Here is an 88,766-nt window from a genome sequence, read left to right as displayed (position 1 = left end):
GACATATCGGCATATAGGTACAAATGCGGGATTGGGGGACAGGGGCCACGAAAAAAGGAACTCCCACTCCCTGTAAGCCGCCGAAAACCGCGAAGGAATCCAGTAACCGGGCGAGCGTTTCGGAAAAATCTTCCGGGGCCGGCAAGGCAGGTGGAAGGGTCTGAAACTACAGGGACAGTTTTCCGCGAAGTTCCTCGAAACGGGCATCCAGTTCCCGAATCTGCTTCTCGGCTTCTTCCAGTTCCCTGCGTTTTTTCCGGTTTTCAGTCATCTGTTCGAGAATCTGGACGACATCCACCCGGCTTGCTTTCGATGCGGTCGCTTTTCGTGGAATGGATACCGCCGCTTTTCCCGCCACGCCGAATTTCTTCCGCCAGTACCGGTAGGTAAACGGATTGACCCCAAGATCCGCAAGGGCTTGGGCAATCGTTTTTCCGGCGGTGCGCAACGCCTCGATCTCCTCCATGACCTGGAGAACTTCCCCGGGGGATTTGCGGCGTTTCTGGACGGCGCTTTTCGCGGGCTTGCCCGGCGCCTGCTTGCCGTATTTCTTGGTCCAGGACAGGAAGGTGTTGTAATGGACGCCCACCTGTTCCAGCGCCTTGGCCAGCGACAAGCCACCGGCGCGGGCAGCCGCCACCTCGTCCATGATCTTTAGGATGGCGTCCATGCCGCGGCGAACCGGCTTGGATTTGGCGGTCTTCGTTTTTGCTGATTTCTTCGGCATCAAATAGTTTCTCCCATGTTGTTGTCAGCTTTATTATTATCACCGTAACAAACCACACTATGCAAATTTTGGGATGTGCGTTGCAGGGAAGATGTCATGGTATTACCGCCATGGGTGTGCAGTTGTGTAGAAAAAAAGTGGGGACATGTTGGGGGACTATGTAGATTGGGACCTTTTTCCATTATCCCCTTCAACTGCCATAAAAACATTTGGAACCACGAAGGCACAATGATACGAAGAGTTATGTCTTCTCGGTACAAAAAACGTAGTAAACCCTTGCTGCCCGAAATGATTTGATAACAGGGCGTTTTACCCTTGTCGAATGTGTGTTGCCTCCCTGCCTGAAATCCGGTATCGTGTGGCAATGGACAACAAACCGCCGGGAGTAGATGGATGATTGGCCGATTCGCCTACCGGGGCGTGTACCGGGAGTTGCTGGTGTCGCGTGATTTTGCACGCGTTGCCTGCGCGGGCGGGTTGGCTCTGGCCAGCGCGGCATGGGACCGCGCGCAGGGCGCCCCGACGGATGCCGGGCTTGCGTTGGCCTGGATCAGCGTGGCCCTGAACGGGCTGCCGATTGTGTGGGGGGCCGTGCGCGGCGTCTTGCGCGGAGAGGTCAACGTGGACGAACTGGTCAGTCTCGCGATCGTGGCGAGCCTGATCGAAGGCGAGGTGTTGACTGCGGCGGTCGTGAGTTTTGTGATGGTCTTCGGTTCGCTGGTCGAAGCGGCGACGAGCGATTCCGCCCGAAAAGCCATCGAATCGCTCATGTCCATCGCGCCCGAAACCGCCGTCCGAATAACGGATGGATCGCTGGAGACGGTTCGCATTGACGCGATCCGTCCGGGCGACCGGTTGCTGGTCAAGCCCGGCGAACGCATCCCCGTGGACGCGGCCATTCAAGCCGGCGTAACGGCCGTTGATGAATCCTCGATGACCGGCGAACCGATTCCAAAGGAGAAAGCGCCCGGCGACGAGGTATATGCCGGCACGCTGAACCATAACGGCGTAATCGAAATCGTGGCGCGGCGCGTCGGCGAAGACTCGACGCTGGGAAAGGTCATCAAACTCGTCGCCGAAGCCGAGGCGCACCGTCCGCGCAGCCTCACGCTGATTGAACGTTACGCGCGCTGGTTCACGCCGGCCATCCTGGCCTGCGCGGCACTGGCGTGGATGCTTACCGGCGAGGCCCAACGCGCGATAACCGTGCTCATCGTCGGGTGTCCGTGCGCGTTGATCCTCGCTGCGCCGACCGCCATAGTCGCCGCAATGGGCCGGGCCGCGCGCGCGGGCGTTCTTGTGCGGGGTGGCCAATATCTCGAAGAAGCCGGCCGGACCGATGCCGTGCTTTTCGACAAAACCGGAACATTGACGGAAGGCAAACCCCGCGTTGCGGAGATCGTCGCGGCGGACGGCGTCGAGCCGGACACAGTGCTTGCGTGCGCGGCCAGCGTCGAGCAGGGCAGCACGCATCCGCTGGCCCGCGCCGTCCTGAAGGCGGCGCATTATGCCCGGATCGCCGTGCTCCATGCGGAGGCCATGGCCACGGAGATCGGTCTTGGCGTGCGCGCGCTGGTCGAGGGCCGCCAGATTGAAGTCGGCAGCGCTTACCTTTGCGGCGGGACAGCCGGCATTCCCGGCCCGCTGCAAATCCGCCTGCGCCAATGCGAGGAAACCGGCGCCACGCCGCTCATTGTCTTCCGGGATAAACGACCGCTGGGTTTCATCAGCGTCGCGGATCACGTGCGGCCCGCAGCCCGCGGCGCCGTGGAGCGTCTTGCCGGCCTTGGCGTGCGGCGCGTGGGCGTGCTCTCCGGCGATCACGAGACGGCCGCGCGCCAGATCGCCGAGGCTACCGGCGCAAAGGATGTGTGGTGGGGACAGAAACCCGGCGACAAACTCGCCGTCATCCGCCGGCTTCAGGACGAAGGGCATGTTGTCATGTTCGTCGGCGACGGCATCAACGATGCGCCGGCCCTGGCCGCCGCGCATATCGGCGTTGCGATGGGCGCCGCGGGCACGCACGTCGCGCTCGAAACGGCCGACGTCGTCCTTATGCACGACGACATCGCCAAAATTCCCTTTCTCATCCGGCTTGGCCGGCGCATGATCGCCGTTATCAAATGGAATATCGCGTTCGGCCTTGCCTTCAATCTGTTGGCCGTGGCGGCCAGCGGATCGGGATACCTGACGCCCATCTGGGGCGCGATTGTCCACAACATCGGATCCGTGTTCGTCGTGCTCTGCGCGGCAAGCCTCGCCTTCACGGCGGAACCAACGTCGAAGCGAAGCGCCGGCGAAACTGCATAGGGTTCCATCTTGCCGGCGCACATTTTCGTGCTTGTCATGGCTCCTGTTGCCGCGCCGGTTCCCGCGGCGCCGGATCACGTGCCGGGTTGTTGGTGCGCGCAAGGCGGAAGCCGAGGATGGTCCGGTCGGTGAAGTAACCCGGCACAAACACGAACCGGCGCGCGGCGCGGCAATCTTCGGGGGGAGAAAACCAACTGCCGCCGCGCAACACGGGGTGTTGGCCGGTTGGCGGTCCCGCGGGATCGACAACGCGGCGCTCCGGATATTCGCCATAGAAATCCCGGCACCATTCCCAGACGTTGCCGTGCATATCGTACAAACCCCATGGGTTCGGCGCTTTTTCCCCGACGGGATGGACCCGGCCTTCGCTGTTGCGGGCATACCACGCGTGTTCGGCCAGGCAGGCCGAATCGCCGCCGCACGAATACGCGTCCGTTCCGCCCGCGCGGCACGCATATTCCCATTCGGCTTCGGAAGGCAGCCGAAATCCGCCGTCGCGTCCCCGGTTGAGCGCCGCGATGAACGCCTGGCATTCGGTCCACGTCACGCCGGTGATCGGCAAGCGGCCTTCCGTGTCTTCATCGTACGTTTCGGGCGGATTTTTCATGACCGCATGCCATTGCGACCGCGTGACCTCGAACCGGCCCATCCAGAATCCGTGCGAAAGGGTCACCATGTGCGCGGTTTCGTCCGGACGCCGGTCGGGTTCCGTTTCGGGGCTTCCCATGCGAAACTGGCCGGCGGGAATCCATACGAACTCGATGTCCTGAAAGCGCCGGACGTCGCCGGCCTGAAAGGTCTCGTCCGCGCGCTGAATGACGGCGGGCCGGCTGACATGGATGTCCAGCATTGACCATGCGCCGGGAATGGTCAGCACGACGATCCACGGCGCCGCCAACAGGCCGTACCGCAGATAGGGCCGGTTGACCTCGCGTAGTTCCCACACGGCAAGGTGCGTCAGGCCGCCCAGCAAAAAGCCGGCGATTGCCCACGACGCCACCGGCGGAACGAAACCCAGCGCGCCGAAAATGCGATCCGACACGGCCAGAATCACCACCGCGAACCATGCCGGGCCGGGCGCATCAATCCGCGTCAGGATGTAGGCCAGCAGACAAAACGGCCCCAACGCCAGCAGCAGGGTCACGATCCATTGCCTTGCGCGATCCATGACGCCGGGCTACTCCTCTTCCGTTCCGCCGGTCGCTTCGGTCCAATCCGTTTCCTCGCGCGTCGCGCGGTACAACAGCACGATATAGTAACCCACCCCGCCGAACGCCGTCAGCAGAAACAGGGCAAGCGGGATGCAGGCCCAGTAGGGCGCGTCGCCGGGCAGGGGGCCGTAATCGAACCAGTCCATGGTGCGGTAGGCGTACTCCGGCAGGATCCATTGCAACACGAGGCGGAACACGGCGAACAGCGCCGCGACGATTCCGCCGGCCGCCGCGCCGCGCAGGATCATCCGCCCCAGCGGCGCGCTGACCCGGAACTGGACCGGAATTTCGAGACGGCCGCCGTTGGTGTCCACCACGATCTTCTTTCGCTGAACGGACCCGATTGGAAGCCCCTCGCCGGAAAGCACGACGGGAACCGTGACCGGCCCGCCCTCGATTTCCTGCGACAGCATGAGGATATTCGCGCCCCGGCCCTCGTCGAACGGTCCCGACGCGAGTGTGATGGTTCCGGACAAGTGTCCGCGGCCCAGATTCAAAATCGTGATTTCGATGGTTTTGTGTGCCTCGCGCGATATTGTGCCGCCGTCGATCGCATCCACGTCCGCGCCCGGCACGGGCCATGGCAAATCCGGGTCGAGCACGTGCAATATCGCCTCGAGCTTGCGTTCCGCCGAGATGGATGCGTCGTTGGCGATTTCGTCGAACGGCCCCGGCCGGGTCATGCGCCCCGTGCAAACCAGCCACGTCCGCAGCCACCCGTTCGTCAGGATATGCAGACCGCGCTGCCGGGCCGGCGCTTCGCCGCGATCGATGGCCGCGGCCAGTTCCTTCGGCGTCGCGACCGTTCGCATCCCGAAGGGGAACGGCAGTTCCGGACAGAAACGGCACCGGACGGCGAACAATCCCTGTTCCTGATCGTTAGCGTACCGCGCGGTCGCGTCCGCGACAAATTGGATGTCGTCGTTCCGGTCCGGAAACGCCGCGCGGAGCCATTCCTCGAAGTATCCGTTGAACAGGCATTTCGTCAGCGGCTGCCGCGCATCGGGATGTTGCGCGAGCATCGTCTCGATTTCTTCCGGCGCGCGGAGCGAGGCGTGTTTGGTCACGTAAAGGGGACGATCCGGTTTCAACACGTGCAAGAGGGCGAACAGTCCGAGCGAACGGCCCCGCACCCGTGCACGAATCGCCTCGATGCGGCGGGCCAGCCGGCGCGTCTCGTCGTCGTCGCGCAAGGCTTCGATCCAGACCTCGATCCCGCCGCTGTACATCAGGTTTTCAAGTTCGCGACGGTGCGGATGGTTCGTCTTCGACAAGGCGTCCACCAGTTGCCGGACGTTGTAGATTTTGCTCTCGCCGAATTCGAGCGGCAGCGACGGATCGAGCAAATAGCGCAATTGAAACAGGCCCAGTTCGGGCCGGTCGAGAAATTCCTCCTCGAGTCGCGCGATGCGCCGCCCCAGTTCCGTGTCGAAAAACATGGCCCACTGCGACACGTAGCCCCGTTGCAGGTCACGCGCCACGTCGAAATCGTTCAGGCGTTGCGCCATTTCCGCCGGGGTCGTAACATCCGGCAGGCTCCGGTAGGGCACCCGTTTGCCCGCCGCCACCTCTTCACGATCCAGCAGGCCGTCGTCCGTCAGGATGGGCTCGTTGGCCAGCCAGGCCATCACCTGTCCGTAGCCCCACCGCTTTTCCGGCGCGACCCGCAGCAACCCGTTCAACAGGCGCCGGAATTCGGGCGTCGCCGCCGCGGGACGCGGCACGGATCCCCGGAAATGGCAGCCGAGTATCGCGTTCTTGTCCATACCCGCGAACGGCGATTGTCCTTCAAGCAGATGGATCAGCGTTACGCCCAGCGCGTAGTAGTCGGTCTTCGGGCTGACCTCCTTGCCGTCTATGAGTTCCGGCGCGGCATAGTCGAGGGTGAAGAATGCGCCGGTACTCGTCTTGCGCACTTTTTCGTCCTCTTCGAGGATCGAACTGACGCCGAAATCGCCTATCACGACCTCCCGGCGGTTCGGGCGCCGAAACATGAGATTGTTCGGCTTGATGTCGCGGTGGACGATGCCGAGGGCATGGAGATGCTGAAGCCCGCTCACGATGTCTTCGAGAAGGGCGCGCAAGTCCCGCTCGTCGAACGGCATCGCATCGGTCAGGCTTCCCCCCTCGCAATAGTCCATTGCCTCGTAGAATCGCCCCATCCACATTCCGTAGGCGCGCAACGTCACCACGCCGGGCTGATAGATGTTCAGCAAGGTGTCGAGGATGCTTTTTTTGGGCGTCAGTCCCGGACGGTACAGTTTCAGCGCAACCTTTTCGTTCGTGTGTGTGTCCGTGCAGAGATAGATTTCCGCCTCGCCGGTCACGCCGCCCATCGGCCCCGCGTTGACGCGAAACCGGTCGGCGGCCATTTCCCCCTCGCGCAAAGCGGACGACGCCGGCTTGGCCGAAACACTCCCGGCGTCTTCATCGAATCGAGCGGTTGCGCGATCGTCCGGGAGTCGCTCTGTCGCGCGCGGTTCGGGAAACCGCTCCGTCACCCCTTGCAGTCCGTCTTCGGCGTCCGCCATCAAATATCCGCTCCTGCCGTGCCGATTATTATGACGGAGATGTTGTCGTGGCCGCCAGCCTGCAGCGCGGTCTCCATGAGACGCCGCGCACGCGTTTCGGCGGATCCCTCTGCCGCGGCCTCTTCGATCGCGTCGTTTCCGATGAGATCGTGCAATCCATCCGTGCAAACCAGCAGCGCATCGCCGTCGCGCCATTCCGGTCCCGGCGCAACGTGCAGCACAAACGACGGGCTGCCCGCCGAATTCGTGACGGTATGCCGTGCGTCCATGCGCTGCGCTTCATCCGGGGAGAACAACCCCGCTTCGACCGCCCGCTGCGCCACGGTGTCGTCCACCGTGAGTTGCTTGGCAAATCCGTTGCGAATCCGGTACACGCGGCTGTCCCCGGCATGAAACACGAGATAGCCGCCGTCCATCAGACAAACGCCGGCCAGCGTGCAGCCCATGCCGCGGCGATCCGGGAAACGGGCCGCCTCGTCGAGTATGGCGCGATTCGCGTGGATGCCCGCCGCCCGCAAACCGGTTTCTCCACCGTCTGTCTCGCGATAATGCGCCTCGAAGGCGACGAGGCCAATCCGGCTGGCATCGGCGCCTGCCGCCAAGCCGCCAATCCCGTCCGCCGCGGCAAACAACATCCCCGGCGCGCGCAGACGCGGATCGTCCTCTTTGAAGGCCAGCCCCCCGCTTCCGTTGTTCAGAATTTGCCGGTAAAGCAGAATATGGTCCTCGTTCGCGGCGCGTACCTTTCCGCGGTTGCTCAGGCCATACACGTCGAATCGGCGCATTGTAATGGGTCCATTCAATCCCGAATCCGCAGACACGCTGAAAGAAACGGCTCCAGAGCCGCACATCAAAATACACAAAAGACGCGGGGAAAAGCATTATCTTTTTTTGACGGCGATGCCCGAATGTGGTGAAATGGCGTTTTCCGGCGCGGCGGGGCCGTGCGTTTGGCGGAGTGGAACAAGGAAAGGAATCCCCATGGATTTTCGGCTGAGCGACGAGCAAATCGAATTCCAACAGGCCGTGCGCAAATTTGCGCGAAGCGAGATTGCGCCCTTGGCCGCCCTCGTGGACGAGGAAGAACGCTTCCCGCGCGAGTCGTTCGGGAAGATGGCCGATCTCGGCCTGCTCGGCCTGTGTGTGCCGGAGGAATACGGCGGCATGGGACAGTCCCTCCTTACCTTCTGCGTGGTACTGGAAGAAATCGCGTATGCCTGCGGGGCCACCGCGATGAGCTACACCGTGTCGTCGGCCTTGTGCGGACACAACCTGGCCGTCAACGGTTCGGAAGAACAAAAGCGGCGTTTCCTGCCCGACATGGTTTCGGGCAAGAAGATTTTCTCGATTGCCATGACCGAGCCGGGATCGGGTTCGGACGTGCTTTCGATGCAGACCTTCGCGGAACGGCGCGGCGGCGAGTACATTCTGAACGGAAGCAAGACGTTCATCACGAATGCGCCGGTCGCGGACGTGTTCCTTGTCTATGCGCGCACGGATCGCGGCGCGGGACCGCACGGACTCAGCCTGTTTATCGTCGAGAAAGGCACACCGGGGTTCAGCGTCGGGCAACCCTTCAAGAAAATGGGCATGCACGCGTCGCCGACGGCGGAAATCTTTTTCAGCGACTGCCGGGCGCCCGCGGAAAACCTAATCAAGGGTGAAAACCAAGCCCTGAAAATCCTCTTGCACGGCTTGGATTTCGAGCGGATCGCCGGCGCGCCGATGGGTGTCGGCGGCGGGCAGTGCGCGTTGGATCAATGTGTCGCCTACGTGAAGGAACGGCAACAATTCGGACAGCCGTTGATGATGTTCGAAATGATACTCGAAAAACTGGCCAACATGAGCATGGACATCGAAGCGGCCCGATTACTCACATACAAGGCGGCCTGGATGTACGATCAAGGCATCCGGTGCAGCGCCGAGGCGTCGCATGCAAAACTCTTCGCGACCGAGGCCGGCATGCGCGCGGCCGCCGAGGCCGTGCAAATTTTCGGCGGATATGGCTACATGCGCGAATACGGGGTCGAGCGCCTCTTCCGCGACGCCAAAGTGGGATCCATCGTCGCCGGAACCTCGGAAATTCAGCGCCTTATCATTGCCCGCGAGATTATCAAACGATCCATGACCTGACGTGGGCATTGCCCAAAACCCAGTTTCTCTAAGTGCTCGTGCTCGTTATCGTTATCGTTATCGTAATCGCTCTCAAAACCCCGCGATTTTCTCACTCGCTAAATCATGGAACTTCAATTGGTTGCACAAATTGTCCAAAACTTTCTTGTTGTTTTTTTATAGAAACCGGATTTCAAGGCGCTGAAAGATACCGATTCCTTTTCTGATTATAAATATGAAATTTATGAATAATAAGTATTAAAACAAAAGTAAAAAATAAAAATTCTGCAAAACAACTTCTCCAGCTCCTTGACGATTTCCCTCAAGAATACTATAATTGAAATAAACAAGGTTGGCGAGGAAGGAGCGTGTGGATTTGGGCGCTGGAGTTCCGGCGTAAATGAGCGCCCAATCCGTGGGGGGAACTAATTCTTCTTTTGTCAATGTTGAAAAACTTTGAAGCGAGGATTCTTGGCGCTTGTGCCTTGAGTCTCTTCTTCAATGATGCTCCGTTGGGAGTTTTATGCTGCTGCGGGTTGACAGGAAAAGGCGCACCGCAACAACGAGACGCAAAGGGAATGTCCCGTCAGGGTCCCGTGCGGCAGGGTTCCGCGCGTGGATCACGTCGTCCCTTGGTTGTTGGCGCATGTTTCGCATGGCCATAATTCCCGTTTTCCTGGTGGTCCTTTCCATTTACCAGACCCCGGCATGGAGCCAAGCATCGGGCCAAGCATCGGGCAAGATGGCGCAGCGAAATGCCGCCGTGGAAAACCTGATTGGCAGCGTGCAAGGTCTTGGGGCTTCTACCGACGTGAGGGTGAACAAGGCGCCCGGCGAGTATGTGCGCTTCTTGGGCGCGCCTCCCGCTTCCTATTTTCCCCTGCCGATGGCGGCGGGGAAGGCGTTGCCCGAGAAAGCCGAGGCTTTTCTCAAAGAGCATCAACGCATTTTCATGGACGAATCCCCCAACGCGGATTTTCGCGCCACGCGAAGCAAGACGCATGAATCGCGTTCTTATATCCGAGTGCAGCAGTTGTATTCCGGGTTACCCGTCTTTTGCGCGGAAGCGACCGTCCAGTTGAACGAAGCCGGAGAGGTCGTCTGCGCGTTTTCTGATTTCAAGCGCAACACGGAGGAACTCGACAAGGGCGGTGTGAACCTTTCGCCCACCCTGTCGGCGGCGGAAGCGCAAGCGCGAGCCGTTGAACTCGCGCCGCCACCCGCTGCGCCGCCGGGACGCCCCCGCCCCAATCCGGGCGACGCCGACATCCGCGCGCGCGGATGGCTTTCCACGTGGAATCCCAACCTTCAACTTGAGGCCGGCCCCCCCACGCTGGCGATTTTCTCTCCCGACGTGGTGGGAGCGGGCGGCGCGACACGTTTGGTCTGGCGGATGACGGTCAATGCGGTGAACGATCCGTTGGTTTCCGAACTCGTGCTGGTGGACGCCCATACGGGCGACATCGCATTCCATTACCCCTTGGCGCATGCCGCCCTGAACAGGCAAATCTACGATGCCAACAACACGAGCAGCGACCCCGGAACCCTGCTGCGGTCGGAAGGGGGCGCACCGGTTGGGCTCGCGGACGCCAATAATGCCTACGACTATTTTGGCGACACGTACGCGTTCTACAGCGCGGAGCATGGCCGCGACAGCATCAACAATGCCGGCATGGCCTTGAGCGGCACGGTGCGTTACTGTGATCCGGGCGATTCGTGTCCCATGCCCAACGCGTTCTGGAGCGATTCGGCCCAGCGCATGTATTTTGGCCAGGGTTACGCCTCCGCCGATGATGTGGTGGGACATGAATTGACGCATGGCGTCACCAGTTACGAGTCCAACCTCATCTACTTCAATCAGGCCGGCGCGATAAATGAATCCTTGTCCGACATGTGGGGCGAATGGGTGGACTTGACGAACGGGGCCGGCAACGACACCTCAGGCGTGAGGTGGCTCATGGGCGAAGATTTGCCCATCGGGGCGATCCGCGACATGTCGAACCCGCCCGCCTACGGCGATCCGGATCGGATGGGAAGCCCCTTGTTCAGCGCCAATATCGGCGATGTCGGCGGCGTCCATTACAACAGCGGTGTTGGAAACAAACTGTGCTATCTGCTGACGGACGGCGGCACGTTCAACGGCCACACGGTAACGGGCATGGGAATCGGCGCCACGGCGGCCCTGTTGTATGAATGCGCGGCAAACCTGCTGACGAGCGCCTCGGACTATCTGGATCTGTATATTCTTCTTTTGCAGGCCGCCGACAACTTGGGCTATACCCAAGCCGCCAAGAACAACTTGGTTGAAGCCTGCCTGGCCGTCGAGTTGGGCGTCGAACCGGACAAGATGGCCGTCGGTCCGTACGCGGGTACGTGGGTTTTCCCCATGTACACCTTGTACCACGACTCCCGCACGCAATCGATCTATCTGGCCAGTGAAATCGGCCGAAGCGGGAGAATTACGGGGTTGTCCCTGTATGTCACAACCATTCCCGGACAGACAATGAACAACTGGACCATCCGCATCAAGACCACGGCGCTGAGTGCGTTTTCGGCGCCGGCTTCCATGGATGCGACCGGCTGGACAACCTGCTACCAAGCCAACGAGACGATAAGCACGACGGGGCAGCGCAAATTCACCTTCTCGACGCCCTTCCTGTACGACGGCACAAGCAACCTGATGATTGATTTCAGCCACAACAACACGTCCTACACCACACAAGGAATCTGCCTCGTGTTTGTGCCTGGAGGCTACCGGTCGGTCATCGGATATAGCGACAGTACGAACGGCGATCCCTTGAACTGGTCGGGATCGTCGTCACCCACCAAAACCCGCAGCACCGCGGTTCCTTGTATTGCGCTTACATTCAGCCCCGCGTCGGCGACGGTGACGAATGTAACCAGCACCCATGCCGACGGCACATACACGGCCGGTGAAGTGATTGACGTGGACGTCACGTTCTCGACCACGGTCAACGTGACCGGAGCGCCCCGGCTCGAACTGGAAACCGGCGCCACCAACCGCATGGCCTCCTACCTCAGCGGCAACGGCACAAACACGCTCCGATTCCGGTATACGGTTCAATCCGGCGATACCTCGCCCGACCTCGACTACACAAACGGCGGCGCGCTTCAGTTTAACGGAGGAACCATCAAGGATACGACAACATTAACGAGCGCCACGCTTGAGTTGCCGGCGGCCGGCGCCCCGGGGTCGCTCGGCGCCAACAAGGCCATTGTGATTGACACGACGGCGCCGACGGTTTCGAGCGTCACGAGCAGCCTTGCGGACGGGACTTACCCCGCGGGACAAGTCGTTCCCGTACAAATCACTTTCAGCGAACCGGTCACGTACACGGCAGGCACGGGAGTGGCGCAATTGCAGTTGGAGACGGGCGCGACGGACCGCCAGGCTTCCTATGCGGACGGCAGCGGCTCGACCGTGCTCACGTTCAACTACACGGTTCAACCCGGGGACACGTCCGCGGATCTCGAATATTTGGGCACGGGGGCGTTGACGTTGACGGGCACGGCCTCAATCAAGGATGCAGCAGGCAACAACGCGGGGCTGACGCTGCCGGCCTTGGGTTCGGTAAACTCATTGGGTGGGAGCAAGGCCATCGTGATTGACGGCATCGCCCCCACGGTATCGAGCGTAACCAGCACCCTTGCAAACGGATTCTACACAACGGGCCAGCTTGTGCCCATCACGGTCACGTTCAGCAAATCGGTCACGTACACGGCAGGCATGGGGGTGGCGCAATTGCAGTTGGAAACGGGCGCGACGGACCGCCAGGCTCCCTATGCGGACGGCAGCGGCACGACCGTGCTCACGTTCAACTACACGGTCCAAGCCGGGGATGCGTCGTCGGACCTCGAATATCTGAGCACGGATGCGCTGACCTTGACGGGCACGGCCTCAATCAAGGATGCAGCGGGCAACAACGCGGGGCTGACGCTGCCGGCCTTGGGTTCCGTGAATTCGTTGGGCGGAAGCAAGGCGATTGGGATAGACACCACGCCTCCGACCGGCACGGTCGTCATTGACGGCGGCGCCGCCTACACGGTGAATCAAGACGTGACGCTCACGCTGACGCCCGACGACGGCAGCGGTTCCGGGGTCGCCCAGATGCAATTCAGCAATGACGGCTCGTCCTGGAGCGGATGGGAAAACGTCGCGTCCAGCAAGGCATGGACCTTGTCGGCCGGATTCGGCGCCAAGACCGTGTACGTGCAATATAGGGACCAGGCGGGCAACGTATCGGTGGATGTTATCGCCGACACCATTTCCTATGACGATGTGGTCGTCGCCGTCACGGTGTCGCCGGACACCTGGGCCATCGGCGCGCATGCCTTGGCGTACGTCGGCGAATCCGGGCCCTATGTCGTGTCGAATACGGGAAATGTTCCGGAAGACGTGACCATCAAGGCGGGCAACGGGTCGGGCGGCTGGCAATTACAGGCCGCCCCCGGATCCAATGCGTTCTCCGTTGACGTGGACAAGGGCGACGACGGTTCGTATGAAATCGGGCTTACCACGCTCGAACAACTGCTTGCGGAGGCGGTCCCGGTCTCCGGCAACAATACATTTGGACTTCGGTACCGCTCGCCGTCGGGCGACACGTTCGGCGGGGGCGTTGCGCAGGATTTCACCATCACCCTCAAGGTTTCGCGGCATGTGCCATAGAGCGGACAATTGAACAGGTTTTGTATGCAAATGGGAATTGAATGTCGGCCTTTACCTGCGAGTTTTCGCATAGGGAGGAAAGAATCATGAAGAAGACGGTATTGGCATTGGCAACGGCATGTCTCATCGGCGCAATGGGTCATGCCTATGCCGCGGACACGGCGAGCATCACGGTGACCGTGTCGCTGGAATCGGTTATTTCGGTATCGCTGGACCACGGGTCGTGGGCCATCCCGCCGATCGCGCTGGGCGGCAATGCATCGGACACGTGGGTAGCGACCGTGGGCAACACGGCCTGCAAACTCGAAATCGTCGGCACGGACGGTGCGGGCGGATGGACACTCGGCGCGGTGGCCGGCGCGGACCAATTCGCGGTGACGGCCGAGGCGGCGCCGTCGCCCTCCGTGGCATTGAGCAAGACCTATCAGACCTTGGCGGCGAATGTGGCCGCCTATGGGACGAAGTCGTTCACCCTGACATACAACGCCCCGACCAGCGACACGAAAGGCGGTGGCGTGGCCCAAGGCTTCACCGTGACGGTCAAAGCCAGCGCCCCGTAACCGAACAAGGCCCAAGAGTGTTTTTCAAAGGAAGCGACAAGAATGCCGGATAGGAAAAAAGGCGTGACGGGATTGTCTTGCGCTATTGTGCTGGCCGCGCTGCTGGGCCTGGCCGGCCTCGCGGACGCCGCAAGCCTCAAGGTCGCCCCCGGCCGGTTCATCATTCACGATGTAAAACCGGGCGTCGAGTACGATCTTTACAAGGAAACGGGCCTGCGCATCACGATTTACAACGACGACGACGCAAGCCGGATGTGGCGTCTGTCCGTCCATCGCCCGTCGGAACGCGGAAAGTGGGAACGCGGCTACGGCGAAATCCCGGATGCGCGGTGGTGCTGGCTTGACCGGAGCGAGGTTACGGTCGAGCCCAAGGGACGAGCGTACGCGAACGTGTTCCTGAAAATTCCGGACGATCCCAAATACAGTAATCAGCATTGGGTCGCGACGATAGGCGTGGACGGCAAACCGGGCGCGGGCGGCATCGCGCTGGCCGCCGACATCCGCATTCAAATCGAGACGGCAAGCGATGCGGATCCGGCCCAACGGCCGGCGGGATCCCTTGCCGTCGCGCCCAGCATTGTCGCCTTCGAGAATGTCGCGCCCGGAAGCGTCGAAAAAGCGCGGACGGTTTTATTCAACCATGAGTCGCATGCGCGAACCGTGCACGTCGCCCCGTTGTTCGACGACGTGAATGTCGATCCTGCCGTCTATTTGACGCACGGCCACGAACGTTTGCCTGATTCGGCATGGCTGGCCTTTCCCGGCACGGTCGAAATTCCGGCGGGCGGCGAAGCCGTGATGGAAATTACATTGAACGTTCCGAACGACCCGGCGCATTTCGGGAAAAAGTGGGAATCGGTGTTGTTGCTGGAATCCGGCGAAGGACCACTGAATATGGTGCGGGTGCGCGTGGTGACGAAAAAAACGGAGTAGACCATCGAGTGCCGGCGAAAAAGCACATAGGGCTTCATGTTTGGCGTGGCGTCGCCGTATTGATGGCGGCCTGCGCGGCCTGCCTGGCCATGCCCGCATGGGCCGGCGATACGGCCGCCATCGTCGTGTCCGTCGTCTGCGATCCGGCGCCGCCCCAAGGAACGCTTGCGATCGACGGCGGCGCGGCATGGACGACGAGTCTCGACGTCACGCTATCGCCCGATGCGTCCGATCCCATATCCGGCGTAAGCCTGATGCGCTTCAGCAACGACGGCATTACGTGGAGCGACTGGGAACCGTATGCCGCGACGAAATCATGGCTGCTCGCGGGGGGCGCGGACGGTCTTCGCACCGTTTATGCGCAGTACGCGGACGAAGCGGGCAACGCCAACGGCGATCTCGCCATTTCCGCCTCGATTGCCTACGACATCGAACCGCCCCTGGGGGGAATTCTGATCAATGGGGGCGCGCCCTACGCCAACAGCCGCGACGTGACGTTGACGCTCGACGCTTCGGATGCCGGATCGGGCGTGGATCGCATGCGCTTCAGCAATGACGGCGTCACGTGGTCCCCGGAAACATGGGATGCCGCCGCGGCTTATGCCGAAAGCGCCCCGTGGACGCTTGAGGCGGGCGACGGCGCAAAAACCGTATACGTCCAATACAGGGATTACGCGGGCCGTGTATCCGAAGATGCGATTTCGGATGATATCGTCCTCGACACGACGCCGGCGGCGGCTTCGTTCGTGCTGGCCGATCGCACGCCCTCGACGCTGGACCGGGTTGTCTTCGCTGTTACGTTCACCGAGGACGTGTTGCCGGATCTTTCCGCCGTTGACATCTCGCTTGTTCCCGGATCCCTCGCAGGCGATATCGAAGTGACCGGATCGGGCGCCGATTATACGATTGCGGTTACGATGTCCGACGCCGACGCGGACGGCACGGTAGCCGTTGCGATAGCCGGCGCGGGACTGGCCGACGCGGCGGGCAATCCCTTTGCCGGGGCGGTGTCCGCGGCTTACACGATTCACAATTGGCACGGCCTGTCCGTCGAACCGGCCGGCGTGAAATTGTATGCGGGCCAATCGCACACCTTCGCAGTGGACGGCGATTTCGGTCCGATTGTCCCCGTTTTCCAGTGGAAATGGGCGGATCAGGCCAAGGCCGTGCACGATGGGCCGGCGGCCCCATCTTGGCGGATTGAACATGTTGGCCAAGACCACCGCGGCGCCTATTGGTGCGAAATCGTCTACGACGGCGTCCTGCGCGAATCCGCTCGCGCCGTGATGGAAGTCGAAGATCCGCTGCTGATTGTGACGCCCCCGGCGGATGCGTCGTCGTTCGTTGGCAACGCCCATACCTTCCATACCCAAGCGGCGGGCGGGTATCTGCCGTTGTCATACCTCTGGAAAAAAGATGGCGCGGCCATCGCCGGCGCGACGGAACCGTCCTACACGCGGCATTCCTTGGAAACTTCGGATTCGGGCATCTATACCGTCGAAATTGCCGACGCCAACACCGCCGCGTGTTCCGCGTCCGCGGAACTTTCGATTACATGGGGAATGGCCGCGCTGGGTCTCCCCGGCCTGGTAGTCTTGATCGTCGCGATGCTGCTGGCCGCCGCGACGGCATGGAGAAGACGCAGGGCCTAAGCCCGTTCATTTCCCGCCGTGCCGTCTTGCTTCCGTTCACGCTCGCGACTACAATTACCCGGATGCCCAAGACGGCGGACAAAGAGACAATGGAATAGTGAAGGAGGACGTGTCATGGCAGGCAAAGTGCGAGTGGGCATGATCGGGTGCGGGCAGATTGCGAAGCATTTGCATGTGCCGGATTATGCGTTTTGTCCCGAAGCGGAAATCGTGGCGTTGTGCGATCTAATCCCGTCGAAGGCCAAGGCACTGGCGGAACGCTGGGCGCCGAACGCCAAGATTTATACCGATTATCGCAAAATGCTCAAGGATGCCAGGCTGGATGCGGTGACGGTGGCGCTGCCGAATTATCTGCATGCGCCGGTGACGATTGCGGCGCTTCAGGCGGGTTGCCACGTCAACGTCGAAAAGCCGATGGCGTGCAGCGTGGCCGAGGCGGAAAAGATGGTCGCGACCGCGAAGAAGTGCAAGCGCCTCCTGAACGTCAACCAGAGCCAGCGCCGGTTCCCGCCGCATGTGAAGGCGAAGGAAATCATCGAAAGCGGCATCTTGGGCAAGATCCTGCACGTAACCGCGATGTTCGGCCACGAAGGCCCCGAATACTGGAGTCCGACGGGCAAATGGTTCTTCCGCCGCAAGGAGGCGCGTTTCGGCGCGATGGCCGACCTCGGCGTCCACAAGGCCGATCTGGTGCGCTACCTGACGGGCAAGGAAGTCGCCGAAATCGCGGCCTTTTTCGAGCGGCTCGAGAAAAAGAACACCGACGTCGAAGACAACTTCGTGTCGTGTCTGAAATTCACGGATGGGACCGTGGGCACGCTGTGCGCCTCGTGGACCCTGAAGGGCATGGACGCGAACTACACGATCCTGCATTGCGCGAACGGCACGTTGCGCATCGGCGAGATTCCCGGCAAACCGCTCGTGGCGAACCTGATCAAGCCGGGTTGTGAAATCGTGTTCGACGTGCCGCCCGCCGTCACCAATAACGACGAAACGTGGGGACTGGATGTCGGCGGCGCGTTCGTCCGCGCGATCCTCGGACTCGAAAAACCCTATTGTCCCGGCGAGGAAGGCAAGAAGTCGCTCGAAGTCATCCTGGCCGCCGAGAAGGCCGCGCTGACCAAACGGACCGTGAAACTGAAACACTAGCCGCAAGAGGACTATTCGGTGAAAACACTGACCGTCGCCTTGGGAGACCGATCGTATCCCATTTATCTGGGCGAGGGCATTCTCGACCGGTTGCCCGCGATTCTGGGCGATCGGTCCGTGGGCGGTTCGGCGGCCATCGTGACCGACTCGAACGTCGGGCCGCTCTACGCCGAACGGGTGGCGTCGTTGTTCGACGCCCGCCCGGTGATCTGCGCGTTCGAGGCCGGCGAGGAACGCAAACGGCTCGATCAAATCGAGTGGCTGTGCGGACGTTTTCTCGAAGCCGGTCTGGATCGCGGCAGCATGGTCGTTGCCTTGGGCGGCGGCGTCGTGGGCGACATGGCGGGCTTCGCGGCGGCGGTCTACATGCGCGGGATTCGTTTTATCCAGATACCGACGACCATCGTCGCACAAGTGGATTCGAGTGTCGGCGGAAAAACCGGCGTCAATCATCCCTTGGGCAAGAACTCGATCGGTTCATTCCATCAGCCGTCGGCGGTCATTATTGACATGTCGCTTCTGGCCACCTTGCCTGATCGCGAGGTTCGCGCGGGCATGGCCGAGGTCATCAAGCACGGCGTCATCGCGGACGCGGACCTGTTCGCCTATCTTGAGGGGGCGTCCGCGGCCATTCTCGCCAAGGATGTCCGCGCACTGGAACGGCCCATCCTTCGGTCGTGCGAGATCAAGTCGGAAATCGTCGCGATGGACGAACGCGAACAGGGACGCCGCGCAGAACTGAATTACGGCCACACGTTCGGCCACGCCATCGAAGCCGCGTCCGAATACAGTCTGTTCCTGCACGGCGAGGCGGTGGCGCTCGGCATGCACGCGGCGGGCGTTTTGGCGCACTCGCTCGGCATGGTTGAAGCCGGCTTCGTGTCGCGCCAGCGCGCCTGCATCGAGGCCTACGGCTTGCCGGTCGCATGGCCGGACCTGCCCGTCGAGGCGGCCCTTGCGGCCATGCGCCACGACAAGAAAGTGCGTTCCGGCGCGGTAAAATTGATTTTGCCGGATCGCATGGGGCATGTGGTACAACGTACGGATATAGACGACGCGCTGGTTCGCAAAGCATTCGAGGCGTTGCGCGGATAGCGCAGGGAGGCCGGTATGGCGTTTGGCGGCGAGAATGCCGAAAGTTACCACGACGAGGGATTGACGGCGATGATGAAGGGCGATGTCGCCGCCGCGGTCCAGTTTTTCACGCGGGCCATCCAAATGGACAATTCCTACGCCGCATCCTATCACCAATTGGGCAAGTGTTACCTGCGACTCGGCGAACCGCGGAAGGCCGTCGAACTGCTGCGGCAGGTCGTCGCCCGCAAGCCGAACCTAATTCCCGCCAAAATAGACCTCGGTTACGCATTCCTGGCCATGAACGCGCCCGAGGAGGCGCGCACACAGTTTGGCGCCATCCTTGAAGTCCAGCCGCAAAACGCCCGGGCCAACCTTGGCATGGCGCACGTCTGTTTCCATGCGGGCGCGTGGGAGAATGCCGTCGCGTTCGCGCAGGCGGCACGGATGCACGGCGGCGCGAATTTCGCCACCCTCTACGTGCTCGGACGCGCGGCCCAACAGGCCGGTATGCAGGTCATCGCCGAGGATGCCCTCGCCGAAGCCGAGAAACTCATCGAAAAGTCCGTCGAATTGACGCCCGATTCGCCCGAAGGTCATTACCTGCGCGGCGAGATTTGCTTTGCGCAGGGGCGGTTCGGGCCGGCCCTCGAACATTACCGCGCCGCCGAGGATCGCGCCGATCCGAAAAAATACTACCTGGCGTTTGGCGAAAATTTTACCCGTGTGGACATCATGGCCAAGCGCGGATTGTGCCTGCAACGCATGGGCAACCTCGCCGGCGCAAAGGAACTCGGCAAGCAAATCCTGGCCGTCGCGCCGGAAAACAATCTCGCCAAATCGCTCGCGGAACTTTGAGAAAGCGGGAATGGCGATCGGACCGATCCGAACATCCTATCCGCCGTTTCTTGCCCGCCTTCGCCGGACAACAGCCAGCCCTTCCCATGCGATCAGCAGCGCCGGGGGACCGTAAAGAATCCCCTTGCCCCACCAGGTTTTCGAGAAACCGGTGAAATCGCGCCAGCGATCCACGGGCCACCATGTGCAGACCACGCGCCCGTAGATGTTGCCGTTGGGCAGCCAGCCGAAATAGCGCCCATCCACGCTGTCGCCGCTGTTGTCGCCGAGCACCAGATAGCAGCCGGGCGGCACGACGGCGTATTCGTCTTCGGTTCGAACACCGTACCGCAAGGGAAACTGGGCCGCCTGCTCCAGCCCCAGGAGTTCCTCCGCGATATACAGGCTCAAAGGACTTAGTCCCTTGAGTAGATCGTCAATTTCGGCCTGGCTCAGGGTATCCGTGCCGCGACCGTTCAATTTTTCGCGGATGGCATTCAGTTCCTTCATGAGGTCCTGCACGCCTTGGTTGGCGGGGTTAAGCATCGCGGGAAAGGCGTCGCTGCGCCGGATGAGTTGCAGAATAAACGCCTGCACGTCTTCACGGCTCCGTTTCAATTGCGTAGTGTAGTTGAGCACGGAACGCAGTTCCGGCGGCGGTTCGACAGCCAGGCCGTTTACGTGGATTTTTCCATCCGCAATGTGGATCCGTTCGCCGGGCAGCCCCACGACCCGCTTGACCAGCGTGGGATGTACGGCATTCGGATCGGGCGAGTGGAACACGACGATATCCCACCGCTTCGGTTCCCACAGGCGGAACAGGCGTTTCTGCATGAACGGCACACGCGGCCCGTAGACCAGTTTGTTGACGGCGATTCGGTCGCCGCGCAGCAATCGCGGATCCCCGTGCAGGGTCGGTTCCATCGAGCCGGTCGGAATCGAGTACGGCTCCATGATCAGCCAGCGAAAAACCAGAACCAAGCCAATGAGTCCGGCCCACATCAGCGCATTGCGGAGCGTCCACGGCCCCGTGATGGATTCGATTGCGCGCTTCAGCCTTTGCAGCACGCGGTGTTCCACTCCTATTCCGCTTCCTCGTTGACGCGCAGAAGGGCCATGAACGCTTCCTGCGGCACTTCGACGGTGCCGACCTGTTTCATTCGGCGTTTGCCTTCCTTTTGTTTTTCGAGCAATTTTCGCTTGCGCGTGATATCGCCGCCATAGCACTTGGCGGTGACGTTCTTGCGCAGGGGGCTGATCGTCTCGCGCACGATCACCCGGTTGCCGATGGCGGCCTGGATCGCCACCTCGAACTGCTGGCGCGGGATTAGTTTACGCAATTTCGACGCCAACTGGCGGCCCAGATACACGGCGCGGTCGCGGTGTACGATGGACGACAAGGCGTCCACCGCTTCGCCGTTCAACAGAATGTCCAGTTTGACCAAGTCGCCGGGCCGGTAGCCGATCAGGCGGTATTCGAGCGAACCGTATCCGCGCGAAATCGTCTTCAACTTGTCGTAGAAATCCAGCACGATTTCGGCCAGCGGCATCTGGTAGACGGCCATGCAGCGCCGCGCGTCTATGTAATCCACGCGGACATGGATGCCGCGTTTTTTCTTGCACAGGTCTATGACCGCGCTCAGGTACTCGGTGGGACATAGAATGTCCGCTTCGATATAGGGTTCGTAAATGGTTTCGATTTCGTTCGACGGCGGCATTTTCGATGCGTTTTCGATGGTCAATTCCTGTCCGCCGGTCTTGGTGATGCGATAGGCGACGTTTGGCACCGTCGTGACGAGCGTCAGATTGAACTCGCGCTCGAGCCGTTCCTGCACGATTTCCATGTGCAGCAGACCGAGGAATCCCAAGCGAAATCCAAGGCCGAGCGCGTCGGAACTGTCGGCCTGGAACGAAAACGAGCAATCGTTGAGTTGAAGCCGTTCGAGCGCGTCACGCAATTCCTGGTAATCGGTTTCAACCGCCGGATACATCCCGCAAAAGACGACCGGCTGCACGTCCTCGTATCCGGGCAAAGGCTCGGCGGCGGGATGCTGGGCCTCGGTGACCGTGTCGCCGATTTTCGTGCTCTGCAACGTTTTGATGTTGCAGATCAGATAGCCCACCTCGCCCGCCTCGAGCCGTTTCACCGGTTGCATGCCCGGGGTCAGCACGCCGATTTCCACGGCCTCGTACCGCATTCCGTTCGACATCATCATGACCCGCATGCCGGTTTCGAGCACCCCCTCCATCACGCGCACATACACGATGACGCCCCGGTACGAATTATAGACCGCGTCGAAGATGAGCGCACGCAGCGGCCTTGCCCGATCGCCTTTTGGCGCGGGAATGCGGGCGATAATCGCCTCGAGAATGTCGTGCGCGCCCGTGCCGACTTTGGCGCTGGCCAGTATCGCCCCGTTGCCATCGAGACCGATCACGTCCTGGATCTGCCGCCGGGCCGACTCGATGTCCGCGCTGGGTAGGTCAATCTTGTTGATGACCGGAATGATTTCAAGATCCTGCTCGATGGCCTTGTAGGCGTTCGCGAGCGTCTGGGCCTCGACGCCTTGCGCCGCATCCACCAGCAGCAACGCGCCCTCGCACGCCGCAAGACTCCGAGACACCTCGTACGAAAAGTCCACATGCCCCGGCGTGTCTATGAGGTTCAGCACATATTCCTGGCCGTTGTCCGCGCGGTATTTCATGCGCACGGCCACCGACTTGATGGTGATGCCGCGTTCACGCTCGATTTCCATCATGTCGAGCGTCTGTTCCTTCATGTTGCGCGAATCCACCGTGCCGGTGATTTCGAGCAGGCGATCCGCCAACGTGGATTTGCCATGATCGATGTGCGCGATGATGCAGAAATTGCGTATGTGTTCCACTAATGCCGCCATGTCTCTCTTGACTCAGCAATCAACCCGTGTGATCACGATCACGACGGGGTGTATCGTGACGTACAGGCATTCAACTCACGCCAGCATCTCGGCAATCACCCGAATGCTGCGAAACTCCGTTTCCAACTGGTGCGCTGCGTAGGCGCTCAACAATCCGCACAGGCCCGGCACGGCCCCGATGTCCGGACAGGCGCTCCGCGCGCCCGACAGCGTCCGCAACGCCTCGTACTGCGCCGCGCTCAGCCGCCGTTCCGCCGGGCACGCCGCGCATGTCGCGCCGCCCGACAACGAAAAACCGTGCGCCGCTTTTATCGGCGCGCCGCACACCGCGCACGCGTCGAGCGACGGGTCGAACCCCGCCGCCGCCAGCAACGCCATCGCCTGCCACGCCGCATGCACCGCCGCCGCGCCCGTCCATGCGTTCAGGCCGCGCAGTCCGCGAACCAGCGTCGCGAACAGTTCCCGCGACGGTTCGTTTGTCTGCGCAACCTTCGCGGCCAGTTCCATGGGAAACGCCGCGAACGCCGCCTTGGCGAGGTCCGCCTTGATACCCGTGAATCCGTCGAGCAGCGACGCTTCCGCCAGCGTCTGCACCTCGCGGCCGTCCCGCCAGTAATACAGCAGTTCGACGTGATTGAGCGTGTCGAGCGCCGGCGCCAAGGCGCTGTTTTTTCTCCGAACGCCTTTTGCCATGCAGGCCAGCCGCCCGCGCTCCGGACACAAAAACGTGACGATGCGGCTCGTCTCGCCGAAATCAACACCGCGCAACACCACCGCTTCTGTGCGTTCCTGCGACACGCGGGACCTCCAAGACCACGCCGCGCTGTCCCGAATTGCAACGAGAACGCAAACGCATTCGGGAGCCGGATTGGGTCAACACATTCAACACCACCGCCCAAGGCAACCCCGCCGAATGGAGATTCGGCGTCACGCTTACGACTGCACGAACACGCTTACACAATCCCGGAGTCCATGAATCATTCAACGATCGGGCGGCGCCGCCTGCGGAAGAATCATATCATCCGTTTCAGGAACCTGTCCACTTTTCGCGACATTATCGGCCCAAAAATCCCCAGCGCAAATCATTGGTTGGGTTGACGGCTTCCGGTGAAGATTTGACGTGATTATTTCCACGCAATCCGGTATTGCCCCGCGGTGTAACTGGCCGTTTTGATCCAGAGACGGCGATTTGTTTCGTCGTAACGCCAGTCGGTCGTTTCGGCGAGATCCTTGCCGTCCAGTTGGACGGTTTTGGGTGCTTCGGGCATGAGGATGCGCAGGATGTGCGGTTTTTGGACGCCGTCAAAGGAAATATCGAGCGAACCGGTTTTTTCGGCAACGCGGACGGTCGTCGCGCCGCTCTTGTCGGTGTTGTGGCAGGTGAACACATTGGCGCCGTTCGGATAGATGGCCCATGTGACGTATCCCTGGGATTGTTCATCGCCGAAGCCGGTGTAGGCCCGGCAGACATTGAGCGGAATGATGGCGCCGTCGCGGATATAGGCCGGATATTCGGTGAGCGGGAAGTCGCGCGTGACGGTCGCCGGGCCTTCGATGACTTCGGCCTCGTTGAAGAGGTAGCGCCACCGTCCCTTGGGAAATTCAACCGTGTTCGTGCGGCTGTCGCGATAAATCGGCGCGATGAGAAAATCGTCGCCGAACATGAAATGGTACTTGCCTTTGTCGAGCGGGCGTTGCAAGGGCTTACCGCCCTCGTGGCAACGCACGACGTGGCTGTACATATAGGGGACCAGTTCGGTGTGGAGCCACGAGTATTTCCGGACGACGTCCAACTCTTTGGGCGTGCGCATCCACATGCGGCGTTCGCCGTGGCCGCCGTTGAGGAACAGTCCGTTGAAGCAGGCGAACTGAGCCCAGCGCATGTACAGGCGCGGCGGGATGTACGAACCGCCATGGTAGCCGCCGATATCGTCGCCGACGACGCAATAACCCCGTTTCGAGCTGAGCAGGATGTCGCGGATGGCCGCCTCGAAGCCCCGGTTGGCGCCCTTCTTCGTCATCAAATCCTTTTCGTTGACCGAGTCGGTTCCTTCCTTCCACGTATGGGTCCGGTCGCCGATCCACGTGACGGGCGCGGCGTCAATGGGGGCGAATCCTTCGGGATGGGCGTAGGGCGTGTCGTAGGCGCGGATCAACGTGACGAATTCGGGATTTTTCGTCAAGCCGTAGCGGTATTCCTCGCGCGCGTAATGATCCATGTAGCCCCGGGTGGTCATATATCCCCGATGCGTCTTGAAATAAGGAAAGGGTATCTTGCCGAACAACAGCGTAAAACATAGGGTGTCGGCCCCGTCGAGTTTCCACCCGTCAATGCCAAGGTCCAGCACTTGATCCTGCATGCCGCGCCACCACGCCATCGCGGCCGGGTTCGTGTAGTCAATGCAGCCGCCGCGCCCTTTCCACCATCGCATGATGGCCCCATCGGCCACGAGAAAACCGTTCTTGCGCGCTTCCTCGAACCAGTCCGACGCGTCCCTGATCGAAGTGTCCGGGTTTGTGCGGTTGACCATGGAGGTCATCCACAACACGACGCGATATCCCTTGTCCTTGAGGCCGCGAATGAATTCCTTCGGCTGTGGATACCGTTCCTCGTCGAACGTGAAATCGTTGTAGCGGGTGCTCCACGGGCTGTCAATCAGGATGGTGCGCACAGGGATATCGTGCTTGGCGTACCCTTCGAGCAGTTCGGCAACGAATGCGCCGGTGTTGACGTCGTCTTCCCAGAGCCAGCATTCGAGCGCCCACGGCGGGGTAATGGGGGGCCGGCCGTGCCGTTGCGCATTGAACGGAATGCCCCAAAACGGCAGCACAAAATAGAAATAGACCAACACGGCCAGCAGGACGAGTCCTGCGGCCAGGACTTTTACTCCGCGCGCCAGGCATCCCCGCAGCGTCATGTTTTCAGCCCTTTCGGTTGCATTCGGTTTTTTCCCGATATGCGGAATTGTAATTCGTTGCCTTCCGCGTTGTCATGCAGCGCGCACGGTTATTGTTTTCCCAAGACCCGGTCGAGTTCCTTCTGGGTTTCGGTCTGGGCGTACAGGAGGGCCTGTTCGGGCGTTTTGATGGCGTTGAGAACGTCGCTGATGGCCCGGTCGAGCGCGCCCATGAAATAGGCCTGCGCGGGCATGACGGGGCGCTGGTGCCGGGTGTTTTTCAGCACATCATAGAACACTTCCAGTTTCTCGTTGCCCTTGACCAACTCGAAGCCGGGGCTGGCCTTGTATCCGGGGAAGGTGCCTGTGGTCACGATCATCGAGCGGCCCGCTTCCGCGCTGGTGCACAGCCATTTCATGAACGCGAAGGCCTTTTCGGGTTGGGCGGACCCGCGCGGAATGGCCAAACACCAGCCGCCCATCCACGCGCTGTGGTCGGATCCCATGTGCGCGGGGTATGGAAATGGAACCGCGCCATAGTCGAGATCGGGCGCGTATTTCTGGAACAACTTGATGTTCGAGACGTGGCCCGCGGCCATTGCGATCTTGCCCCGGATGAAGGGGCTGTCGGCCTGGTCGCCGAAGCCCTCGGCAAAACTGTTGATTCGCTCGAATCCGTATTCGTCCGCGAAGGACTTCATCCACTTCACGGCCTGGAGAATACGCGGATCTTCGCCGCACAGGATGCGCTCGCGGGCGTCGTCGTAAAACTCGCCTCCAAAGGCCCAGCCCCACGTAAACGTCGAGTTCGCGTAACCGAACACGTTCCAAGGGATGAAGCCGATGCGCGTCATGCGGCCGTTGGCGTCGAAACGGGTAAGGGCCTTCGTGAGGCGATCGAGGTCTTCGAGCGTTTTCGGCGGCCCGCCCTCGAGCAGGCCCGCTTCCCGAAACACTTCCCTGTTCCAAAAGAAGGCGAAATTCGGGTCGGCGCAGTAAGTAAGGGCATAGGTTTGGCCGCGAAACCGGTTCTGCCTCCAGCAGGGTTCCCAGAAATCGTCGTTGCGCACGCCCTGCGCGGCCATCAAGTCGTCGAGCGGGACGATGGCGCCCCGCGCGGCCCATTCGCACACTTGCGGACCGTCCACGAACGTGCAATCCGGCGGCATGCCCGCCGAAATCGAAAGAAACAGTTTTTGGCTGGACGAGAGGTTGTTGGGCACGTAGAGGAGGCGCACATGGAGGGACGGATTGCCCTCGTTGAACAGGTCCACCAGCCGCCGGAATTCCTCGCCCTGATCCCCCGGCCACGGATGCCACACATTGATCACGGTCTTGCCCGGCGGCGGGGCCGGCGGCGAACCCGTCAGGGAATATAACAGGACAAATGCCGCCGCCACTCCGCCAAATGCCAGACCCGTCCGGATTGCGTTCAAACGCCGAGCGCCTTCCTGCAGATTTCGTTGAGGACCTTGCCATCGGCCCGATCGCCCAATTCTTTCTTGAGGGCGCCGGTCAATTTGCCGGGATGGTTCAATTCGGGGTGTTCCGCCAGATAGGCGCGGACCTTCGCCTCGATTTCGTCCGCGGACATCTGTTTGGGCAGGAATTCCTCGATGATCCGTATTTCGTTTTCGGCCGCGGCGGCTTCGGCTTCCTTGCCGTGCTGCCGGAAGATCTCGATGCTCTGCTGGCGTTTCTTGATTTCGGCGCGCAGCGCGGCGCCCGACATCTCATCCGTCAATTCGGCCGCCGATTCCTTTTCCTTCAACAGGATGGCGCCCTTGGCCAGCCGAAGACATTCCAGGCGGATCGTGTCGCGCGCCTTCAGGGCCTTGGTGATTTCCTCCTGGACCCGTTCCTTGATGCTCATGGCGAAGCGCCTCCCTGTCAACGCGACCGCGCGACGCGGAAACCGAAGGAGTAATACCAGTCGTCGGGCACGTTGTAGATGCGGTAGGACACGCGGCAATCGCGGTCTTTCATCGCCCATCCGCCGCCGCGCAACACCCGGTGATCGCCCGTCGCGGGTCCCGCCGGATTCGTCTGTTCCTGCGCCGAATAGGGACCGTACCGGTCTTCAACCCAGTTCCAAACGTTCCCCGTCATGTCGTAACAGCCCGCCGGGCTGGGACTGTCCACCGTGTCCTTGTTGATGCCGTTGTAATAACCGACCGGCGTGGTGAATGGATATCGTTTCAGTTGGAGAGGATTCGCCTTGTCGTAATTGGCGCGGGATTTGTCCAGTTTGTCCGTCCGGCACCCGTAAATCCAGCGAGGCGGCGTGGCGGCGGAATCCCATGCGGCCGCATACTCCCATTCGGCTTCGGTCGGCAGCCGGTAACCGTTGCGAACCGGTTCGAACCGTTCCCACGTCGTCTCGTCGTAACAGGGCGCGAGACCGGCGGCGCGGCTCAGCCAGTTGCAATACGCCGCGCACCCGAACCATGTGACGTTGACCACGGGATGATTGTCCATCGAAAGTTCGTCCCGCGGTTCGACGGCAAAGACTCCATCCTTGAATTGAATGGCGCAGTACAGGCCGTCGTAATCGAACGGCGCAAGGTCTATCAGCATCTGCCCGCCCTCGTAGACGTCGCCTCCGGCATAGGGCTGGCCGTCACGGGTTTGCAGATACCCCTGTTCGAGCGCCCAATTCAGGGCGGCGGCATACTGCGCGTTCGTCACGGCGTATTTGCCGATGGCATACGCGCTCAGATGAACGGTGTGGCGCGGCACTTCATCGCCGTTGCCGCTGGGTTCGCCGCCTTCGCGCTGGCCCATGATGAATGTGGCCGCGCGCAGGTTGACCATGTCGCCCGGTTCGATCGCCGGACATCCCGCAAGCCATCCCGCCGCAAGCGCCAACCACACGCCGGGAACCCATTTCCGCAGACGTTCACTTCGCATGAGTGACCCTCCTTCATCGCTTCGCCTCTAGCATACCAGAATCGCGGCCCCACAGGAAAACGCGCGCATCCGCCCCCTGCGGCAAGCCGCGGGGCATGGCGCTTGGACAACCGTCAGGATGCAACGCGCCGTTTTTCCCTGAACTGAATCGCGGCAAGGCCGCCAAGCGCCATCATGCCCGCAAGCAGCGCGGTTCCGGCGATGCCGGCCACAGGGATGCTGTTGGGGGCATACACCGTCAGCACGTACGGTTCCGTTTCCTTTACGGCCTTGGCGTCGGTCGTATAGACGCAGGTATAGATTCCCGCATCCTCCGGCGCGACCGGATCGATGGTCAGGGTCCGCGCGCTTGTGCCGGCGATCGTGGCGGTGTCGCTCAGTGCCAAACCGTTTTTCTTCCATTGATAATCGGATCCGGCCGGCGCGGTCAGCGACAAGCGGTCGCCCTCCTCGATGAACCGGCTCGGATTGGCCGTGATATGGTTCGGAATCGCCAGCACCGTCAGCACATAGGGTTCCGTTTCCTTCATGGCCTTGGTGGGCAGCGTGTACACACAGGTGTACGAACCGGCATCGGACGGCAACACCGGATTGATGGTCAAGGTCCGCGATTGCGTGCCGGCATGGCGCCCGTCGCTGGGTACGTCCACGCCGTTCCGTTTCCATTGATAACCCGAACCTTCCGGAGCGGTCAGCGAAACGCTGGCGCCCTCCTGAACCGGCCCGGACGGATTGGGCGTAATCGTGTTCGGCGGCGGGTAGTCGGGGATGCCGTTGCCCGTGGCGCTGAACGACGCGAACCCGCCGGGACCCAAGGATCCCACGCCGACGTACACGGATGAGGCCCCGCTGAGCGCATAATCCAGAAAAACGGACTGTGCGCCGTTCAACGTCAGCGTCGCGCGCCCGGAATAGGTGTCGTACTGGAGCGTCATCGAATTAAGCGCGGCGGGCCAACTGAAATCGAGCGCCCGTTCGTTGCCGATCCAGTCCGACAGCACCACCATGCCGCCGCCGTCCACGGTCGCGGTGACCGTGTTCTGCGTGTCGGTCGTGTCAATCATGATCAGGCCGACCCCGTATTGCGCGTCGGAATAGGGAACCAGCCCCATCGTGGCCGAAACGGAACCGCCGCTTCCCACGACATACGATCCGCCTTTTTTCAAAACAGAGGTGTTCGCGCCGGTGAAAACCGCGCGCCCGCTGGACGCCTGCAACTGCCCCGGACCCGACTGGCCCGTCAACAGGCCGATGCCGTCCGCGAAATTGATGGCCGTCGTCCCCGCCCAAGCGGATGCCGCCAACAGGCCTGCACAGGCACATAGCACAACAGAAGTACGCATGGCCGCTCGCTCCTTCTCCCCTAAAAAGGGGGTTGCTTCTATAAGACACCATTCCGTTCCGTCTGTCAAGCCCGGCATGGCGGCAAAGACGGCATCCATGCCGCGTTGCCCAGCCGCAAGGGCGCCCGCAGGGGACGCGCGGCCTGCAATCGCCTTGCGGATAGTGGTATAGTGCGCGACAGGCACAACGGAAGACAGGAGGCGTTCGATGGATACATTATCTCGCAGGCAATTTTTGGCGGGGACGGCAGCGGGCGTCGCGGCATGGGGGTTGATGCCCGCGGCGGGTTATGCGCAGGCAGGAAAAGGCATCCGGCTGAGCGCGTGCGACTGGTCGCTCGGCGCGAAAGGACCAGGCGGACTCGAAGTCGCCAAGGCCATTCGTCTCGACGGACTTGAAGTGTCGGCGGGCGAAGCGACCGATACGTTGCTGATCGCAGATCCAGCGTACCGCGAACAATACAAGAACCTGATGAAGACCACAGGCGTGGCCGTGTCGTCGGTGGCCATGGGGTTCCTGAACGGTTCGCCGCTCGCCACGGAACCGCGCGGTGTGGCGTGGCTTGAACAGACGATTGGCGCCACAAAGGATTTGGGCGCTTCAGTTATCCTGATAGCCTTTTTTGGAAAAGGCGATTTGCGCAAGGGCAACGAACTCAAAAAGGCGGAAGTGGACGCGCTCGTCGGCAAACTGAAGGAAGCCGCCCCCAAAGCCAAGGAATCCGGCGTTATTCTGGGCCTCGAAAACACGTTGTCCGCGAAACAGAATCTCGATATTCTCGAACGGGTGGGCCACGATGCCGTCCGGGTGTATTACGATGTCGGCAATTCGACCGACAACGGCTACGATGTTCCTGCGGAAATTCGCCTGCTGGGCGATCGCATTTGCCAGTTCCATTTCAAGGACGGCGGCCATTACCTCGGCGAAGGAAAGGTCGCGATGAAACCCGTGGCCGATGCTATGAACACGATCGGTTACAAGGGCTGGGTCGTGCTTGAGACGGCGGCGCCATCCAAGGATCGCGACGCGGATTTTCGAAGGAATGCCAATTTCGTCCGGGGTCTTCTGGGCGCCGCCTGACCCTCCAACCAGGAGAACGTTCATGTATGAATCGTTGCTTCTTACCGGAGTCGTGTGTCTGTCGTGTTTGTTGATTCATCCTCCGGGTCGGGCGCAAACGGGCAGCGAACACGAGCCGGTGCGTTATGTCGGCGGAGTCGGCATAGATCCCGCTCCGCACGATGGGCGGCTGCGCCCCCCCGTGGGGGTGGCCAACTATCAGACCTTCCGCGCCAACCGCACGCATCCGGAACGCGCCGAAGGGTTCGGATGGACCTACAACCACGCGCCGATGCTGGCGTATTGGAATGACACGTTCTACCAGGAATACCTGAGCAACCCGGTGGACGAGCACATAGCGCCGGGGCACACGCTGATCGCCACCTCGCGCGACGGGCGCGAATGGTCAAAGCCCGTGGTCGTGTTTCCCGCCTACGAACCGCCGAAAGGCGTGACGGTTCCGAAAGGCTACCACGGGTACATGATGCACCAACGGATGGGCTTTTTCGTCGCACCCAACGGACGCCTGCTCGCGCTCGCGTTCCACGGCCATGCCGAAGATCCCTTCGGACCGGGCGGCATCGGGCGCGTCGTGCGCGAGATTTACAAGGATGGAACCTTTGGCCCCATTTATTTCATCCGTTACGCCAGTCATGGAAAATGGAACGAAAAAAACACGAGTTATCCGTTCTACACGCGATCGGCCGACACGGGGTTCGTCGAGGCATGCAAAGCATTCCTGTCGAACCGGCTCATGATGTTGCAATGCCGCGACGAGGATCCGGGACCCAAGGATTTCTACCCGATCAAGGGCGACGTCGAAGCCCTGAGTTTCTATCACCGCAAGGACGGCAAGGTCGTCGCGCTTTGGAAATGGGCGATGTGCGCGCTGTCGGCGGATGAGGGGCTGACGTTTTCAAAACCGGTGAAGGCGCCGACGTTCACGACGGATGGGGCAAAGGCATGGGGACAGAAAACGCCGGACGGGCGCTATGCCATCGTGTATGTGCCGACGACGCACAGCGAACACCGGTATCCGCTGGCCATGGTGACGAGCGACGACGGCATCATCTTCGACGACTTGCTGGTAGTCCATGGCGAAGTGCCGCCGCGCCGGTTCTTCGGACGCTGGAAAGACTACGGCCCGCAATACGTGCGCGGCATCGAGGAGGGCAACGGGGTTCCCCCCGACAACGCCATGTGGATTACCTACAGCGTCAACAAGGAAGACATGTGGGTGAGCCGGATTCCCGTGCCGGTCCGCTATCGCGTGGAAGGACCGGTCGAGGACAACTTCAGCAAAATGGAAACCGGCGGCCACATTCTCGACTGGAACATCTACTCGCCGAAATGGGCCCCGGTGCGGGTCGTTGATTTTCCGTCCGCCGCCGAAAAGAGCCTCGAATTGCGCGACGAAGATCCGTATGACTACGCGAAAGCCGTCCGCGTGTTTCAGGAAGGCATGAAAGCCGAAATCGGCGCAACGGTCCTTGCGCGGCAAGCGGACAAGGGGCTGCTGGACATCGAAGTCCTCGACCGGTTCGGCAACCGGCCCGTCCGCCTGCGCTTCGATGCCGACGGCCAAATCAAGGCATTCATGGGCGGCGCGTGGACGAATCTTCAACCCTATAAGCCGGATACCTGGCACAAGGTTGATATCGCAGTGAACGCTTCTCCGTTCGGCCATTTCAGCCTGACGATTGATGGCCGTAACGCGATTGATCACGCGCCTTTGGCCGAAGCCGTGTTATCCGTCGAGCGCTTGTCGTTCCGCACCGGACCCTACCGCGATTGGCCTACCCGCGAAACCAACAACGAAGCCAAACATCCGCCCCTTGAAGGCGCGGACGATCCCGCCCCCCTTGCCGCATTCAACGTCAAGACTGTTCGCATCGTCAGTGCGTCGTGAGACATCCAGAAGGTGGACTTTGCGGACGTTAGGATTCTCGGGTATTTGCATCGGACGCGGCGGGGCGGGTACCATTGGGTCAAAGGCTGTGGCACGCAATGAATATTCTTGGAATATCCGCTTTTTACCACGACAGTGCGGCATGTCTCGTCCGTGACGGCGATATTGTGGCCGCCGCGCAGGAGGAGCGCTTTTCGCGGAAGAAACATGATCCGCGGTTTCCGGATCATGCCGTGGCATACTGTCTTCAGGAAGGCCGAATTACGGCCCGCGATCTGGATTACGTCGTCTTTTACGACAAGCCCTTCCTCAAATTCGAGCGATTGCTGAGCACCTATCTGGCCATCGCGCCGAAAGGGTTGACCTCCTTCATCCAGCAGATGCCCGCGTGGCTCAAGGAAAAAATCTTCATGCGGAACACCATCCGCGAACGGCTGGATTACGAGGGAAAAGTCCTTTTCACGCAGCACCACCAGAGCCATGCCGCCGCCGCCTTTTTCCCAAGTCCTTTTGAAGAGGCGGCTATCATCACCCTCGACGGCGTCGGCGAATGGGCCACTTCCACATTCGGCGTCGGCCGGGAAAACCGCATCGAAATCCTCAAGGAAATCAAGTTTCCTCATTCCCTGGGCCTGCTGTATTCCGCGTTCACCTACTTTACCGGATTCAAAGTCAACAGCGGCGAATACAAATTGATGGGGCTGGCGCCATACGGCGAGCCCAAATTCGTCAAGGAAATTCTGACGGAACTCGTTGACATCAAGGAAGACGGATCGTTCCGTCTAAACATGGATTATTTTGACTTTTGCGCCGGATTACGCATGACCAACGAAAAATTCGACCGGCTTTTCGGCGGTCCGCGGCGAACACCGGAAACGAAATTGACACAGCGTGAAATGGACATCGCCCGCTCGATCCAAATCGTTACTGAGGAAATCATCCTGCGCATCGGTCGGCATGTCCACAAAACCACCGGTATGCGCAACGTCTGCCTGGCGGGCGGCGTCGCGTTGAATTGCGTCGCGAACGGCCGTCTGTTGCGCGAAGGCCCCTTCGACGACGTCTGGATTCAACCGTCGGCGGGCGACGCGGGCAATGCGCTCGGATGCGCCCTGTTCGCGTGGCACCAACTGCTGGACAATCCGCGCACACCCGACAGCCGCCGCCAAAAGGCAACCTATCTCGGCCCGGCCTTTTCCGACGAGGAAATCCAATCGTATCTCGAATCCGAAGGCATCCCCTTTACGCGTTTTTCTTCGGACGAGGAACTCTGCCAATGCGTCGCCGGACTGGTCGCGACCGAAAACGTCGTGGGCTGGTTCCAGGGACGGATGGAATTCGGGCCGCGCGCGCTCGGCGCGAGGAGCATCCTCGGCGACCCGCGTTCCCGCGAGATGCAGTCGGTTCTGAACCTCAAGATCAAGTTCCGCGAATCGTTCCGGCCCTTCGCCCCCACGGTCCTCGCCGAACACGTATCCGATTGCTTTGGCCTGGATCGGGAAAGTCCGTACATGCTGCTCGTGGCCCCGGTGCGGGCAGAACGCCTGCGCGCGCTCTCGCCCGACGAGGAAGAGGCGCAAGGGTTCGCCAAACTCAAAGTCGTGCGATCCGACATGCCGGCCATCACCCACGTGGACAATTCGGCGCGTATCCAGACCGTGGACAAGCGCGACAACCCCGTTTATCATCGCCTCATCGAATGCTTCAAGGAACGGACAGGGTGCCCGGTCATTATCAACACATCGTACAATGTCCGCGGCGAACCGATCGTTTGCACGCCCCACGAGGCGTTTACCTGTTTCATGCGCACGCGGATGGACTATCTTGTCATGGGCCACTTCCTGCTCGACAAGATCCAGCAGAAGCCCTGGCAGGACGACGACAAATGGAAAGAGGAATTCGAACTGGACTGACCTTATGACACTCGACACGTCCAGCAGATCGGAACAGCGCAAGTTCGGGATCGTGATGGCCGTTGCCATTGCGGTTTTGGGCCTGATCCGATGGGCATTACACGGGTTTGCCGTTGTTCCCACATACTTCTTCAGCGTGGCGGCGGTGTTCTTGGCGCTGGGTTTGGTTGCCCCGTTCGTTCTTCGTCCGGTCCTGATAGTCTGGATGAAGTTCGCCGAAGCGCTGAATTGGCTGACGACACGCGTCCTGTTGACGCTTGCGTTCTTCCTTCTGATTGTGCCGGTGCGCGTCATTATGTTGCTCGTGCGCCACGACCCGCTGAACCGGGCGTGGGATCCGGCGGCGGAATCCTATTGGGAAGAGGCGGAAGATCAACCGAAGGAATTTGAGCGGTATCTCGATCAGTTCTAAAATAGGATTGTGAAACTGGAGACGAGGTTGAATCCATGGGAATGTTGAGAGAAATTTGGGCGTTCTTGCGGGTGCGCAAGAAATTCTGGCTGGCGCCGATTATCATCGCGCTGTTGTTGCTGGGCGTGTTGATCGTGTTCGCGGGCCAGGCGGGCGTCGTGTCGCCGTTCGTCTATATGCTCTAGACCGTCCGCGCCCTTCATCGGACCGGACGCGGCGGTAAAATTGCGTGGCGCGCCCCCGTAAATCAGCCCATGCGCTTGAGGGATGTAAACCGGTTTTTTTGATGTTTCCGCGCGCCGTGTCTTGGTCGCGCGGGAAAGGATTGTTGTTCATGGTGCCTCTTGAACTGGTCGGAATCAGCCAGCAGGACGAGGAGTCGCTGCCGATAGTCCTGCTCCGAAACGACGACCGCATATTGCCCATTGTCGTGGGACCCGCCGAGGCCAGCGCGATTCAGATCGTCCTGCTCGGCCAAACGCCGGCACGCCCGCTGACGCACGATTTGATCTGCAATCTCTTGGCCGGACTGCGCGGACACCTGCAATCCGTGACCATTTACAAACTCGAAAACGACATCTTCTTCGCGCATCTCAACATCGAGCAACGATCCGCCACCGGACAGGTTGAACAAGTCTTGCGTGTGGACACACGGCCCAGCGACGGCATCGCCATCGCCGTCCGCATGCAGTGCCCCATTTATGCCGCCGAGGAGGTGATGGACGTGGCCGCGCGCCGCAACGTGTCCATTCTCGAAGAGGGCGAAGGGGGCGAAGAGGAAAGCGAGGGAGACGATCCCGGCGCGCCCGATTTCGAACGCTGAGCACTTGCAGGGCGGGATTGGCCGTGATTGTTCACAGTAGTTGGCGCCCCCGACTGCTCTATGTTGTCTAACGGACGTGGATAGCACCCGCAACCCAATTTCTCTTCGTGCTCTTCATCCTTGAGAGTACCGAGTTCTTGAGCACAAGGATAAGAATTTCCACGAAGATTGGCATTTCCGGGCCATTTCATGTCGGATCGGGCAACAAGATCTTGTGTTGAACTTGAAAATGGCCGTTTTGTAGCGCCGATTTCCAAATCGGCCTGTCATGTTTCAACAAGCCGATTTGGAAATCGGCGTTACATTCCGAGACCTTCACGACTCCGAGAACACAGTGCTCTCAAGGAATAGACGAACGCGGCTCAGCTGCAATGCCTCAATCAAGGATATGATTTCTTTGTCCGCAACTTCTGTGTACCATGCACAGAAGTTGCGGACAAAGAAAATAATAATAGACGGTTACAAAAGTGCAGCCTGATGAAAACAGGGCAGACCGGAACCGTTGGAATTCCAATTCTCTGGGTGGCGCCGCCAAGCCAATGAAATGCACCCGGATCGGTTGTGTTACAATCGTAAACGGTCGGAGCACAAGGATACCGATGCCTGCGTCTTTTACCAGAACGGGGATGCATGCGCTACGCGCCCTGCGGGCGTGCTTTGCAATTCACGCACGAAAGCGCCCCGCGCTTCTGTTCGCGGAATGGAACCTCACCTTCCGCTGCAATCTGCGGTGCAAATACTGCGGGGCGTGCGATGCGCGGCGCGAGGAATGGTCGGCGGACCAGATCCTGCGCGGACTCGACGACCTGTGGGCCATGGGCGTGCGCTGGATTACCTTCGGCGGCGGCGAGCCGCTGATGCGCCCGGATCTCGGAACGATCCTCCGCCATGCGCACCAGCGGGGTTTTCAGACCTATCTCAGCACCAACGGCTGGTTCGTGCCGCAACGTATCGCGGATCTGCAATGGGTGGATCACGTCAATCTGAGCCTTGACGGCAGCCGCGCGACCCATGACGCAGTCCGCGGGCGCGGCGCGTTCGACAAGACGGTTGAGGCGATCGACGCATGCCGGAAAACCGGCATCGCCGTGTCGCTGCAATGCGTGCTTGCCGCGCACAATTTCAACGAACATGAAGAGGCGGTCCAAATCGCCGCGGAACACGGCGTCACGATCATGTTTCAGCCGGCAACGCAATGGCTCGATTCGTCGCTCGCGCCCAATCCACTCGCGCCACCCGTCGAACCGTACCGCGAAACCATCTCGCGCCTCATCGAAATGAAACGGCGCGGCGCGCCGATTCGCAACAGCATCGAGGGATTGCGACACCTGCGGCGCTGGCCGGACCCGTCGCCGATTTGGTGCAGCGCGGGATTGCTGACGTGTTCCATCGAACCCGACGGGACCCTGCTGGCCTGCCACCAGGCGGACATCGCCCGCTTTTTGCGCGGGCGGCCCAACACGGCGGACCTCGCGGAACAGGCCCGTCATGTCGTCATGCCGCGCGGGTGCGCCGCATGTTGGTGCGCGCCCATGGTCGAACTGGCCCTGGTTTTTTCGCTTCGCCGCGAGCCTATCCTGAATTTGTTGAAAACGATGCGGTGATTGCGGAGAATTTGCCGAGGGAACGATTGAGGGAAAGGACGCACCCATGACACGCTTGACCTTGGCGGTTGACTGCACAATCCTGATGATCCTCGCCTTCGGCGCCGGGGCGGAACGGCTTGTCGGCACGCCGGAGATGCCGGCGACGCGGGTGGCGCCCGACGGTTCCATCCACGAGGACTGGGGCGTGGTCTCCGTCCAACTGGATCCCTTGCCCGCCGAATCTTCGACGGAGCAACGGTATGAGGACGCCTTCATCCCGGCGGTCCTGTCCACGACCAGCGCGGGGCCGATCACGCTGAAACAGTGTGTGTACCGATCGCCGATCTGGCCGGCGGGTGTGGATGTGCTCGTGGTAAAGGCCGAGGCATCGGAGGAAAAGGCCGTAACACTGCGGTTGAATGTTCCGGGCACGGTCGGCGTCGGCGAACGGATCGGCGTGGCGGGCGGGCGACCGGTGCTGTACCTTTTGTCGGCGCCTTTGTTCGATCGCAAAATGAAGGCGTGGGGCTGCATGGGCGGTGTCGCCGTCCTCCCCGGATGGGCGACCCCGCAAGGCGATTGCGATCCCGCATTCAGAAACATCCGCGCGGGCATGGGGGGCGTGCCCATTGAATACCGGTTTGCGGTGCCCGCCGGAGGGTCGCGCGCGGTGGTGCTGGGCTTCTGCGAGAGTTTCCATGCCAGCGGGGGGATTCGCCCCCTGATTGTCGAGGTGGAAGGAACGCCCGCGCAGGAGATTGACCCCATTGCCGCATGGGGACGTCATGTGCCGGGGTGCTTGCGATTCGAGGCCGTGGATGCGGACAACGACGGGTACATCAGGGCCGTGGTGGCGCCGCATCCGTCCGCATCGGACAAAAACCCGATCCTGAATGCCGCATGGGTTTTTTCGCCCGGCGCGGCAGCCAATCTGGAGGACGTAAAATGCGGCAAACTGAACGACGCCGCGGAATACTTTGTGGACGCCGGCGGCGAAAAGGATCAGGGCATCCATGAAGACGGGCCGGTGGAATTCCATCTGAATCTGTTGCCGGAGCACCCCGCGGAAATGACGTTTTTGCTCGCCGCGCCGGGCGGGACCGTGCCCACCCCGCCGACTCCGTGGACCGAAGCGCTGTTGTTCCGTGCGGCGGTGGATGTCTGGGACGACTGGTTCGGCCAGGGCCGGGACGATTTGATGGACGATTCGGCGGCGGCGGAGCGCGAGGCGCTTTTCAGGGTCGCGCTGACCCGCATTCAGGCCGGCGGCTTCTGTTTTGCGATGCCGGTGGAGCAATACGCCGCGGCGCAGGCCGCGGATGCGATCGCCTTGCTTGACCGGGCGGAATTGTTCGGCGAGGCGGAACGCCTGTTGCGCGTGTATTGGGACAAGGATATTCCCGCGCCGCTCGACGCCTTTGCGCAGCAAGCCGACGGCTCGTGGCGCGACGCGGTGAACGATCCCGGCGCGACGGCGCACGTGCTTCGCGCACTTGCAAATCATGCGATCGCGGCCAAGGATATGGGCTGGATCGGCAAGGCATGGCCGGCCATGAAGGCCGGCGCGGATGCCTTGGCGAAAAACGATCCCAACCATCCGGCGCTTCGGCCGATCGCACAGGTGCAGGCGCTGGATCCGTCGCGGTTCCAATAAGGATTCGCACCGAAAAACAATTCACCGGAATTGCAATCCCTCGACTGACGGCGCTGTTCAGTTGCCCCAGCCGTTTTTCAGTACCCGTTCGGCGTTTCCCGATAGGAATTTTGCAGCTTGGTCCTCGCTGTATTTCCGCAGAATGGCTTCGCGCAGACGCTGGTAATCGCGCGGCGAGCGCATGTCCCGCGCCACGTCCGAGGTGCCGTCGAAATCGGAACCGATGGCGACGACTTCCTCGCCGCCATACCGGACAAGGTGCGCAATCGCGTGCATGGCATAGTCCACGCCGAGCGTTTTGGGCCGCCGGCCTTCCCGATGCGTGAACATCATGATGCCGATGGCGCCGCCGGTGTCGGCCACCGCCTTGATCTCATCCGGATCCGGGCCGAATTCGGTCGGGCCATCGCCGGAAATACAGGCATGGGACATAATCAACGGCCGCTTTTTCGGATGGGCGCGGATAATGTCGAAGACCTGTTTCCGAAATGGGCGCGTGCCATGTGTCGGATCGGCCAAAATGCCCGCATCGAGCAGTTTTTCGACCAGTTCATGCCCCCACGGCGACAGGCCGGACGCATCCTGGTATTTCGCGCTGAAACAGCCGAAGGCCGCGCCGATCCGGTATTTTGAAAAGACATTCACGCATCCGCCGGACGGATTCGGATACAGGTGCGGGATAATCATGTGGCACACACCGCGCGCGGCCAGTTCATCCACCATCCCGATATGGCCGTTGAGATGATGGGCGCCTTCGATGGAGTGCAACATGCACATCTTGCCTTCGCCCACGATCCGCTGCAGATCGCCGAAATTGCGCGCGATTTCGACGACATCGCCCTGCCGCCGCCGTGTCTCTTCGATCATGGCCTCCGCAAAATCGAGATATTCCCGCGTCAATTCGTCCATCGGCGCCGTGGCGATGCGCCTTGCGCGCGGATAGGCCGCCGCAACGAGGCGCAGCGGCCACACGTCGCTGAACAACTCACGTTCGATCACATAGGTCGAACATAGAAAAACTTTCACGCCGCCCGCCGCCAGCGCGGCCAAATCCGTCCGCATGGACCACGGACACCACCATGTCGGAGGACGATGCGCTTTCCAGAATTTCGTGCCGAACATATACGACATCAGCGTCGGGTGTGTGTGAAGATCCACGATGCCGAGCCCCCCGCCGTTTTCGATTTCGCCGCTCTGCGTGACTGCCGCTCCGATCATGCGCCTATCCTCCCTTCAACGGCCACAACTTTCCCGGTGAAAGACTGTACAATCCGCCCTTGGAATTTCAATCTTTTGGTTTGAAAGGCCCCGCCCTCATTCCGCCGGGCAATCTCGCGGGACGGGGGTTGAACCTTGTTTTTCCCGCATTTCGGTGCTATATTGCGATCATGCGACGGCGCATGGCAATAATCGTGGTGATGGGCCTGCTTTTCCTGTACGCGGGAGCGGGACTCCATCAGGTGTTGCATCACCACACGGGTCACGACGCGGGCAAGGGCTGTCCGTTGTGCGTTTTGTTGACCACGCCCCTGTTGCCCGCCGCCGCTTCCGCCGTTCAAACCGTCATGCCCGTCGCGCCGGCTCCTAATTGGGCGTATGAACCGGTCGCCGCACCCGCTCCGCGCGGTCCATTGTGTTTGCGCGGCCCGCCGTTGTCCTGATTCCGGTTTCCATCCCTTGTCTTTGCCCATGGCGCGCGTCCCTTGCGAACGCGGCGCGGGCGCATTCTTTGTAACGGACCTGAAACCCGGCTGTCCGGTAGATCCTTGTGCATGGCGCTATCCTTTGCCCATTCCGCGGCGATTGAAAAATGCGCCGATGCAAGAGGGAGGTCGAATCGGACGCCAATAAGGAATTTTTCATCATGAGACGCTCTGGTTTTACCCTTATCGAATTGCTGGTCGTGATAGCGATCATCGGCATTTTGGCCGCCATCCTGCTGCCGGCGCTTGCACGGGCGCGCGAATCGGCGCGGCGCGCGAGTTGCGCCAACAACCTCAAGCAGTGCGGGTTGATTTTCAAAATGTATGCGAACGAATCGCAGGGACAACAATACCCCCCCATGAAGGCGCTGTCCTGTACGGGAGACGTCGTGCCCGGCGCAACCATTTTCCGGGCCGAAGCGGTCTATCCGGAATACCTGACGGACTGGAACGTGCTGCTGTGCCCGAGCGGGCCGTCCGGCACGGATCCGGTCAAAGTGTGGGACGAGGGGGGCACGCTCTCGTCGCTGGCGCTGGAAGCGTTTGAATCCGCCACGAACATGTACAAGAACAACGGAAAAGTCGAGCCGTGCGAGGTATACGAACATCCCTATGTCTATTTGGGCTGGGCCATCGAGGACCGCATGACGCGGGCCGAGATCAATCCCGTCACGGGAAACACGTTCATCACGGATCTCGACGAAAACATCGAGTCGCTTTATGCCCTGCTCGACACCCACGACAACCCAGCGGGCGCCGTCGCGGCGACGGAAAGCGAGTGGCCTGTCCCGGAAGGCACGGGAAACGCCAACGGCAATAAAATTTACCGGTTGCGCGAAGGCATTGAACGTTTTCTCGTCACGGACATCAACAATCCGGCCGCCTCGGCCCAGGCGCAATCGGCGCTCGCGATCATGTGGGACGAGATCTCCGGCGACGAAGCATCGCATTTCAACCATGTGCCGGGCGGCTGCAACGTGCTTTACATGGACGGTCACGTGGACTACCTTCGATACGTGTCCCCGCACGGCGCGGCCTTCCCGGTGAACAAGGGCGGTTTCCTCGTTCACGAACTGAGCCACCTTCACGAGGGCGGGCATCACCACTGACTTCCGCGCACTCCCTCATGACCCGATCACGCGATGGCACGGTGGATGTCATGGACCCCACGGATACACCATCAGGGGTCCATGGCGTCCATCATGCCCATCGGCCGTTCGCAAAGAACGCGGCAAGGATGCCGCGTCTACGGTAGAGGCGGCTTCTAGCCGCATTTCCATCGCTTCGTTCGATCAAAAACGACCTGCCCAAATGCGCAGACGGTCGTCTACCCACAAGCGGCATCCTTGCCGGCTTTCCGGCACGTTGGCGATCCGGAACCTGTTATTAGGCGCAGATGGCGGTATGGGACAACAGGTTGAATTTTCCTTTGAGAAGTTCGTATTGTTTCGCCGCGGAGAGAAGGAGGAGCATGACCGGATGGGTTTGCGGGTATGGGCTATCGTGGCCGCCGCACTGGGTTGCGCGGCGGGTGTACCCGGCGGCGTGGGCGCATATACTTTCTGGTATGCGCGAGGCGCGTCGTACCTGACGAACGATCCGGCGGCGTGCGCAAACTGCCATGTCATGCAGTCCTATTACGACGGCTGGCTCAAGTCGAGCCACCACAAGGCAGCCGTCTGCAACGATTGCCACACCCCGCACGATTTTTTTGGCAAATACCTGACCAAGGCGATCAACGGCCACAACCATTCGGTGGCCTTCACCTTGGGCGGTTTTCACGAACCCATTCAGATTACCCCGCGCAATCACGCGATTACCGAGGAAGCATGCCGCCGTTGCCATGCCGACATCGTTCAGGCGATCGACCGGACGCCCGCCCATGGCTCCGAGTTGTCCTGCACGAATTGCCATCGCAACGCCGGGCATCCGCATTGAGGAGACGAACAACATGACCAACCATCATTCATCCCGACCCGCGACCGGCATGTTGACGATTATCCGCTGGATGGCGGCCGCCGCGGTCGTCGCGGCGGTCCTGTCCGCGCTGGCGACGCTGGGCATTTCCGCGCTGCTCGTTTCGATATATGAGCACAAGGAAGAGGCGCGCAATCCGTTTTACCGCGTGGTCGAACTGACGGACGACACCGAAGACCCGGCAATCTGGGGGAAAAATTTCCCGCAGCAGTACGATGCATACCTGCGGACGGTGGACATGGTCCGCACGCGATTCGGCGGCAGCGAGGCCATGCCGCGCACGCCAACCGGCGCGGATCCGCGGTCCGTCGTGGCGCAGTCCAAAATCGAGGAGGACCCGCGCCTGAAGACCATGTGGGCCGGATACGCGTTTGCAAAGGATTTCCGGGAAGAGCGCGGCCACGCCTACATGCTCGAGGATCAGGTGTACACCGAGCGGCAGGTCGTCGTGAAGCAGCCCGGCACCTGCATCAACTGCCACGCCTCGGTCTATGTTCCCTTCAAGAAACTCGGCGGCGGCGACATCATGCAGGGATTCGACAAAGTCAACGCGATGCCCTATTCGGAGGCCAAGGGATTCTTCTCGCATCCGATCGCGTGCATTGACTGCCACGACGCCTCGACGATGCAGTTGCGCGTGACGCGGCCCGCCTTCATCGAGGGCATCCGTGCGGCCAAGGCGGCGGAGGGCATCGCGAATTACGACGTCAACACGATGGCGACGCGGCAGGAAATGCGGAGTTTCATCTGCGGGCAGTGCCACGTCGAATACTATTTCAAGGGGCCGGAAAAACGCCTGGTCTTTCCGTGGTTCAAGGGACTCAAGGCCGACGAAATCCTCGCCTACTACGACGAGGCGGGATTCAAGGACTGGGAACATGCGGAGACCGGCGCGCCGGCCCTCAAGGCGCAGCATCCCGAATTCGAGATGTGGAACCAGGGCGTTCACGCGCGATCGGGCGTGGCCTGCGCCGATTGCCACATGCCCTACAAGCGCGTGGGCGCGCTCAAGATCAGCGATCACCACGTGCGAAGCCCCCTGCTCAACGTCAACAACGCCTGCCAGACCTGCCACCGCTTTCCGGAGGAGGAGATGCGCGCGCGCGCGGAGACCATTCAGGAACGCACGATGCAAATGCGCGATACCGCGATGGATGCGCTGGTCGCCCTCATCGGCGACATTAAAAAGGCAAAGGAATCGGGGGCGAGCGACGATCAACTCGCCATACCCCGCGATTGCCAACGCAAGGCCCAGTTCCTGCTCGATTTCGTCGAAGCGGAAAATTCCTCCGGGTTCCATGCGCCGCAGGAAGCCGCCCGCGTGCTCCTGCAATCGCTTGACCACGCGCGCAAAGGCCAGATTGCCGTCCGGGAAATGTCCCCCGCGGGCGCCCTGCCGCAACCCGCGCCTCCGCCCGCATAAGCGGATGACCGTGGCCTTCGATTCCGCCGGAAGAGCAGCATCCAAGGCGCGATATTACAGGACATATAAGGATTTTGAAGGGACGGCCGCTCTTTGGACGCCGTTCTTCGCGTCGTCTGCGTACTTTATATCCTATCCCTACATCTTCATCTCCTGTGTGGTATAATTAGGAACAGTAATTTAGTTGAACCGAGGAGAAGGGCCATGAAAAGCAGTTCTTTTTTCAACAGGGGGTTGGCATTTTCATTTTGCGCGATATCCCTGGCGGCGATTATGCCGGCATTCGGAACCGCCTTTGCCGCGGAGGTGTTCGCCGTGGCGCCGGAAGCGGGCGTCATCGAAAAAATTGAGACGGACGCACAGAAGGCTTGGCCCTATGGCAGCCCCGACGAACAGGTGGTTGGACGCCGTCTCGTATTCAACCTGTATTTCACCGACATCCGCGAAAACAGCCACGTCGGTTTCGCGGACGATGCGCCGTTTTCCGCGGCGGCTCGCGCCCGTCTTCGCGAAGTGTTGATCTACATCGGCGAGACGCTCAATGAATGGGGAACGCTCGACGTTCTCGTGAAACGTTCAGAGATGGACGGCGGCGGTTTCAGCGCCTACGCGGGCACATACTACACGGCGGCGGCGGGTTTTCAGGAAGGGGCCGCCTTGTACCGGTTGCGCCACTGGGCAAAGCAGTCGCCCGGCGTGCCCGACATGTTCCTCATGGTGGATTTCGGAAACATCTACAATTTTTCGACTCATGCGCCCGGTCCGCTCCAGGAAGATTTTGCCTCGCTGCTGCTGCGCGTCATGACGCATGGGTTGGGCTTCGTGTCTCTTGTCGGCGAAACGGGCGACAGCATTATCGCGCCGAACGTGTACACGACTTGGGATCGCCATCTGGTTCGGGGCGACGGCTCGGCGCTGCTTGCCGGACGCGCGCCCGCGTTTCAGGGACGGGCCGACGACCTCACGGGCGGCGATTTGTGGTTCAATGGCCCCCGCGCGTTCCGCCTGTACGGCAAAGGCGCCAAACCGCCCGTTCACGCGCCCTCGCGCTTCCGGGCCGGGGAAAGCCTGAGCCATTGGGCGCCCGGCCGGATCGAAGGCGGAGCCGTGATGGAGGCCGTTACGCCCCTGGGGGCAGTCCGCCGCGAATGGTCGGCCGTGGACATCGGCGCCTTGGCCGATATCGGCTACATGCGCATCTCGGACGACCTCACCGGCGGCTGGGAAGGCGGCATGGGCTGCGCGGGCAATGGCGCCATGGACGCATGGACCTCCTTCCAGAACGCCCTGCACGAAATCCTTCTAACGCTGGGCCTGTTCATGGTCATGGCGGGACACCGTTTCCTGAACGCCGGACGAAAATCAAAAACCGGCATGGTTCGCTGATCGCGGCATTCGCTCGTTCGGAACGGATACAGAGGATCATGGGCCTCCAAAACAGTGCTCAACGAACCAAGCCGCGAGAAGATCTTTTTTCAGAAGAAATTTTCCGATCAGACTTATTTTGGACAGTTCTGACATGAGAATTTAGGTTTGGAATCGCCTGGCCCGAACATCCGTGCCCTGTTTTCCATCCGCGTATATCGGCGCCATCGGTGGATCGTGTGATTTTCCGCGGATGACACCGATACACGCCGATATCGAAAAGACGAACGGGATAACGAGGTAAAACATGACGTCTTGCGCTTGAGAGTACCGAGTTCTTGAGGCAAAAGAATGAAAATTTCCACGAAGATAGGCATTTCCGGCCGATTTCATGTCGGATCAGGCAACGAGCTCTTGTATTGAAATTGAAAATAGCCGCTTTGTAGCGCCGATTTCCAAATCGGCATGTCGTGTTTCTGCAAGCTGATTTCCAAATCGGCGTTACATTCCGAGACCTTTACGACTCCGAGAACACAGTACTCTCAAGTTTTGTAGAGCAATGATCTTTTTTCGTTTCTTAAATCTGGTTTCCAAAAAAACAAGAACGTCGTGGGCCATTTGCGTAACCAATCGAAGTTTCGGGATTGATCGAGCGCGAAAACCACGGGGGTTCGAGAGCGATTACGATTACGAGTACGAGTACGAGCATGAGCACGAAGAGGAATTGGGTTTCTGGCGCCTACCCGCGTGAGTTGGAAAATGTTTGTATGACACCGTGGCGGCCCATCAGGATTTCAATCCATGAAATGCCGATCATGCCACAACAGAATTGATGCGGATTGGCTGTTTTGCCCCGCGTGCGGCGAACAGACCTCTGTCGAGGCGAATACTCCTTCGCCGGCGGGCGAATCGCGTGAAACGATTGAAAAACTTCGCGCGACCATTGATGCCGACATCGCCCTATGCCGTCATGGCGCCGCCTCCGATGAATCCATTGACGCTTTTATCAGACGCACGGACGAAACACGATTCGAGAATTGGCGGCGGGCGGCTGAAAGGGGCTGGCCCGAAGCACAATGGCTGTTGAGCAGATGCCATGGAGTGGGAGCGATTGTTTCCCGCGATCCCGACGAGGCAGAGCGGTGGTGCAGAATGGCCGCGTACCAGGGTGAACCACTGGCGCTGTGCGACATGGCCACACGATTCGCGGCGGGTTTCGGCGTCGAATGCGATATGGATATGGCCATGCGTTTGTATCGCAGGGCCGCGAAAGCCGGGCTGGCGCGCGCGCAATATCGCCTGGCCGAGTGCTGCCTGCTCGGCAACGGAACCGAGTACAATACGGCGGAAGCGGTCCAATGGCTTCGCGCGGCGCGGGACGGGGGATTGCCCGAAGCCGGGACGCTCCTCGTCCAGTGCTGCATTGCGGAAGGGCCGGAAATCCTGCCCGGTAAAGAGGGCGTGGATCTACTCCGTAAAACCGCGGAAGATGGAAATGCAAAAGCCGCACAACGTCTTGCGCAATGGTATGCCCATAGCGAAGGGGTTGTTCGTAACCGTTCGGACGCGCTGAAGTGGTATCGCAAAGCCATTGAATGGTATTCGGATCGTCCCGATACCCAACACGACAGGTTTCAATGCCACATGGCAATGGCCCATCTCGGCGACGCCGAATCCCAGTTTTTCCTCGCCGAATGCCATGCCAAAGGCGACGGCGTGCCGCAAAACCAGGCGGAAACCGTCAGATGGTACGAACAGGCCGTCGAAAACGGCCTGGACAAAGCCCGCGCGCCTCTCGCGGAAGCCTATGTCAATCTGGCCGATTTACTTGTAAAAAGCGACGATAGGGACGGATTTTCGGAAGCATTCGCTTTGCTCCGCAAAGCGGCGGCCATGGGCAATGGAAAAGCCTGTTTGCGAATCGCCGAGATTCATCTTTCCGGCAACCACGCCTCACGAGACAGGGCCGAAGCGGTCAAATGGCTTCGCCAAGGGGCGGATTTCGGAGATCCGCTTGCGCAATTCCGGCTTGGTCTGTTGTACGCCGCCGGAGATGGCGTGGCAAAAGACAGCACGGAGGCCCTTGGCTGGTTTCACCGTGCGGCCGATGCCGGCTTCGCGCCGGCCCAGTTCAAACTCGGCCAGTATTATGCCAAGGCAGATGAAACCGCCAAGGATCCGGTCCGGGCGGCGCAGTATCTCGCCAAGGCTACCGAACAAGGATACGTCCGCGCCCAACGCCAGTTGGGTATATGTTATTTTTACGGCAACGGCGTGGCCAAGGATGTGGATGCCGCCATAGAGTGGTTCTACAAGGCCGCCAAGGCCGGTGACGCCGACGCCAGGGACTGGTTGGAAAAACACGCTTTCCTCGCAAGGCGCTAGAATACACGGCAAGGGACTGATATAGTGCCGTTTTCGGTTGCTGTGTCAAATGGAAAAACCGTGGACAAACCGTTTCAACTCTTGATCAAGCCGGTGGGCGCGGATTGCAATCTGCGTTGCGCGTATTGTTTCTATCTGCCCACGGCCCACCTATATCCCGGCGAAACGCCGAAACGGATGCCGGACGACATTCTGGAAACCATCACGGGCGGTTTGCTTGAACACCGGTTTCCACAGACGGTCTTCGCCTGGCAGGGCGGCGAGCCGACGTTGGCGGGCCTCGATTTTTTCCGGCGGGTGGTGGCCTGCGAACAACGGCTTGGAAAAGGGGGGCAGTCCGTCGGAAACACGCTGCAAACCAACGGCGTGCTGCTCGACGATGAATGGTGCCGTTTCCTGCATCAATACCGTTTTTTGATTGGACTGAGTTTGGACGGCCCGAAGGAAATCCACGACTTGCACCGCCGCGCGCCGGGCGGACGCAGCGCATGGGAACTCGTGATGGATGCGGCGCGCCTGATGGACAAACACGAGGTCCTGTACAACATCCTCTGCGTGATCCATCGCGACAACGCAGGCATGGGCGCGGACCTTGCCCGGTGGTTCGTCCAGCAGGGATTCCGCCACCTGCAATTCATTCCGTGCGTCGAGCCGGGCCAGCCCCTGAACGTTACGCCGGAAGCCTACGGCGCGTTTTTGTGCGACGTGTTCGACTACTGGATCAGGGAAGGCGTCGAGCGCGTGTCCATTCGCGATTTCGAGGCGCTGATCGCGGCGTGCATCAATCATCCCGCCGGCCTGTGCACCTACGGCCGCAGATGCAACCATTACCTCGTCATCGAACACAACGGCGACGTGTACCCGTGCGATTTTTTTGTGCGCGAGGAATGGCGCCTCGGCAACGTCATGGAGCATCCCCTCGAATGGTTCATGCGATGCGAAACGCACAAGCGATTCGCGAAACTCAAGCACAACGTGCCCGCGTGCGCGGGGTGTCCGTGGCGCGGCCTCTGCAACGGCGGCTGCATCAAGGACCGGATGGCGGGCCAGGGCGTATCGTCGCCCAGCCCGTTGTGCCCGGCCTACAAGATGTTTTTCCGCCACGCGGAACCCCGGTTGCGCGAATTGGCCCGCCGCGTGGCAAGACGGCAGCAGCGACATCCGGCGTCCCCCTCGCAATAGCCGCCCCGCGCCGTTTCGATAAGCCGTTTTCGGCAGGTTGATGCAATTCCCGGACAGGCATAGAATGATTGCGATGATCGGGACGCATATAACAGTCCGCGGAGAGGATCCGACATGAAACAGGCAATGCTTGTATTCGCAATGGTCTTCGTTTGCATGGCGGTGGCGGGATGTCCGCCGCCGGCAACGGGCACGGGGGCGCTGATGGTTACGATTCAGCCCGCCGGCGCGCGGGCGGCGGGCGCGCAATGGCAGGTGGACGGCGGCGCGTGGCAGGACAGCGGCGCGACACTGACCGGGCTGTCGGCGGGTGTTCATACCTTGTCGTTTATGAGCATCGCCGGTTGGCAGGCTCCGGGCAATACGGCCGTGACCGTTGTCGGGGGACAAACCGTGCAGTTCGAAGGGATTTATTCGCTGCTCGCGGAAACCGGATCGCTCGCGGTCTCGATTGCGCCGGAAGGGGCGCGGGCGGCGGGCGCGCAATGGCGCGTGGACGGCGGCGCGTGGCAAAACAGCGGCGCGACGCTGACCGGGTTGTCCGTCGGCGCGCACGTCGTGTCGTTCAAGGCGGTCGCCGGATGGATCGCGCCCGGCAATCAGACCGTCCAGATTGCCGCGAGCCTTGTCACCAACGCCATGGGCACGTACACGCTCGTGGCCGAGACCGGTTCGCTGACGGTCGTTCTCCAGCCGGACCTGGCGGTTTCAGCGGGCGCGCAATGGGCCGTGGACGGCGGGGCGTGGCAGAATAGCGGGGTCACATTGACGGGCCTGTCCGTCGGCGCGCACGCGGTGTCGTTCAAGGACATCGCGGGCTGGACGCGCCCCGGCGAGCAGAATGTCAACATCTTGGCGAGTCAGACCACGTCCGTCACCGGCGCCTACACGGCGGTCGCGCAGACCGGTGGCGTGACCGTGGTCATCGAACCGCAGGCCGCGCGCGATCTGGGCGCGCAATGGCGCGTGGACGGCGGCGGCTGGCAAGACAGCGGCGCGGTGCTGGCCGGTCTGGCGGCCGGATCGCATACCCTTTCTTTCAGCGATGTCGCGGGATGGGTAAAGCCGGCCAACATGTCCGTCAACGTCGTGGCGAACCAGACGCTGACCTTTACCGGCGCATATGTGTCGGCGGCGGAGACGGGTTCGCTGATCGTGACGATTTCCCCCGAAAGCGCACGAACAGCCGGCGCGCAATGGCAAGTGGACGGCGGCGCGTGGCAGGACGGCGGCGCGACGGTCGCCGGGCTGAGCGTCGGTTCGCATCTGGTTTCGTTCCGGGAAGTGCAGGATTGGACCAAGCCCGCCGACCGGACCGTGGACATCGTCGCCACGCAAACAACCACGTTGGACGTAACATACACGGCGTTGGTCCAGACCGGCTCGCTCACCGTGACCATCGAACCGCAGGCCGCCCGCGAGGCCGGCGCGCAATGGCGCGTGGACGCCGGGACATGGCATGCCGGCGGCGAATCCGTTTCCGGCATTCCAGTGGGCGATCACACCGTCTCGTTCAATGTGGTCGCGGCCTGGATCAAGCCCGTCAGCCAAACGGTTGCCGTTTCAGCGGACACGCCCGCCTCCGCGTCCGGCACGTACACCCGGCAACTCGCTTCCGCGGGCATGGTCGTGCTCGCCTACAACGATCTCGGTATGCACTGCATGAACCAGGATTTCTCCGACTTCATGATCCTGCCGCCCTACAACACACTGCATGCGCAGGTAATCGATCGCAGCGGCGAGGAGCCGCATATCGTCCAGAGCGGCATCGCCGTCAGTTACACGTTCCCCTCGAATACGACGTCCGTGGGCAAGACGAACTTCTGGGAATACGCGAAAACCCTGTTCGGCCTCACGTCGCCCCTTGCGCCCGACACCGGCCTGACCGGCAACAAATTGTCCGGCCTGATGGTCTCGCAGAAACCGTTCGGTCGCACCGACTGGGCCGTGACCGGCATCCCCATCACGCCGCTCGACGACGACGGATCGGAAAACCCGTATCCGCTGGCGGTCGTGACTGTCACGTTCGGCGGCCAGCCGCTCGTGCAGACGCAGGCCGTCGCGCCGGTCTCGTGGGAAATCAGTTGCGATCTCTGTCACCGGGGCACGAGCGGCGTTTCGACGGGCACGATGATTCTCCGTTCGCACGACCGCCTGCACGGAACCACTCTCGAAAAGCACAAGCCGGTCACGTGCGGCGCGTGCCACGCGCAACCGGCGCTCGGCATGCCCGGCATCGCGGGACGTCCAAACCTTTCGAGCGCCATGCACGCCGCCCATGCGCCGCGCATGTTCATGGCGGGTCTCGAAGTGGATTGTTACGCCTGCCACCCCGGCGTCCGCACACAATGCTTGCGCGACGTGCATTACAGCCTCGGCTTCACGTGCGTGACGTGCCACGGCGGCATGACCGATGTGGCCGATCCGGACCGCGTGCCATGGCAGACCGAGCCGCGCTGCGACGACTGCCACCCGCTGTATCCGCGGATCGGCGTGGAATACGAACAGCCCAACACACTCTACCGCAATTCCAAAGGCCATCACGGGGTTCACTGCGCGGCCTGCCACGGAAGCCCGCACGCGATTACGCCCACCGTGAAAACCGAGGACAACATCCAAGCCATCGCCGTGCAGGGTCATGCGGGAAAGATTGACGCGTGCCCCGTCTGCCATTCCAAAACGCCCGGCGACGATCCCTTCGACCATCGTTATTCGCCGGATGATTGATCGCGGAAAAGCGCGGAAGCATCGGAAATGCGGGGTTCATTCCTCCCGCGCGCGGCCGTAGGTCCTGGCAAACGCCAGAAACGGCGGCGCGAGATCCATTCGGGCCAACTCGCGGACATCGGCCCACGTAAAATCGTCGTGTTCGGCGCTCAGTCGGACCGGACCGGATCCCGCCCGAGCCTCCATGACCAGATAGGCAATGATGCGATCCGGCAGTTCCGATTGGGCGGCGCCCACGACCCGTTCGACGGAAACGGCAAGCCCCGTTTCTTCGGCCACTTCGCGGCACAAGGCCCGGTCCACGGATTCGCCCGGATCCAACTTGCCGCCGGGAAGGTCCCACTTGCCCGCGTTGCCCTGGCTGGCCGCGGAACGTCTCAACAGCAGGCAGCGACCGTTTGCGTCGCGGACCAGCGCCTTGACGGACAACGAAAACGGCTTGTTTCCCATGCTTCCGTTCCTTTAGCGCTGCGGCTCGACGATGACTTTGAGCGAATCGCCGCCGGCGGCGACGAGTTGGAATCCCATGCCTGTCTCCGCGAGGCCGATCCGGTGCGTAATCATATCCGCGACGGGTAAACGTCTTGCGCGCAACAGTTGGATCGCAACTTCGGCATCGTAGGGACTGTTGGCGTAACTAGGCATGACGGTAATGCCGTTGCGCCAGAAATCGTTGATGGGGATGGGCAGTTCGACGCCCGGATCGCTCGTCGCGAAACAGAGGACCGTCCCGCCGCGGTCCACGGACCGCAACGCCTGCCTGAACGCGACCATGGCCCCCGTGCAGACAATCACGAGATCGGCCAGGCGTCCGCCGTTCGCGCCGCGCACGCGGGCCGGCACATCCTCCCGCGCGTCAATCGCCACGTCCGCGCCGAAGCTCCGCGCCCGGTCAAGGCGATACGCGCTGATGTCCGTGGCGATGAGGCGCCCGGCGCCCATCGCGCGCGCAAGCATGATGTGCAGCATGCCCGAAATGCCCGCGCCCATGACCGCGACCGTCTGACCGGGGCGGAACCGCGCGAGGCGTTGTCCGCGGACAACACATGCCAGCGGCTCGATGAATGCGCCCTCCTCGAAGGACACCTCTTCGGGCAGGAGGAACGTGCCCCGGTCCACGTTGATTTGCGGCGCGCGCAGGTATTCGGCGAACCCGCCCGGATCGAAATTCGTCGTGTGCAGCGTTTCGCACACCGTGTGGTTGCCGTGTAAACAATACCAGCACGTGTTGCACGGCACATGGTGCGACACGAACACGCGGTCGCCGGCCTTGAAGCGCGTCACGCCCGCGCCCGTTTCAACGATTTCGCCCGTGATTTCGTGGCCGAGCACTTTCGGCGCTTTCTTGACGCGGTACCATTCGAGGACGTCGCTGCCGCAGATGCCGCTTGCAATCACCTTGACGAGCAATTCGCCCGCGCCGATTTTCGGAACCGGCATCTCCTCGATCCGAATGTCGTGGTTGTTGTAATACATTGCGACGCGCATGATCGTCATCCTTCCGGCCGCACGATGCAATAGCCCTTTTCAATCAGCCAATGATGAAACTCGTAGGTCGTGTGAATGCAGTGATGGACGCAAATGTCGCGCACCATGTCATGGCCGCCGGATCCCGGCTCCTGCCGGTCCAGCAGCGACTGGACCGGACATTGCATGTCCTTGCAGTATTCGCGGCGCTTGTAGTCAACATATCCCGGCAACGGCATTTTTCTTCTCCTCAGTGCAATCCGGTTGCCATAATAACAAGCACGCGGCGCGGAAGCGAAAGGCGCGCCACGCATCACGGACCGCATCAAAAAATCCCTTGGCCGCGAAAAACGGAACAGGCTGTCCGCGAGTCAAGGGGAGGCGCCGGGGCGTCCCAAGCACGAACATTCGGGGCGCACCCTCACAGATAACCGTTGGCGCGGAGGGCTTCCTTGTCCTGTTCGGCCAGTTCGGGGGCCAGCGGGCCGGCGGGCGGGCCGGAACCGGAAGCCGCCGACAGGGGCTTGATGGCGGCGAGGCGCGCGAGCATGTCCCTTGCCCGATCGGGCGAATCGGCCATTCGGTTGTTCGCCTCCGCCGGATCCTCCAGGACGTGATACATCTCGTGCCGGTCGTCGGAAGAATGAATGATTTTCCATGGAAATTCGTAGTAGGCCGTGCGTATGCGCTTGAATCGCCTGCCCCAGACGGGGCTTGTGACGTCCCATGGCCGCGAATAGCGCAGTTCCGCCAGGAGCGGCGCGTCCGACTCCAAATCCGGGGCGCGGGACGCCTGCCCGATCCCCGCGGCGTTCCGCATCGTGCCGTAAAGCTGGATCAGAGAGACCGGCTTGTCGCTCCACCGGCCTTGGCGCTGCCCGGGCGCTTTGACGAGCAACGGCACGTGCAGGACCTCCTCGTACAAATCCTTGGAATGTTGAGCCAGGAGGTGTTCGCCGAGAAATTCGCCGTGATCCGATGTGACAATAAGGAGGGAATTGTCGTAGACCCCCTGTTTTTTGAATTCGTCAATCATCAGCCCCATGGCATAATCCGCGTTGGCGATCCCCATGTCGTATTGCGCGGTGACGTCCCGCACGAGTTGTTCGTCGGCCGGTTTTTCACCCGGCAGGACGGCTTCGAGGAGTTTGTTGATCAGGCCGGTATCCTGCGGGACTGGTTCGTCGAACGCGCCCGGACACGGCTTCGTGTTGTACCGGAAATGGGCGTCCATGACATTCACGAACAGGAAAAACGGCCCGTTTTTCCGGGCGCGCAGCCATGCGGCAACCGGTTCGACCATTTCGACGCCGGGCCTCCGCTGGACGTCGTACACATTGAATCCCTGCGTGAAATTCCAGCGCATGCTCATGTAGGCGGTGTTTGCGGTAAAGGCGGCCGTGACGTATCCGGCCTCGCGCAGCGTTTCGGCCAGCATGACTTCCGAATCCGGCACGGGCGGCTCGACGACTTCGATTTCGCCGTTGGCGTTCGTGCGAAGGCTGGCGTCAATGCCGTGCTGAAACGTATGCCGCCCCGTGAACAGGGTGGCGTGCGACGGAAGCGTCCATGGGGCGGTCGCATAGGCGTGGCGATAGGCCGTGGAGACTTGCGCGAACGCGTCCACGCGGGGCGACGTGCGCCGCTTGTAACCCCAACAGCCCAAGTGGTCCGCGCGCACCGTGTCGAGGACAATCAGGATCACGTTGGGCGGCCCCTGTTTTTTTTCACGGCATCCGGCGCCGCCGATCGCCAGTCCCGCCGCGCCCAAGGCAGAGAGACAGAACGTCCGGCGGTTCAGAAGACCCCGGCGGGAATGCGCTGCGGATCGGGATTTTTCAATCGCTCGTTTCACCGCTTCCATTTCCTCTTTTCATAAAACAGCGAATTATTCTATATGATCCGGATGTCCGTTGACACGTTACACGGGGCGTGGCACAATGAACGGACATGATCGCGGGCGGTAACCGGTCGTTTGCAGCGCCCGCGTTCGGCCAATCGTGTCAGGGAAAGGCGCCGGTCTTGATTTCACGCGACAGGATATTGCAAGCGTTTGCGATTGTGCTGGGAGGCGTTGCGGCCGCAGCCGAATCGCCTGTGTTTGTGCCGCACGAGCCGGGTTTCCGCGCATTCATGCTGCACGACCTCGGCGTCGCGGATTTCAACGGCGACGGCAATCTGGACATCTTCACCACGAACTGTTTCTCGCCGCCGAATCTTGTCGCCGGCGACGGGCGCGGCGGCTTTCAGCAGGCGCGGACGAAGATGGGCCTTGACTTGACCCCGGACATTCCCGGATTCGGCGCATGCGAAACGCCGCCCGTCATGGACAAGCCCGGACTCTACCTCTATGTCGAAAAGCGTTATGTCTGCATTCAGTCGCACAACGCCGCCGGACTCGCGCCGATGCGCGGTTCGGTGCGGACCATCTGCCGCGAAAACCTGACGGAAGTCCGGGACGCGGAAGTCCATGTGGACCGTCGTCTCGAATCGTCGGGCATCGTTTCCCGCACGATTTCGTTTTCCTGCGGCGAAAACGGGTTGATCCGCTTCAGGCCCGAGCCGCATCTCATCGATCCCATGACGATCACGCTGGACGAATCCGTCCCGCTCGACCAAGTGTTCATGGGGCCGGAACGCGTTCCGCCGCCGTCGCGCCGGTTCGATGTCTTCTTTCAAGACCCGCACAGCATGGCATGGGCGGACATCAACGCCGACGGACGCCCCGACGTGTTCATCGGGCGCGGCGCGATGCTGTCGGATCCCGGCCTCGATGCGCGCATCGCCGAACTGCAGGACCGGCTGCTGCTGGCCGCGGATAGCCGGTTCGACGACGTCATCGCGTCTTCCGGCATCCGGAAAAACGGCTGCCCGAACCGCAAATCCTGCTGGGTGGACGCCAACGGCGACGGCTTGCTGGATCTGTTTTACACGGGCGCGCGGGGCGCCCGGAGCGCATTGTATGTGCGCAGGCAGATGACGCCGCCGCTGTTCGAGGAACGGGCGGGCGCGTTCGGCGTGGACAATCTGCCGCACGGGGGCTTCTGTTGGCGCGACCTGGACCATGACGGGCGCGCGGATCTTGCCGCCGGCATGGACGATCATCTCGTCATTTTCTGGGGCGGTGATCCCTCCTCGCCCCGCATGGCGCGAACCCCCATCGCAACAACCGCCGGGGCGCCCTATGAAATTCTGGCGTCCGATTACAACCGCGACGGCATGGCCGATCTTCTATGCGTCTTTCTACGGCCCGAGCCGGCCCTGATGCTGTTGACCAACAAGGGCGGACGGACGTTCGAGCGGGCCGACATGGCCGCCTTGGGATTGCCCGAACGGGGCATGGCCGCGGCTTGGTGCGATTACGACAACGATGGGTTGCAGGACCTTGCCGTCCTCCCCGGGGATCTGTACCGCCAAATCCGGCCCGGGCGTTTCGAGGCTGCGGGATTGCTGGCCGGCCTCTTTCGCGATACCCCGACGCCGCCCGACCGCGCATGGATTTCATGGTTCGACATGGACAACAACGGCACGCGGGACCTGCTGGCCGCGGTGCGCTTGACGGGGGATCGCGTGGAACCGCCGGGCGTGGTTCCCGATCCCTATGTTTGCCAACTTGTGCTGTTAAGAAACACCCTCTCGGACAATCGGTGGATCGAGATCGATCTCACGGGCCCGGACGGCAACCGTCCGGCCATCGGCGCCCGAGTCACCGTCCATGCCGGCGCTTTGCGCCAGACGCAGGACGTGGGGGAACACGAGGGTTCGGAAAACTCGCAGGGACATTACCGTCTTTACTTTGGACTGGGCGCCGCTGCAATCGTTGACGCAATTGACGTCCAATGGCCGGATGGATCCCACAAGGCCCTTGCGAACGTCGAGGCCGGGCAGGTGTTGCGCATCGCCTATTGACGCCGGGCAGGTTCACTGCGCGCCGAAGGCGTCCTTGAACAGCGTAATCCGGGGTCGCCCCGTTTCAGGAATGACCACCGAAACGATGTCGAAGCGATAATACATGCCGGGATTGTTCTCCCGGGCGGCATACCGCCGCGCCGCGGAGGCCAGTTTCCGCCGCTTGATCGGGCCGACGTTCTGCTCCGGCGGGGCCAGCGCATCGCTTCTTCGCGTTTTCACCTCGACGAAGACCGTCGTGTCGCCGTCGCGCGCGATGATATCCACTTCGTACCGCCCGATATGCACATTGCGGCCCAATATCGCGTATCCGGCCCCGCGAAGCCATCGGGCCGCCAAATCTTCCCCCTGCCGGCCCAACGGACGCGGCGCGCGGTCGAAAAACGGAATCAGGCGGCTCAACCAGCGGGGCATGGCGAAAAACTCGCCGCGTCAATCAAAGTGACGGTGAAAATAGGTGGGATTGTCAATGCACTTGAGGTCTATCTTGAGAAAACGCTCAAACTCTTTTTGGGTAATCGGACGATCCGTGGCGGGATGGTCGGGCGCGAATTCAGGCGGCGGAACGTCCGTCAAATCTTCGGTTCCCATGGACAAAGGATGGCTGATTCCCAAGAACCCCGATTTGAGGAACTCCTCGAGAAACGGCTCCACGATATCGGCCAGATGCGCCTTCCGTTCTTCCCGGGTTCCGGAAATCAGAATTTGCCGGTTGACGGCAATGACCTTCCCATGAAACAGCACCATGAGTTCCTGGCATTCGGGACATCCCATGACGACGGCCATGTCGCGCGGGGGATTGGGATGAAATGTCTGCTCGGCCCGGCAATGCGGACAAACCACTTTTTTCATAGCGTCTCCATCCGGCCAACTCGAAAAGGATTAGCACATGAAGTATGATAATTTTAGTGGATAGCCGCGAGCACTGTCAAATAATGCGAATTCACGATCGGCTTGATACATCGTGCATGCAGTGGTAAGATGAATGCGACACGCAACACGGGTTCAGGATACGCCCGATGCTCGGATGGGGCCGCGAAAAAAAAGAAACGCATGAGCCGGAACGGAAGCCCGTCATGCCGGAAAGCCGGGCCATGCCGCCGCCGGCGGCTGCGACCGCGCCGTCTCCGGCCATCCCCTCGCAACCTTCCCCGCCTACGAAAACCCTCGAGGACCTGTTGCTCGAAACGGGCACCATCTCCGAGGAACAACTGCAAAAAGCCAAGGAAAAACAGGCGCGGGAGGGCGGTTTCTTGGGCCAGATTCTTGTGGACATGCAGTGCATCGGGGACGATTCGCTCACCTCGTTTCTCGCCAAGCATTGCCGCATTCCGCATCTGAGCCTGCTGGACTATCTCATTGACGAGAACTTGTTGAAACTGGTGCCGAAGGATATCTGCGAGAAATATTGCGTGCTGCCCATAGACCGGCTGGGACGCAACCTGACGGTCGCCATGGTCAATCCGCTCGACGCCAAGGCCCTCGAAGCGGTACGGAAGGCGTGCCCCGATTTGCGCATCAAGCCCATTTTGTGCGCGTACAATCATTACCAGACCGTGTCCCAAAAATTGTTCAACCCGGAAGCCCGGAAATCGTCTTCTCTTTCGATGACCAGCCTTGGCCTGTTGTCGCCGAAAGCCAAGACTGAAAAACCGCCCGCGATATCCGAACCGGAGCCGCCGCCGGCGCTCGAACCGGCGGCTGAACCGGAGTCCAAGCCGGAACCTGTACCCCTTCAGCCTCCATCTCCGTCTCTGCGGGAAACCACAACGGCGCCGCCGACGCCGACGCCCGTTGAAGCCAAGCCGCTGATGGACAGCGACATGCTGTTGGACACGCTTTTTGGCCAAGCGCCCGCCGTTTCAATGAATAGACCGCCTTCCCCGGCGCCCGTCGCGCCCGTTGCGGCCACCGCCCCCGCCGCGCCGGCGATGTCATCCACCAACATGGATTCATCGCTGATTATCCGCGAGATGTTGTCGGTCATGCAGGACAGCATGTACGACACGTATGCCGTGCTGGCGCGCCGGATGGACCTGTTTCACGGCCTGGCCGCCGCGGATGTCGCGAAGATTTTCGCCAAGGGCGTCACGCGTGAATTCGAGACCGGCGAAGTCATCTTTCGCAAAGGCGACGCAGGCGCCGAGTTGTACGTCATCCTGAGCGGCAAGGTCGAGATTCGCGATAACGGCCGTGTGCTGGCCCTGCTCGACAAGGGCGATATGTTCGGGGAAATGGCGTTGGGCGGCGATCAGACGCGCAGCGCCACCGCCACGGCCGCCGATACGACCAGCGCGCTGGTGTTGAGCAACGACATCATCCACAACGTCCTCGGCAAAGAGGCCGCCCTGCGCATTCTCGAAAATATCGTGATTACGCTCAGCGCGCGCTTGCGGGCCGCCAATGAGCGGATTGCCCACTCGGAAGCCGGCGGCGCGTGAAGCATGCCCGGGCTACCCGCCCGTCCGGTCTTATCCTTCCAGGCGGGCGGAGATCGTATAAAATTCTATGCGCCGTCGAAACATAACGCCGAATTCCAATATGGTTGGGCCAACAATGCCTGTGCTGATTCGGAATTCGGCGTTGCCGTTCGATCTGTAGTTATTCACCTGATCTGACTGGACGGAGTGGACTACGCCCGGCAAGCAAAATGCATTTGGGGCTATCTCGTCCATGAAATTAGCCAATCATTTCCGTTTCTACCGGCAAGGCGGGTCCAGACCCCGACAGGGCTAACCTCAATCGGGGCACGGAAACCCAAAACCGGGTCTGCCCGCTCTTCCCCGGATGATCGACAGGAATGTTTTTCAAGTCGCCACTGTTTACCAGTCAAGACGTTGTTGGAAACGGAGGCATTATGGAGCCGTACTTGCTTCTTTCCGACAGCGCCAAATGAGTGAAGAGCATGGGAAAAAACACCACGATGCGTGGTTCAAGCGAAGGAGCGAACACATGAAACAAATTCAATGGGCGGTGATCGTTGTTGTAATCGTGGCGATGTTCATGAGCCTGAGCGCGTTTGCCTCGTGCGGCAACTGTCCGGGCGACAAGGACGCCAAGGCTGGCGCGGCTGCATGCGCGAAGGACGGCAAGGCGGCCTGCGACGCCAAGGACGCAAAGGACTGTTGCCCCGCCAAAGACGGCAAAAAGTGTTGCGACGGCAAGGACGCAAAATGCTGTCCGCCCGAAAAGAACGACCAAAAATGCAAGAAGGCGAAATAACGGATTCCGCCTTTCGACACATTGGGTGAGTGCCCTGGACTTGAGCGAGGGCTGCAAACCCCGCGCCCCCATTTTCGGCGCGGGGTTTTACATTTCCTCAATCTGACGCTGTTCGAGCGCACGGATGCGGTCGCGGTATTCGGCGGCCTTCTCGAATTCCATTTTTGCGGCGGCTTCGCGCATTTGATGGCGGAGTTTGCCAATCGTTTTGGCCAGATCGTGGGTGGGAATGTAGGCGTCGTCGTCTTCCGCCGCTATTCGCACGGTGACATAGTCGCGCTCACAGATGTTCGCCAGCAGGTCCGGGATGGCCTTCTGGATGGATCGCGGCGTGATCTTGTGTTTTTTATTGTACTGGATCTGTTTTTTCCGGCGGCGGTTCATCTCACGCAGCGCGCGATCCATCGAACCGGTTATTTTGTCCGCATACATGATCACGCGCCCGCCCAGATGCCGCGCGGCGCGTCCACAGGTCTGCACGAGGCTCGTTTCGGACCGCAGATAGCCTTCCTTGTCGGCATCGAGAATCGCAACGAGCGCCACTTCCGGAATGTCGAGTCCCTCGCGCAACAGATTGATGCCCACGAGCACGTCATAGTCGCCTTTTCGCAAAGCGCGCACGAGTTCGATTCGTTCGAGCGTCTCCACGTCGGAGTGCATGTAGCGCACGCGCACACCGAGGTCCGAATAATAGTCCGTCAGGTCTTCAGCCATGCGCTTGGTCAGAGTCGTGACCAGCACGCGCTCGCCCCGTTTCGCGCATCGCCGGATTTCGTCGAGCAGATCGTCCACTTGGGTCGCGGCGGGCCGGACTTCGACTTCGGGATCGGTCAGGCCCGTGGGTCGCACGACTTGTTCGACGACAACGCCCTCGCTTTTACGGAGTTCGTATTCGGCGGGCGTCGCGCTGACGTAGATGCACTGGTTGACGCGCGCTTCGAATTCGGCAAAGGTCAGCGGCCGGTTGTCCACCGCCGACGGCAGCCGGAATCCGTATTCGACGAGTTTGTCCTTGCGCGAACGGTCGCCGCGATACATGCCGTTGAGTTGCGGAATGGACATGTGGCTTTCATCAATGATGATGATTGCGTCATCCGGAAAATAATCGAGCAGGGTGTAGGGCGGCTCGCCGGGACGCCGCCCGTCGAGATGGCGCGAATAGTTTTCGATGCCGCTGCAATAGCCGATTTCCTTCATCATTTCGAGGTCGTAGCGGGTGCGCTGATCGAGGCGCTGCGCTTCGAGCAGACGGTTCGCCCCCTTCAGTTCCGCGAGGCGCTCGTCCAGTTCAGCGCGGATGGTGCGCAGCGCGCGTTCCATGATGTCGGCGGTCGTGGCGTAATGCGTGCCAGGGTAAATCGTGACCATGCGCGGCTTGCGCACGGCCACCCCGCGCAGTGGATCAATTTCCACGAGGTGGTCCACCTGGTCGCCGAAGAATTCCACCCGCACGGCGATATCCGCCTCATACATCGGGAAAATGTCCACGATGTCGCCCCGCACACGAAATGTCCCGCGGTGGAAATCCACATCGTTGCGCGTGTACTGCATCGCGACAAGGCCCGCGATGAGTTTTTCGCGCGGGAGTTCCGCGCCGCGTTCGATCTCGACGCGCAACTGCCGGTACAACTCCGGTGATCCGATGCCGTAAATGCACGACACGCTCGCCACAATCAGGCAATCCCGCCGGCTCAGCAGCGACCGCGTGGCCGAGTGCCGCATCTTGTCTATTTCGTCGTTGATGGACGAATCCTTTTCGATGTACGTGTCGGTCGAGGGAATGTACGCTTCCGGCTGGTAATAGTCGTAGTAACTGACGAAATACTCGACGGCATTGTTCGGAAACAGCGATTTGAACTCGCCGTAAAGTTGCGCCGCGAGGATCTTGTTGTGGGCGAGCACCAGCGCCGGCCGGTTGACCCGCGCGATGACGTTCGCGATGGTAAATGTCTTTCCGGAACCCGTCACGCCCAGCAGCACCTGGTGCCGGCGGCCTTCCCGCAAGCCCTCGACCAGTTCACGAATCGCCTCCGGTTGATCCCCTTCCGGCCGGAACGGGCTGATCAATTCAAAGCGGTCCATGCGACGTTGACCTTGTTTCCCGGCGTGCGATACAACCACATGAGTCCGCCCTCTTTATTTGTGCCCGGGCTTCGGCGTGTCCGGGACGGGATGTACGGCAATGTCCACCACGCCGGGAACCGTTCGGATGACACGCACGACACGGTCCACCACGCCCTTATCCGAAGCGTCGAAAGCCACGTCGAAATTTCGCTGGCCGTTTTCGCCGGGCATGAATTGCGCGTGGGTGATATTGATGTTGAGCGGGGCGATGGCGTTCGTGATGTCGGCCAGCATCGTGGGCCGTGCGCCGGTGGTCACGCGCAGCGACGCATGGACGCGCCGCTCGCCTTCCCACGACGCTTCGATCATGCGGCCGGGATCGCGCCGGGTACGCAGGAAATTGCCGCAATCGGCGCGGTGAATGATGATGCCCGTGCCGCGTGTGGCGTATCCAATCACCTCGTGGCCGGGCATGGGATTGCAGCATTTGGCAAAGGATACGGCCATGTTTTTCGCGCCCTCGACCCGGATCAACTTGCCGCGCGTGGCTTCGTCCACCACGCGGACCGGCGCCTTGGCCACCGCCGGACGCGGCGGAGCCGCCTTGGGTTTTTCCGGTTCAAGCGGTTCGATTTCTCCCATCTCGCGCAGGCGTTGCCGGATCTTCGCGCGGGCGCGCGCGCTGACGACGATATCCAGCCAATCCACATGCGGCGTCTGATTCTTCGATGTCAGAATTTCGACACTGTCGCCGGTTTGCAGCGTATAACTGATGGGCACGATGCGCCCGTTGACCCGCGCGCCGAAACACCGGTGGCCGATGTCCGTGTGGATGCTGTAGGCGAAATCGAGCGGGGTGGCGCCGGCGGGCAACTCCCGGATTTCGCCCTTGGGGGTGAACACGAACACCTCGGACATCTGCACGCCGCGGCGGACGTCGTCGAGGAATTCGTCGGCGGCATCCTCTTCCCGGAGCGACTCGAACATTTGCTTGAGCCACTTGAGGTCTTCCTCCATGCGCGTGTCGGAAAACGCATACCCTTCCTTGTATTTCCAATGCGCGGCGATGCCTTCCTGGGCCGTGCGATCCATCTCTTCCGTGCGAATCTGGATTTCGAGCGGCATGCCGTCCTCGCACATGATGGACGAGTGAATGGACTGGTATCCGTTGGCCTTCGCCATCGCGATATAATCCTTGAAACCGCCCGCGATCGGCGTCCACAGGCGGTGAACCACGCCGAGCGCCTCGTAGCATTCCGATTCCCGCGTCGTAATGATTCGGATGGCCTGGATGTCCCGGATTTCGTCGAAATCCTTGCCTTGTCGGAGCATTTTTCGGTAAATGCTGTACAGGTGCTTTGGTCGGCCGATGACCTGCGCGGCGATTCCTTCCGCGGCCAGTTGCCGCGACAAGAATTCGATGGTTTTTCCGAGCCATTCCTCGCGTTCGCGTCGTTTCATGGCCACCCGCGCCGCAACTTCCTTGTATTCGGTCGGATACAGCCGGTGAAAGGCATGATCTTCCAGTTCCCATTTCCAGCGGGCGATGCCGAGCCGGTGCGCGAGCGGCGCGTAGATGTCCATCGTCTCGCGCGAGATACGTTCGATTTTGTCCGGTGGGAGGAATTCGATGGTGCGCATGTTGTGCAGCCGGTCGGCCAGTTTGATAAGCAGCACGCGAACGTCGCGCACCGTGGCCACGAGCATCTTGCGGAGGCTGGCCGCCTGCTTTTCCGCGCGCGAGGACACCTGCGGCGCCGGCATCGCGCCGATCTTTGTCACGGCCTCGACGAGCATGGCGACCGTTTCGCCAAACTCGTTTTGAAGGTCCTCGCGTGTAATGGGGGTGTCCTCGACGACGTCATGCAGCAAACCCGCCACAACCGTTATCGTGTCAAGGTTCAGCATGGCCAAAATCCGCGCCACGGCCAGCGGATGCGAAAGATAGGGATCGCCTGAAAGCCGGAACTGCCCCGCATGGGCGCGATCGGCCATGCGGTAGGCGCGCCGGATGATGTCCAAGTCCACGCCGGGAGAATTTTTCCGGATCAGCTTCAGAAGTTTTGTGAATTCAGTCCGCATCATGGCGGCCACAGCCCAGTTTCATAAGGGGTATTATCATAAGGCGGCACGGCCGCGATATCAATGCGGCGCAAGCCCCCATTTGCGCCCCGATCGGGTCAGCCGGCGCCGGCAATCCGCACGGTTGAAACATACGCCGCCTCGAACTCCCACCCGTTTGCATGGTTTTCGATGCGCACCGGCACCGTTTGGCCGGCGTATTTTGAAAGGTCAACCGTCACCGTCTGCCATTTGCCGTGCGAGGCAATTCGTTTTTCGACCGCGAGGGAATCGTTCACGAAAACCTTCAGGACGAAATCGCCTTTCGGATCGGAGGTTACCTCCATTTCAAGCACAGGTTTCTTCGCGGAAGGAACCGCCAGTTCCGCCGTGATGACGGCGGGCGTTTCACGATTCACGGGATGGAGCAGCAGGACGTTGTCGCGCTGAAATTTTCGGTGGATGCCGGGTTGCATGTCCGTTCCGCAGGCCGCGAGACGCCATGCCGGATTCCACGCGGCCATCTCCGCGGGCATAATGGGCACGGACAGGATTTTCATCTGATCGGTCCACTGTTCCAGCGGTTCCGGCGCTTTCGGTTCCTGGCGGTTGATGAGATAGACCCCGTCTTTCACTTCGCCGCCCGCCTGGCGGATGATGGCCTCGGTGAGTTTCCGGCACGCGGGAATCAGCGTCTTGAACGAGTACCCGGTGTGATCGAAACGCGTGTCTTCAATGGCCGCGAAGCCGTCCGTCCAATGCGGATCGAGCGCGGAAAAGCCCTTCATGCAGCACAGCACGCCGGCGGCGTTCGACGGATTGCAGTCGTTGTCCTGGCCGCACCGCACGGCTATTTCGAGGGTTTTCGCCAGATCCCCCCCGCCGTACAACAGCCCCATGACGATATAGGCCCCGTTGAGTTTCGCGTCAATGTTGAAGGGATCGCCGGGCGCGCAGTCCACGTCGTCCTGCCATTTTTCCTCAATCTTGTTCCATGCCGCGAGCCAGTCGCCGGGATGCTCCTTGTGCCATTCGATCACGTCGGCGATGCACTTGTAATACAGGGATTCGGCCGGAATGCAGGCCAGCCCCGCCCGGACGACCTTCTCGACGTCGTTATCCTCGAAATAGGCCTCGGTATACATGCCCGCGACGAACAATCCGCCGTACACGCCGTCGCCGTAATTCATGATGTGCCCGAAAATATTGCCGAGCCGGTTCGATTCCTGCGGCATGCCGGGACAGAGAATGCCGAACAGGTCCGCTTCGATCTGAAAATCAATGTCGTCCGCGTGCCGGTTGTGCTCGAAATGGCCCGACAGCGGCGGCATGATGCCCCGGCGCACGTTGTCGCGTCCGACGCGGTTCGCATGCCAGAGCGGAAACTGCGTGGCGGCGAAATCGGCGCCCGCCTGTTCGTAGGTGGGGTTGAGGCCGTGGGTCTCCAGCGTCTTGAGGAACGTCATTTCGACATAGCAATCGTCCTGTCCGATGGCGCCCCGAATGCGTTCGGGTTTCCAGGGTTCGAGCGGCCCCTCGACCGTTTTCCCGTTCGACTTGAACTCGTAGATGTCGCCGAAGCACACGCCGATCATCTGGCCGACCCAAGCCCCTTTGCATTTGTCGAGATATCGTTCTTGGTCCAAGGCAAACGTATCGCCCGGCGACTGACCCGCCAGGACAAGACCCACGCACACGCCAACAAGCCAGAATTTCATGCTCCATGTCCTTCCCAAGACTTTTTCTGCCGATTGGTGTATCCTAAGGCCGAAAAGCGCCCGGCTTCAAACATCCGCCGGAGCCATTTGGGGAGGGCGAACATGGACCGCTCCACCAAGATACTAATCGCGGCGGCGGCGCTGCTGGCATTGCCGCTGGGCATCGGATTCTACCGGCAGTACGGCCCCTCGCTGCGTCATTCGATGGGGTTCTCGCAGGAGAGCCGGGAACGCGAATCCATCCGCCAGTACATCCAGGACGAGTTCCACGAACATATCCGTGTTCACGACGACATCACGACCACGGAACTCCGTGCGGAGCAGGCCAAGGGCGTTGTGGCCGTTTCGGTCGAACTATCGCCCGCCGAATCGGACGGCGTTCGCTATTACACCGTCAGCGCCACGTTGACGCACAAGGGAATCGTCCGCGGAACAGCCTACGGGACCGTGACCGTCGAACCTTCCCAGGGCGGTCCCCCCACGTTGCATTACGACGTGCGGTTCGACTACGCCAATTGAAGGATTGTCGCCGGCGAAACATGCGCAAGGAATAAATGTCTTTTCGTTTTCTCGAACATACGGCCGACATCCGCGCCGAGTGCGAAGCGCCCACGTTCGAGGGGCTGCTCGAAGAAGCCGCGCGCGCGTTGTATGCCGTCGCGATGGCGAACGTCCGGAACGACGGCGGGGATACGCGCACCGTGGCGCTGGATACACAAAGCAGGGAAGAATGCCTCGTTCGATGGCTTCAGGAGTTGATCTTCCTGCTCGAAACCGAACAATTCGTGGCGGTCCGCTTTGCGTTTACGCGCAAGAACGGGGAATCACTGGTAATCCGCGCTTCGGGTTATCGTTGTACCGGCTCCGAACGCGCCATGGAGGTCAAGAGCGCGACCTACCACGCGCTCGAAATGGAATCCTCGGAATCCGGCTGGATTGCGCGAATCGTTTTCGATGTGTAAACCCGGAGACGGCTCGGAGCGTGTGAAGAAATTCGGAGCGACGGCTTGCGGCGCCGAAGACCGATTCGGCTTGGGTAATGGCCGTTCGGCCGAATCGGAATTCGGCGTTACCTTTTTGGCTGCGCAACTAAACTCACAAGAAACCGGGCGCGCCCGCGCGACAGGATCGCGGCGCCGAAGGCCGTCAACGCGGCGATCAGCGCGCCCAACGCAACCGGACCCGGCGCGGACAAAGCCGGGAGCAGCCAAACCTCAATCTGTATTGTCGCCGAGAAAGTGGCGTTGTTTTCATCCATCGCCGTGCAGGTATAGGATCCCGAATCGCCGACCGAAAGGTTCGTTCGGGTATAGGTGCGATTCGTGGCGTCTTGGATTTTGACGCCGTCCTTGGCCCATTCGTAGGAGACCACGCCGGCGGCGCATTCGACGTCAACGCTGAGTTCCAATGTTTCGCCCACCTGGTAGCGAACGGGGCATTCCAGGAACGTGAAGGACAGGATGCAATGGCAGTCCTGGCCGGCGGGCGGATGTTTCGCGGGATTGAGCGCGTATTCGGCATACTTTTCATGTTTGAGTTCCGGCGGAAACAGCTCGCCCACATATTGATATTCGCATTCGTTGGAAAACCCGTCGCCGTCCGCGTCGCCCATCTTGTCGAAAAATTCGGGCATCCGGGTGTAGTTGGACAGATCCGCGATGGTTCCGTTCAGTATGAACATAAACAACCTGACGAAGCCCGCCGACCCGGTCGCATCCACGAAGTTGGGTTCCGGCGGCGAACCCTGCATGTCGCTGAAGACGGCGTCGCCGTATCCCGCGATCATGTGGCCGAGCAATATCTGCGGCCATCCGTCGGGCAGGCTTCCGAACAGACTGCCGAGGTCGCTCGCCATCTGCGCGGCGTTGGCGTTCAGCGCGGCCAGCACCTTCGCGTGCGACAGCCCGGCGTAGGTGTCGTGCGCAGGAATATCGAGCGCAGTGTTGCGTAGCGCTTCCTCGATGAGCAGAAGGTCGAGGCGGCAATCGCTCCAGCCGTTGCCGGACATGCTGTACTGAAGGGGATCGCGCAAAACCCACGAAATGCCGTTGAGATCGTCCGAACCGGGCAGGAGGTAACTCGCGATCCATGACGGAATGGGAGGCGGCGGGGCGCCGTTGTCCAAAATGGCCTGTTGCGCGTCGCAAAAGCCGTTGATGGGCGCGCTGGTAACGGGATTCGTGCCCCATGGCCATACGGGCGCCTCGAACGCCATGCCACCGCCGGTTGCGCCTGCCGTTGCAAGAAAAAACAGCGCACTAGCCCACACCCGTCTGATTCTCATGGCCATAGCCTCCTGGTTTCCATGGTTCCGCATGCGACCGCAAGAAAATTCCGGTTACTAGCCGTTCGTTTTTTTGAATGGGTGTTCAAGGCTCAAATAAAAAAACATTCCCACTTCGTTATCGCTGGGACCCAGGCCTATCGGGACCGCGATTCCCGGCACAATCTGCAATCCCGACTTGCAGTTGACGGCAAACCGAAACCCCGGACTGAGGAAAAACGCATCCGATCGTTCCGTTTCCCCGTTTTCCCGCACGGATTCATTCGAGAACCACACGGATTCCAGCATCAGATCGAAGTTCTTTGCCGCATTCAGAATCAGGCCGACGCCAAGGTTGTAGCCGAACAGATCGGCTTTGGCGCCGCCCGCTTCCTCGGCGTCCGGGATAAACGTGGCCCCCGCATTGAGATGGGTTGTCCATCGCGTGGAAAGCGTGAGGCTGACCGGCATGTTCGTCTGGAATCCAAGCGCATCGTTGCCGAGACCCTCCTTTTCCTCGCCTGTCGGCAGGATCAGCGAGAGACGGGGGGAGAAGGCCACGCGATCCGACGCGAGGGCCTGGTAACGGTAATTGATCATCACGTCGCCCAATCCGTCGTGGCCGTTGGAGGCGTCGGGCCGAAAGAGCGGGATGGTATACGACAACTGATGTTTTTGATTGGGCACGGGCCATTCCTGGGTAAAGGTGTATGCCCACGTGCCGTCGCGCAGGTATTGGAACGTCTGGATGTGTTGAACGACGCCCGTTTCCTGGTTGTAGGCCTCCTCGATCAAGAAGGAATTGTCTTCGATGCGCGGCGGCGCTTCGGACGGTTCGCCCGCCTGCCGGGATTCCGCCTGCGCGAAAAACGAGGCCGCGATCAACCCGCTCAGCGCCAGATAATGCACGAATCGGAAGCGAATTTTCATGACGTTCCTCAAATGGCTTCGGCTGTCGAACGACGTGCCGTGTCCGGCGTGTCGCCGAGGCTGTTTCGGAAACGGTCCATGTCGGCGGCAAGGGCGTCGCGGGCAAGGACGAGATCGCTGCTGTGCACGATCAAGTTGGCGCCTTTTCGAGCCCATTCGATGTGTTCCTCGATGCCGAATGAATAGTGCAACCCCGCCCCGATGTTTCGGGCGCGGGCTTTTTGGATGATGGAAACGACGGTTTCGCCGAAGGCGGGATCGCGGTAGCGTTCGGGAATGCCCATGCTGAGCGAGAGGTCGTGCGGGCCGATGAGGACGGCGTCGAGACCGGGCACGCCGAGGATCTCTTCGAGCCGTTCGACGGCGGGAACGCTTTCGACGTTGACGATGGCCATGCGGCCCTCGTTCCACTTCGCGAGATAGTCGCGCAACTCCGGTTCAAGGGGGTCGCCGGCGAGCGCGCGTTGCATGCGCTCGCCCTTGAGCGGGCGTAACTTGACGGCGCCGCACAATTCGCGAACCTGTGAAACGGACTCGACGTAAGGAAAAACGACGCCCGCCGCGCCGCCGTCGAGCGCCATGCAGGCGCGGTACGGATCGGGTTCGGGCACGCGCACGATCGGCGGCAGACCCAGCGCGCCATAGGTCTGGCACATCCAAGCCAGTTGCGTGCGTTCGATGGGGATATGTTCGGTGTCAATGAAAACGAAGTCAACCCCCGCGCCCGCCATTGCCCGTGGCCACAGCGGCGAAGGCGAAACCACGCATGTGCCGTAAACGCGCCGCCCGGTGCGCAGCGCGGTCTGGAGTTCGGCGGACGTCATCGGAAATCAGGCGCTTGGCGGCGCTTCCGCGGCGATATCGGGCGCGGCCGGCGCGGGGAGGGGCTGCTGGCCCGGCGCGCGCATGGCGCATGCGCCCTCGAAAAGGACCCCCTCGGCGATGCTGACGCGCGGCGCGGTAATGTCGCCGAGCAGTTTGCCTTTTTCGGTGATTTCGAGCCGGTCCTGGGCAAACACGTTGCCCTGCACCTCGCCGCCGATGATGATCTGGCCGGCCATGAGGTCGGCCTTTACGCGGCCGGTCTCGTGGATGACAATGGTGTCGTCGCTCATGATGCGTCCGGACACCATGCCCTCGATACGCACGGTGCCCTTGCACTTGACCTCGCCGTTCACCATCGTGCCCGGCCCGATAATCGTCACGACGCGCGTTTCGCTGTATCCCTTTTTCTTCGGTTCCATCATGGGTCTATCCGCCTCTCCGGTCCCACGTATTGCCTTGTCCTTGATCGGACAGGCTGGACAGCCTGTCCAGGCTGTCGTATGCAATGCCTCGTCCTCGATCGGACAGGCTGGACAGCCTGTCCCACGTTCAAGGCAGCCTATCCAGGCTGTCTACATGTTCCCTTGTATCACAACGCGATCCGCGCTGCAACATGATTCGGACACTACAACGGCACGAACAGCCGGCGCGCGCGCTTGATGGACGGTTCGCCCGGCTTGGCGGGTTCGTCGCAAAATTGCTGGTACCGTTGCTTGACGTGCGCCTCGATGTCCGCGGGCGCCGCCTCGACGGGCAGGCAATTCCAGACATCCAGGACAACGTATTGATCGCCGCAGCGGCGGGCGGTCAATTCGATCCCATAGAGGCGATCGCCGGCCGAGAAATACAGCGAGCCGGTGAGCGAACGAGCCGCCTCGTTCATGGTCGCCGCGTCGAAAATTCGGGCTTCGACCCCGCCGAAGGCCAGCGGACGCGCCTGTTCAAGGGCGATTCCCTCCTTCACGAGGACTTCGCGGATGGCGAGCAACGATTCCATGCAGGGCCGGCGATTCCCGGATGCGGGTTTGCGCGATTTGAACAGGCGCTGGTCGTCCTCGCGCAAGATCGCGGCGCCGGTCTCGCTGTCGGCGCAAACAGCGGGCGGATCGCCCAATCCGCTCGTTTTCAGGGCGTCGAACACCCCGGTGGCCATACGCAGAATGGATTCCGCGTCTTTGGCGCGAAGCGGTGAACGCAGGAAATGCGTTGCGCCGGCGGCCATGACGGCCAGACCCGCCAGCGCGGCGAGCAAGACCAGGCGTGGAAACAGGCGGCGGGGTTCGCGTTCGGTTTGATAGACAGTGCGAAGCACGCCCTGCTCGAATTGCAGGCGTACGCCGGTTTTCATTCTGTCGTGCATTCCGTATCCACCTCGGCGAGGATTCTAAACGATGTTGACGCCGGCATCGGAGGACGGCGAACCGGATCCCGCAGGACGCACCCGGCCGGTGACCGCCTCGCACATGTCGCGCGGACTCATGCCGGGCGGCAGATAAGCGGCCGCGCTACCCGCCGGCGCCTTGCCCTCGGTCCCATAAATAAAGACGGGAATGGCCTCGACCCAACGCGCAGCCTTGAGCAGGTCCAAAAATTGAACGCCCGCCACGTCGGACTGCGCATGGTTCACCAGCACGGCCGTCGGCGGAATCATGCGAAGCCGCAACAACGCCTCGACCGAACTCGGCGTGGCGAACACGTGCCAGCCTTTCTCCATGAACGCTTCCCGCAGCGGCGTGATGCGTTCCTGATCCTGTTCGACAATCAGCACGCGGGGCGGGGTTTTGTGATCGCCGCTTGATCGTTCGAGGGAAGCCGCCACATAAAAAGCCAGATCGCTCTGAAAATGTTCCTGCCCCTCCTGAAATTCGCATCCGAAGAAGGTGCCCGAATCGGTCGCGTGGGCGTTGCGCACCTTGGCGCGCAACCCCGAAATGGGCACGCCGTCGGGAAGCGTGAACGTCAATTCGACGTCTTCGTCGTTCGACACGGCGATCGGCGCCGACACGCGGCAGCCGTTGATGCTGAGATCGCGCAGTTCCGCCTCGCACTCCTTGCCTTCGAGCGCCAACCGGCAGGGAATGAAAAGATCGATGCGCTGATGCTTGCGGAACGTCACCAGTTCCATGCTCTCCGGCCACGCGACAAGACAGTAGGAAATATGCGGGCGCGTGTCCCAGTCGAGAATCGTTGACTCGAAACCGCAGGCGTTGCCGTGCGTCAGGAACCGGACCACGCACGGCTCGCCGCGTTCCAAGTGCAGGTAGCGGTTTTCCGTGCGGGGGCGATCCAGCATGATATACCGCGACTTCACCCACCCGCGAACCATCGAGCGGTATCGCTGGCCCGAATGACGCGCCACCGCCAGATGCAGCAGCACCGGCTCGTCTATGACCAGAAACGACTCTATGTCCGCACGTTGTTCGGCCATTTCTCCCGACTTTCAACTTGACTGACGGTAACTCTACCACAACGATTTGGGCCTACACAAAACCACATCCGATTTCGGCGGGAATTATTCCAAGTCCACCCGAGCCGCTTTGTCCACAACCGGAACACAAGAGGAAGACATGCTTGTCCTGGCCGTCGCGGCGGCGGCCAGCATGCACGCCAAAACCGCCAGCCCAAGTCCCGAAACGCGTTTGCCCATGGCAAGACTTTCGGGATCGAAACGAAATTCGACCGCGTGGATGCCGGGCTCGATCACGCATCCCATGAAATCGCCGTTCACCCGTTCCACGACAGCGTGTTTGCCGTCAACGGTCGCCCGCCAACCCTGGTGGTAACTTGCAGCGAGGACCAACAGTTGCCGCGAGGAGGCCTCGGCTTCGATGCGGTAGTAGCCCGGGTGGGAGGCCGTGCGCAAGATCGTGCCCGGCAAACCGTCCGGCAATGCGAGGGGACGCTCCACAAAGGCCGCGCGAAACAAGTCCACGCCCTGTATGTCGCGTTCCAGGTTGTCGCTCTGAAGCGTTTCGGTCACCAAGCGGACGCGCGGCAGGACATGCCGCAGTTCGATCCATTCCGGTTTGATATGGGGGCGCTGCGGGACGCGTGTCGCCCAGCGCACGCCGGCGAGTCGAAGGGCGGCCGGATGATCCACGTCGTAGGTGAGCCGTGTGCGCAGGTCCACGCCGGTGTACCCCCCGCAATTGTCAATGTTCCGCAGGCTGAATGCGTTGGCCTCGTGCTGGTACAGCCGGGCGCCCGCGACCGGCGGCGGCGGAAACTGCCCGATGTATTCGCTCAACGTCTGGGGCTTGGACGGCCAGACAAAATGCAGTCCGTACAAGGCCTGATCCCCGGTGGCAAACAATACCAGCGCGGCCAGCGCGATCCGGGAGCCGCGCGAGGACGCCAACACAAGGATCGCGGCCAGCGTAATCAGCACGGGGCCGATGAACCACGCGGGCATCGGAGCGAGACAGGAGGCGTACAACTCCTGCAAGGGTTGGAACCGTATCGCCAACAGGCCCGCCAAAATCCACGACGCCGCGACCAGTCCCGCCAGCAGTCCGGCGGGTGCGCGTCCCGGCGGCCGGTTCAGCCCGGCGAACGCGAATGCGCCAAGAACGGCCAGCGAGAGGTGGACCAGCACGATGTGCCGGGCCGCCCCGCGAAACGATCGCAGAAACGGCAGTTTAGACACGAACGGATAGACCCACGCGTGTTCACCGAACGCCATCAGCAGCGCAAACGCGCCAAAAACAAAGGCGGCGCACGCCAGAGGAACCGCGGACACTCCTTCGGATGGCGTCGGCCCGCTGTTCGATGCTCTCCGACCATTTCGCGATCCCCACAACATTCCCAGCGCCCATGCGGCCAACGCCGTGGCGGCGGCACCGTTGTACAAGCCGAATTCGACGGCGGTGGGCTTGGACATGCGGCCCGCGTAGATGCCTTCCGTAAAAAAGTACGGCCCGATAAACTGCAACAGGTTCTTCGGTTCCAGGGACAGCGAAAAACTGAACGCCGGCGACGGTTGGGCGCGTTCCGACCCGGCCAGCATGTCCAAAGTGGGAATCCACTGGACCGCCCCAATCGCCATGCCGGTCCCTTTTGCGAAGGCAAGCCACGCCAGCCGCGCGACAACGACCCGGGCGGACTCGCCGCCCCGAATCAGAATGCCCGCCGCAAACAGCGCATAGGGCCCTTCGGCCAGCGCGGAAAAATACACGGCCTGCGGGAATCCCAGCAGCCATTGCGACGCGGACAACAGCGCGACGCCGGCGGCGGCCATGCGGCGCGCGCGCGGATTTTTCCCCCGCAAAGAAACATCCACCAACGCAAGCAGCCACGGAATGTGCGAAATCACCTGCAGCGCATTGATGTGCATGCTGTGCAGCAGGTTAAAACCGCCGAACGTGAAAAGCGACGCGCCGAAAAGGCAGGCGGGCATGGGCAACCGCCAGCGCCGTAGAAAAAGGACCGTCCCCGCGAACATAAACGGGTAGGCCATCACACACTCAAGGACAAAAGCCGGTTCCAGCGCGAGGAAACGGTACAGCAGCCAGTGCAATGGGTGGTACATGCCCGCCTGCCCTTCCGCATGGACGTAATAGCCGCACAGGATGGACGGCATCCAGGCAAAGTCGAATCCCTGCCGGAGGCATTCGTTGTAGAACGCGCGCAACGGAAGATGATAAGCGCCCAAATCGGAATACGTGTAAACGCGGCCGGTGAACAGGGGATAAGCCAAGACCGCCAGGATCGCGGCGGCGCCGGCCAGAATGCAAGAGGAAGGATGAAGGATTACAGATGAAAAACGAAGCGAACGCCTTGCCGGTTCTTCGTTCATCCTTGCCGATCAGCCTTGCACGATGCGCTCGATAATCGCCGTCGTGGATTGTCCCTCCACGCCGGGGATAATGGCGATGCGCCCACCGTAGCCCTCGACGACGCGCCGCTCTTCCTGCACGATCGTTTCAAGCGTGTAATCTCCGCCCTTGGCATACACGTCCGGTTTCAAGGCTTCAAGAAAACGAACCGTCGTCTTGTCGCCGAAAATGACGAGGTAATCCACGCACGCCAAGGCCGAAAGCACGAGCGCGCGATCGGCTTCGTTCACAACCGGACGGGTCGGCCCCTTGTTTTCGCGCACCGAAGCGTCGCTGTTGAGTCCGACGACCAGCACGTCGCCCAGTTTCGCCGCTTTCTGCAAATAGGTAATGTGCCCGACATGCAGGATGTCGAAGCATCCGTTCGTCCATACGACGGTCTTGCCTTCCATTTGGAGACGTTGGACGACCGGCGCGAGTTCGTCGAGCGTTTTCAGTTTGGCGGGCCCCTTGGCCCCCTCGATGGCCCGCAAGGTTTCCTCGCGCGTGACCGTAACCACGCCTTTTTGGGCGACGGCAACGCCGGCGGCGGCGTTTCCCACAAACGCGGCGTCGCGCAACGTGCCGCCGGCCAGCATCGTCAGTGTCACGGCCGCCGTGACCGTGTCGCCTGCGCCGGTAACGTCCACCACGTCGCAGGGCAGGATCGGAACGGTCTCGACGGATCCGTCCTGGGCGAAGATCGTAATGCCATCCGGTCCGCGGGTAATCATGGCGTTGCGCGCGAACGACAGGAGTTTACGGCCCGCTTCCATAAGGGATGCCTCGTCGCGCACGTCAACGCCCGTCGCAAGCCCCGCTTCACGGTCATTGGGCGTCACAAGGTCAAAATCCTTGAAGGCCGATGCCCGCTTGCGCGAATCGGCGACCGTAAGCAATTTGTGTTTCCGGGCGCATGCAACGATTTCGGCGATTACACGTTCAGTTACGACGGACGACACCTGATCGCCGACCATGATCGCGTCCACTTCGGGCGCGCGCGCGCGAATATTGGCGACGACCTGCTCCTCGACGTCGCCGGAAATAAACACGGGCGCGGGCGTGTCCGTGCGCAGCACTTCCTGTGTCGGCGTATTGTGTCCGCCCGCCCGCAACTTGCCGTAGGTGTTGGTGGGGCGTCCCGGATCCGTCACCACACCGGACGTGTCCACGTTGCGCACGGCGAATTCCTTGCGGACAATGTCGGCGTTTGAATCGTTGCCCACCACGCCGATCATATAGGTCTTGGCGCCCAGCGCCGCCACGTTGCAGGCGGCGTTTCCCGCAGCGCCGGGATTGTGTTTACGCTCCTGCACCTCGAAGATCGGTATCGGCGCCTCAAGGCTGATGCCGGTCACGATGCCGAATACATTCTCGTCCAGATAGATGTCGCCGACAACCAGCACGCGCTTGGTCTCGAATCGCGCCAGCAACTCGCGGTAATTCGTCTGAGTCATGTGATCCCTTGCTCCAATAGAACCGTTCCGTGGAACAGACAGTCGAGTCTGTCCACGCTTCGTACAGGCGGACAGGCTGGACAGCCTGTCCCACTATGTATAAACGGCGGGGACAGCCTGTCCGACTGTCTGTAGCGCGCGCTACCGCACGCGATCCCGAAAATGCACGCAACCGATTCTAGCCAATAGGCGGGAGTTCAATCAATCCGTTCCGGCTTCCGCGGCTTCCACGCCTTCACTTCGCTGCATTGCGCAAAGTCGTCTTCAAACATGCGCTTGACGGCCTGTATGGCATCGGTGTCGAGGGTGGCAATGGCGGATTCGGTGTAGTATTTTTCGGACGTAAACGTCGTGTTGTACGAACCGATGGCCGCGACAACGTCGTCAACCAGGAATCCCTTCGAGTGCATCGGGGCGTCGCCCGAATACTCGAAGATGCGCACGCCCGCCTCCAGCAGCGGCGGATATTCCTGGCGCGTAAAATCGTAGTAAGGCCCGGCCCCGAACATGATCATGCGCATGTTGCGCCGCGAATTGGTCATGAGACGCACGTCCACGCCGCGTTTCGCGGCGGCGATGAGCGCCTGTTTCTGAATCGGCGCCGGCCGCATCGAAATGCACTGCCAATAGACATGCGATTGGGCGCGGTCTATCGTTTCCTTGAAAAAGGGCGTCATGTGCGCGACGCCGTTGTACTCGAAAGGCTGCTGATACAGGAACCGCGTCAGGCCGCGGACCCGGCAACCGTATGGCGCCCGCGGATCCGGCGCGAGATAGTCCTCGTAACGCAGGTGCGCGGGAAACATCGCTTCGGCATACGCGGCGCGTAACTGGCGGTCCGCGCAATCAAAGGATTCCTGGTCCGCGGAACGGTTCCAGCGCTTCACGAATTCCGCCTCGACGATCGCGGCCTGCGGGCCGCGCACATAGATGTCCGTGTCGCGCCACGCCTTCTTCGCGACGGTGCCGCCGCGCTCGTAACGTCCGCTCCAGTTCATGCCGCCGGTCAGCGCCTCCTGGCCGTCCACCACGAGGTATTTGTCGTGTAAATGCTTGCGCCAGAATTTGGCGGGGTTCGGAAAAACGACCTCCGACATTTTGCCGTACATCTCGACGCCAATCCCGTTTTGCCTCATTTTCTTGTAAAACGGCCGGTTGGCGATGGAGTACATACCGAAAACAATCATCTTGACGTCCACGCCCTCTTTCTTTTTGCGGATCAACAGATCGGCGAACTTCCGGGTCGTTTCGTCGTTGAATATGTACATGGTCGTGAAATAGATGGACTTTTTGGCTTCTTCGAGCATGCGCCAGCGCACCGGATACGAGGCCACGCCGTTGACCAGCACCTGGATTTCGTCGCTCACACTCAGGACGCTGTTGGTCTTTTCGTTCAGTTCGCGCTGAAACGCCGGTTCGAGAATGGGATGCAGCGGCGGCAGCGGGCCGTCCGCGCAAGCCGCACCGGTCGGGATCAGGAACAAGACGGCGCATAGAAAATGTTTTATTTGCCTGAAGAACATGGCTATCCTGTGAACTTGTTGTAAATGAAAACGGTACAATAACATATAAGCGTAAAAACATGCCAGAAACCAGCCATGCCACGGACGAACGATCAATGGAAGTGAGCGAATCATGATTTTCTCCCACCGTTCTTTGCGCGACAGGGATGTCTTGCGGAATGCCGCGCTTGCGATGCTGTTGGTCTCTTTTGTCGCGGCAACCACCGCCTCAGGCGCAACAGACGCACCGGCGCCCACCGTCTCCGCCGCATTCGAAACCGGCGCCGTCCATGCCGGAGCGACGGCCCGCGCCAACGTGAATGTCATCTTTGCCGAGGGATGGCACGTCAATGCGCACAAACCCAACGATGAATACCTGATTCCCACGGATCTGAAAATTGATCCGCCGACCGGCATCGCCGTCCGTGAAACCACCTATCCCGAACCGGAGAAAATGGTTCTCGAGGGGACCGGCGAAACGCTGCTCACCTACGGGCCCAAATTTTCCATCGGCATCATGTTCGACATCGCACCGGATGTCCAGCCCGGCGAACACACCATAAACGGCGTCCTTGAATATCAAGCCTGCGACAAAAAACAGTGTTACCCGCCAAACTCGATTCCCGTGACATGGACGGTCAATGTCATTTCAGCAACACAATCGCTTGCGCCGCAACCCACCCAATCGCCGAAGGAACCGAACACAAGCACGAGCACGAATATCCCAAACCCCATACCCCAAACCCCATACCCCAATGCCGATTGGATTCCACTCGCAAACGCATTCACCGTGGCGGGCGACGCGTCCGGATACCTCAATGCGACGGATTTCATCGCCTTTCTCGATGAGGTCGAAACCGGCCGCGGCATGGCCGGCAAGAATTCCCTTGTCGGCCAAACCGGCTGGCTTGTCGTCGTGTTCGCGATTGTCGGCGGATTGCTGCTCAACCTGACGCCGTGCGTGCTCCCGCTGATCCCCATCAACCTCGGCATTATCGGCGCGGGGGCCAAGGCCGGATCGCGCGGGCGCGGATTCCTGCTCGGCGGAACCTACGGCACGGGCATCGCGATCACATACGGCGTGCTCGGACTCGTCGTCATCCTGGGCGTGTCCAAAACCTTCGGGGCGATCAACGCCACGCCATGGTTCAACGCGGGGATTGCGATCGTTTTCACGGCGCTTGCCCTTGCGATGTTCGACGTCTACCTCTTGGATTTCACGCGCTTTCAGACCCGACTCGGTTTCCGGAAAGGCGGCGGCCATTTTACCGCCGCGTTCGTCATGGGCGCGGTTTCGGCGCTGCTCGCCGGCGCCTGTGTCGCGCCGGTGATTATTTCGACCATCGTCTACGCGCAGGACCGTTATGCGAACGGCGTGTGGGCGGCGTTGTTCCTGCCGTTTCTCGTCGGCGTGGGCATGGCGTTGCCGTGGCCCTTCGCGGGCGCGGGACTGTCCTTCCTTCCCAAGCCCGGCGCGTGGATGGTGCGCGTGAAACAGGCGTTCGGCGTGCTGATCCTTTTATTCGCGGCCTACTACGCCCATCTCGCCTACGACCTCGTGCGCGCCCGGCATGCCGACGGCGAACTGGCCGGTTGGACGCCTTCGATCGCGGAGGGTCTCGCCCGGGCACAACGCGAACAAAAGCCCGTGTTCATTGATTTCTGGGCGACATGGTGCAAGAACTGCACCATGATGGACAAAACGACGTTCCTCGACCCCGATGTCCAGAAGCGCATGGCCGGATACGTCAAAATCAAATTCCAGGCCGAGCGTCCCAGCGATCCCGACACGCGGAAGGCCATGGAACACTTCGGCGTTGTCGGTCTGCCCACCTACATGGTCCTGAAACCACCGAAACCATGACGGTCGGCGGATCGGCTATATAGTAAACTGTGCAGGATAAGTTCCTTGCCCGCACAACGTGGGACAGGCTGTCCAGCCTGTCCGACAGGGCGCACATCGCGCTTACGACGACATAACCGATTATTTGGGTGGGACAGGCTGTCCAGCCTGTCCGACAGGGCGCGCCTTCGAAATGGACAAATTGGACCGTCGGTCCAGCATAATAAGGTTCATCAGACTTTTGGAAAACGCTCTTATAGGCCGAGCGTGGCGAGAAAAGCCCGGTTGCGGCGGGCGCTTTCCATCGGCGTGCCCATGCCCGGAAGGACATCCTGTTCCACGACGACCCAGCCGGCATACGCGCGCGCGTTCAGCCGCTCCATCACCGCGCCGAAATCAACGCAGCCGCGCCCCAACTCGCAAAAGACGCCATGGCCAACCGCCTCGAAGTAATCGTGCTTTTCGGCGCGGGCGCGCGCGGCGACACCGGGATCGCAGTCCTTGAAGTGCATGTGCCAGATTCGGTCCGCGAAGCGATCCAGCGCCTCGATGACGGCATCGGAATTTCCCGCGCCGTAGGCATAATGGCCGGTGTCGAGAACCAGCCCCACCACGCCGGGGTCGGTCATGGCCATGAGCCGTGCAACCTCGTCCGGCGTTTCGATGTATCCGCCGCAGTGATGATGGAACACCGTCCTGAGTCCGCACGCGGCCTTTACAGCGCGCGCAATACGGTTCGTTCCCTCGGCGAACGCCTCCCATTCGGCATCGGAAAGGCCCATGTCCGGCGCAATACGCCCGGCGTTTTTCGTGCGAACGGGATCCGTGCCGTTGTCGTCCGCCAAAACGAGAAACGGCCGGTTTCCGGGCGATGCCGCGGCCAGCAGACGCGCCACGCGCAGCGCCGCCGCCTCGCCTTCGGCGTGCAGGGCCGGCTCCTTCAACGCCACCGGCACGAAAGCGCCGATCAACGTCATGCCGCGCGATTCGAGTTCCGCCCGCAGCCGATCCGGTTCGGTGGGCATGAAACCCCAGTCCCCCAGTTCCGTGCCGGCGTAACCGGTCGCAGCCATTTCATCGAGCACACGGCGGAATCCCGCGCTCTCGCCTTCCAGACTCTCGAATTCCAGCGCGCCCCACGAACACGGCGCGTTGCCCACGCGAATCGCCGGCATAGTACCATCCTCCTTCCATATTTCTAGCCCGACTGTATCACATCGGCCCTGGAGGATTGAAACCCCTTCAGCCCCAACGCAGACCTATCTAAATTCCAGGCAAGCCCGGCTCGTCAGACGTCATACGCTTTCTGCGGCCAAGCGTCATAATCTTGCTCTTGCTCTTGCTCCTGCTCTTGCTCCTGCTCTTGCTCTTGCTCTTGCTCTTGCTCTTACTCTTGCTCTTGCTCCTGCTCCTGCTCCTCGTGCTCATACGCGTAATCGTCATCGAGAGAACACGAGGCGGATCAATTACAAGCACGATGACGAGCACGATCAGGAAGACACGGAAGCCCCTCCCAGCAATCGGGCATCATCGTCTTCCGTGCCATTAGATGCGGCTGCACGGTTTCGGTCCCCAAAATTAGATACCGCTCTGATGGTTCGATGTTGTAGAATGACCGTCTGGGTTGTACCGGCCCCACGCGCAACTTTTTCGCGCGCCGCCGGATAAAACACCATCGGGAGCGGCTGTGGAGCATCCCTTCGGAGAACGCCAATGGTCTTTATTACGCGACTAATCATTTACCTTGCGATGACATTGCTGGGCGTCGTCTCGATGTGGACGACCTACGTCAGCGTGCGCGATTCGATTCTCCCCGAGCCGGTCGTCCGGCTGAACCTAGGACAAGGCGTTGTCTGGGACTGTTCCATCATCGCGCTGGGTTTGTCGGTGGCGATCGGCCTGATGCTGTTCGCGCTCAAGGTAGCCATCATTGACGAGCAGAAACGCCTCAATATCCTCGGACTCATCGGCCTGACGGTCGTCGGCTTCATCAGCATTTCGTTCAATCTGGACGTTCTGTACCGAACGGCGGACCGCGATTTCTTCGTGCGCTACTCGTCCGAAAAAATGCGCGCGGTCTACGAAGATTATCTGCGCGAGGCGCAGACGATCCTGCTCGCCAAGGAAGAGAAGGCGAAGAAAGACATCGCCCGGCAGAAAGGCGAACTGGCCGCCGAAATCAAGGGACTGCGAAAGGCCCCCGAAGGATACGGCCCAATCGCCAAGGAAGAGGATTACAAATTGACCGTCCTGCAGGAAACGGCGGCCGTGGACCTCGAAAACATCACGATGGCCTTGGCGAAAAAGGACGAAGCCGACACCCTCTTGAAAACGACGCATCCGGCGAAGATCGAAGAGGTGGATGAATTGCAAAACCGACTCCGCGTCGCCATCAAGGACATTGGCGCCCATGCCGGCCTGCCCTTGCCCGCCGTGGTCAAAATCGAAAGCCCCCTCTTCGCCGTTTTCGCCAAAGTGTTCGATTTCAACACCATCGGCATCAAGGAAATCTTTTTCCTTGTGGTCGCGTTTTTCCTCGATCTGGGCGACATCATCGGATACAGCCTGATTCCGAACAAGCCCAAAAAGAAGAAGGAAGAACCCTTGCCGGACTTCACGGAACCCGAACGAATGTTTCGTGCGCGTCTGCAGGACGAATCCGCCGCAATCCCGCGTCTTGAACTAGCCATCGAGCCGCAGCCCGCGCCGGAGGCGGATCCGCCCACCGAAAACCTGCCCGCCGCCGCGCCCGAACCCCGGCGTCCCTTCGGTTTCCGCAGAAAATAAAAACGGCCACCGCCGGACAAACAAGAAACCCATTCGCCGGGCCCGAGGCGACGAATCCTCTTTCGACAGACAGATAGTTGCCTATGACGCACATGGCGCCGGACCGGCCATGAAATCAACGCGTTCCGATTGCAGAATGCGGGGCACAAGCGTGTGGCCTTCTTCGATCAAGACGCCCGTGGCCCGGGCGGCGGATTCGGAATAAGCCTCCGCCGGGCAACCCGCGATGCCTTCGCCGGCAAGCACAAAGGGGACGGGGCCGTGCGCATGGGTGCGCGTCGAAATTGCGGTGACATGATCGGGCGCCACGAGAATCCGGGTGTGTGGATGCGCGGACAAATACTCCAAAAACGGGGCGACGACGTAGGCGTCGAAATCCTCGATTGCGCGAATCTTGAGATCGGTCCGGCCCTGGTGGCTGGTTTCGTCGGGCGCTTCGACGTGAAGGTAGACGAAGTCGAATTCGCGCAGCGCCTGTTGGGCGGCCGACACTTTGCCTTTGTAATTCGTGTCGAGATACCCCGTGGCGCCGGGCACCTTGATCACGTTCAGGCCGGCGGCAACCCCGATGCCGTTGACCAGATCGACCGCGGAGATGACCGCCCCCGTCAGGGCGAAGCGTTCCCGGTAGGATGAAAGTTTCGGCGATAGGCCCTGTCCCCAGAGCCAGACCGACGTGGCGGGATTCTTGCCTTCGGCCATCCGGGCCCGGTTGACCGGATGATCAGCCAACACGGGACGCGACGCCTCCATCAGCGCGCGGGGAAATTCCGATCCGGGTCCGGAAGGCAGGTGGTCCGCATACGGCTGATCCGTGATATCATGGGGCGGCGTGCAGACGATGTTCGCCAATTCGGCGACCTGATCGGGCGGCGCCGTAACGATGGCCAAGTTGCGATAACCGACCCCCGGCGAAAAGTACACCGGGAAACCCTGGAGCCGATCGTTCAGCGCCGCCATGAGTTGGGCGGATTCCTCGGAGGAAATATGTCCGGACGTGAAATCGGCCATGCGCCCGTCGCGCAGGGTAACGAGGTTGCAGCGAAACGCAACCTGGTTCGGGGCGAGGGTGATGCCCTGATTGGCCGCCTCAAGCGGCGCCCGGCCGGTATACGCCGATTTCGGATCGTACCCGAAAAGCGACAAATTGCCGATGTCGCTGCCGGGTGGCGTGTCGGACGGAATGGGACAGAACAGGCCGCAAGCGCCCATTCGCGCCAATTCGTCCATCGAAGGGGTAAACGCAACCTCCAAGGGGGTACGGTTGTCCAATTCAGAAAGCGGAAAATCGGCCATGCCGTCGCCGACAAGCACTACATATCGCACCTTGAACCTCCTCCGGAATGTCCTCCGGGTCATTTGCACGCTAACACAGAAAAAATGAGCATGTCAAACGGTTTCCATCCGCCCGATTTCGACCGGAATGGCATCGCTCGCCGGTTGATATCCCTTGTGTCTTTTATGTCTCTTTATGACCCTGTAGATCTTTCTATTAAGTTGCAACACCGCCAAATACGTTTATTATGATAAAAATGTAAAAGAAACTAATAATATGACAATTGCTGTTTCGATCTTTTTGGCCGATCATCCATGCGCACGGGAATTGATTTCCCATGTCCCTTCGTCCGTTTTAGCCGGCTTCCCTGAAAATCGTATCGAATGGTCACAAGCGACGCTGGATGCCTTTTCGCGGTATGCAGCGCTGATAGCGGAATGGAATGACCGGGCGGGATTGGTTTCGCCCCGTGACATGCCTCATTTGGCGGAACGGCATATCCTCGATGCCTTGAGCCTATTGCCTTACCTGCCGATGCCAAGTGAAGGAAAAATAACCCTCATGGATATCGGCAGCGGCGCCGGTTTTCCGATCTTCCCCATGAAAATTATGCGCGACGACCTCGAAATCACTTTGATCGAGCGGAATACGCGCAAGATCGCATTCCTGGAATGGGCCGTCAACGCATTGGGCTTTCAAAACATGCACATCTTGGAAGGCGAATTTCCAGCCCGGCAACCCGAAACGAAGCCCCGGTTTATCACGGCGCGCGCTGTGGAAAAACCCACACGCCTCCTCAGAATATTGAAAAACTATTTGACACCCGAAACGATATTTATCTGCCAGTTTCAGAATCCGGGGAAGATTCTGGGGCCGATGTTTCACGTGGAACCTGTGGAGGATGAATGGAGTCGCAGGGGGTGGCGAAGAGGGCATCTTTCAATCGTGAAACGACGTCATTGAAGTGCAGCGCCTCACCGGACTGTTCCACGTGGAACACGGCATCGGCGTCCCCGTAAATCGTCGCAATGGCGATGAAGTGCAGGGCGGCTTCGTAAACGCCCAATGATCCGAGCCGCTCCGGAGTGTATGGCAGCGGCTTCAGTGCATTCAATTGGCCGACATCGTCCCGGAACGCCAAAGCGGCATCGCAGACCTCCTTCGCATCGGGCAGATGTCCGCTGATGGGCGAAAAAACCCGTTCCCCAGCCGCCTTGGCCCATGACGGCAATGCGGTTTCGCGAAATTCATCCTGCCAAAATGGGAGGATGGCGGGACTAATCCACTCGCCGCCCCGGCCCACGCAATGAAACCGGATCAAGGCATCCAGTTCCCGCTTGCGGCGGGTCCACGCCTCGGTTGGTTTCTTGTTGACGGCCGCCGCTATCCGCAACCCGGCATCCACACCCATGTAATGCTCCAGAAACGTCATGTCGTCCACGGTGTCCCGCCAACGGTTTGCATCGAATCCAGCCAAGGGCTGACGGTTCCGGGAATCCACCCAGCGGACCAAAAAATCCACCGTGCTTTCGGTCGCCGGCCAGCAGGACGCTAGAAACTCATACCGCTCGACCTCAGGCAAACACCGGGCATGCCGCCAAAAAAAGGAAAGCACCCAAGCGCCCACGCCGGGATCCAAAATCGTGTCGGGAAGCACTTCCGCGCCATCGGCCAAGACCAAGACCGGCCACGACCCAGCCGGACGGCCGGGATTGTCTGTCCGGCGGATCAAATCAAGACAGAACCGGGCGTGTTTCTGCGCCCGATCCGGCATGTGGGCCAGATCCCATGCATACGCCACCCAGACGCTCTCCCGCAGAGCATCGAACGGCAATCCGCCGACCGGCGTATGCCCGGTAATCACCGCGCCGGTCGCCGCATCCAGACTTTTCTCCATGACAAGCAGATCTTCCGAAAGAGACGCAAAGGCCGGACGGTCCCGTTCGGCGGACAACGGGGCGAGCGAACCCCGACCCGATTCGCCCGAATAGGATTCAGCGCATATCAATACCAAAGTTAGTGATACAAGCATGTAATTGTATTTATATACTATTCTAAGGTCCTGCGTCATGGATTGCCGCTGTCCTTCGCGTGTTGCGGACCGCGCTGTTCCGGTCCGGATCGCCTGCGTCCAAATTACAGTGTGCAAACGACATTTGCAACCGGCGCCGAATCTTTCGCCTTTTTTCATTGCAACGTGGCAAGGATTGTTGTAGGATGGCGTCAGGCTCATGGTTCAATCATACCTTGGCGCAAGAAGTGAAGTTTGAATAGGCGCTCTATCGGTTTGGAGTGCCGTTTGGCAAGCAAGGCAAACGGTTTCCTTGCCCGTCGGCGAACGCTCCAGCCTTTTGAACGCCGGAAAGGAAACTATCCCATGAACACGAAAATGCATTTATTTTTCATGGCGGCGATAGCCTTGCCGATCCTGGCAGGACCGGCGCTGGCCGGGCCGCCGAGCCTGATGCTGAGCACCGATTTCAGCAGCCTTCCCCCCGGGACGGTCGTACAGGGCAGCGCCGGGCTTTCCGGTGGATACTTGCAGTTGACGCCGGCCACCGGTAGCCAACAGGGCGCGTGGTATTGGGATCCCGGCCAGGTGCTGACCACGTTCCACCTCAAATGCGACATCTACATGGGCAACGGCTCCAGTCCTCCCGCGGACGGCATGGCCTTCTGCTACGGGCCGCTCAACTGGAGTAGTTCGTTCGGCGAATACGGATACGGCAATGGACTGCGGGTGTGCATGCCGACCTACAACACGAATCGCCTTATCGTCTATTACGGCGCAACCACCGTCGCCGACATCGCCCTTTCCAGCGCGATACTCGTCAACAGCCGGTGGACGCAATTCGCCATTGATATTGACGCCAACGGCACGTGCTATGTCTCGCACGACCGGAATTTGTATGTGTACCACACCATTTCCGGCTGGAATCCGCAGGCGGGGTGGACGGTCGGCGTAGGCGGTCGCACCGGTGGCGCGTGGGAATTAAACGCGATCGACAACCTCACGATTTCCAAGTCGGAGCCGTTCGCCGTTTCCATGACCCGCGCCAGCGCGAATCCGGTTGTCGTGGGCGCATCGAGCATTGATTACACGACGCTTTTCAACGAAACGGTCTTCAATTTGGGAACCGCGGATTTCAACCTGACGACGACGGGGAGCGCGAGCGCGGCCGTCGCCTCGGTCATCGGCCCCAACTTCGCCGTCAACGAGAGTTTCGCGTCCGGCCCCGGCGCGGGCACGCTTGTGGGCAGTGCCTTGATTACTTCGGGCGAATTGCATCTCACCGAGGCCGTGAACGGCCAGACGGGGCGATGGTATCTCGCTCCCCGGCGGATGGCGGGCTTTTATTCGCAATTCGATCTATACATCGGCGGAGGAAACGGCGCGGATGGTTTCCTGTTTGCTTACGGACCCGACGCGACATCTTCGGGCATTGACGGGCCGGCGACCGGCCTCGCCGTTTCGTTCGACACCTACGACAACGGCGGCGAGGGCACGCCCAATATCGTCATCAAGCATGCCAACGTCGAGCGGCATATTACGAGCCGGGCGCTTCGGACCGGTTCCTGGGTGCCGGTCCGGATCAACGTGACGACCGAGGGACTCTGCACGGTGTGGTGGAATGGCGCCCGTTGCGGCGCCGACGTGCCGCTGCCCGGATGGAACCCGCAAACCAACTGGTTCGTCGCCCTGAGCGGTTTTACCGGCGGCCTCAACGACCGGCACTGGGTGGACAATTTCCAGATCTATGACAATTCCTACACCGTCAGGCTCAACACGCTGTCCGGCGCGGGAACGGTCCGGCTCAATTTGAACAACGCCACCGTGAACGACTTTGCCGGCAGCAATATCGCTCCCGCCACGCAAGCCGCCGATGAAACATACACGTTCGACCTTGTTCCACCGACGGTGAGCGCGGTCGCGGTGCAGAGCGGCTTGACGGTGGACGTAACCTTCTCCGAGGCCATGGGTTCGGGCGTGACGACGGCCGCCAACTACGCCTTGTCCGGCACAGGCAAGGGCACGCTGGCGACTAATCCGGATTCGGTGGCGCTGGTGAGCGGCAACACCTACCGGCTGACATGGAATACCGGCGAAATGAAGAACGGCGGAAACGTCACCATTGCGGTTTCCAACGTCCAGGACTCCGTCGGAAACACGATCGGTTCGCCGAACAGCGGCACGCATTCGGGCGGCGGCATCGGCACGGCGCCGAATGCCACGGCGGTGACGCCCACAACGCCCAGCCCCACGTCCGGCTCGACGGTGTCCTTTTCGGTGGCGTTCGACGAGGCGGTGCAGAATTTCGATGCCGCTACCGATGTGACGGTCAACACGACCGGCACCGTGGCGTACGTTGGCACAAGCATTTCCGGCGTCGGCCAGAATTACACCGTGGACTTGACGGGCATTTCGGGCGACGGCACGCTCACGCTCGCCGTGAACACGTCCTCGGACGTGGCGGACCTGGGGGCAACGGACTGGCTTCAAGCCAGACGAGCAGCGCGGTGACGGTGGATCAAACGCCGCCGACGGTGACGGGCGTGGCGGTCCAGACGGGCTTGACGGTGGACGTGTCGTTCAGCGAGGCGATGGGCGCGGGCGTGACGACCTCGACGAATTATGCCTTGTCCGGATCGGGCCGGGGCACGCTTGCGGCGAATCCGGA

67 protein-coding genes are annotated in these 88,766 nt (G+C 61.0%); 33 read left to right on the top strand and 34 right to left on the bottom strand.

Translation table 11 applies throughout. From position 1 onward, the window contains the following. Window positions 1–166: 166 nt before the first annotated feature. Window positions 167–727 (bottom strand): hypothetical protein, encoded by a 561-nt coding sequence (locus P5540_11695; GenBank protein HRT65478.1) that lies wholly within the window; start codon window positions 725–727, stop codon window positions 167–169. 393 nt (window positions 728–1,120) lie between these two features. Here P5540_11695 and P5540_11690 point away from each other — a divergent pair, with 393 nt between their 5' ends. After that, window positions 1,121–3,037 (top strand): cation-translocating P-type ATPase, encoded by a 1,917-nt coding sequence (locus P5540_11690; protein ID HRT65477.1) that lies wholly within the window; start codon window positions 1,121–1,123, stop codon window positions 3,035–3,037. Window positions 3,038–3,071: 34 nt separating this feature from the next. Here P5540_11690 and P5540_11685 read toward each other — a convergent pair whose 3' ends face one another. The 3 genes from P5540_11685 to P5540_11675 are packed head-to-tail and all read right to left on the bottom strand — an operon-like array spanning window position 3,072 to window position 7,564. Continuing rightward, entirely contained in the window at window positions 3,072–4,205 is a 1,134-nt protein-coding gene (locus P5540_11685; GenBank protein HRT65476.1) for a formylglycine-generating enzyme family protein, read from the bottom strand. A 9-nt stretch (window positions 4,206–4,214) separates the two neighbouring features. Further along, complete coding sequence (locus P5540_11680) at window positions 4,215–6,779, bottom strand: serine/threonine-protein kinase (GenBank protein HRT65475.1); 2,565 nt, start codon at window positions 6,777–6,779, stop codon at window positions 4,215–4,217. Further along, entirely contained in the window at window positions 6,779–7,564 is a 786-nt protein-coding gene (locus tag P5540_11675) for a protein phosphatase 2C domain-containing protein (protein HRT65474.1), read from the bottom strand. Before P5540_11675 ends, P5540_11680 begins: the two co-directional genes overlap by 1 nt. Before the next feature lie 196 nt (window positions 7,565–7,760). On the opposite strand from P5540_11675, the gene P5540_11670 reads away from it, so the two are divergent. The 8 genes from P5540_11670 (at window position 7,761) to P5540_11635 (ending at window position 19,804) form a co-directional block, all read left to right on the top strand. Next, complete coding sequence (locus tag P5540_11670; GenBank protein HRT65473.1) at window positions 7,761–8,912, top strand: acyl-CoA dehydrogenase family protein; 1,152 nt, start codon at window positions 7,761–7,763, stop codon at window positions 8,910–8,912. 634 nt (window positions 8,913–9,546) lie between these two features. Next, window positions 9,547–13,578, top strand: a complete 4,032-nt coding sequence (locus tag P5540_11665) for a M4 family metallopeptidase (protein ID HRT65472.1) — start codon at window positions 9,547–9,549, stop codon at window positions 13,576–13,578. Window positions 13,579–13,664: 86 nt separating this feature from the next. After that, on the top strand, window positions 13,665–14,138 hold the full coding sequence (locus P5540_11660; GenBank protein HRT65471.1) for a hypothetical protein: 474 nt from the start codon (window positions 13,665–13,667) through the stop codon (window positions 14,136–14,138). 42 nt (window positions 14,139–14,180) lie between these two features. Further along, window positions 14,181–15,071: a hypothetical protein gene (locus P5540_11655; GenBank protein HRT65470.1), complete on the top strand. Its 891-nt coding sequence runs from the start codon at window positions 14,181–14,183 to the stop codon at window positions 15,069–15,071. Between the two features lie 8 nt (window positions 15,072–15,079). Next, on the top strand, window positions 15,080–16,723 hold the full coding sequence (locus tag P5540_11650; GenBank protein HRT65469.1) for an immunoglobulin domain-containing protein: 1,644 nt from the start codon (window positions 15,080–15,082) through the stop codon (window positions 16,721–16,723). Between the two features lie 114 nt (window positions 16,724–16,837). Continuing rightward, window positions 16,838–17,872: a Gfo/Idh/MocA family oxidoreductase gene (locus P5540_11645; protein ID HRT65468.1), complete on the top strand. Its 1,035-nt coding sequence runs from the start codon at window positions 16,838–16,840 to the stop codon at window positions 17,870–17,872. Between the two features lie 18 nt (window positions 17,873–17,890). After that, window positions 17,891–18,967 carry a 3-dehydroquinate synthase gene (aroB, locus tag P5540_11640; protein ID HRT65467.1) on the top strand — a complete coding sequence of 359 codons (1,077 nt, stop codon included), beginning with the start codon at window positions 17,891–17,893 and terminating at the stop codon, window positions 18,965–18,967. A gap of 15 nt (window positions 18,968–18,982) precedes the next feature. Further along, window positions 18,983–19,804 carry a tetratricopeptide repeat protein gene (locus P5540_11635; protein ID HRT65466.1) on the top strand — a complete coding sequence of 274 codons (822 nt, stop codon included), beginning with the start codon at window positions 18,983–18,985 and terminating at the stop codon, window positions 19,802–19,804. A 36-nt stretch (window positions 19,805–19,840) separates the two neighbouring features. Here P5540_11635 and lepB read toward each other — a convergent pair whose 3' ends face one another. From lepB to P5540_11595, 8 genes are all read right to left on the bottom strand, one after another. Next, complete coding sequence (gene lepB / locus P5540_11630; protein HRT65465.1) at window positions 19,841–20,863, bottom strand: signal peptidase I; 1,023 nt, start codon at window positions 20,861–20,863, stop codon at window positions 19,841–19,843. Window positions 20,864–20,865: 2 nt separating this feature from the next. Then, window positions 20,866–22,680, bottom strand: a complete 1,815-nt coding sequence (gene lepA, locus P5540_11625) for a translation elongation factor 4 (protein ID HRT65464.1) — start codon at window positions 22,678–22,680, stop codon at window positions 20,866–20,868. A 75-nt stretch (window positions 22,681–22,755) separates the two neighbouring features. Beyond that, window positions 22,756–23,478: a DNA repair protein RecO gene (gene recO / locus P5540_11620; protein ID HRT65463.1), complete on the bottom strand. Its 723-nt coding sequence runs from the start codon at window positions 23,476–23,478 to the stop codon at window positions 22,756–22,758. 326 nt (window positions 23,479–23,804) lie between these two features. Beyond that, window positions 23,805–25,598: a glycoside hydrolase family 31 protein gene (locus tag P5540_11615; protein HRT65462.1), complete on the bottom strand. Its 1,794-nt coding sequence runs from the start codon at window positions 25,596–25,598 to the stop codon at window positions 23,805–23,807. 89 nt (window positions 25,599–25,687) lie between these two features. Further along, window positions 25,688–27,013: an ABC transporter substrate-binding protein gene (locus tag P5540_11610; protein ID HRT65461.1), complete on the bottom strand. Its 1,326-nt coding sequence runs from the start codon at window positions 27,011–27,013 to the stop codon at window positions 25,688–25,690. After that, window positions 27,010–27,450 carry a GatB/YqeY domain-containing protein gene (locus P5540_11605; protein HRT65460.1) on the bottom strand — a complete coding sequence of 147 codons (441 nt, stop codon included), beginning with the start codon at window positions 27,448–27,450 and terminating at the stop codon, window positions 27,010–27,012. The genes P5540_11610 and P5540_11605 overlap by 4 nt, the downstream gene beginning before the upstream one ends. A 17-nt stretch (window positions 27,451–27,467) precedes the next feature. After that, on the bottom strand, window positions 27,468–28,487 hold the full coding sequence (locus P5540_11600) for a formylglycine-generating enzyme family protein (GenBank protein HRT65459.1): 1,020 nt from the start codon (window positions 28,485–28,487) through the stop codon (window positions 27,468–27,470). 113 nt (window positions 28,488–28,600) lie between these two features. Next, window positions 28,601–29,830, bottom strand: coding sequence for an immunoglobulin domain-containing protein (locus P5540_11595; GenBank protein ID HRT65458.1), 1,230 nt, complete (start codon window positions 29,828–29,830; stop codon window positions 28,601–28,603). A 208-nt stretch (window positions 29,831–30,038) separates the two neighbouring features. On the opposite strand from P5540_11595, the gene P5540_11590 reads away from it, so the two are divergent. From P5540_11590 to P5540_11555, 8 genes are all read left to right on the top strand, one after another. Continuing rightward, on the top strand, window positions 30,039–30,911 hold the full coding sequence (locus tag P5540_11590; GenBank protein HRT65457.1) for a sugar phosphate isomerase/epimerase family protein: 873 nt from the start codon (window positions 30,039–30,041) through the stop codon (window positions 30,909–30,911). A gap of 22 nt (window positions 30,912–30,933) precedes the next feature. Further along, the gene (locus tag P5540_11585) at window positions 30,934–32,799 is read left to right on the top strand and encodes a hypothetical protein (GenBank protein HRT65456.1); all 1,866 of its coding nucleotides are present in this window, start codon (window positions 30,934–30,936) and stop codon (window positions 32,797–32,799) included. A gap of 98 nt (window positions 32,800–32,897) precedes the next feature. Beyond that, window positions 32,898–34,712 (top strand): carbamoyltransferase, encoded by a 1,815-nt coding sequence (locus P5540_11580; protein HRT65455.1) that lies wholly within the window; start codon window positions 32,898–32,900, stop codon window positions 34,710–34,712. 4 nt (window positions 34,713–34,716) lie between these two features. Beyond that, entirely contained in the window at window positions 34,717–35,124 is a 408-nt protein-coding gene (locus tag P5540_11575; GenBank protein ID HRT65454.1) for an SxtJ family membrane protein, read from the top strand. 35 nt (window positions 35,125–35,159) lie between these two features. Then, window positions 35,160–35,309, top strand: a complete 150-nt coding sequence (locus tag P5540_11570) for a DUF5989 family protein (GenBank protein ID HRT65453.1) — start codon at window positions 35,160–35,162, stop codon at window positions 35,307–35,309. Window positions 35,310–35,458: 149 nt separating this feature from the next. Further along, on the top strand, window positions 35,459–35,947 hold the full coding sequence (locus P5540_11565; protein HRT65452.1) for a bifunctional nuclease family protein: 489 nt from the start codon (window positions 35,459–35,461) through the stop codon (window positions 35,945–35,947). 626 nt (window positions 35,948–36,573) lie between these two features. Next, entirely contained in the window at window positions 36,574–37,551 is a 978-nt protein-coding gene (locus P5540_11560; GenBank protein HRT65451.1) for a radical SAM protein, read from the top strand. 46 nt (window positions 37,552–37,597) lie between these two features. Then, window positions 37,598–39,187: a hypothetical protein gene (locus P5540_11555; GenBank protein ID HRT65450.1), complete on the top strand. Its 1,590-nt coding sequence runs from the start codon at window positions 37,598–37,600 to the stop codon at window positions 39,185–39,187. Window positions 39,188–39,244: 57 nt separating this feature from the next. Here P5540_11555 and P5540_11550 read toward each other — a convergent pair whose 3' ends face one another. After that, window positions 39,245–40,405, bottom strand: a complete 1,161-nt coding sequence (locus P5540_11550) for a membrane dipeptidase (protein ID HRT65449.1) — start codon at window positions 40,403–40,405, stop codon at window positions 39,245–39,247. A 182-nt stretch (window positions 40,406–40,587) separates the two neighbouring features. On the opposite strand from P5540_11550, the gene P5540_11545 reads away from it, so the two are divergent. The 8 genes from P5540_11545 (at window position 40,588) to P5540_11510 (ending at window position 51,949) form a co-directional block, all read left to right on the top strand. Beyond that, entirely contained in the window at window positions 40,588–40,848 is a 261-nt protein-coding gene (locus tag P5540_11545) for a hypothetical protein (protein HRT65448.1), read from the top strand. 203 nt (window positions 40,849–41,051) lie between these two features. Beyond that, entirely contained in the window at window positions 41,052–41,999 is a 948-nt protein-coding gene (locus tag P5540_11540) for a DUF1559 domain-containing protein (GenBank protein ID HRT65447.1), read from the top strand. Between the two features lie 370 nt (window positions 42,000–42,369). Further along, window positions 42,370–42,828, top strand: coding sequence for a cytochrome c nitrite reductase small subunit (gene nrfH, locus P5540_11535; GenBank protein HRT65446.1), 459 nt, complete (start codon window positions 42,370–42,372; stop codon window positions 42,826–42,828). 49 nt (window positions 42,829–42,877) lie between these two features. Next, window positions 42,878–44,290, top strand: coding sequence for an ammonia-forming cytochrome c nitrite reductase subunit c552 (locus P5540_11530; GenBank protein ID HRT65445.1), 1,413 nt, complete (start codon window positions 42,878–42,880; stop codon window positions 44,288–44,290). Window positions 44,291–44,494: 204 nt separating this feature from the next. After that, window positions 44,495–45,676, top strand: a complete 1,182-nt coding sequence (locus tag P5540_11525; protein ID HRT65444.1) for a hypothetical protein — start codon at window positions 44,495–44,497, stop codon at window positions 45,674–45,676. Window positions 45,677–46,456: 780 nt separating this feature from the next. Next, entirely contained in the window at window positions 46,457–48,040 is a 1,584-nt protein-coding gene (locus P5540_11520) for a tetratricopeptide repeat protein (protein HRT65443.1), read from the top strand. Between the two features lie 60 nt (window positions 48,041–48,100). Next, complete coding sequence (locus P5540_11515; GenBank protein HRT65442.1) at window positions 48,101–49,222, top strand: anaerobic sulfatase maturase; 1,122 nt, start codon at window positions 48,101–48,103, stop codon at window positions 49,220–49,222. A 114-nt stretch (window positions 49,223–49,336) separates the two neighbouring features. Then, a complete protein-coding gene (locus P5540_11510) occupies window positions 49,337–51,949 on the top strand; it encodes a hypothetical protein (protein ID HRT65441.1) in 2,613 nt (870 codons plus the stop codon). Between the two features lie 36 nt (window positions 51,950–51,985). Here the strand turns inward: P5540_11510 and P5540_11505 are convergent, their stop codons facing one another. From P5540_11505 to P5540_11490, 4 genes are all read right to left on the bottom strand, one after another. Beyond that, window positions 51,986–52,399 (bottom strand): NUDIX domain-containing protein, encoded by a 414-nt coding sequence (locus tag P5540_11505; GenBank protein HRT65440.1) that lies wholly within the window; start codon window positions 52,397–52,399, stop codon window positions 51,986–51,988. Window positions 52,400–52,411: 12 nt separating this feature from the next. After that, window positions 52,412–53,437 carry a zinc-dependent dehydrogenase gene (locus tag P5540_11500; protein ID HRT65439.1) on the bottom strand — a complete coding sequence of 342 codons (1,026 nt, stop codon included), beginning with the start codon at window positions 53,435–53,437 and terminating at the stop codon, window positions 52,412–52,414. Between the two features lie 5 nt (window positions 53,438–53,442). Then, the gene (locus P5540_11495; GenBank protein ID HRT65438.1) at window positions 53,443–53,655 is read right to left on the bottom strand and encodes a hypothetical protein; all 213 of its coding nucleotides are present in this window, start codon (window positions 53,653–53,655) and stop codon (window positions 53,443–53,445) included. A gap of 182 nt (window positions 53,656–53,837) precedes the next feature. After that, window positions 53,838–55,271 carry a sulfatase gene (locus P5540_11490; GenBank protein ID HRT65437.1) on the bottom strand — a complete coding sequence of 478 codons (1,434 nt, stop codon included), beginning with the start codon at window positions 55,269–55,271 and terminating at the stop codon, window positions 53,838–53,840. Window positions 55,272–55,366: 95 nt separating this feature from the next. On the opposite strand from P5540_11490, the gene P5540_11485 reads away from it, so the two are divergent. Beyond that, window positions 55,367–57,325: a CRTAC1 family protein gene (locus tag P5540_11485; GenBank protein HRT65436.1), complete on the top strand. Its 1,959-nt coding sequence runs from the start codon at window positions 55,367–55,369 to the stop codon at window positions 57,323–57,325. A gap of 12 nt (window positions 57,326–57,337) precedes the next feature. On the opposite strand, the gene P5540_11480 is transcribed toward P5540_11485, so the two are convergent. Together P5540_11480 and P5540_11475 are read right to left on the bottom strand one after the other, a co-directional pair. After that, the gene (locus P5540_11480; GenBank protein HRT65435.1) at window positions 57,338–57,739 is read right to left on the bottom strand and encodes a YraN family protein; all 402 of its coding nucleotides are present in this window, start codon (window positions 57,737–57,739) and stop codon (window positions 57,338–57,340) included. Between the two features lie 18 nt (window positions 57,740–57,757). After that, window positions 57,758–58,177 carry a hypothetical protein gene (locus tag P5540_11475; GenBank protein ID HRT65434.1) on the bottom strand — a complete coding sequence of 140 codons (420 nt, stop codon included), beginning with the start codon at window positions 58,175–58,177 and terminating at the stop codon, window positions 57,758–57,760. A gap of 167 nt (window positions 58,178–58,344) precedes the next feature. Between P5540_11475 and P5540_11470 the strand changes: the two genes are divergently transcribed. Both P5540_11470 and P5540_11465 read left to right on the top strand, forming a co-directional pair. Then, on the top strand, window positions 58,345–59,766 hold the full coding sequence (locus tag P5540_11470) for a cyclic nucleotide-binding domain-containing protein (protein ID HRT65433.1): 1,422 nt from the start codon (window positions 58,345–58,347) through the stop codon (window positions 59,764–59,766). A 511-nt stretch (window positions 59,767–60,277) separates the two neighbouring features. Beyond that, on the top strand, window positions 60,278–60,547 hold the full coding sequence (locus tag P5540_11465) for a hypothetical protein (GenBank protein HRT65432.1): 270 nt from the start codon (window positions 60,278–60,280) through the stop codon (window positions 60,545–60,547). 87 nt (window positions 60,548–60,634) lie between these two features. On the opposite strand, the gene uvrB is transcribed toward P5540_11465, so the two are convergent. The 3 genes from uvrB to P5540_11450 all read right to left on the bottom strand — a co-directional run bounded on the left by uvrB (window position 60,635) and on the right by P5540_11450 (window position 66,390). Further along, complete coding sequence (uvrB, locus tag P5540_11460) at window positions 60,635–62,629, bottom strand: excinuclease ABC subunit UvrB (protein ID HRT65431.1); 1,995 nt, start codon at window positions 62,627–62,629, stop codon at window positions 60,635–60,637. Window positions 62,630–62,683: 54 nt separating this feature from the next. Beyond that, window positions 62,684–64,696: a bifunctional (p)ppGpp synthetase/guanosine-3',5'-bis(diphosphate) 3'-pyrophosphohydrolase gene (locus tag P5540_11455; GenBank protein HRT65430.1), complete on the bottom strand. Its 2,013-nt coding sequence runs from the start codon at window positions 64,694–64,696 to the stop codon at window positions 62,684–62,686. Between the two features lie 95 nt (window positions 64,697–64,791). Beyond that, window positions 64,792–66,390: an ADP-ribosylglycohydrolase family protein gene (locus P5540_11450; GenBank protein ID HRT65429.1), complete on the bottom strand. Its 1,599-nt coding sequence runs from the start codon at window positions 66,388–66,390 to the stop codon at window positions 64,792–64,794. 102 nt (window positions 66,391–66,492) lie between these two features. Here P5540_11450 and P5540_11445 point away from each other — a divergent pair, with 102 nt between their 5' ends. Then, window positions 66,493–66,909 carry a hypothetical protein gene (locus P5540_11445; GenBank protein ID HRT65428.1) on the top strand — a complete coding sequence of 139 codons (417 nt, stop codon included), beginning with the start codon at window positions 66,493–66,495 and terminating at the stop codon, window positions 66,907–66,909. Window positions 66,910–66,944: 35 nt separating this feature from the next. Then, window positions 66,945–67,352, top strand: a complete 408-nt coding sequence (locus P5540_11440; GenBank protein HRT65427.1) for an archease — start codon at window positions 66,945–66,947, stop codon at window positions 67,350–67,352. Window positions 67,353–67,459: 107 nt separating this feature from the next. Here the strand turns inward: P5540_11440 and P5540_11435 are convergent, their stop codons facing one another. From P5540_11435 to P5540_11395, 9 genes are all read right to left on the bottom strand, one after another. After that, complete coding sequence (locus tag P5540_11435) at window positions 67,460–68,674, bottom strand: hypothetical protein (GenBank protein ID HRT65426.1); 1,215 nt, start codon at window positions 68,672–68,674, stop codon at window positions 67,460–67,462. A gap of 57 nt (window positions 68,675–68,731) precedes the next feature. Continuing rightward, complete coding sequence (locus P5540_11430; protein ID HRT65425.1) at window positions 68,732–69,583, bottom strand: transporter; 852 nt, start codon at window positions 69,581–69,583, stop codon at window positions 68,732–68,734. A gap of 8 nt (window positions 69,584–69,591) precedes the next feature. Beyond that, window positions 69,592–70,407, bottom strand: a complete 816-nt coding sequence (locus tag P5540_11425) for an aldolase/citrate lyase family protein (GenBank protein ID HRT65424.1) — start codon at window positions 70,405–70,407, stop codon at window positions 69,592–69,594. A gap of 6 nt (window positions 70,408–70,413) precedes the next feature. Beyond that, window positions 70,414–70,830: a polymer-forming cytoskeletal protein gene (locus P5540_11420; protein ID HRT65423.1), complete on the bottom strand. Its 417-nt coding sequence runs from the start codon at window positions 70,828–70,830 to the stop codon at window positions 70,414–70,416. A gap of 203 nt (window positions 70,831–71,033) precedes the next feature. After that, window positions 71,034–71,756, bottom strand: a complete 723-nt coding sequence (locus P5540_11415) for a hypothetical protein (protein HRT65422.1) — start codon at window positions 71,754–71,756, stop codon at window positions 71,034–71,036. 36 nt (window positions 71,757–71,792) lie between these two features. After that, the gene (locus P5540_11410; protein ID HRT65421.1) at window positions 71,793–72,836 is read right to left on the bottom strand and encodes a PilZ domain-containing protein; all 1,044 of its coding nucleotides are present in this window, start codon (window positions 72,834–72,836) and stop codon (window positions 71,793–71,795) included. Between the two features lie 84 nt (window positions 72,837–72,920). Beyond that, entirely contained in the window at window positions 72,921–75,203 is a 2,283-nt protein-coding gene (locus P5540_11405; protein ID HRT65420.1) for a YfhO family protein, read from the bottom strand. A gap of 9 nt (window positions 75,204–75,212) precedes the next feature. Beyond that, window positions 75,213–76,679 (bottom strand): D-glycero-beta-D-manno-heptose 1-phosphate adenylyltransferase, encoded by a 1,467-nt coding sequence (gene rfaE2 / locus P5540_11400; GenBank protein ID HRT65419.1) that lies wholly within the window; start codon window positions 76,677–76,679, stop codon window positions 75,213–75,215. Between the two features lie 197 nt (window positions 76,680–76,876). After that, window positions 76,877–78,202, bottom strand: a complete 1,326-nt coding sequence (locus tag P5540_11395) for a phosphatidylserine/phosphatidylglycerophosphate/cardiolipin synthase family protein (GenBank protein HRT65418.1) — start codon at window positions 78,200–78,202, stop codon at window positions 76,877–76,879. 112 nt (window positions 78,203–78,314) lie between these two features. On the opposite strand from P5540_11395, the gene P5540_11390 reads away from it, so the two are divergent. Next, entirely contained in the window at window positions 78,315–80,045 is a 1,731-nt protein-coding gene (locus P5540_11390; GenBank protein ID HRT65417.1) for a cytochrome c biogenesis protein CcdA, read from the top strand. Between the two features lie 233 nt (window positions 80,046–80,278). Here P5540_11390 and P5540_11385 read toward each other — a convergent pair whose 3' ends face one another. Continuing rightward, entirely contained in the window at window positions 80,279–81,199 is a 921-nt protein-coding gene (locus P5540_11385) for a TIM barrel protein (protein ID HRT65416.1), read from the bottom strand. A 538-nt stretch (window positions 81,200–81,737) separates the two neighbouring features. Here P5540_11385 and P5540_11380 point away from each other — a divergent pair. Further along, window positions 81,738–82,811 carry a hypothetical protein gene (locus P5540_11380; GenBank protein ID HRT65415.1) on the top strand — a complete coding sequence of 358 codons (1,074 nt, stop codon included), beginning with the start codon at window positions 81,738–81,740 and terminating at the stop codon, window positions 82,809–82,811. An 81-nt stretch (window positions 82,812–82,892) separates the two neighbouring features. Here the strand turns inward: P5540_11380 and P5540_11375 are convergent, their stop codons facing one another. Together P5540_11375 and P5540_11370 are read right to left on the bottom strand one after the other, a co-directional pair. Then, window positions 82,893–84,137, bottom strand: coding sequence for a cofactor-independent phosphoglycerate mutase (locus P5540_11375; protein HRT65414.1), 1,245 nt, complete (start codon window positions 84,135–84,137; stop codon window positions 82,893–82,895). Window positions 84,138–84,922: 785 nt separating this feature from the next. Beyond that, the gene (locus tag P5540_11370) at window positions 84,923–85,984 is read right to left on the bottom strand and encodes a hypothetical protein (protein ID HRT65413.1); all 1,062 of its coding nucleotides are present in this window, start codon (window positions 85,982–85,984) and stop codon (window positions 84,923–84,925) included. Between the two features lie 480 nt (window positions 85,985–86,464). On the opposite strand from P5540_11370, the gene P5540_11365 reads away from it, so the two are divergent. Next, entirely contained in the window at window positions 86,465–88,609 is a 2,145-nt protein-coding gene (locus tag P5540_11365; GenBank protein ID HRT65412.1) for a hypothetical protein, read from the top strand. Window positions 88,610–88,766: the final 157 nt, after the last annotated feature.

The sequence above is a fragment of the Candidatus Hydrogenedentota bacterium genome (assembly GCA_035450225.1).
Classification (GTDB): Bacteria; Hydrogenedentota; Hydrogenedentia; order Hydrogenedentales; family SLHB01; genus DSVR01.
Note: the sequence above shows the minus strand (reverse complement) of the source record. Positions and strands in the feature narration are given on the sequence as shown.

Excerpts from the sequence above, each read along its gene's own strand:
- P5540_11440 (HRT65427.1), top strand. The coding sequence starts at position 66,945 with ATGTCTTTTCGTTTTCTCGAACATACGGCCGACATCCGCGCCGAGTGC.
- P5540_11675 (HRT65474.1), bottom strand. The coding sequence starts at position 7,564 with ATGCGCCGATTCGACGTGTATGGCCTGAGCAACCGCGGAAAGGTACGC.
- P5540_11420 (HRT65423.1), bottom strand. The coding sequence starts at position 70,830 with ATGATGGAACCGAAGAAAAAGGGATACAGCGAAACGCGCGTCGTGACG.
- P5540_11540 (HRT65447.1), top strand. The coding sequence starts at position 41,052 with ATGAGACGCTCTGGTTTTACCCTTATCGAATTGCTGGTCGTGATAGCG.
- nrfH (HRT65446.1), top strand. The coding sequence starts at position 42,370 with ATGGGTTTGCGGGTATGGGCTATCGTGGCCGCCGCACTGGGTTGCGCG.
- P5540_11550 (HRT65449.1), bottom strand. The coding sequence starts at position 40,405 with ATGATCGGAGCGGCAGTCACGCAGAGCGGCGAAATCGAAAACGGCGGG.
- P5540_11545 (HRT65448.1), top strand. The coding sequence starts at position 40,588 with ATGGCAATAATCGTGGTGATGGGCCTGCTTTTCCTGTACGCGGGAGCG.
- P5540_11395 (HRT65418.1), bottom strand. The coding sequence starts at position 78,202 with ATGTTCTTCAGGCAAATAAAACATTTTCTATGCGCCGTCTTGTTCCTG.
- rfaE2 (HRT65419.1), bottom strand. The coding sequence starts at position 76,679 with ATGACTCAGACGAATTACCGCGAGTTGCTGGCGCGATTCGAGACCAAG.
- P5540_11525 (HRT65444.1), top strand. The coding sequence starts at position 44,495 with ATGAAAAGCAGTTCTTTTTTCAACAGGGGGTTGGCATTTTCATTTTGC.
- P5540_11470 (HRT65433.1), top strand. The coding sequence starts at position 58,345 with ATGCTCGGATGGGGCCGCGAAAAAAAAGAAACGCATGAGCCGGAACGG.
- P5540_11475 (HRT65434.1), bottom strand. The coding sequence starts at position 58,177 with ATGAAAAAAGTGGTTTGTCCGCATTGCCGGGCCGAGCAGACATTTCAT.
- P5540_11695 (HRT65478.1), bottom strand. The coding sequence starts at position 727 with ATGCCGAAGAAATCAGCAAAAACGAAGACCGCCAAATCCAAGCCGGTT.
- P5540_11455 (HRT65430.1), bottom strand. The coding sequence starts at position 64,696 with ATGATGCGGACTGAATTCACAAAACTTCTGAAGCTGATCCGGAAAAAT.
- P5540_11555 (HRT65450.1), top strand. The coding sequence starts at position 37,598 with ATGACACGCTTGACCTTGGCGGTTGACTGCACAATCCTGATGATCCTC.
- P5540_11665 (HRT65472.1), top strand. The coding sequence starts at position 9,547 with ATGGCCATAATTCCCGTTTTCCTGGTGGTCCTTTCCATTTACCAGACC.
- P5540_11435 (HRT65426.1), bottom strand. The coding sequence starts at position 68,674 with ATGAGAATCAGACGGGTGTGGGCTAGTGCGCTGTTTTTTCTTGCAACG.
- P5540_11415 (HRT65422.1), bottom strand. The coding sequence starts at position 71,756 with ATGAAAACCGGCGTACGCCTGCAATTCGAGCAGGGCGTGCTTCGCACT.
- P5540_11585 (HRT65456.1), top strand. The coding sequence starts at position 30,934 with ATGTATGAATCGTTGCTTCTTACCGGAGTCGTGTGTCTGTCGTGTTTG.
- P5540_11590 (HRT65457.1), top strand. The coding sequence starts at position 30,039 with ATGGATACATTATCTCGCAGGCAATTTTTGGCGGGGACGGCAGCGGGC.
- P5540_11580 (HRT65455.1), top strand. The coding sequence starts at position 32,898 with ATGAATATTCTTGGAATATCCGCTTTTTACCACGACAGTGCGGCATGT.
- lepA (HRT65464.1), bottom strand. The coding sequence starts at position 22,680 with ATGGCGGCATTAGTGGAACACATACGCAATTTCTGCATCATCGCGCAC.
- P5540_11565 (HRT65452.1), top strand. The coding sequence starts at position 35,459 with ATGGTGCCTCTTGAACTGGTCGGAATCAGCCAGCAGGACGAGGAGTCG.
- P5540_11530 (HRT65445.1), top strand. The coding sequence starts at position 42,878 with ATGTTGACGATTATCCGCTGGATGGCGGCCGCCGCGGTCGTCGCGGCG.
- P5540_11560 (HRT65451.1), top strand. The coding sequence starts at position 36,574 with ATGCATGCGCTACGCGCCCTGCGGGCGTGCTTTGCAATTCACGCACGA.
- P5540_11495 (HRT65438.1), bottom strand. The coding sequence starts at position 53,655 with ATGCCGTTGCCGGGATATGTTGACTACAAGCGCCGCGAATACTGCAAG.
- P5540_11635 (HRT65466.1), top strand. The coding sequence starts at position 18,983 with ATGGCGTTTGGCGGCGAGAATGCCGAAAGTTACCACGACGAGGGATTG.
- P5540_11520 (HRT65443.1), top strand. The coding sequence starts at position 46,457 with ATGAAATGCCGATCATGCCACAACAGAATTGATGCGGATTGGCTGTTT.
- P5540_11450 (HRT65429.1), bottom strand. The coding sequence starts at position 66,390 with ATGAAATTCTGGCTTGTTGGCGTGTGCGTGGGTCTTGTCCTGGCGGGT.
- P5540_11430 (HRT65425.1), bottom strand. The coding sequence starts at position 69,583 with ATGAAAATTCGCTTCCGATTCGTGCATTATCTGGCGCTGAGCGGGTTG.
- P5540_11575 (HRT65454.1), top strand. The coding sequence starts at position 34,717 with ATGACACTCGACACGTCCAGCAGATCGGAACAGCGCAAGTTCGGGATC.
- P5540_11445 (HRT65428.1), top strand. The coding sequence starts at position 66,493 with ATGGACCGCTCCACCAAGATACTAATCGCGGCGGCGGCGCTGCTGGCA.
- P5540_11505 (HRT65440.1), bottom strand. The coding sequence starts at position 52,399 with ATGGGAAACAAGCCGTTTTCGTTGTCCGTCAAGGCGCTGGTCCGCGAC.
- P5540_11655 (HRT65470.1), top strand. The coding sequence starts at position 14,181 with ATGCCGGATAGGAAAAAAGGCGTGACGGGATTGTCTTGCGCTATTGTG.
- P5540_11600 (HRT65459.1), bottom strand. The coding sequence starts at position 28,487 with ATGCGAAGTGAACGTCTGCGGAAATGGGTTCCCGGCGTGTGGTTGGCG.
- P5540_11690 (HRT65477.1), top strand. The coding sequence starts at position 1,121 with ATGATTGGCCGATTCGCCTACCGGGGCGTGTACCGGGAGTTGCTGGTG.
- P5540_11570 (HRT65453.1), top strand. The coding sequence starts at position 35,160 with ATGGGAATGTTGAGAGAAATTTGGGCGTTCTTGCGGGTGCGCAAGAAA.
- P5540_11390 (HRT65417.1), top strand. The coding sequence starts at position 78,315 with ATGATTTTCTCCCACCGTTCTTTGCGCGACAGGGATGTCTTGCGGAAT.
- P5540_11685 (HRT65476.1), bottom strand. The coding sequence starts at position 4,205 with ATGGATCGCGCAAGGCAATGGATCGTGACCCTGCTGCTGGCGTTGGGG.
- P5540_11660 (HRT65471.1), top strand. The coding sequence starts at position 13,665 with ATGAAGAAGACGGTATTGGCATTGGCAACGGCATGTCTCATCGGCGCA.
- P5540_11425 (HRT65424.1), bottom strand. The coding sequence starts at position 70,407 with ATGACGTCCGCCGAACTCCAGACCGCGCTGCGCACCGGGCGGCGCGTT.
- P5540_11670 (HRT65473.1), top strand. The coding sequence starts at position 7,761 with ATGGATTTTCGGCTGAGCGACGAGCAAATCGAATTCCAACAGGCCGTG.
- P5540_11410 (HRT65421.1), bottom strand. The coding sequence starts at position 72,836 with ATGGCCGAACAACGTGCGGACATAGAGTCGTTTCTGGTCATAGACGAG.
- P5540_11500 (HRT65439.1), bottom strand. The coding sequence starts at position 53,437 with ATGCGCGTCGCAATGTATTACAACAACCACGACATTCGGATCGAGGAG.
- P5540_11365 (HRT65412.1), top strand. The coding sequence starts at position 86,465 with ATGAACACGAAAATGCATTTATTTTTCATGGCGGCGATAGCCTTGCCG.
- P5540_11615 (HRT65462.1), bottom strand. The coding sequence starts at position 25,598 with ATGACGCTGCGGGGATGCCTGGCGCGCGGAGTAAAAGTCCTGGCCGCA.
- P5540_11605 (HRT65460.1), bottom strand. The coding sequence starts at position 27,450 with ATGAGCATCAAGGAACGGGTCCAGGAGGAAATCACCAAGGCCCTGAAG.
- P5540_11510 (HRT65441.1), top strand. The coding sequence starts at position 49,337 with ATGAAACAGGCAATGCTTGTATTCGCAATGGTCTTCGTTTGCATGGCG.
- P5540_11405 (HRT65420.1), bottom strand. The coding sequence starts at position 75,203 with ATGAACGAAGAACCGGCAAGGCGTTCGCTTCGTTTTTCATCTGTAATC.
- P5540_11465 (HRT65432.1), top strand. The coding sequence starts at position 60,278 with ATGAAACAAATTCAATGGGCGGTGATCGTTGTTGTAATCGTGGCGATG.
- P5540_11680 (HRT65475.1), bottom strand. The coding sequence starts at position 6,779 with ATGGCGGACGCCGAAGACGGACTGCAAGGGGTGACGGAGCGGTTTCCC.
- P5540_11380 (HRT65415.1), top strand. The coding sequence starts at position 81,738 with ATGGTCTTTATTACGCGACTAATCATTTACCTTGCGATGACATTGCTG.
- P5540_11480 (HRT65435.1), bottom strand. The coding sequence starts at position 57,739 with ATGCCCCGCTGGTTGAGCCGCCTGATTCCGTTTTTCGACCGCGCGCCG.
- P5540_11595 (HRT65458.1), bottom strand. The coding sequence starts at position 29,830 with ATGCGTACTTCTGTTGTGCTATGTGCCTGTGCAGGCCTGTTGGCGGCA.
- uvrB (HRT65431.1), bottom strand. The coding sequence starts at position 62,629 with ATGGACCGCTTTGAATTGATCAGCCCGTTCCGGCCGGAAGGGGATCAA.
- P5540_11645 (HRT65468.1), top strand. The coding sequence starts at position 16,838 with ATGGCAGGCAAAGTGCGAGTGGGCATGATCGGGTGCGGGCAGATTGCG.
- P5540_11485 (HRT65436.1), top strand. The coding sequence starts at position 55,367 with ATGATCGCGGGCGGTAACCGGTCGTTTGCAGCGCCCGCGTTCGGCCAA.
- P5540_11370 (HRT65413.1), bottom strand. The coding sequence starts at position 85,984 with ATGGAGAAAAGTCTGGATGCGGCGACCGGCGCGGTGATTACCGGGCAT.
- P5540_11385 (HRT65416.1), bottom strand. The coding sequence starts at position 81,199 with ATGCCGGCGATTCGCGTGGGCAACGCGCCGTGTTCGTGGGGCGCGCTG.